99 protein-coding genes are annotated in these 110,799 nt (G+C 64.1%); 49 read left to right on the top strand and 50 right to left on the bottom strand.

The genetic code is table 11. The features are described from left to right. Positions 1-190 precede the first annotated feature (190 nt). Entirely contained in the window at positions 191-646 is a 456-nt protein-coding gene (locus tag F2P45_RS17180; protein ID WP_166877568.1) for an Hsp20 family protein, read from the top strand. 100 nt (positions 647-746) lie between these two features. Here F2P45_RS17180 and F2P45_RS17175 read toward each other — a convergent pair whose 3' ends face one another. The 3 genes from F2P45_RS17175 to F2P45_RS17165 form a co-directional block, all read right to left on the bottom strand. Continuing rightward, complete coding sequence (locus F2P45_RS17175; RefSeq protein ID WP_166877566.1) at positions 747-2,207, bottom strand: NAD(P)(+) transhydrogenase (Re/Si-specific) subunit beta; 1,461 nt, start codon at positions 2,205-2,207, stop codon at positions 747-749. After that, entirely contained in the window at positions 2,204-2,530 is a 327-nt protein-coding gene (locus F2P45_RS17170) for a proton-translocating transhydrogenase family protein (protein WP_166877563.1), read from the bottom strand. Before F2P45_RS17170 ends, F2P45_RS17175 begins: the two co-directional genes overlap by 4 nt. 94 nt (positions 2,531-2,624) lie before the next feature. Beyond that, positions 2,625-3,737 (bottom strand): Re/Si-specific NAD(P)(+) transhydrogenase subunit alpha, encoded by a 1,113-nt coding sequence (locus F2P45_RS17165; protein ID WP_166877560.1) that lies wholly within the window; start codon positions 3,735-3,737, stop codon positions 2,625-2,627. Between the two features lie 245 nt (positions 3,738-3,982). Between F2P45_RS17165 and F2P45_RS17160 the strand changes: the two genes are divergently transcribed. Both F2P45_RS17160 and mnmA read left to right on the top strand, forming a co-directional pair. Beyond that, complete coding sequence (locus tag F2P45_RS17160) at positions 3,983-4,468, top strand: NUDIX hydrolase (protein WP_166877557.1); 486 nt, start codon at positions 3,983-3,985, stop codon at positions 4,466-4,468. A 30-nt stretch (positions 4,469-4,498) separates the two neighbouring features. After that, complete coding sequence (gene mnmA, locus F2P45_RS17155) at positions 4,499-5,614, top strand: tRNA 2-thiouridine(34) synthase MnmA (RefSeq protein WP_166877554.1); 1,116 nt, start codon at positions 4,499-4,501, stop codon at positions 5,612-5,614. A gap of 95 nt (positions 5,615-5,709) precedes the next feature. Here the strand turns inward: mnmA and F2P45_RS17150 are convergent, their stop codons facing one another. Genes F2P45_RS17150 through F2P45_RS17140 form a run of 3 tightly spaced genes read right to left on the bottom strand, consistent with a single transcriptional unit; the run spans position 5,710 to position 7,565 of the window. Beyond that, positions 5,710-6,093 carry an ANTAR domain-containing response regulator gene (locus F2P45_RS17150; protein ID WP_166877551.1) on the bottom strand — a complete coding sequence of 128 codons (384 nt, stop codon included), beginning with the start codon at positions 6,091-6,093 and terminating at the stop codon, positions 5,710-5,712. Positions 6,094-6,112: 19 nt separating this feature from the next. Continuing rightward, positions 6,113-6,889 (bottom strand): 5'-3' exonuclease, encoded by a 777-nt coding sequence (locus F2P45_RS17145; RefSeq protein WP_166877579.1) that lies wholly within the window; start codon positions 6,887-6,889, stop codon positions 6,113-6,115. Positions 6,890-6,893: 4 nt separating this feature from the next. Further along, positions 6,894-7,565, bottom strand: a complete 672-nt coding sequence (locus F2P45_RS17140; RefSeq protein ID WP_166877548.1) for a glutathione S-transferase family protein — start codon at positions 7,563-7,565, stop codon at positions 6,894-6,896. A 96-nt stretch (positions 7,566-7,661) separates the two neighbouring features. Here F2P45_RS17140 and F2P45_RS17135 point away from each other — a divergent pair, with 96 nt between their 5' ends. The 5 genes from F2P45_RS17135 to F2P45_RS17115 all read left to right on the top strand — a co-directional run bounded on the left by F2P45_RS17135 (position 7,662) and on the right by F2P45_RS17115 (position 13,815). Next, entirely contained in the window at positions 7,662-9,287 is a 1,626-nt protein-coding gene (locus F2P45_RS17135) for an FMN-binding glutamate synthase family protein (protein WP_166877545.1), read from the top strand. Positions 9,288-9,492: 205 nt separating this feature from the next. Next, positions 9,493-11,418, top strand: coding sequence for a CocE/NonD family hydrolase (locus F2P45_RS17130; protein ID WP_166877544.1), 1,926 nt, complete (start codon positions 9,493-9,495; stop codon positions 11,416-11,418). A 102-nt stretch (positions 11,419-11,520) separates the two neighbouring features. Beyond that, the gene (locus tag F2P45_RS17125; protein ID WP_166877541.1) at positions 11,521-12,093 is read left to right on the top strand and encodes a DUF2141 domain-containing protein; all 573 of its coding nucleotides are present in this window, start codon (positions 11,521-11,523) and stop codon (positions 12,091-12,093) included. Between the two features lie 265 nt (positions 12,094-12,358). Then, on the top strand, positions 12,359-13,390 hold the full coding sequence (locus F2P45_RS17120; RefSeq protein WP_166877539.1) for an NHL repeat-containing protein: 1,032 nt from the start codon (positions 12,359-12,361) through the stop codon (positions 13,388-13,390). 212 nt (positions 13,391-13,602) lie between these two features. After that, on the top strand, positions 13,603-13,815 hold the full coding sequence (locus F2P45_RS17115; RefSeq protein WP_166877537.1) for a hypothetical protein: 213 nt from the start codon (positions 13,603-13,605) through the stop codon (positions 13,813-13,815). 17 nt (positions 13,816-13,832) lie between these two features. On the opposite strand, the gene F2P45_RS17110 is transcribed toward F2P45_RS17115, so the two are convergent. Genes F2P45_RS17110 through F2P45_RS17095 form a run of 4 tightly spaced genes read right to left on the bottom strand, consistent with a single transcriptional unit; the run spans position 13,833 to position 16,673 of the window. Beyond that, positions 13,833-14,180: a hypothetical protein gene (locus tag F2P45_RS17110; RefSeq protein WP_166877533.1), complete on the bottom strand. Its 348-nt coding sequence runs from the start codon at positions 14,178-14,180 to the stop codon at positions 13,833-13,835. Positions 14,181-14,217: 37 nt separating this feature from the next. Continuing rightward, the gene (locus tag F2P45_RS17105; protein ID WP_166877530.1) at positions 14,218-14,457 is read right to left on the bottom strand and encodes a hypothetical protein; all 240 of its coding nucleotides are present in this window, start codon (positions 14,455-14,457) and stop codon (positions 14,218-14,220) included. A gap of 1 nt (position 14,458) precedes the next feature. Further along, on the bottom strand, positions 14,459-16,363 hold the full coding sequence (gene feoB, locus F2P45_RS17100) for a ferrous iron transporter B (protein WP_166877527.1): 1,905 nt from the start codon (positions 16,361-16,363) through the stop codon (positions 14,459-14,461). 43 nt (positions 16,364-16,406) lie between these two features. Further along, positions 16,407-16,673, bottom strand: coding sequence for a FeoA family protein (locus tag F2P45_RS17095; RefSeq protein WP_166877525.1), 267 nt, complete (start codon positions 16,671-16,673; stop codon positions 16,407-16,409). 226 nt (positions 16,674-16,899) lie between these two features. Between F2P45_RS17095 and F2P45_RS17090 the strand changes: the two genes are divergently transcribed. From F2P45_RS17090 to bfr, 3 genes are all read left to right on the top strand, one after another. Next, on the top strand, positions 16,900-17,115 hold the full coding sequence (locus F2P45_RS17090) for a (2Fe-2S)-binding protein (protein ID WP_166877522.1): 216 nt from the start codon (positions 16,900-16,902) through the stop codon (positions 17,113-17,115). Positions 17,116-17,132: 17 nt separating this feature from the next. Next, positions 17,133-17,822, top strand: a complete 690-nt coding sequence (locus F2P45_RS17085) for an energy transducer TonB (RefSeq protein ID WP_229505127.1) — start codon at positions 17,133-17,135, stop codon at positions 17,820-17,822. 104 nt (positions 17,823-17,926) lie between these two features. Beyond that, positions 17,927-18,403, top strand: coding sequence for a bacterioferritin (gene bfr / locus F2P45_RS17080; RefSeq protein WP_166877516.1), 477 nt, complete (start codon positions 17,927-17,929; stop codon positions 18,401-18,403). Positions 18,404-18,456: 53 nt separating this feature from the next. Here bfr and F2P45_RS17075 read toward each other — a convergent pair whose 3' ends face one another. The 3 genes from F2P45_RS17075 to F2P45_RS17065 are packed head-to-tail and all read right to left on the bottom strand — an operon-like array spanning position 18,457 to position 21,025. Then, complete coding sequence (locus F2P45_RS17075) at positions 18,457-19,383, bottom strand: PfkB family carbohydrate kinase (RefSeq protein WP_166877514.1); 927 nt, start codon at positions 19,381-19,383, stop codon at positions 18,457-18,459. After that, positions 19,380-20,408 carry a LacI family DNA-binding transcriptional regulator gene (locus F2P45_RS17070; RefSeq protein ID WP_229505126.1) on the bottom strand — a complete coding sequence of 343 codons (1,029 nt, stop codon included), beginning with the start codon at positions 20,406-20,408 and terminating at the stop codon, positions 19,380-19,382. Before F2P45_RS17070 ends, F2P45_RS17075 begins: the two co-directional genes overlap by 4 nt. Before the next feature lie 8 nt (positions 20,409-20,416). Next, positions 20,417-21,025, bottom strand: a complete 609-nt coding sequence (locus F2P45_RS17065; protein ID WP_166877511.1) for a glutathione S-transferase C-terminal domain-containing protein — start codon at positions 21,023-21,025, stop codon at positions 20,417-20,419. 177 nt (positions 21,026-21,202) lie between these two features. On the opposite strand from F2P45_RS17065, the gene purB reads away from it, so the two are divergent. Then, a complete protein-coding gene (gene purB / locus F2P45_RS17060; RefSeq protein WP_166877509.1) occupies positions 21,203-22,582 on the top strand; it encodes an adenylosuccinate lyase in 1,380 nt (459 codons plus the stop codon). Between the two features lie 141 nt (positions 22,583-22,723). Further along, positions 22,724-23,329, top strand: coding sequence for a glycine zipper 2TM domain-containing protein (locus tag F2P45_RS17055; RefSeq protein WP_166877506.1), 606 nt, complete (start codon positions 22,724-22,726; stop codon positions 23,327-23,329). A 184-nt stretch (positions 23,330-23,513) separates the two neighbouring features. On the opposite strand, the gene F2P45_RS17050 is transcribed toward F2P45_RS17055, so the two are convergent. Beyond that, positions 23,514-23,966: a zinc-ribbon domain containing protein gene (locus F2P45_RS17050; RefSeq protein ID WP_166877504.1), complete on the bottom strand. Its 453-nt coding sequence runs from the start codon at positions 23,964-23,966 to the stop codon at positions 23,514-23,516. Next, positions 23,963-25,885: a TOL_0244 family TonB-dependent receptor gene (locus tag F2P45_RS17045; protein WP_229505125.1), complete on the bottom strand. Its 1,923-nt coding sequence runs from the start codon at positions 25,883-25,885 to the stop codon at positions 23,963-23,965. The genes F2P45_RS17050 and F2P45_RS17045 overlap by 4 nt, the downstream gene beginning before the upstream one ends. A 184-nt stretch (positions 25,886-26,069) precedes the next feature. On the opposite strand from F2P45_RS17045, the gene F2P45_RS17040 reads away from it, so the two are divergent. The 3 genes from F2P45_RS17040 to F2P45_RS17030 all read left to right on the top strand — a co-directional run bounded on the left by F2P45_RS17040 (position 26,070) and on the right by F2P45_RS17030 (position 27,814). Then, on the top strand, positions 26,070-26,597 hold the full coding sequence (locus F2P45_RS17040; RefSeq protein WP_166877499.1) for a cytochrome b: 528 nt from the start codon (positions 26,070-26,072) through the stop codon (positions 26,595-26,597). A gap of 29 nt (positions 26,598-26,626) precedes the next feature. Next, positions 26,627-27,181 carry a YceI family protein gene (locus F2P45_RS17035; protein ID WP_166877496.1) on the top strand — a complete coding sequence of 185 codons (555 nt, stop codon included), beginning with the start codon at positions 26,627-26,629 and terminating at the stop codon, positions 27,179-27,181. A 63-nt stretch (positions 27,182-27,244) separates the two neighbouring features. Then, complete coding sequence (locus F2P45_RS17030) at positions 27,245-27,814, top strand: YceI family protein (RefSeq protein ID WP_166877494.1); 570 nt, start codon at positions 27,245-27,247, stop codon at positions 27,812-27,814. Positions 27,815-27,903: 89 nt separating this feature from the next. Here F2P45_RS17030 and F2P45_RS17025 read toward each other — a convergent pair whose 3' ends face one another. After that, positions 27,904-29,046 carry a hypothetical protein gene (locus F2P45_RS17025; RefSeq protein WP_166877491.1) on the bottom strand — a complete coding sequence of 381 codons (1,143 nt, stop codon included), beginning with the start codon at positions 29,044-29,046 and terminating at the stop codon, positions 27,904-27,906. A 323-nt stretch (positions 29,047-29,369) separates the two neighbouring features. Between F2P45_RS17025 and F2P45_RS17020 the strand changes: the two genes are divergently transcribed. Both F2P45_RS17020 and cls read left to right on the top strand, forming a co-directional pair. Next, positions 29,370-29,639 (top strand): GlsB/YeaQ/YmgE family stress response membrane protein, encoded by a 270-nt coding sequence (locus tag F2P45_RS17020; RefSeq protein WP_166877489.1) that lies wholly within the window; start codon positions 29,370-29,372, stop codon positions 29,637-29,639. A 60-nt stretch (positions 29,640-29,699) separates the two neighbouring features. Beyond that, the gene (gene cls / locus F2P45_RS17015) at positions 29,700-30,977 is read left to right on the top strand and encodes a cardiolipin synthase (RefSeq protein ID WP_166877486.1); all 1,278 of its coding nucleotides are present in this window, start codon (positions 29,700-29,702) and stop codon (positions 30,975-30,977) included. An 18-nt stretch (positions 30,978-30,995) separates the two neighbouring features. On the opposite strand, the gene F2P45_RS17010 is transcribed toward cls, so the two are convergent. Both F2P45_RS17010 and F2P45_RS17005 read right to left on the bottom strand, forming a co-directional pair. Next, positions 30,996-31,955 (bottom strand): helix-turn-helix transcriptional regulator, encoded by a 960-nt coding sequence (locus tag F2P45_RS17010; RefSeq protein ID WP_166877483.1) that lies wholly within the window; start codon positions 31,953-31,955, stop codon positions 30,996-30,998. Positions 31,956-31,960: 5 nt separating this feature from the next. Continuing rightward, on the bottom strand, positions 31,961-32,149 hold the full coding sequence (locus tag F2P45_RS17005) for a hypothetical protein (RefSeq protein ID WP_166877480.1): 189 nt from the start codon (positions 32,147-32,149) through the stop codon (positions 31,961-31,963). Between the two features lie 239 nt (positions 32,150-32,388). Between F2P45_RS17005 and F2P45_RS17000 the strand changes: the two genes are divergently transcribed. After that, positions 32,389-32,685: a hypothetical protein gene (locus tag F2P45_RS17000; RefSeq protein ID WP_166877478.1), complete on the top strand. Its 297-nt coding sequence runs from the start codon at positions 32,389-32,391 to the stop codon at positions 32,683-32,685. On the opposite strand, the gene F2P45_RS16995 is transcribed toward F2P45_RS17000, so the two are convergent. Next, positions 32,675-32,836 carry a hypothetical protein gene (locus F2P45_RS16995; RefSeq protein WP_166877475.1) on the bottom strand — a complete coding sequence of 54 codons (162 nt, stop codon included), beginning with the start codon at positions 32,834-32,836 and terminating at the stop codon, positions 32,675-32,677. The genes F2P45_RS17000 and F2P45_RS16995 overlap by 11 nt on opposite strands. A gap of 158 nt (positions 32,837-32,994) precedes the next feature. On the opposite strand from F2P45_RS16995, the gene F2P45_RS16990 reads away from it, so the two are divergent. The 12 genes from F2P45_RS16990 (at position 32,995) to F2P45_RS16935 (ending at position 46,779) form a co-directional block, all read left to right on the top strand. Next, entirely contained in the window at positions 32,995-35,151 is a 2,157-nt protein-coding gene (locus F2P45_RS16990) for a S46 family peptidase (protein ID WP_166877473.1), read from the top strand. A 443-nt stretch (positions 35,152-35,594) separates the two neighbouring features. Beyond that, positions 35,595-36,812 (top strand): MFS transporter, encoded by a 1,218-nt coding sequence (locus F2P45_RS16985; protein ID WP_166877470.1) that lies wholly within the window; start codon positions 35,595-35,597, stop codon positions 36,810-36,812. Between the two features lie 27 nt (positions 36,813-36,839). After that, the gene (locus F2P45_RS16980; protein WP_166877467.1) at positions 36,840-38,306 is read left to right on the top strand and encodes a glycosyltransferase; all 1,467 of its coding nucleotides are present in this window, start codon (positions 36,840-36,842) and stop codon (positions 38,304-38,306) included. Further along, entirely contained in the window at positions 38,290-38,910 is a 621-nt protein-coding gene (locus tag F2P45_RS16975; RefSeq protein WP_166877464.1) for a GNAT family N-acetyltransferase, read from the top strand. The genes F2P45_RS16980 and F2P45_RS16975 overlap by 17 nt, the downstream gene beginning before the upstream one ends. Next, positions 38,907-39,878 (top strand): phytanoyl-CoA dioxygenase family protein, encoded by a 972-nt coding sequence (locus tag F2P45_RS16970; RefSeq protein ID WP_166877461.1) that lies wholly within the window; start codon positions 38,907-38,909, stop codon positions 39,876-39,878. Before F2P45_RS16975 ends, F2P45_RS16970 begins: the two co-directional genes overlap by 4 nt. Positions 39,879-39,909: 31 nt before the next feature. Next, positions 39,910-41,451 carry a beta-N-acetylhexosaminidase gene (gene nagZ, locus F2P45_RS16965; protein ID WP_166877458.1) on the top strand — a complete coding sequence of 514 codons (1,542 nt, stop codon included), beginning with the start codon at positions 39,910-39,912 and terminating at the stop codon, positions 41,449-41,451. Positions 41,452-41,788: 337 nt separating this feature from the next. Further along, complete coding sequence (locus F2P45_RS16960) at positions 41,789-42,154, top strand: GMC oxidoreductase (protein WP_166877456.1); 366 nt, start codon at positions 41,789-41,791, stop codon at positions 42,152-42,154. 8 nt (positions 42,155-42,162) lie between these two features. Then, positions 42,163-42,789 carry a hypothetical protein gene (locus F2P45_RS16955; protein ID WP_166877453.1) on the top strand — a complete coding sequence of 209 codons (627 nt, stop codon included), beginning with the start codon at positions 42,163-42,165 and terminating at the stop codon, positions 42,787-42,789. A gap of 2 nt (positions 42,790-42,791) precedes the next feature. After that, positions 42,792-43,787: a hypothetical protein gene (locus F2P45_RS16950; RefSeq protein ID WP_166877450.1), complete on the top strand. Its 996-nt coding sequence runs from the start codon at positions 42,792-42,794 to the stop codon at positions 43,785-43,787. A 14-nt stretch (positions 43,788-43,801) separates the two neighbouring features. Next, positions 43,802-45,142 (top strand): peptidylprolyl isomerase, encoded by a 1,341-nt coding sequence (locus F2P45_RS16945; protein ID WP_166877447.1) that lies wholly within the window; start codon positions 43,802-43,804, stop codon positions 45,140-45,142. Then, positions 45,139-45,666 carry a hypothetical protein gene (locus F2P45_RS16940; protein WP_166877444.1) on the top strand — a complete coding sequence of 176 codons (528 nt, stop codon included), beginning with the start codon at positions 45,139-45,141 and terminating at the stop codon, positions 45,664-45,666. The genes F2P45_RS16945 and F2P45_RS16940 overlap by 4 nt, the downstream gene beginning before the upstream one ends. A gap of 90 nt (positions 45,667-45,756) precedes the next feature. After that, positions 45,757-46,779: a phospholipase C/P1 nuclease family protein gene (locus F2P45_RS16935; RefSeq protein WP_166877441.1), complete on the top strand. Its 1,023-nt coding sequence runs from the start codon at positions 45,757-45,759 to the stop codon at positions 46,777-46,779. Positions 46,780-46,858: 79 nt separating this feature from the next. Here F2P45_RS16935 and F2P45_RS16930 read toward each other — a convergent pair whose 3' ends face one another. Further along, on the bottom strand, positions 46,859-48,331 hold the full coding sequence (locus F2P45_RS16930) for an APC family permease (protein ID WP_166877438.1): 1,473 nt from the start codon (positions 48,329-48,331) through the stop codon (positions 46,859-46,861). Positions 48,332-48,704: 373 nt separating this feature from the next. On the opposite strand from F2P45_RS16930, the gene F2P45_RS16925 reads away from it, so the two are divergent. The 3 genes from F2P45_RS16925 to F2P45_RS16915 all read left to right on the top strand — a co-directional run bounded on the left by F2P45_RS16925 (position 48,705) and on the right by F2P45_RS16915 (position 51,359). Then, positions 48,705-49,166, top strand: a complete 462-nt coding sequence (locus F2P45_RS16925) for an RrF2 family transcriptional regulator (RefSeq protein WP_166877432.1) — start codon at positions 48,705-48,707, stop codon at positions 49,164-49,166. A gap of 87 nt (positions 49,167-49,253) precedes the next feature. After that, positions 49,254-50,450 (top strand): globin domain-containing protein, encoded by a 1,197-nt coding sequence (locus F2P45_RS16920; protein ID WP_166877429.1) that lies wholly within the window; start codon positions 49,254-49,256, stop codon positions 50,448-50,450. Positions 50,451-50,573: 123 nt separating this feature from the next. Beyond that, a complete protein-coding gene (locus tag F2P45_RS16915; RefSeq protein ID WP_166877426.1) occupies positions 50,574-51,359 on the top strand; it encodes a PEP-CTERM sorting domain-containing protein in 786 nt (261 codons plus the stop codon). Positions 51,360-51,531: 172 nt separating this feature from the next. Here F2P45_RS16915 and F2P45_RS16910 read toward each other — a convergent pair whose 3' ends face one another. The 9 genes from F2P45_RS16910 to F2P45_RS16870 all read right to left on the bottom strand — a co-directional run bounded on the left by F2P45_RS16910 (position 51,532) and on the right by F2P45_RS16870 (position 66,110). Further along, the gene (locus F2P45_RS16910; protein ID WP_166877424.1) at positions 51,532-52,644 is read right to left on the bottom strand and encodes an NADH:flavin oxidoreductase/NADH oxidase; all 1,113 of its coding nucleotides are present in this window, start codon (positions 52,642-52,644) and stop codon (positions 51,532-51,534) included. Positions 52,645-52,700: 56 nt separating this feature from the next. Beyond that, a complete protein-coding gene (locus F2P45_RS16905; protein WP_166877421.1) occupies positions 52,701-53,723 on the bottom strand; it encodes a succinylglutamate desuccinylase in 1,023 nt (340 codons plus the stop codon). Then, on the bottom strand, positions 53,724-58,421 hold the full coding sequence (locus F2P45_RS16900) for an NAD-glutamate dehydrogenase domain-containing protein (protein ID WP_166877418.1): 4,698 nt from the start codon (positions 58,419-58,421) through the stop codon (positions 53,724-53,726). A 128-nt stretch (positions 58,422-58,549) separates the two neighbouring features. Further along, positions 58,550-59,890: an N-succinylarginine dihydrolase gene (gene astB, locus F2P45_RS16895; RefSeq protein ID WP_187367180.1), complete on the bottom strand. Its 1,341-nt coding sequence runs from the start codon at positions 59,888-59,890 to the stop codon at positions 58,550-58,552. An 8-nt stretch (positions 59,891-59,898) separates the two neighbouring features. Further along, positions 59,899-61,380, bottom strand: coding sequence for a succinylglutamate-semialdehyde dehydrogenase (gene astD / locus F2P45_RS16890; protein WP_229505124.1), 1,482 nt, complete (start codon positions 61,378-61,380; stop codon positions 59,899-59,901). Further along, complete coding sequence (gene astA / locus F2P45_RS16885) at positions 61,373-62,407, bottom strand: arginine N-succinyltransferase (RefSeq protein ID WP_166877412.1); 1,035 nt, start codon at positions 62,405-62,407, stop codon at positions 61,373-61,375. The genes astD and astA overlap by 8 nt, the downstream gene beginning before the upstream one ends. Positions 62,408-62,418: 11 nt before the next feature. Continuing rightward, on the bottom strand, positions 62,419-63,450 hold the full coding sequence (locus F2P45_RS16880) for an arginine N-succinyltransferase (RefSeq protein WP_166877410.1): 1,032 nt from the start codon (positions 63,448-63,450) through the stop codon (positions 62,419-62,421). Between the two features lie 72 nt (positions 63,451-63,522). After that, complete coding sequence (gene astC, locus F2P45_RS16875; protein ID WP_166877407.1) at positions 63,523-64,776, bottom strand: acetylornithine/succinylornithine family transaminase; 1,254 nt, start codon at positions 64,774-64,776, stop codon at positions 63,523-63,525. 383 nt (positions 64,777-65,159) lie between these two features. Then, positions 65,160-66,110, bottom strand: coding sequence for a GlxA family transcriptional regulator (locus F2P45_RS16870; protein ID WP_166877405.1), 951 nt, complete (start codon positions 66,108-66,110; stop codon positions 65,160-65,162). 249 nt (positions 66,111-66,359) lie between these two features. Between F2P45_RS16870 and F2P45_RS16865 the strand changes: the two genes are divergently transcribed. From F2P45_RS16865 to gntR, 4 genes are all read left to right on the top strand, one after another. After that, positions 66,360-66,827: a MarR family winged helix-turn-helix transcriptional regulator gene (locus tag F2P45_RS16865; RefSeq protein ID WP_166877402.1), complete on the top strand. Its 468-nt coding sequence runs from the start codon at positions 66,360-66,362 to the stop codon at positions 66,825-66,827. After that, on the top strand, positions 66,824-67,105 hold the full coding sequence (locus F2P45_RS16860) for a hypothetical protein (protein ID WP_126073913.1): 282 nt from the start codon (positions 66,824-66,826) through the stop codon (positions 67,103-67,105). The genes F2P45_RS16865 and F2P45_RS16860 overlap by 4 nt, the downstream gene beginning before the upstream one ends. A 120-nt stretch (positions 67,106-67,225) precedes the next feature. Continuing rightward, the gene (locus tag F2P45_RS16855) at positions 67,226-68,059 is read left to right on the top strand and encodes an HDOD domain-containing protein (protein ID WP_166877399.1); all 834 of its coding nucleotides are present in this window, start codon (positions 67,226-67,228) and stop codon (positions 68,057-68,059) included. Positions 68,060-68,359: 300 nt separating this feature from the next. Continuing rightward, positions 68,360-69,388: an HTH-type transcriptional regulator GntR gene (gntR, locus tag F2P45_RS16850; protein WP_166877396.1), complete on the top strand. Its 1,029-nt coding sequence runs from the start codon at positions 68,360-68,362 to the stop codon at positions 69,386-69,388. A gap of 172 nt (positions 69,389-69,560) precedes the next feature. Here gntR and F2P45_RS16845 read toward each other — a convergent pair whose 3' ends face one another. From F2P45_RS16845 to queA, 9 genes are all read right to left on the bottom strand, one after another. Next, positions 69,561-71,912, bottom strand: coding sequence for a GH36-type glycosyl hydrolase domain-containing protein (locus tag F2P45_RS16845; protein ID WP_166877393.1), 2,352 nt, complete (start codon positions 71,910-71,912; stop codon positions 69,561-69,563). Between the two features lie 34 nt (positions 71,913-71,946). Further along, positions 71,947-73,293, bottom strand: a complete 1,347-nt coding sequence (locus F2P45_RS16840) for an MFS transporter (RefSeq protein WP_229505123.1) — start codon at positions 73,291-73,293, stop codon at positions 71,947-71,949. A 205-nt stretch (positions 73,294-73,498) separates the two neighbouring features. Beyond that, entirely contained in the window at positions 73,499-74,116 is a 618-nt protein-coding gene (locus tag F2P45_RS16835) for a glutathione S-transferase family protein (RefSeq protein ID WP_166877390.1), read from the bottom strand. A 61-nt stretch (positions 74,117-74,177) separates the two neighbouring features. After that, positions 74,178-74,870 (bottom strand): helix-turn-helix transcriptional regulator, encoded by a 693-nt coding sequence (locus F2P45_RS16830; RefSeq protein ID WP_166877387.1) that lies wholly within the window; start codon positions 74,868-74,870, stop codon positions 74,178-74,180. A gap of 103 nt (positions 74,871-74,973) precedes the next feature. Further along, positions 74,974-75,993, bottom strand: coding sequence for a protein translocase subunit SecF (gene secF / locus F2P45_RS16825; RefSeq protein ID WP_166877385.1), 1,020 nt, complete (start codon positions 75,991-75,993; stop codon positions 74,974-74,976). A gap of 24 nt (positions 75,994-76,017) precedes the next feature. Continuing rightward, positions 76,018-77,895, bottom strand: coding sequence for a protein translocase subunit SecD (gene secD, locus F2P45_RS16820; protein WP_166877381.1), 1,878 nt, complete (start codon positions 77,893-77,895; stop codon positions 76,018-76,020). A gap of 54 nt (positions 77,896-77,949) precedes the next feature. Further along, entirely contained in the window at positions 77,950-78,228 is a 279-nt protein-coding gene (gene yajC, locus F2P45_RS16815; protein ID WP_229505129.1) for a preprotein translocase subunit YajC, read from the bottom strand. Positions 78,229-78,638: 410 nt separating this feature from the next. Continuing rightward, positions 78,639-79,778: a tRNA guanosine(34) transglycosylase Tgt gene (gene tgt, locus F2P45_RS16810; RefSeq protein WP_166877375.1), complete on the bottom strand. Its 1,140-nt coding sequence runs from the start codon at positions 79,776-79,778 to the stop codon at positions 78,639-78,641. Positions 79,779-79,790: 12 nt separating this feature from the next. Further along, positions 79,791-80,813, bottom strand: a complete 1,023-nt coding sequence (gene queA / locus F2P45_RS16805) for a tRNA preQ1(34) S-adenosylmethionine ribosyltransferase-isomerase QueA (RefSeq protein ID WP_166877372.1) — start codon at positions 80,811-80,813, stop codon at positions 79,791-79,793. Positions 80,814-80,917: 104 nt separating this feature from the next. On the opposite strand from queA, the gene recG reads away from it, so the two are divergent. Beyond that, on the top strand, positions 80,918-82,969 hold the full coding sequence (gene recG / locus F2P45_RS16800) for an ATP-dependent DNA helicase RecG (RefSeq protein ID WP_166877369.1): 2,052 nt from the start codon (positions 80,918-80,920) through the stop codon (positions 82,967-82,969). Between the two features lie 117 nt (positions 82,970-83,086). Here recG and F2P45_RS16795 read toward each other — a convergent pair whose 3' ends face one another. Genes F2P45_RS16795 through pyrC form a run of 3 tightly spaced genes read right to left on the bottom strand, consistent with a single transcriptional unit; the run spans position 83,087 to position 85,924 of the window. Then, the gene (locus tag F2P45_RS16795; protein WP_166877366.1) at positions 83,087-84,070 is read right to left on the bottom strand and encodes a Gfo/Idh/MocA family protein; all 984 of its coding nucleotides are present in this window, start codon (positions 84,068-84,070) and stop codon (positions 83,087-83,089) included. A 9-nt stretch (positions 84,071-84,079) separates the two neighbouring features. After that, positions 84,080-84,871 carry a DUF3025 domain-containing protein gene (locus F2P45_RS16790; RefSeq protein ID WP_166877363.1) on the bottom strand — a complete coding sequence of 264 codons (792 nt, stop codon included), beginning with the start codon at positions 84,869-84,871 and terminating at the stop codon, positions 84,080-84,082. A gap of 3 nt (positions 84,872-84,874) precedes the next feature. Then, the gene (pyrC, locus tag F2P45_RS16785) at positions 84,875-85,924 is read right to left on the bottom strand and encodes a dihydroorotase (RefSeq protein ID WP_166877360.1); all 1,050 of its coding nucleotides are present in this window, start codon (positions 85,922-85,924) and stop codon (positions 84,875-84,877) included. Positions 85,925-86,082: 158 nt separating this feature from the next. Here pyrC and F2P45_RS16780 point away from each other — a divergent pair, with 158 nt between their 5' ends. Beyond that, positions 86,083-86,355: a YlcI/YnfO family protein gene (locus F2P45_RS16780; protein WP_166877357.1), complete on the top strand. Its 273-nt coding sequence runs from the start codon at positions 86,083-86,085 to the stop codon at positions 86,353-86,355. A 42-nt stretch (positions 86,356-86,397) separates the two neighbouring features. Here the strand turns inward: F2P45_RS16780 and F2P45_RS16775 are convergent, their stop codons facing one another. Continuing rightward, a complete protein-coding gene (locus tag F2P45_RS16775) occupies positions 86,398-87,123 on the bottom strand; it encodes an amino acid ABC transporter ATP-binding protein (protein WP_166877354.1) in 726 nt (241 codons plus the stop codon). Positions 87,124-87,330: 207 nt separating this feature from the next. Between F2P45_RS16775 and F2P45_RS16770 the strand changes: the two genes are divergently transcribed. The 3 genes from F2P45_RS16770 (at position 87,331) to F2P45_RS16760 (ending at position 91,119) form a co-directional block, all read left to right on the top strand. Further along, positions 87,331-88,590: a dicarboxylate/amino acid:cation symporter gene (locus F2P45_RS16770; RefSeq protein ID WP_166877351.1), complete on the top strand. Its 1,260-nt coding sequence runs from the start codon at positions 87,331-87,333 to the stop codon at positions 88,588-88,590. Positions 88,591-88,711: 121 nt separating this feature from the next. Beyond that, positions 88,712-90,013 (top strand): metal-dependent hydrolase family protein, encoded by a 1,302-nt coding sequence (locus tag F2P45_RS16765; RefSeq protein WP_166877348.1) that lies wholly within the window; start codon positions 88,712-88,714, stop codon positions 90,011-90,013. Positions 90,014-90,078: 65 nt separating this feature from the next. After that, complete coding sequence (locus F2P45_RS16760; protein WP_370663266.1) at positions 90,079-91,119, top strand: type II asparaginase; 1,041 nt, start codon at positions 90,079-90,081, stop codon at positions 91,117-91,119. 34 nt (positions 91,120-91,153) lie between these two features. On the opposite strand, the gene F2P45_RS16755 is transcribed toward F2P45_RS16760, so the two are convergent. After that, the gene (locus F2P45_RS16755) at positions 91,154-93,001 is read right to left on the bottom strand and encodes an ABCB family ABC transporter ATP-binding protein/permease (protein WP_166877343.1); all 1,848 of its coding nucleotides are present in this window, start codon (positions 92,999-93,001) and stop codon (positions 91,154-91,156) included. 62 nt (positions 93,002-93,063) lie between these two features. Here F2P45_RS16755 and F2P45_RS16750 point away from each other — a divergent pair, with 62 nt between their 5' ends. Together F2P45_RS16750 and F2P45_RS16745 are read left to right on the top strand one after the other, a co-directional pair. After that, a complete protein-coding gene (locus tag F2P45_RS16750) occupies positions 93,064-93,519 on the top strand; it encodes an acyl-CoA thioesterase (RefSeq protein WP_166877339.1) in 456 nt (151 codons plus the stop codon). 8 nt (positions 93,520-93,527) lie between these two features. Then, positions 93,528-95,093, top strand: coding sequence for an alkaline phosphatase D family protein (locus F2P45_RS16745; protein WP_166877336.1), 1,566 nt, complete (start codon positions 93,528-93,530; stop codon positions 95,091-95,093). Positions 95,094-95,117: 24 nt separating this feature from the next. Here the strand turns inward: F2P45_RS16745 and F2P45_RS16740 are convergent, their stop codons facing one another. From F2P45_RS16740 to F2P45_RS16725, 4 genes are all read right to left on the bottom strand, one after another. Then, positions 95,118-96,806, bottom strand: coding sequence for a long-chain-fatty-acid--CoA ligase (locus tag F2P45_RS16740; RefSeq protein WP_166877333.1), 1,689 nt, complete (start codon positions 96,804-96,806; stop codon positions 95,118-95,120). 104 nt (positions 96,807-96,910) lie between these two features. After that, entirely contained in the window at positions 96,911-98,593 is a 1,683-nt protein-coding gene (locus tag F2P45_RS16735) for a long-chain-fatty-acid--CoA ligase (RefSeq protein ID WP_166877330.1), read from the bottom strand. A 240-nt stretch (positions 98,594-98,833) separates the two neighbouring features. After that, entirely contained in the window at positions 98,834-99,892 is a 1,059-nt protein-coding gene (locus F2P45_RS16730; RefSeq protein WP_166877327.1) for an aminopeptidase, read from the bottom strand. A 21-nt stretch (positions 99,893-99,913) separates the two neighbouring features. Further along, positions 99,914-101,992, bottom strand: coding sequence for a molybdopterin-containing oxidoreductase family protein (locus tag F2P45_RS16725; protein ID WP_166877324.1), 2,079 nt, complete (start codon positions 101,990-101,992; stop codon positions 99,914-99,916). Between the two features lie 152 nt (positions 101,993-102,144). On the opposite strand from F2P45_RS16725, the gene F2P45_RS16720 reads away from it, so the two are divergent. Beyond that, positions 102,145-103,338, top strand: coding sequence for a M20 aminoacylase family protein (locus tag F2P45_RS16720; RefSeq protein ID WP_166877321.1), 1,194 nt, complete (start codon positions 102,145-102,147; stop codon positions 103,336-103,338). Positions 103,339-103,440: 102 nt separating this feature from the next. On the opposite strand, the gene F2P45_RS16715 is transcribed toward F2P45_RS16720, so the two are convergent. Beyond that, positions 103,441-104,391 (bottom strand): NAD(P)-dependent oxidoreductase, encoded by a 951-nt coding sequence (locus F2P45_RS16715; RefSeq protein ID WP_166877318.1) that lies wholly within the window; start codon positions 104,389-104,391, stop codon positions 103,441-103,443. A gap of 112 nt (positions 104,392-104,503) precedes the next feature. On the opposite strand from F2P45_RS16715, the gene F2P45_RS16710 reads away from it, so the two are divergent. Continuing rightward, complete coding sequence (locus F2P45_RS16710; protein WP_166877315.1) at positions 104,504-105,064, top strand: acyloxyacyl hydrolase; 561 nt, start codon at positions 104,504-104,506, stop codon at positions 105,062-105,064. Between the two features lie 220 nt (positions 105,065-105,284). On the opposite strand, the gene F2P45_RS16705 is transcribed toward F2P45_RS16710, so the two are convergent. Then, positions 105,285-107,315 (bottom strand): esterase-like activity of phytase family protein, encoded by a 2,031-nt coding sequence (locus tag F2P45_RS16705; protein ID WP_166877312.1) that lies wholly within the window; start codon positions 107,313-107,315, stop codon positions 105,285-105,287. Between the two features lie 166 nt (positions 107,316-107,481). On the opposite strand from F2P45_RS16705, the gene F2P45_RS16700 reads away from it, so the two are divergent. Continuing rightward, on the top strand, positions 107,482-108,693 hold the full coding sequence (locus F2P45_RS16700; RefSeq protein WP_166877309.1) for a M20/M25/M40 family metallo-hydrolase: 1,212 nt from the start codon (positions 107,482-107,484) through the stop codon (positions 108,691-108,693). A gap of 269 nt (positions 108,694-108,962) precedes the next feature. After that, entirely contained in the window at positions 108,963-110,558 is a 1,596-nt protein-coding gene (locus tag F2P45_RS16695; protein ID WP_166877306.1) for a M20/M25/M40 family metallo-hydrolase, read from the top strand. Here F2P45_RS16695 and F2P45_RS35700 read toward each other — a convergent pair. Continuing rightward, positions 110,525-110,799 (bottom strand): hypothetical protein (locus F2P45_RS35700; RefSeq protein ID WP_223164767.1); only part of this gene is annotated, 275 nt, incomplete at its 5' end. The two genes, F2P45_RS16695 and F2P45_RS35700, sit on opposite strands and share 34 nt — an antisense overlap.

Genomic DNA, 110,799 nt, shown 5'->3' with positions numbered 1-110,799 from the left:
TTGCCAGCGGCGAAAACCGTGGATGACGTCGCGGCGCTGCTGCCGTGGAATATGAAGGATTTGCATACCCCCGATTTAACCAGCGGCGTGACTTCCTGAACAGTCTGGGGTTGATGGATCGCTTACGATTCAACGGATGCTCCACGGAGGTCCGTCAACTTATCGCTTAACTTCTAAAAGGATACTTATCATGCGACCATTCGACCTTGCTCCTCTCTATCGTTCCGCTATCGGCTTCGACCGCCTGGCCAACCTGCTGGAATCGCAGCGCGCCGACGCGCAGCCCAGCTATCCACCGTACAACATCGAACTGGTCAGCGAAGACAAGTACCGCATCGTGATGGCACTGGCCGGCTTCGACCGCTCGGAAGTCGAGATCATCACCGAACGCGACAGCCTGCACATCACCGGCCGCAAGCAGAAAGAGGACACCGAGCGCACCTTCCTGCACCGTGGCATCGCGGCGCGTGATTTCGAGCAGCGCTTCCAGCTGGCGAACCACGTCAAGGTCACCACGGCCTCGTTCGACAACGGCATGCTGACCATCGAACTGGTGCGCGAGGTGCCCGAGGCGCTCAAGCCGCGCCGCATCGTCATCGACGGCGGCGACAACGTGCAGGCGCTGGAACAGCGCCAGGCCGCCTGATCGTCTGACCGGGGCCTGCCGGCCCCATGAAAAACGCCGCCCCATGCTACCGGGCGGCGTTTTTTTGCTGCTGATGCTGCTGCTGATTTGCTGCTGATTCCTAGTCGACCGCCTTGACCATCGCCTCGATCACCTTCTTGGCATCGCCGAACACCATCATCGTGTTGGCCTGGTAGAACAGGTCGTTGTCCAGACCCGCATAGCCGGACGCCATCGAGCGCTTGTTGACGATGATGCTCTTGGCCTTGTACGCCTCCAGAATCGGCATGCCGGCGATCGGCGACTTGGGATCCTTGGCCGCCGGGTTGACCACGTCGTTCGCGCCAAGCACCAGCACCACGTCGGTCTGGCCGAATTCGCCGTTGATGTCTTCCATCTCGAACACCTGGTCGTACGGCACCTCGGCTTCGGCCAGCAGCACGTTCATGTGGCCCGGCATGCGCCCCGCCACCGGGTGGATCGCGTACTTGACGATCACGCCCTTGTGGGTCAGCTTCTCAACGAGCTCCTTGAGCGAGTGCTGGGCGCGCGCCACCGCCAGGCCGTAGCCCGGCACGATGATCACGGTTTCGGCATTGCTCATGATGAAGGCCGCGTCGTCGGCGGAACCCGACTTGACCGGGCGCTGCTCCTGCGCGCCGCCGGTCGCCGCCGCCGCCGGATCGCCGCCGAAGCCGCCCAGGATCACGTTGAAGAACGAGCGGTTCATCGCCTTGCACATGATGTACGACAGGATCGCGCCGGACGAACCGACCAGCGAACCGGCGATGATCAGCATCGAGTTATTCAGCGAAAAACCGATGCCCGCCGCCGCCCAGCCGGAGTAGCTGTTCAACATCGACACCACCACCGGCATGTCGGCCCCGCCGATCGGAATGATGATCAGTACGCCCAGAATGAAGGCCAGCACCGCCATGATGATGAACGGGGTCCAGGCCGGCTCCACGCCGGGCGCGAAGCAGAACACCAGCCCGAGCGCGATCAGCGCGATGGCGATGCCCAGGTTGAGCATGTGCTGGCCCGGAAAGCTGACCGGCGCGCCCTGGAACAGGCGGAACTTGTATTTGCCCGACAGCTTCCCAAAAGCGATCACCGAACCCGAGAAGGTCACCGCGCCGACAAAGGTACCGATGAACAGTTCGAGGCGGTTCCCGAACGGCAGCGCCACGCCCTGCGTGGTGATCTGGAACACCCACGGCTCGGCCACCACGGCGACCGCGATGCAGACCGCGGCCAGGCCGATCAGCGAGTGCATCGCCGCCACCAGTTCCGGCATCTTGGTCATCTCGACCTTTTTGGCGGCAAAGGCGCCGATGCCGCCGCCGACCACCACCCCGATCAGCACCAGCGTAAAGCCCAGGCCTCCGCTGCTGGCGGCCTGCGCCTGCAGCTTGAAGATCAGCGCCACCGTGGTGATGGTGGCAATGGCCATGCCGCTCATGCCGAAGGCGTTACCGGTACGCGCGGTGGCCGGCGACGACAGGCCCTTGAGCGCCTGGATGAAGCACACCGACGCGATCAGGTAGAACATCGTCACCAGGTTCATGCTGATGTAATTCATGCGTGCTCCCCCGCCTTGGCTGCCGCTGCCGCTTTCGGCTCCTTTTTGCGGAACATCTCGAGCATGCGCTGGGTGACCATGAAGCCGCCGAACACATTGACCGCTGCCAGCGCCACCGCCACGGTGCCGGAGACCTGGCCGACGATGCCGGTGGTCAGCCCGGCGGCCAGCATGGCGCCGACGATGATGATCGCCGAGATGGCGTTGGTGACCGCCATCAGGGGCGTATGCAGTGCGGGTGTGACGGTCCAGACGACGTGGTAGCCGACGTAAATCGCCAGCACGAAGATAATGAGATTAATGATGGTGTGACTGACTTCCATGCTGCCTCCCTCTTGACGTTGATGTGACGGCGGGCCGCGGCCCGTCCTCCCTGACTTGCTATATCTTTGGTTTGGCGTTGCAGCGCCCTGCGTTCTATTTGCGCAGCACCGCGCCATCGGCGCACACCAGGGTGGCCTTGAGGATCTCGTCTTCGCGGTCGATCACCAGCTGTTCATCCTTGTCGATGATCAGCTTGAGGAAATCGAGCACATTGCGCGCATACAGGGCCGAGGCATCGGCCGCCACCAGGGTCGCCAGGTCCGGCTCGCCGATGATGTGGACCCCGTGCCTGGTCACCGTCTTGTTCAGTTCCGACAGCGGGCAGTTGCCGCCCTGCGACACCGCCAGGTCGACGATCACCGAGCCGGGCTTCATGGCCTTGACCGTCTCTTCGGAGATCAGCACCGGCGCGGCGCGGCCCGGAATGAGCGCGGTGGTGATGATGATGTCGGCCAGCTTGGCGCGTTCGTGTACCAGTTCGCCCTGGCGCCGCATCCAGTCGGCCGGCATCGAGCGCGCATAGCCGCCCGCGCCCTTGGCGATTTCCTTCTCTTCCTCGGTGAGATACGGCACGTCGATGAACTTGGCGCCCAGCGACTCGACCTGCTCCTTGACCGGCGGGCGCACGTCGGACGCTTCGATCACGGCGCCCAGGCGCTTGGCGGTGGCAATCGCCTGCAGGCCGGCCACGCCCACGCCCATGATCAGCACGCGCGCCGCTTTCACGGTGCCGGCGGCGGTCATCAGCATCGGCATGAAGCGCTGGTAGGTGTTAGCCGCCATCATCACGGCCTTGTAGCCGGCGATGTTGGCCTGCGAGGACAGCACGTCCATCGACTGCGCACGCGTAATGCGCGGCACCGCTTCGAGCGCAAAGGCGCGCAGGCGGGCGGCGGCCATGGCGGCGATATTCTCGGTATCAAAAGGGTTGAGCATGCCGATCAACACGGCATCGGGCTTCATGAGAGGGCGCTCCTCGGCGTTCGGTGCGCGCACCTTGAGCACCACGTCGCAGCCGAATGCATCAAGCGCGGTGCCGATGCTGGCGCCGGCCGCGGCATACGCGTCATCGGTGACCGAGGCCATCAGGCCGGCGCCAGCCTGGACCACCACCTGGTGCTTGGCGGCCAGCTTCTTGACCGTCTCGGGAGTTGCAGCAACACGGGTTTCACCCGACCGCGTTTCGGCCGGTATGCCTATTCTCATGACGCCTCCATAGAATTAATAAACTGCTCACGATAGTACACGCAAACCCGAAAATAGCACGACCATCCGTTTTTTATAGATGAAGTCCTCCAGATCCAAACCGGTTGCACTGCACACTGCGCACAATCCACCGTTTTCTTGTATCAGATCAATACGGTGTTCCCTGGTTTAAGCTTGTGTTCGATGCCGGATCGGCAACCGATGCTGCATGAAGGTAAAATGACGGCTCATTTTGAAGGACACGCATGCCGCATATCTGGAAACCCTCCGTTACCGTTGCCGCCATCATCGAGCGTGATGGCAAGTTCCTCCTGATTGAAGAAGAGACCAGCGAAGGCATTCGCCTGAACCAGCCGGCGGGCCACCTCGACCCGCTCGAAACGCTGGCCCAGGCGGTGGTGCGCGAAGTGCTGGAAGAGACGGCGTACGACTTCACGCCCCAGGCGCTGGTGGGCGTGTACATGTCGCGCTACACCTCCAAGCGGCGCGGCACCGACGTGACCTACCTGCGCTTCACCTTTTGCGGGGAAGCCGGCGCAGAGCACGACCAGCCGCTCGACGACGGCATCATCCGCACCTTGTGGATGACGCGCGACGAAATGGCCGCCTGCCAGGAGCGCCACCGCAGCCCGCTGATGCTGCAGTGCGTGGACGACTACCTTGGCGGCCGGCGCATGCCTCTGGCGATGCTGCACACCCACCCCTCGGTGTTCGAGGGTGGATTAACTTAAGGGGATCTCCCCGTAGACGGATGTAATGTAATGGCGAACGCAGGGAAAAAGCAGAAAGTCGTGATCGGCATGTCGGGCGGCGTCGATTCGTCGGTGGCGGCGTGGATGCTCAAGGAGCAGGGCTACGACGTGGTCGGCCTGTTCATGAAAAACTGGGAAGACGACGACGATTCCGAATACTGCTCGACGCGCCAGGACTGGATCGATGCGGCCAGCGTGGCCGACGTGGTGGGCGTGGACATCGAAGCGGTCAATTTCGCGGCCGAATACAAGGACCGCGTGTTCGCCGACTTCCTGCGCGAATACCAGGCCGGGCGCACCCCGAATCCGGATGTGCTGTGCAACGCCGAGATCAAGTTCAAGGCCTTCCTCGATCATGCGATGCACCTGGGCGCGGACCTGATCGCCACCGGCCACTATGCGCGCGTGCGCGAGAACGCCGGCAGCTTCGAGCTGCTCAAGGCCTTCGACCATACCAAGGACCAGAGCTACTTCCTGCACCGCCTGAACCAGGCGCAGTTGTCGCGCACCCTGTTCCCGCTCGGTGAAATCCCGAAGACGGAGGTGCGCAAGATCGCCGAAAAGCTGGCGCTGCCGAACGCCGCCAAGAAGGATTCGACCGGCATCTGCTTCATCGGCGAGCGCCCGTTCCGCGATTTCCTGAACCGCTACCTGTCGTACAAGCCGGGGCCGATGAAGACCGACGACGGCACCGTGGTGGGCGAACATGTGGGCCTGTCGTTCTACACCCTGGGCCAGCGCAAGGGCATCGGCGTGGGCGGCATGAAGAAGTACAAGAACGACGATGGATCGAGCGACGCCTGGTACGTGGCGCGCAAGGATATCGAGAACAACACCCTGTACATCGTGCAGGGACACAACCATCCGTGGCTGTTGTCGGGGACCCTGCACGCCGACCAGGCCAGCTGGGTGGCGGGCAGTCCGCCCGAGGCGCGCGCCATGTCGGCCAAGACGCGCTACCGCCAGGCCGACGTGCCGTGCGTTCTCACGCCCGACGGCATGGGCAATTTCGGCCTGGGGTTTACCGATCCGCAGTGGGCGGTCACGCCGGGGCAGTCGGCCGTGCTGTACGACGGCGACGTGTGCCTGGGCGGCGGGATTATCGCGGGATCGACGGCGGGATAAATCGCTTCACCGTCAGTCCCGCCGCCAGCGCCGTCGTTCCCGGCCTTGGCGGCCCCCTTGGCGGGAACCCAAGTTGGTGCCAGCGAGATCGGGGCTTAACTGGCTTTCTGCTTTTTGATCACCGCCAGCACCGTATTCCTGATCGTGTTGAGCACCGCGTCGGCCTTGAACGGCTTGACGATAAACCCCTGCACCCCGCGCGCCACGGCCGCCTGCACGGTGGGCGCGTCGAGCGTGCCCGAGACCATGAAGATCAAGGTCTTGGGCTGGTGCGCGCGGATCTGTTCGACGATCTCGCCGCCATCCTCGACCTGCTCCAGCGCCACGCACACGATTTGCGGATGGTGCTTCTGCACCATGAGATAGCCCTTGAGCCCCGTGTGCGTGTCGCCGACCACGTTATAGCCGCCCTCCGTCAACACGCTGTTCAACAAGCCGCGCGAAATCGCATTTCCATCGACGATCACTGCTTTTAACATCGCGTCTTTTCCTTTTTGTTCAGAAGGTTTCGAATGCCAGCATGTTCCAGGTCACGCCCAGGCGCACGTCGGTCTTCAGTTGCACCAGCTGGCGCGACAAATACAACACCTCGCGCTCGGCGCGCAGGCGCTCGCCGACCGGGGTCTTGAGAATGCCGGCGCCGGCCATCACCGCATCGAGGTTGCCGTAGGCGTTGAGCAGCTTGGCCGCCGTCTTCATGCCCACCTTGGACACGCCCGGCACGCCGTCGGTCACGTCGCCCATCAGCGCCAGCAGGTCGGCCAGCAGCTCGGGCGCCACCCCGAACTTCTTGCGCACCCAGGCGTCATCGTGCCACTCGCCCTTGAAATGGTCCCACACCAGCGCCCCGTGCGCAATCAGGCCGTGCAAGTCCTTGTCGGTGGAGGCCACGATCGCCTCGCCGCGCCCTTCGGCCAGCCAGCGCAGCACCCCGGTGCCGATCACATCGTCGGCTTCGACGTCCGGCAGCACCAGCACGTGCAGCCCCTCGCCCGCCAGCTTCGCATGAAACCCGGGAAGCGCGTCGCGCAGGAAGGAGGGCATGGGTGCGCGCTGCTCGCGGTAGCGCGGATACAGTGCGTGGCGCCAGGTCGGCCCGCCATGATCGAACGCGGCCAGCACGTGGGTCGGGCCATGCGCGTTAAGGAGTTTACGGAACGACGACAGCGCGTGGCGCAGGGCGATATCGGCCTTGTCGGCCGAATCGGGTTCGGGACTGGCCTCGTACACGCGCCGTACGATATTGAGCCCGTCGATGGCCAGCAGCTTGCCCACGGCCTTACTTGAGCAGTTCGTACAGGCCGCCGCGTTCCAGCGCGCGCTGGTAAGCTGGACGGGCATGGATGCGGTTCAAAAAATCCATCAGCTTCGGATACTTGTCGCCCAGGCCGCCGCGCGAGGCGGCCGCCTCCAGCACGAAGCTGATCTGGATGTCGGCGCCGCTGAACTGCGCGCCGGCGAACCACGGTGACTTGGCCAGTTCGGCCTCCAGGTAGGCCAGGTGCTGCGCGATCTGCGGCAGGATGTAGGTGCCCTTGACCTTTTGCGCGATGCCGCGCGCGATCGGCTTGGCGAAGAACGGCATCGGGCTCTTTTCCACGCGGTCGAACACGAGCTTCATCAGCAGCGGCGTCATGGCAGAGCCTTCCGCGTAGTGCATGAAGTAGGTGTAGCGCAGCTTGTCCGGGGTGCCGGCGGGCGGGACGAATTTGCCGTTTCCATAACGTTCGAGCAGGTACTCGATGATGGCGCCCGATTCGGCCACCGTGTTGGCGTCGTCGGTGATCACGGGCGACTTGCCCAGCGGGTGCACCGCGCGCAGTTCGGGGGGCGCGAGCATGGTCTTGGCGTCGCGCTGGTACTTTTTGATCTCGTACGCCAGTCCTAATTCCTCCAGCAGCCACAAAATACGCTGGGAGCGTGAATTATTCAAATGGTGGACAATGATCATCGCGTTCTTTCGCCGGGGGTTAATCGGCGTTAGCTTAGCATTGTTACAGTACAAAGCCTATCCCGGTAGATAGGCTTTTTAACTACGGAGTCCCCCATGAGCTTTGTCTCGCCGCGCTACCTGCCCTTCCTGATTTCACTGCTCGTCTTCGGATGGTCGGCCATCCTCGCGTTCAGGGGCGAGGGTCCCGGATGGTGGCTGGCGGTCATCAGCGGCGCCCTCGCCGCGCTCGGCATCGCCGACCTGGCCCAGACCCGGCGCGCCCTGCGCCGCAATTATCCGATCCTGGCGCACTTCCGCTTTTTCTTCGAATCGATCCGCCCCGAGATCCGCCAGTACTTCCTGGAAGACGATACCGAGGCCAAGCCGTTCTCGCGCAACCAGCGCAGCATCGTCTACCAGCGCGCCAAGATGGAAACCGACAAGCGCCCGTTCGGCACCCAGCTCGATGTCTACGAAGCCGGCTACGAGTGGATCAACCACTCGATGGCGCCGGCGCCCATGGGCGACTACAACTTCCGCATCGAGATCGGCAACCACCCGTCGTGCCCGCGCGCGCAGCCTTACAGCGCCAGCGTCTTTAACATCTCGGCGATGAGTTTCGGCTCGCTCTCGGCCAACGCCATCCTGGCCCTGAACGGCGGCGCGCGCCTCGGCGGCTTCATGCACGACACCGGCGAAGGCAGCATCAGCCGCTATCACCGCCAGCACGGCGGCGACCTGGTATGGGAAATCGGCTCGGGCTACTTCGGCTGCCGCGACGCCGACGGCGGCTTCTCGGAATCCAGTTTCGTGGTCAACGCCACCGCCCCGCAGGTCAAGATGATCGAACTCAAACTGTCGCAGGGCGCCAAACCGGGCCAGGGCGGCATCCTGCCGGGCGCCAAGGTGACCATCGAAATCGCGGCCGCGCGCGGGGTCGCGGTGGGCGTCGACTGCCTGTCGCCGGCCAGCCATTCGGCCTTCTCGACCCCGATCGAGATGCTGCACTTTATCGAGCGCCTGCGCACCCTCTCGGGCGGCAAGCCGACCGGCTTCAAGCTGGCGATCGGCCACCCGTGGGAGTTCTTCGGCATCGTCAAGGCCATGCTGGCGACCGGCATCGTGCCCGACTTTATCGTGGTCGACGGCGGCGAAGGCGGCACCGGCGCGGCCCCCGTCGAATTCTCGGACCACGTCGGCACGCCCTTGCAGGAAGCGCTGGTGCTGGTGCATAACACCCTGGTCGGCGCGCGCCTGCGCGAGAAGATCAAGATCGGCGCCTCGGGCAAGATCATCACCGCCTTCGACATCGCGCGCACCATCGCGCTCGGCGCCGACTGGTGCAATTCGGCGCGCGGCTTCATGTTCGCGCTCGGCTGCGTGCAGTCGCAGAGCTGCCACACCGACCGCTGCCCGACCGGCGTGGCAACCCAGGACGAGCAGCGCCAGAAGGCGCTCGACGTGCCCGACAAGACCGCGCGCGTGGCCAATTTTCATCAGAGTACGATGAAGGCGCTGGCCCATCTGATCGCCGCCGCCGGACTGACCCATCCCGACCAGCTCAATCCCCATCACCTGGTGCGGCGCGTCTCGCCCAACCAGGTCAAGCAGGTCTCGACCCTGATTCCCTACCTCTCCGAAGGCGAACTGCTCGACCCGGACCAGATCGAGCGCCTGCCGCCCGTGTTCGGGCTGTACTGGCCGATTGCGCAGGCCGAATCGTTCCAGCCGCTGGCCTGAAGCCGGTCCATACGCCAGGAGCGGGGCAGCGAGGATACATGGATTATCCGGCGCAAAAAGCGCAGTTTGTCACAGTGACAAGCAAATTTCACATTCGCGAACATGGCGCGCAATGCGGATTGCATAGCGCCGCGTGGTTAGGTACTATCGAACAATATTGCAAGAATGATTCGCACCGACGACAAGACCCTTCTGGAGATAATGAATGCCGCGCCAACGCACCATCCGCCTGTCCGCCCTGTCCCTGATTCTTCTGGCCGCCGCCCCGCTGGCTTGCGCCCAGACCGCGCCGATGGCGCCCGATATTGCCGCCACCCCGTTCCAACCGCTCGACAACGGCGCCGACTACGTCAAGCGCATCGTGATGATTCCGATGCGCGACGGCGTCAGGCTGCACACCGTGATCACCATTCCCAAGGGCGCGACGCGCGCGCCGATGATCCTCTCGCGCACGCCCTACAACGCGGCCAAGCGCAGCGAGCGTAACGTCAGTCCGCACATGGCCTCCATGCTGGCCGAAGGTGACGACGGGTATGTGGCCAACGGCTACATCCGGGTCTACCAGGATGTGCGCGGCAAGTACGGCTCCGAAGGCGACTACGTGATGACGCGCCCCCTGCGCGGCCCGCTCAACGACACCCCGGTCGACCATGCCACCGACGCCTGGGACACGATCGACTGGCTGGTCAAGAATATCGCGCAAAGCAATGGCAAGGTCGGCATGGCGGGTTCGTCCTACGAAGGCTTCACGGTGCTCATGGCGCTGGCCGATCCGCACCCGGCCCTGAAAGCGGCGGTGCCGATGAGCGCCATGGTGGACGGCTGGCGCGGCGACGACTGGTTCCACAACGGCGCCTTCCGCGTCAATAACCTGTCGTACATCGCCGGCCAGACCGCCGCGCGCGGCAATGGCCCGGCGATTGCCACCGGCGTCTACGACGACTACGAATTCGCCCTGCGCGCCGGTTCCGCCTCCGACTACGCCAAGCGCTTCGGGATCGACCAGCTGACCTTCGCCAAAAAAATCTTCGAGCATCCGGCCTACGACAGCTACTGGCAGAACCAGGCGCTCGACCGCGTGCTCGGCGCGCGTCCGCTCAAGGTGCCGACCATGCACGTGGTGGGACGCTGGGACCAGGAAGACATCTACGGCCCCTACGCCGCCTACGCCGCCACCGAAAAGCTCGACACCGGCAACAACATGAACCACCTGGTGGTCGGCCCGTGGCGCCACAGCGGCGTCAATTACGACGGTTCCAGCCTGGGCCCGATCCGCTTCACCGGCGACACCGCCGCCGAATTCCGGCGCGACGTGATGCTGCCCTTCTTTAACCAGTACCTGAAGGACGGCGCGCCGAAGGCCGACACGCCGCCGGTGCTGTCGTACCGCACCGGCGCCAACAAGTGGCAGCGCCTCGACAAGTGGCCGCTCACCGAGGTGATGCGGCCGCTGTACCTGAAAGCCGGCGCGCGCCTGGACTTCGACAAGCCGGCCGCCGGCGCCCCCGCTTCAACCCAGGCCGACGACTACGTGTCCGACCCGGCCAAGCCGGTGCCGTTCATCCCGCGTCCGGTGCGCATGTTCGACGGCGCGGTCTGGAAGCCGTGGCTGGCCACCGACCAGCGCTCGTTCTCGGACCGCCCGGACGTGCTGACCTATGTCTCCGACAAGCTCGATGCGCCGTTGCAGATCTCGGGCCAGGCCATGGTCAACCTGTTCGCCTCGACCACGGGCAGCGACGCCGACTGGGTGGTCAAGCTGATCGACGTGTATCCGGACGAAGTGGCCTCGCAGCCGGAACTGGGCGGCTACCAGCTGGGCATCGCCATGGATATCTTCCGCGGGCGCTATCGCACGGGCCTGGACAAGCCGGCGGCCATCACCCCGAACAAGGTGGAACGCTACCGCTTCGCCCTGCCCAACGCCGACCACGTGTTCCTGAAAGGGCACCGGATCATGGTGCAGGTGCAGTCGAGCTGGTTCCCGCTGTACGACCGCAATCCGCAAACCTTCGTGCCGAATATTTTTTTCGCCAAGCCGGGCGACTACCGCAAGGCCACGCACAAGGTGTTCCACGCGCCGGGCATGGAAAGCGCGGTCGAACTGCCGGTGCTGCCGCTGGCGAAATAAACCGGGGCCCGGGCCTGCCGGGCGCGCCGATAGTGTGTATAAGGTGAGTTCCCTTGGCTTGCATTGAATAGTCGTCCCTTGCGAAATCGATCCGGTACGGTAGTGGTAACTCGTTGTTTCTGGCTGAGCGTTTGTTTCTGCCTGAGCGCCTGCTCGCTGGTCAGGCTCAAGGAGGAATCGGCCACCTTCTATGCCTCCACCGTGCTGGCCGGCCACGTCACCAGCGCGCAGGCCTGGGACGGCCCGGTGGTCGCCGCCGCCGCCACCCGGCGCGACGGCCGCCTCGACATCGCGCACTATGCCGTGCTGCATGAAGCCGGCGGCTATGAGCTGATCGTGCCAAAGGGCGAGTACGCCCTGTTCGCGTTCGGCGACGCCAACGGCAACCTGACGCTCGACGCCGGCGAACCGGTCGGCATTTACGGCATGGCGCCGGTGCGCGCCAGCGGCAGCGGTTCGCTGGTGAGCCTCGATGTGGTGATGTCGGCGGCGCCGCAAAGCGCCATCGCGCCCGGCACGGCGGTCGCCGCGCGCCTGCCCGCAAAAACCCACAGCACCCAGGCCGGCGCCATCGCCATCGCCAGCATGGACGACCCGCTCATGCCGGCCGACGCCGGGCGGCGCGGCTACTGGGCGCCGGTCGATTTTTGGTGCCGGGACAAGCCGGCTACCTGACCGCCATCGATCTGGGCGCCGCCAGATAGCCAGCACGCGCCCGGGCGTGCGAATAAATTCTGTCAGTGTTTATTGCCTTGTTACAATGGATAAACACACACAGAAAAGGTCATCGCATGCCCGCAGCTCCCGGCGCCCGCCGCAGCATCTTCCTCAGCCTGGCCGTAATAGCCGCCGGCGTCTTGCTGCGGCCTGCCACTTCCCGCGCCAGCAAGCCTATGCCGACCAGGCGCGGCAGCGCGAGCGGCTGGCCCGGGCGCCGCGCGTGGAGGTGCTTGTCGACGGCAAACACGTAGTCCACGGCATGGCGGTCGATGTGCGCGGCACGCTCTACATCACCACGATCGGAGAAGACGATGTGTACGCCGTGAGCAAGCCCGGACAGCGCACCAGGTTCACCGACCGGGATGAGCAGGAAAGCAATCCGTCGCGGCACAGGAGCTTGGAATCGCCGACCACGCTGGCGGCCGACGGGCTGGGAAACCTGTATGCGCTCGATGGCAGCGGACCGCGTTTGGGCTGTTTTGCCTCGGCGCGCGTCAAGCGCATCGCTACCGATGGCAAGGTCAGCGCGCTGGCCCATGCCGACACCGCCATGGCGCCGTACACCATGGGCGGTGGCATGATGCCGATTGCCGTCGACAAGACGGGCACGCTGTACATGCTGTCACAGGACGGGCCATACAAAGTCTCGGGCGCGGGAAAATTAGTGCTCCTGCCAGTGCCGGACGGCGCGGCCGACGACGCCTCACGGATGCTTGGCGCCCTGGCGGCGCATCCCGACGGCGGCGTGGTCGTGGCGAGCAGCGGCCACGGGGTGTATCGCATCTTGCCCGATGGGCGCGCCGTCCGGCTGGCAACCCAGGGCGGCGATTGTGCGCTTGCCACACCGATTACGCCCGTCACGCCGGATGAAAGCACCTGCAGGACCGGCCCGCACAGCGGCTGCGCGGAACGCACCACGGCACCGAAAGCGGTGCGATGCAATATCAACGCGGTCGCGGTCGATGCGGGCGGCCGCATTTTTCTGTCGGACGATGCGCGCATCCTGCAGGTCGATACGGATGGTACGATCAGCACGTTTTTCGATCCCGACAAAGATGCGCCGATCCCGCTCGAGAACCCGGTTCAGGATTACCCGCTGACCCTGATGGCGCTCGGCCCGAATGGCGAGGTGTACTGGACCCGTTTTTCGACGGTATACAAGATCACGCCGTGGAGCCGCGCGCCGCACCTGTCGCCAGCCATGCCGCGCGGCGCAGGCGCCCTGCCCGGACCCGGCGCGCGCGCATCCTGAATCACACAGCCGGCTCAATACATCAGGAAAGCCACCCCATGCAAGCACACACAGGCGAGCGCCGCGGCGGCCTACCACTTCACGCGCCAGCAAGCGTATGCGGCCGACGCGCAGCAACGCGAGCGGACGGCGCAGGCCGGGCCCCTGGAAGTGATCGAGCATGGCGTGGACGTGATCGACGGCCTGGCGGTCGATGCGCCCGGGCGGGATTTTTGTGGGAGGGTGGGCGCACCCTGAGCATCGATACCGATGGCGCGGTGAGCACCGTCTTCAACCCGGTCGATGCCAGGCCGATGCTGCCCGATCCGCCATTGACGCAATACGAACCGGGCCTCATGGCGCTGGGTCCGCGCGGCGAGATCTATCCGGCGCAAGCAATGAACTTATACAAGGTCACACCGTGGAGCCGCCTGCGCCGGCAGTAAGCCGGACACTGGTTCCATCACCAGTAAACCACCTTCGCGCGCGGCATGGCTTTTTGCTTGGCGCGGCGGCTGCGATAGCCGCTGACGGTAACGATCAACCAGAAAAGGGGAATGGCGAAAAACGACTGAAACCAGTAGGTCATGTTGACATCGCCACGCTGGGTACACAGGCTGGATTCTTCCGTGCACAAGGTGTGCACGAACACCTGCACGATCGTCAGCGCCACCCCGATCCCCAGCGCCAGCAAAATTGCAAAGAACCAGATAGCGGGAAAGTTGCTGCGACCGGTGCGCCGCCCGACCATGAAGGCCGGCACGAGTCCGGCCAGCGGAACGATGGTCGCGATAACTGGAGAAAGGTCCATCAATGGCCTTGAAGCGCAGGAAACGCGGATAGGGAACTTACTTCAGGTGCAGCTCGATCACGCGCGGCTTGTTGTGGCCCGCCGGCGTATCGCCACCGGTGCGCGGCGCCGCCGGCGCATCCTCGCAGCTGCCGCAGCTGCTGCATCCGCTGCCGCAGCCGCCGGAGGCCTTCTTCTGGCCGAACAGCTTGTTGCGCAAGCTTTTCGGAAGGTATTTCGAGGCCGCGTACCACGCGGCCACGGCGACGATCAGTCCCACAATCAGATAGTCAAGCATCTCAGGCTCCCATCGCGATGGCGACGCGGTAAGTGATGAACGAGGCGGTGTAAGCCAGCGCGAACATGTAGCCGGCCATGATGAAGGCGTAACGCGCGCTGCCCGTTTCGCGCCGCACCACCGACAGGGTGGCGATACACTGCGGTGCGAACACGTACCAGGCCAGCAAGGACAGCGCGGTCGGCATCGACCACGATTGCGAAATGATGGGCGCGAGCGTGGTGGCCAGTTCGTCGCCGGTCTGCGACAGCGCATACACGGTGCCGAGCGCGCCCACGGCCACTTCGCGCGCGGCCATGCCCGGCACCAGCGCGATGCAGATCTGCCAGCCGAAGCCGATCGGCTCGAACACCACCGCCAGCGCGCGCCCCAGCATGCCGGCGATGCTGTAATAGATCGGCGGCTGGGTGGCGCCTTCCGGCGCGCCGGGAAAACTCGACAGTAACCACAGCAGCACCATCAGCGCCAGGATCACGGTACCGACCCGCACCAGGAAGATCTTGGCGCGTTCCCACAGGCCCATGGCCAGGTTGCGCAGGTGCGGCCAGTGGTAGCTTGGCAGTTCCAGCATCAGCGGCTGGTGGCTGTTGGCGCCCATGAAGCGCTTGATCACCCAGGCCACTGCCATGGCGCTGAAAATGCCGGCGAAGTAGAGGATGAACAGCACCAGGCCCTGCAGGTTGATCCAGCCGTCCGCCACGTCGCGGTTGGGGATGAAGGCGGCGATGATCAGCGCGTACACCGGCAGGCGCGCCGAGCAGGTCATCAGCGGCGCGATCATGATCGTCACCAGGCGGTCGCGCGGATTCTGGATGGTGCGCGCGGCCATCACGCCGGGAATGGCGCAGGCAAAGCTCGACAGCAGCGGAATGAAGGCGCGCCCCGACAGGCCGACCCCGCCCATGATGCGATCGAGCAGGAAGGCGGCGCGCGGCAGGTAGCCGCAGTCTTCCAGCACCAGGATGAAGAAGAACAAAATCAGGATCTGCGGCAGGAACACCAGCACGCTGCCGACGCCGCCGAGGATGCCCTCGACCAGCAGGCTGCGCAGCACGCCCTCGCCCATCAGGCCGCCGACCCAGGCGCCGATCGCTTCGACCCCGCCGCTGATCATTTCCATCGGCAGCGCGGCCCAGCTGAACACGGCCTGGAACACCAGGAACATCAAGGCTGCCAGGATGACCGGGCCAGCGACCGGGTGCAGCACCACGTCGTCGATTTTTTCGGACAGGTTGCCGCTATCGTTGGCGAAGCTGACGGACGCGTCGAGGATGCGGCGCACTTCGCGCTGGGTTTCTTCGACCGGCACGGCGTCGATGGCCGACAGCGGCGCGGCCTTGACGGCGCCGCTGCCGCGCGCTGGATCGGGCATCAGGTCGAGCGCCTTGAGCAGGGCCACTTCGCCGCCGCTCTGCACGGCCACGGTTTCGACCACGGGCATGCCCAGTTCCCGCGCCAGTCTGGCGCTGTCGATCTTGATGCCGCGCTTGTTGGCCACGTCGACCATGTTCAGCGCCAGCACCATCGGCAGGCCGAGGCGCTTGACTTCGAGGACCAGGCGCAGGTTCAGGCGCAGGTTGGTGGCGTTGACCACGCAGACGATGGCGTCGGGCGCCTGTTCGCCGGCGCGCAGGCCGCCGACGACGTCGCGCGTGATGGCTTCGTCGGGCGTGGTGGCCGACAGGCTGTACGCGCCCGGCAGGTCCAGCACTTTATAGGCGCGCCCCATGGGCGAGGTAAAGCTGCCTTCCTTGCGCTCGATGGTCACGCCGGCGTAGTTGGCGACCTTCTGGCGCGCGCCGGTGAGCCGGTTGAACAGGGCAGTCTTGCCGCAGTTCGGATTGCCCAGCAGCGCGATCAGCGGCGAGCGCGTCACTGCCTGGACTTGTGTTTCTACAGCACCCATTTGTTCGTTTCCGTTGATTCCGTTGATTCTGTCGTGTTGTCGTTTATTCCGGCTTGACCGAGACCAGCGACGCCTCGAAGCGGCGCAGCGCGAAGGTGGAGTCGCCCACCTTGACCGCGACCGGGTCGCCGCCCGGCAGGCGCTTGAGCATGCGGATGCGCTCGCCCGGCACGAAGCCGAGTTCCATCAGGCGGCGCGCGACATCGACGCCGGCGCCCGCCTCCGCCGCGCAGGGCGCGATGTGGATCACGGTGCCGCTCTGGCCGGGGACGAGGGCGTCGAGCGTGATCAGGGTAGGGGCAAGAGTCATATTGTCAGTTCACTAAGATAAGTGGAGTTCGCACACCATTGGTGTTGGATACTAGCATCATAATCGTAAATGCGAACGATTTCTATTTGGAGTTGGCCCTTTTTTGGGTAAACCGCTTGCATTCGATCGGGAGTTGCGACAGAATACAAATCTTAATGATAATGATTCTCATTATGGTGAAAGCGGCAAGATTGACCGCTGACCCTGATTAAAGGAAGGTGCTTCGATGATCGTCTGTGTTTGCAATAACATTTCCGACCGCGAAATTCGTCAGGCGGTCGATCTCGGCTTGTCGTCGATGGCCGAGCTGCGCCGCGACCTGGGCGTGGGCACCTGCTGCGGCAAATGCGCCAGCTGCGCCAAGCAAGTCCTGAACCAGCACCTTGAGAGCAAAACCATCCACGCCACCGAGTTGTCCTTCCGCTCGGCGCAAACAGCCTGAGTGTATTTATGAGTGCAATGACCTTTTCCACCGAACCCGGCATGGGCGACCCCACTGCCGTGGTGGCGAAGCTGCGCGCCAAGTTCGGCCCTGTCGCGGTGGTGATCGCCATCCACGCCGCGCTGTTCTACCTGATTTCGAGCGGCCTGCTGCACCGCATGGCCGAAGTGGCGCTGCCGCAGGCGATCATGGTCAGCTTCGTGGCCCCGCCGCCGCCCAAACCGGCCACCCCGGCCGCGCCCAAGGTGGTGGCCGTGGCCACGCTGCGCCCGCCGCCGCGGGTGGTGGTGCCGGTCACGCCGATCGTGCAAGTTCCCGTCCAGAATACGATTACCGCCTCGCCGCCATCGGCGCCGGTCGCCAGCGAAGCGCCGGCCGCCCCGGTGCTCGTGGCCGCGCCGCCGGCGCCGCCGTCGCCCGGACCGAAAACCATTACCTCGGGCGTGGAATACATCCAGGCGCCGCAGCCGGTGTACCCGACCATGTCCAAGCGCATGGGGGAACAGGGCAAGGTCGTGCTGCTGATCCTGGTGAACGAAAAAGGCATGCCCGACCAGGTCAAGGTGCAGTCGTCGTCCGGTTCCTCGCGTCTCGATGAAGCCGGGCGCCAGGCCGCCATGCGCGCCGTCTTCAAGCCGCACGTGGAAGATGGGCATGCGGTGTCGGTGTATGTGATCGTGCCACTGACCTTCCAGCTCGCCAGCTGATCGGTTTGTGAGCAACAAAACGGCCCCTGCGAGGGGCCTTTTTGCCGTGCGCGCCCGTTTTTTGGTATCATGGAGGAACTCTCCATCACTAAAGAAAGCCTCCCATGAAGGGCGACAAGAATGTCATCCGGCTGCTCAATGCGCAGCTGACCAACGAACTGTCCGCGATCAACCAGTATTTTCTGCATGCGCGCATGTACCGTCACTGGGGCCTGGAGAAGCTGGCCAAGAAAGAATACGAAGAATCGATCGGCGAAATGAAGCACGCCGACAAGCTGATCGACCGCATCCTGATGCTCGACGGCTTGCCGAACCTGCAAGCGCTGCACAAGCTCCTGATCGGCGAATCGACCCAGGAAATGATCGAATGCGACCTGAAACTGGAGCAAGCCGCGCATGCGACCGTCAAGGAAGGCATTGCCGCCGCCGAGCTGGCAGCCGATTACGTGACGCGCGATCTGTTCCTGATGATCCTGGAAGACACCGAGGAACACATCGACTGGCTGGAAACGCAGCTGGACCTGATCGTCAAGGTCGGGATTCAGAACTACCTGCAGAGCCAGATGGGCGAGCACGCTTAACTGCACGCCGTCGCCCCCGCCGAGGGCCGCCCTGGCGCGGGGGCGACGGTGGTTTACCCGCTCCCCCAGCGCGCCACCCATTTGTCGTAGAACCCCAGACTCCTCGGTATCGCCCCCGGAATCGCGCACACCGCCCCGGCGAATTCATTGGCGCGCGACAGGGTTGTTTCCAGCGCCCAGCCGCGCACGCGGCCCAGCAGGAACAGCGCCGAAAACGCGTCCCCGGCACCCACCGAATCGATCACGAACGGCGGCGGCGGATTGTCGCGATGGACGATCACCTCCCCATCGGCTCCGAAGTACACCGAACCGCGATGACCCAGGGTCACGATCAGCGCTTCCAGTCCGAAGATCTGCACCAGCACCGCGCACGCCGCGCGCACCTCGTCGCCATCGAGCGGCGGCTCGGATGGATGGATATCCACATACCACGCGAACAGCGACTGCAATTCCTCCTCGTTGACCTTGACGATATCGGCCGCGTGCAGCGAGTGGAACACGCAGCGCTCGTCGAACTGGCCTTCGCGCAGGTTCAAGTCGAGGTAGCGCGTGGCGTTGCTGGCGTCGAGCAGCGCGTACAGGGTGTCGCGCGAGCGCGGGCAGCGCTGCGCCAGCGTGCCGAAGTAAATCGCCGACGCCTGCACCGATTCCAGCGCCCCCAGGGCCTGCTCGGGGTTGATGTAGTCGTAGGCCTGGCCCGGCAGGATCACGAAGCGGTGGCCGCGCATATTGCGCTCGACCACCACGCGCCCGGTTTCTTCGATCGGATCGAACTGCAGGCCGGCGTCGGACATGGCGAAGCGCTCGAATTCGGCGCGCACGATGGCGCCGTTCCTGTCGTCGCCGATGCGGGTGATCGCCAGTTGCGGCGACATGAACGCCGCCAGATGGCGCGCCACGTTGAACGGCGCGCCGCCCACCACCTGCTCGTTCAAAAAATCGTCGACCAGCGCTTCGCCATACACGACCGTGGTGCTCATGACCGCACCACCAGTTCGGCCGGCAGTTGCAGGGAAGCGGCCGGGCGCCCTTCGATCAGCGCCATCAGCGCCGCCACCAGCGCCTCGCCGGCGGCGCGCACCGGCTGGCGGATGGTGCTCAAAGGCGGATGAAAATAGCTGGCCAGGGCGATATCGTCGTAGCCGACCACCGCCACATCGCGCGGCACCTCGCGTCCCAGTGTGCGCAAGGTGTTAATCGCGGTCATGGCCAGCAGGTCGCTGCAGGCGAACAGGCCGTCATAGGCCACGCCGCGGCGCGCCAGCTGGTGCACGGCGTGGGCGCCATCCTGCGCCAGGAACGAGGCCGGCACGCACAGCTGCGGATCGGCCGCCAGCCCCTGCGCTGCCAGCGCCTGGCAGTAGCCGCGATAGCGCTGCGCCACCTCGGCCTGGGTGATGTCGCCGATGAAGGCGATGCGGCGGCGCCCGGCCGCGAGCAGGTGGCCGGTGGCCAGCATGCCGCCGCTGGCGTTGTCGCCGCCGACGCTCACATAGCGCTGCCGCGGCGCCTGCGCGCCCCATACCACCATCGGCACCTGGCGCGCCGCCAGCGCGTCGAGCTGCTCGTGGCGGCGCCACTGGCCGACCAGGATGATGCCGGCCACGCGGCCGGTGTCGAAAGGGGCGGCGGCGGCGTCGAGCTGCTCGGCGTCGACGCGCGAGAGCAGCAGGTCGAAGCCGCGCGCGTTGAGCGCATCGGCCAGGCTGCCCAACAAGCTCAGGAAAAATGGATCGGACAACTCGTGGCGCGCGCAAGCGTCGTACGGCACCACCACGCCCACCGTGCGGTTCTGCTTGAGGCGCAGGTTCTGCGCGCCGATGTTAATCGTGTAGTTGAGGGAGCTGGCCAGCGCCAGGATGCGCTCGCGCGTGTCTTCGCTGACCAGGGTACTGTGGTTGAGCGCGCGCGACACGGTGGCCTTCGAGACCCCGGCCAGGCGCGCGATGTCGGCCATCTGCAAGCGTTTTTGCAGGGCGGCGCCCTGCGCGGGAATGCGGTCCATCGCCCCGCTTAGAAGGGCACCGTGTCTTTGAACGATTGGCGCTCGGAGAGCTTGTCGAACAGTTTGGCCAGGTTGGGGTAGTCGCCGCGCCAGTCGATCTCGGGGAAGCGGAAGGCGATCCAGCCGAGCGCGCAGCCGACGGCGACATCGGCCAGGGTGTAATGGTTGCCCTTGCAGAAAGGCGACTCGCCCAGGTTGGCCGACAGCACGGCCAGGCCCGCGTGCACCTTGCCCATCTGGCGTTCGATCCAGGCGGCGCTCTGCTGCTCTTCCGGGCGCAGGGTTTTTTCGAGGCGCACCAGCACGGCGGCATCGAGCACGCCGTCGGCCAGCGCTTCCCAGACCTTGATGTCGGAGCGGTCGCGCCCGTTCGGCGGGAGCAGCTTGCAGACCGGCGTGAGGGTGTCGATATACTCGACAATAACGCGCGAATCGTACATCGAGCTGCCGTCTTCCATGATCAGGCACGGCACCTTGCCCAGCGGATTGGACAGATGAATCCTGGTTTCGGCCGTCCAGACGTTCTCGAGCTCGAGATCATAGTCGAGCTTTTTCTCGGCCATGACGACACGAACCTTGCGGACAAACGGACTGGCGGTGGAACCGATGAGTTTCATAGATGCTTAGTGTGGACGATTGGCTGACAGTATAGCATCGCGCCCGCCCTGCGATGGCCTCGAAACCGGCCTCCTGCGCATGCCAGCAACACCGGCTTGACAAGGCCGCCGGTGGTAAAATAGTGGCCTTTGCTGCAATGCACACCACTCCTCTACTCCTCCATAAGCCTCTCTCCCATGACCTCTACCGCTCCTTACTCCACGCTGTCGGCCCTGTCCCCGCTGGACGGCCGCTACGCCGCCAAGACCGACAAGCTGCGCCCGATCCTGTCCGAAGCCGGCTTCATGCACCACCGCGTCAAGGTGGAAATCTCCTGGCTGCAGGCGCTGTCGCAAGCCGGTTTTGCCGAAATCAAGCCGTTCTCGGCCGAAGCGACCGCCCTGCTCGACAAGATGGCCAGCGATTTCACGGAAAACGACGCAGCCCGCATCAAGGCAATCGAGGCGGTGACCAACCACGACGTCAAGGCGGTGGAATACTGGCTCAAGGAACAGGTCAAGGATGTGCCGGAACTGGTCGCCGCGACCGAGTTCATCCACTTCGCCTGCACCTCGGAAGACATCAACAACACCTCGCACGGCATGATGCTCAAGGCCGCGCGCGACGGCGTGATGCTGCCGGCCCTGCAAGGCCTGATCGCCAAGCTGACCCAGATCGCGCATGCCAATGCCGAGCTGCCGATGCTCTCGCGCACGCACGGCCAGACGGCCAGCCCGACCACCCTGGGCAAGGAAATGGCGAACGTGGTTGCGCGCCTGAAACGCGCAGTGCAGCGCATTGCCGACGTGGAAATCCTGGGCAAGATGAACGGCGCGGTCGGCAATTACAACGCCCACCTGTCGGCCTATCCGGATTTTGACTGGGAAACTTTCTCGAAGAACGTGATCGAGCAGCGCCTCGGCCTGACCTTCAACCCGTACACCATCCAGATCGAGCCGCACGACTACATGGCCGAACTGTTCGACGCCATCGCCCGCACCAACACGATTTTGCTGGACCTGAACCGCGATATCTGGACTTACATTTCGCTCGGCTACTTCAAGCAGACCACCAAGGCTGGCGAGATCGGTTCCTCGACCATGCCGCACAAGGTCAACCCGATCGACTTCGAAAATTCCGAAGGCAACCTGGGCCTGGCCAATGCCGTGCTGGGGCACATGGCGGAAAAGCTGCCGGTCTCGCGCATGCAGCGCGACCTGACCGACTCGACCGTGCTGCGCAATATCGGCGTCGGTTTCGGCTACGCCCTGCTGGCCTACGACAGCTGCCTGCGCGGCCTGAACAAGCTGGAAGTGAACGCGGAGCGCCTGGCGCAGGACCTGGACGCGAACTGGGAAGTGCTGGCCGAGCCGGTGCAGACCGTGATGCGCCGCTATGGCATCGCCAACCCGTACGAACAGCTCAAGGAACTGACGCGCGGCAAGGGCATTTCGAAAGATGCACTGCGTGAATTCGTGCTGACCCTGGCGATTCCGCAGGATGCCAAAGACTTGCTGCTGGCCATGACGCCAGCGAACTACATCGGCATCGCGGCCAAGCTGGCCAAGGCCATTTAAGCATCTCTTTAGCGATGTGTTGCAAAACGGGCCTGCGGGCCCGTTTTACATTCGCTTACGACTGATACGGGATTCGGTCTAGCTGCCGGCGGTTCCCTACGTTAATCTTTTACTCAAGATCAAACGAACAGGAGCACTATCATGGAACAGGTCAACAACACTCTCTCGCGTATTCACCCATTGATGGCGGCGGCGGCGGTCTCGGTCATCGCGCTCAGCGTGGCGGGCACGGCGGCGATCACCGGCCTGCTTCCGAACTCCAAGGCCGACAGTGCTGTAGCGGCGGCGCCGCAGGCACTGGTGGCACCGCAGGCCCTGGTGGCACCGCAGGCCCTGGCGGCACCGGTAGCGCCTGCGGCGCTGGTGGCGCAAGCGGCACCGACCGCGCAGCAACTGGCTGACGCGCAGATGCTGGTAGCGAAATATTCGCCGCCGGTGGCGCAACCGGCCCCGGAACCGGAGCGTGTGTACCAGAAGCCGGCCGTGAAGAAAGTGGTGCACCGCGCACCGCAGCACACTCGCGTTGCCCAGCGCCAGGAGTCGAACTACCGCGCGCAGCCGGCCTATCGCACGGAGCCGGTCCAGCAAGCGCGCACGCCTAACTATGTCGGCATCGGTACCGGCGCGGTCATCGGCGGCCTGATCGGTAACCAGATCGGCGGCGGCAAGGGCAAGAAAATTGCCACGGTGGCCGGTGTGATCGGCGGCGGCTTCCTCGGTAACGAGATCGCCAACCGCAACAAGTAAACGAAGATCCGTCGAAGCCGGGGTCAGGTCTGACATTCGGACACGGCCCCGGCCATAAATGCCATTACGGCTTAGCTCGTGTCCGAATGTCAGACCTGACACCGGTGTTTAAGGCTTAGCTCGTGTCCGATTGTCAGACCTGACACCGGCGGTGGTTATTGCTCCGGGCTAACAAGTGTCCCCGCTATTCACTCTTCGCGTCTGCACCGACTACCCGGTCGAGTAATTTCCGCAGCATATTCTTCGCGGCGATGTTTTCTCTGGCGCCGTAGTGCTGATGTTCCAGCAGCAATCCGCTCCACGCCGATAGAAATGCCGCATCGCGCGAAAGCAGCTGCTTCGACTCGGCCCAGCGCGCTTCGCACGCGGCAATTTTCTGCGCGACCGCATGGCTGTCGCGCCAGCAGGCTTCGCACAGCACGCGCCGCACGTCGATGTGCGTCTTCTTGACCTCGTAGACATTTTTCTGCTCGGCTGCGCTGAACAGCGCATCCTTGCGGCAGTTGCGGCAGCGGTAGGCGCAGTCAGTGTAGTGCGTTCGAAACGTCGCCGCCACCGATCCCTGGCTCTTTTCCGACCATTGGCGCGGATCGGCCGGCGCCGTGGCCGGCGGCGGCGGCACTTTCTTCTTCTTCAATGCATCCACACCAGCTTGAGCGCCACTTCGCGCGGCACCTCGCTGCGCGTGGCCAGCGGCCCGTATTCGGCATGCGCGCCGTTCAGATTGTGCCCGGACACCGACAGCTCCATGTCGCGCCGCACGCGCCAGCCGAAACGTGCGTCCAGCGCGCGGTAGCCGGGCACCTGATCGCTGGCGAGACGCGCCACCTTGCGCACGGCCACGTCGATTTCCTTGTCGGTCGACAAGATAAACGTGGAACGCAGCTGCGCCGTGTGCGAGGGATCGCGTCCGCTGGTGCGCGGCGCGGCGCTGTCGTTGCTGCCCGCCTTGAGCGCAAAGCGCTGGTGCAGCGCCATCGAGCCCGCGTTCAGGCGCCACCACGGCGTCGCCTGGTAGCTGCCCCACATCTCGATGCCGCGCGACTTGCCTTCCATCTTGCTGTCGAAGGTCAGAAAGCTGCGCGTCACGTCGACCTCCTGGGTGCGCAAATGGTCGTAGCGGTTGTGGAACACGGTGGCCGAGATCGACAGGCCCGGCAGCGGCTGGCCGCGATAACCGAGCTCGAACACCTTGGCCACTTCGGACCGTACCCGCGGCCCGCCGCGCAGCAGATACGGGGGTTTGCCGGGAATGAAGGTGTCGGCGTCGAGCCGCGACGGCGCCCGCACCGTGCGCGAGACGCCACCCCACAGCGCATGCTGCGGCGCCACCTGCCATGCCAGGCGCATGCTGGGCAGAAACTCCGCGCCGGTGTAGTCGTTGTGCTCGACCCGCGCACCCAATACCAGGCGCAGATTGTCGCGCAGCGCCAGCTCGTTCTGGCCAAACAGGCTGGCCCAGTTCTGCCTGACTTTGGCCGGCAGAAAGGCCACCGTCGCGCTGTTGGTCACAGCATCCCAGGTATGGCGCACATTTGCGCCCCACACCAGTTGCCCGATCCTGTTGGCCGGCAAGCTGTGCTGGAATTGCAGGTCGGCTACCTGGATGCGCTCGGCATACGTCGGCGGCACGTCGCGCTCGCTGTGGTCGATGTAGGCTTGCAGCATCAGGCTGCCGCCGCTGTCCAGGGCATGGGTCCAGCGCGCCGTCAGGCTGGCGCCGGACGAGCCCACCGTCCCCAGGTCGAGCTTGGTGCCGGTGGTGATCGCGCCCGGCTCCGGCTGGTCGAGCGCGCCGCGATACGCGTTGCCGTGCACGCTGAACAGGTCGGCGCCGCCGCCCCAGTCGCGCCGCATGCCGGCCTGCCACTGGTGGCGCGCATCCTTGACTGGCGCGCCGCTGGCCAGCTCGGTATGGCGCTCGTTGAGATAGGTGGCCTGCAGGCGCCAGTCGCCGGCGCCCTGGCGCAGCGCCACATGGTTGCCGCGCTGGCCGGCGCGCAGCGCCACCAGGCTGCCCCGGGTGGCGCCGGCGGCGCGCGTGCTGATGTTGATCACGCCGTTGACGGCATTGAGGCCCCACAAGGTGCCGCCGGGACCGCTGATGACTTCGATGCGCTCGATGTCTTCGAGCATGACTTGCTGGGCATCCCAGGTCACGCCGGAAAAGAAGGGGGAGTACACCGAGCGCCCGTCGATCAGCACCAGCAATTTGTTGGGAACGGTGTTGCGGCTGCTGTTAAAACCGCGCGCGCTGATCGCGTAGCTGTAGCCGCTGCTCTGCGCCACCTGCAGATTGGGCGCCAGGCGCAGCACCTCGGGCACGCTGGCCGCGCCCGAGCGGCGGATGTCGTCGGCCGTGATCACGAACACCGACGCCGCCGCGGCGGCCAGGCGTTCCGGCTTTTTCGATACCGACGTGACCTGGATATTGGCCAGTTCCTCGATCGACATGTCGGCCATGGCGTCGGCCGCGACCGCCGACAGCTGGGCGGCCGCGGGCGGGGCCAGCAGCAGCGGAGCGAGGGGGATCCAGCGCAAAGGTGTCATCTTCATGGCATTCCAGGCGATCGATGCGGCGGCCATTCCCGTGCTCAATGAATGAACTGGGTCTACAGCAATTTTACAATACGGATACGACTGCACAAAGCGCGCACTATGGTAATCTGCCCTTCGCAAGCGACAATGCTGTTTATTTGGTATATTAGTCCTAATACGTACTATTTCCAGGAGCAGGTCCATGCAGCAACGCTACACCATCACGGCGATCATTTTTCACTGGCTTATCGCCTTGCTGATCGTGGGCGCCTTCATCATGGGCCTGGTGATGACCGATATTCCCGGCATCACGCCCACCAAACTCAAATACTATTCCTGGCATAAGTGGGCCGGCGTGACGGTGCTGGCGCTGGCCGCCCTGCGCCTGCTGTGGCGCCTGACCCACCGCGCCCCGGCCTATCCGGCCAGCATGCCCGCCTGGCAAAAAGGCGCCGCGCACGGCTTGCACGGCGTTCTTTACCTGCTGATGTTCGCGGTGCCGCTGTCGGGTTACTTCTACACCTTGTCGGCCGGTATTCCCGTGATGTACTTCGGCCTGTTCGAATTGCCGATCCTGATTGCCGCCGATCCCGCGCTCAAGCCGGTCCTGAAAGGCGTGCACTACTGGCTCAACATGGGCCTGGCGGCCTGCGTCGCCCTGCATCTGGCGGCCGCCCTGAAACACCAGTTCATCGACCGCGACGGCGTGCTCAAGCGCATGCTGCCGTAAGCCGCCCTATTGATTTCCAAGGAGATTGTATGAAGTTTACCAACGGCACTTTGCTTGCCTCCCTGCTGGCCGTGGCGATCGTCGCCAGTGCCGCCCCGCTGAAGACCGATACGGCCAAGAGCATGGTGTCGGCCTCGTTCAAGCAGATGAACGTGCCGGTCGAGGCGAAGTTCACCAAGTTTGCGGCCAGCATCGATTACGATGCGGCCAAGCCGGACGCCGCCAAGGCCAGTGTCGAAATCGACACTGCCAGCCTGGACCTGGGCGATCCGCTGATGAACAAGGAAGTCGCCAAGAAGGATTGGTTCAATTCCGCACAGTTTCCCAAGGCGACGTTTGTCTCTTCAGGAATCAAGGCGGCCGGCCCGGGCAAGATGACAGTCACCGGTAAGCTGTCGATCAAGGGCAAGACAAGCGATGTCAGCTTTCCGCTGACGGTGAAAACGGAGGCCGGCAAGCACACCTTCGACGGCGCGCTGCCCATCAAGCGCCTCACTTACAACATTGGCGATGGCGAGTGGAAAGACACGAGCATGGTTGCCGATGAAGTCGTCATCAAATTCCGCGTCAGCGCGGCGCAGTAAACGCAGTACTTTCAAGATTCACAGACAATCCATTTCACAAGCACTTCACTCAAGGGACACCACATGAACATCAAGCACCTGATCATCGCCATGGCCGCCGCCGCCACCGCCACCGCCAGCTTCGCCGCCGACACCTACAAGATCGACCCGACCCACACCTTCCCGAGCTTCGAAGCCGATCACATGGGTATCTCCATCCTGCGCGGCAAGTTCACCAGGACCGAAGGCACCGTCGTGCTCGACCGCGCTGCGAAAACCGGCTCGATCGACATCACCATCGATGCCGATTCGATCGATTTCGGTAACGAAAAACTGAACAAGCACGCCAAGAACGAAGACATGTTCGACGTCGCCAAGTTCAAGGAAGTGACCTACAAATCGAAGTCGATCACCTTCAAGGGCGACGTGCCGGTATCGGCCGACGGCACCCTGACCTTGCACGGCGTGAGCAAACCGGTGACGCTGACGATCAACAAGTTCAAGTGCATCATCCACCCGATGCACAAGAAAGAAGTCTGCGGCGCCGACGCATCGGCCCAGTTCCTGCGCACCGATTTCGGCATCAGCTACGCCGTGCCGCCATTCGCACCGGAAGTCAAGCTGGCGATCCAGGTCGAAGCGGTCAAGAACTAAGCAAGCCGCTTGCGGCGGACGTGAAAAAGCCTCGCTTCCGGTGACGGAAGCGAGGCTTTTTACATGCTCACCAGCTTGAGACGTCCGGCTTAGCGGCCATCGCGGTCGAAGTCGCCCGGCATGGCGCGCTCGACTTTATCCCACGCCGCGCGGGTCGCCGACTTGGCTTGCTGCCAGTTCAGGCGCGACTTGCCTTTGGTGGTTTCCCATTCGTCCGACAGGTTGTTCTCTACCGAATCGAAGCTGGTGCCGGCATAACGGCCGCGGCTGTTGTAGCCGAGTTCGTACGCAGGACCGTAGTCGTCGTAGGTGTAGCCTGGCGAATAGTAAGGAGCGGTCTGGTACGAGCTGCGCCAGTAGGCTGCTTCTTCTTCCGGATTGACCAGCTGGCCGGCTGCCTTGCCCGCCATGCCGCCCGCCAGTGCGCCGATGGCGGCTCCGGCCGCCATGCCGACCGGGCCACCGACCGCACCGGCGGCTGCGCCCATCGCTGCGCCGCTACCGGCGCCCATGCCCTTGGCGAAGTGATGCTCATGCAGCTCGTCACCGGCTTTCGGGTTGATGACTTCGGCTGCGCCCTTGCCAGCCAGGCCGCCGGCGATACCGCCGATGGCCGCACCAGCGGCCATGCCGATCGGGCCGGCTGCCGCGCCGATGCCGGCGCCGGTCAGCGCACCAGCGCCAGCGCCGACGCCGGTACCGATGATGTGCTCGCCTTTGTTTTCGGTCCAGCTGCGCTCGATGTGGGTAGCGTCGTCATCGTTGCGTGGGTTCACACCCATCAGGATGCCGCCGTTCTTGATGCCTTCTTCGTAGTGCACGACGCGCTCTTCAGGAATGCCCGCGCCGATCAGTGCGCCGACCAGGCCACCGGCGATACCGCCAGCGCCGGCACCGGCCAGTGCCGCTGCGATCGGGCCGGCCACCACCAGGCCGATGCCAGGCAGGACCAGGGTGGTGCCGACGGCGGCGATGCCAGCCAGTACAGCGCCGATGGTGCCGCCGATGCCGGCGCCAACGCCTGCGCCTTCAGCCGCTTTGCTGCCGAGTTCAGTATCGGTGTCGTTGAAATAGGTTTTCCGGGTGTCGTCCGACATCATCAAGGTCACGTCGTCCTTGCTGTAGCCGCGGTCGGAGAGGGAGTTGTAAGCCCGCTCTGCACTGTCGCGATCACGGAACAGGCCGGTGACCATACGGGAATCTTTCTGGTTCGTGGTGTCGTAATTGCTCATTTCAATTTCCTTTCGAATTATGGATGTGCGGGGCTCGCATGCAAACCTGGAAATCAATGCCAGTGACGAAACGATAAGCCCGCTTGAACAAGGCTTCCGTACGTTGCCGCACTCAATCACGGTGTTTCCAAATGGCATGCCCAGCGCGGGCCGGCGCATTATTGCGCGTGGGAATTTCCATGAGGCCGCCGTGAAAAAGATGTTGAATCGTCCATTACGTTCGTTGCCGCACCGACCGTGCAAGGCGAGCGAATTATTCTTTTTCCATGGCCCGGCGATTGCACGCGGCCGCGTACATCACTTAACCAACTGGAGGAATCAACATGACATTCATCATCTGGATCATCGTCGGCGGTATCTTGGGTTGGCTGGCAAGCATGGTCATGAAAACGGATGCCCAACAAGGCATGATCTTGAACGTGGTGGTCGGTATCATCGGCGCCGTGCTGGGCGGCTGGCTGCTCGGTCCGCTTTTCGGCACCGGCACCATCAATACCGACGACTTCAGCATGTCCGGCCTGCTCGTCTCCTTCCTCGGCGCTGTGATCCTGCTGGCCATCGTCAACCTGCTGCGTCGCGGTAAAGTACGCTAAATGCGGTTCGCCCCATGACCAACGCACACGTGCGTTGGTTTTTTTTGCCTGGAATTCCCGATGACCAAGAAACCCCTCTATGTAGCATTGATCAGCTGTGCGCTTACCTTGCTGGGAGTGTTTTTGGTTTTCAATTTTATGCCGAGCGAGAAGAAAATCGAGCGGCAATTGCATCGCCTGTACGACACCGACGACCCGCAATTCCGCCGTTCCATGGGCGTGCTGCTGGGTCCGCCCATTCTCGAAGGCAACCAGGTCGAGGTCCTGCTCAACGGCGACCAGATCTTTCCTTCCATGCTCAAGGCGATTCGCGAGGCGAAACACACGATCACCCTGGAAACCTATATCTACTGGTCCGAATCGATCGGCCAGGAATTCACCGACGCGCTGATCGAGCGCGCCCGCGCCGGGGTCAAGGTGCACGTCATGCTCGACTTTATCGGCAGCATGAAAATGGACCTCGGCGCCCTTGACCGGATGAAGCAGTCCGGCATCGAAGTGCAGCGCTACCACAAGCCGGTCTGGTGGAAATTCACGCGCCTGAACAACCGCACCCACCGCAAGGTGCTGGTGGTGGACGGCCAGGTCGGCTTTACCGGCGGGGTCGGCATTGCCGACCAGTGGCGCGGTAGCGGCCAGGACAAGGAACACTGGCGCGACACCCACTTCCGCGTCGCCGGCCCGGTGGTCGGGCAGATGCAGGCCGTGTTCGCCGACAACTGGACCAAGGCCACCGGCGCCGTCCTCGACGGTCCGCATTACTTTCCCCCGCTCAAAACCGTGGGCGGCCACGCGGCCCAGATGTTCAGCAGCTCGCCCAGCGGCGGCAGCGAAAGCATGCTGCTGATGTACCTGATGGCGATCACCTCCGCGCGCGACACCATCCATCTGTCGAGTTCGTATTTCGTGCCGGACCAACTGACCATCAACGCGCTGGTCGCGGCCGCCAAGCGCGGCGTCAAGGTCAAGATCATCACGCCCGGCAAGGACATCGATTCGGACGTGGTGCGCATCGCCTCGCGCGAGCGCTGGGGCGCGCTGCTCGCGGCCGGCATCGACATCGCCGAGTACCAGCCGACCATGTTCCACGTCAAAGCGCTGGTGGTCGATTCGCTGATGGTCTCGGTCGGCTCGACCAACTTCGACAACCGTTCGTTCAGCCTGAACGACGAAGCCAACCTGAACATCATCGACCGCGAATTCGCCACCCAGCAAGTGAACATCTTCAACGACGACTGGAAGCGCGCGCGGCCAATCAGCCTGCAGGCCTGGCAGCAGCGCCCGTGGACCGAGAAAGTGGCCGGCGAAGTGGTCTCGCTGATCGGCGCCCAGTTGTAGGACAGTGGCCGCCCAGGCTTATTTCGACAAATTTTCCTGCGTGAAAAAAGTTGCCAGTTCCGCCTTATCGCGGACGTTCAGTTTTACATATATTTTTTGTAGAAAATTACGGACTGTTGCCGGCGCGATGTGAAGATGTTGCGCCACTTCCTTGTGCGAATAACCTCGGCTAAAGAGCCGTGCCACCGCCAGCTCGCGATGCGTCAAGGACAGGACCGGACTATCGCTCACTGCGTACACAAACAGCAGAGATGCATGACATCTTACGAGAACTCTTACTTTTTTCCCCGCGAACGACACCACGCCGACTCTGCGCAAGCCGTCCATGATCAAGGAAGGCAATCGATGCCCATGCCATCCCGGAAAATCCAGCTGGATCAATTCCACAAAGCGCGGCGTCGAAAACTGTATATCGCCCGCCGCAGTGATGATGGCAATGGCATCGCCCTTGGCCATGTGGTCGCCGCCGCAGGCCTGATTCAATAAAATGGCTTGACGCAGATGCGGGGTGAACGCTTCGATCAAAAATTCTTCGCGTGCGCTAAACCTGTCCTCTTCCATCGCGCGGTACAAAGAAAGGCTATCCCAATACCCGGTTCTTGGATTGCGCGCGGCCAGCACCAGTCCATTTTGATGGTGATAGCGGGTGGCGTAATCACGCACAACAGATTTTTCCTTTGCGGAGAACAGATTTTTTGTGTTGTATCGGTACGCCTTGTTCGGATGGGCGGTGACTTCTTCTAACACCGTGTCGAGACGGCTGATCTTCTCCCAATCGAGCTGCACCGTATCCGGTTCCTGATGAGTAATTGCACAATGCACCGTAGCGCTCCCATCTATCACCTCCACAGCGATCAGTCGTGCGGAATCGAATGCGAGCACCGACTTTGTACGGCAGAAAACGTAATGCGGAAACTCCCGCACGCTCCGATCATGAGCGCCACGATAAAGATCCAATAAATAGTCAGCGTATTTCATGGCCATCATCCGATGATGGATTGATCATCACGACATGCGTTCATTTTGGGCGGGCAATAGCCAAAGGCAATTCCAGCCCAGGAAAATGACATGCACGCCAACACAATTCCCCTTCTCATTAGAATAAGCACATGACGGCGCATGTTGATGATCCATGAAATTTCATGAATCGCTGACAACAGCACCTGATGCATTTGCATCATTCCTTTCCCTTGCGTTATGGCGGAAACTTATTTCCGCCACATCGACAGAGTGGCGATTAGTCGGCAACGCCTTAAGGGAAAAGCATCCGCATCCGGCCCGGCAATTTGCCACAGGGTGACAAGCCATCACCTACCCGATGCAATGAAATACCTTTTGCACTGCAAGCAGCGTGGCGCTGCCGGATATTCCTTGATGTACTTTCATTCATTCCTACTACGAGGGGATTATCATGGCAACTCAAAAAAACAGGCTACATGAAGTAACAGATCCGAGCGGCATCAAAATTCGCGCTTTCGATGAAACGAGTTATGCCAATTTTCAGAATACCTGCAACGTCACCGTTTACATACGAATCGTGTGGCCATACGGCGGCATCACCAATTTTGTCCTGCGCGCCGGGGAAACTCACTCGCTGTATATCGGCACAGGGGGTAATCCGTGCGGGTGCTATTCAACGCTGGGAACTCCCGATTGCGGGGATCTGTGCGGTGAAATACAAGGCGGCTATACCTATGTCACGTGTTGATGCCAAAAACATAGGCGTCGGGAACGCATTTATCGCCGTTAACAGCTGAACCGGCTTGCGGCACATGCCCGCCGCATGCGCGTATCGCATCAAGCGTACTCATCAGCTGCTGGCCGATCGTCCAAGGACAATCGGCCAGCAGAGACATCAACTCAAGGTTTCAGCCAGAGTCCTCAGCACCCACTGATCAACAGGCAATCCTATTTTTCCGCTCAAAATTTGATTGACTATTATTTGAGCGATAAGGATACTCTAGGGCGCTCAGCGAGCCAAGCCTGTTCCGATTGACCAAAAAGAGACGAAATGCGAATGAAAAAGACCTTCCTAACGCTAGCCATCCTCAGCACCGTTGCACAAGCCGACGAAGGCATGTGGATGCCGCAGCAGCTGCCACAAGTAGCCAAGCAACTCAAAGCCGCCGGCCTCAAGCTCGATCCGGCCAGCCTGACCAAGCTCACCGAATTCCCGATGAATGCGATCGTCAGCCTGGGAGGCTGTTCCGCATCGTTCGTCTCGCCGCAGGGCCTGGTAGCGACCAATCACCACTGCGTGTACAACAGCGTGGCGGTCAACTCGACGCCCGAGCGCGACTTGCTGGCCAACGGCTTCCTGGCCAAAACCCACGCTGAAGAACTGCCGGCCGCGCCGGGCAGCCACATCTTCGTCACCAAGGACGTCTCCAACGTCAGCGACAAGATCATCAGCCCCGACGTTGCCAAGCTGGCCGGCAAGGCGCGCGTCGACGCGATGGAAAAGAACATGAAGTCGATGGTTGCCGAGTGCGAAAAAGACGCCGGCCACCGTTGCACCGTGTCCAGCTACTACGGCGGACTCGAGTTTTACCTGATCAAGCAGCTGGACATTCGCGACGTGCGCCTGGTGCACGCGCCACCGGCCGGCGTGGGCAAATTCGGCGGCGACACCGACAACTGGATGTGGCCGCGCCACACCGGCGACTACGGCTTTTACCGTGCCTACGTGAGCAAGGACGGCAAGTCTGCCGCCTACTCCAAGGACAACGTGCCCTACCTGCCGAAAACGCACCTGAAGATCGCCAAGGAAGGCGTGAAGGAAGGCGACTTCATCATGGCGCTCGGCTATCCGGGCCGCACCAACCGTCACCGCCTGCCGTCGGAAGTGGCGTTCACCTTCGACTGGAACTATCCGGCTTTCGTAAAAGCATCGGCTGATACCCTGGCCATCATCGGGCAAGAAACCAAGACCAACGAAGATGCCAAGTTGAAATATGCGGGCCAGGTCGCCAACGTCAACAACTACTACAAGAACCGCAAGGGCATGCTGACCAGCTACGAAGGCAGCGACTTCCTGGCACGCAAGACGCGCGAACACGCGGACATGAAAGCCTGGGTCAACGCCAATCCGGCGCGCCAGAAAGAATACGCGGCCGACATCGAACAGGTCGAGAAACTGATTGCCCAGCGCGATGCCGAAACCAAGCGCGACTTCTACCTGTACTCGTCCGCGCCGCGCCTGCTGACCACGGCACGCCGCCTGTACCGCCTCGCTCATGAGACCACCAAGCCGAACGCCGAGCGCAAATCGGGCTACCAGGAACGCGACCTGCCGGCACTCAAGGCGGCCGTGGCCGCGATCGAGCGCACCTACGACGAAAAAGTCGACAAGGCGCTGGTCCTGAACAGCCTGAAGAAATACGCCGCCCAGCCGAAGGCCGAGCGCAACGCCAATTTCGACGCCGCTGTCAGCATCAATGACGGCATGAGCGAAGCCCAGCTCAAAGGCGTGCTCGACACCATGTACGCCGGTTCCAAGCTCGGCACAGCGGCTGAGCGCGCGGCCTGGATCGGCAAGACCCCGGCCGACTTCAAGGCCAGCAACGACAGCTTCATCAAGGCTGCCGTGGCCATGTACGACGCCGGCATGAAGAGCGAAGCCGAGGAAGAAGAGCTGGCAGGCAAGATCCAGCAAGCCTACGCCAACTACATGAAGGCCAAGATCGCCTACATGACCAGCAAGGGCCAGCCAGTCTATCCTGACGCCAACAGCACCCTGCGCGTGACCTTCGGCAAGATCGCCGGCCGCGATCATGGCGCCGACGGCACCGGCTCGTGGTCCGCCTTCACGACCGTCAAGGGCGTGGTAGCGAAGGCGACCGGCGAAGGCGAGTTCAACGCCCCGGCGGCGCAACTGGCGGCGATCAAGGCCAAGGATTTCGGCAAGTATGTCGATCCGAAGCTCAAGAGCGTGCCGGTGAACTACCTGGCGACCCTGGACATCACCGGCGGCAACTCCGGTTCGGCAGCGCTGAACAGCAAGGCCGAGTTCATCGGCCTGGCGTTCGACGGCACCCTGGACTCGATCATCTCCGACTGGGACTTCAACAAAGCCAACACGCGCGACATCCAGGTTGACGTGCGCTACATGCTGTGGAACATGAAGCATGTCGACAAAGCCGACAATCTGCTCAAAGAAATGAACGTGGAATAAGCCGGCGCGGGGCCTGCCCGCCGGTTTCCATCCGAATGCCTGCCTCCTTCCGGGACGCGGGCATTTTTTTCGTCCGGCGCTCCCTGACGGCGCCGGTGAATGCGCCAAGCGATGACAAAATTCTACAATTTTTTAATACCAATCTACGACCAGTCGAGTTACTATACATTCCAATCTAAGACCACATTCCCAAACCGGGGTCAGAGCTCTAAATCGAAATATTTTTAATTTTGCAAGTTTCAGAACCAGCATCAACACCCGGTGCGATACGCATGCAAGCGCTGTCGTTTCCGATTTAACGGGAAGGTATTCCTGGAACCGCCATGGACGACCAAGCTGAGGCGATCAAAAACACGTTTGTTGCTCATTAGAGCTCTGACCCCGGTTGTAAGGTTTTGGAGCTCAGCCGTAGGATTGTCGGAAAAATTTTTCAGGTGGAAAATATGTTCGAGAAACGCCAGCATCTGCTCTACTTTTCCCTGTTTTTCATCCTCTACGAACTCACCGTTTACTTGTCGAACGATATGATCATGCCGGCCATGCCGCAGGTCGTGCGCGAGTTCCAGGCGTCGAACCGGCATATCGGACTGTCGCTGAGCCTGTTCATCCTCGGCGGCAGCATGCTGCAGATCTTTCTCGGCCCCATCGCCGACCGCATCGGCAAGCGCAAGGTCATGCTGGCGGGCGTGACGCTGTATCTGGTGGCGACCGCCTTCGTGCCGTTTTCAAGCAGCATCGGCCAGTTCCTCACCGCCCGCTTCTTCCAGGGCATGGGCTCGTGCTTCATCTTCATCGGCTACGCCGCCATCCACGAACTGTTCGACGATGCCGAGGCCGTCAAGCTGACCGCCATGTTGTCCAATACCACCGTCTTCGCGCCGCTGATCGGCCCGGTGGTCGGCAGCGCCGTGATCAGTATGTTTCCGTGGCAATCGATTTTCGGGATCGGCTTTGTGCTCGGCTGCATCGCCTGGCTCGGCCTGTTCACCTTCATGCCGCGCACGGAAGCGCTCAAACCTCCCGCCGACCTCGCTTCGATCCGCGCCAGCTACCTGACCATCGTGCGCAACAAGAAATTCATGGCGGGGATTTTGATCGCGGCCATGGCGATTACCCCGCTGACCGCCTGGATCGGGCTGTCGCCGCTCATCATCATGGAACACATGGGCAAGTCGTACGGCACGTATATCCTGTACCAGCTGGTGATTTTCTCCGGATTCATCATCAGCACCATGGCGATTCAAAAACTCGGCGACGGTTTTTCGCTCACCCGCCTGATTCGCCAGGGCGCGGGACTGGCCGTCATCGGCATGCTCGGCGCAGGGCTGGTGTATCGGCACGGGCACCTGTTCATCGTCTGCATGTTCATCTTCTCGGCCGGCTTCGGCCTGTTCAACGGCGCCCTGATCCGCCTGTCGCTGACCGCCACCGGCGTATCGATGAACCTCACTTCATCCGCCATGAGCCTGCTGTATTGCGTGACTATCGCCGGCGGGGTCGAAATCTATAACCTGGTGTGCGCCCATTTCAATTATTCGCTCGCTTCCTATGCGCTGTTCAATGTGCCGCTGGGCGTGGTGATCGGCATCTGCCTGCTGCGCTTTGCCAGCAAACACGATGGACAGGAGACGGCGCTGGCGCAAGCGCCACAGGCCGAATAAGCAAGCGGACACGGAAATGGGGGCAGCATGAACGTCGATCTGGAATATGAAGTGCTGATCAAGGATCTGAAGGCCGAATTCCTTGCGTACAAACAGTGGGAAGCGTTCTGCCGCCAGGATGCGCATGGCGGCGCCGACGCCCAGGCGCGCCTGCAGGCGGCCGAAGCGTCGTATCGCCTTCATCTGCGCGAACTGCGCCACTTCGTGCGCCGCCATGGCGGCCAGGTCGATGCGCGCCGGCTATCGTCGCTATTGGCCATTCCGACCCAGCCGCTGGGCCCTGAAGAAATGATCATGCACCGCATCTGGCTGGGCGGAGCGCTGCCGGCCATGGCGCGCGAATCGGTACGCCAGTGGGATTGCGCGCTCGACGCCATCGGCCCGCTCGATGCCGGCCCCTACCGCCTGATGCTGTGGGTCTGGAACAGCGCGCAACTGCGCGACGATCCGTGCTTTCATCCGGCGCCAGGCGCGCGCCATGCGATCGGCACTTATCTTTGCGGCACGCGCCTGTTAACCGTCCATGCGCTGGAGGCGCTGGCGCGCGAGCGCTGCCCCGCCATCGCCGCGCTGCTGGCGCAATTGCACCACAAGCGCTACTTCGTCAATCTGGCCGATTATTTCAGGCTGCTGATCCTGCAGCGCTGCGGCGGGATCTATCTGGATGCGGACACCATGCCGTACCGCGCCGCCACGCTTTTCCTGTGCAAGCCGGAAGTGCCCGATTACGTCAGCTTTGCGGTGAACCGGGAGGCCAACCGCATCGACGCCAGTTTTGTCTGCTGGATGAACCTGTTCAACGACGAAAACGGCGTGCTGGTGGCGCGCAAGGACAATCCGTCCATCGCGCAGCTGATCGCGCGCATCGATGCCAATCTCGGCGCGATGGGGCCAAGCGTTCCCGACAAGGCGCACGGCGCACCTTACGCCGCCACCCTGCACGACGCCACCTACGGCGCCTGGCACCACACCATCGGGCGTTCGCTGGCGGCCTACCACGACCTGGCGGCGCGCCACGGCGTGCTGCATGACGATGCGCCGGAAACCATCGTCAGCGGCCTGCACGGCATGCGCCTGCGCGTCGACGCCCTCAGCGGCGAGCCGGTGCCGCTCACGCCGTCGGAACAGACCGGCTACGACAGCTGCATCGCCGCGCTCGGCCAACGCGGCTGGACGCTGGCCGACATTCGCGAACTGCCCAGGATGGCCGTGCTCCTGTCGACCACCGAAGTGCCGCGCATGGCGTACGCGTCGCAACTGCGCGCAACACCGGCGGGCTGCCACTACTATTCCTTCCTGTCGCAAGACGCCAATCTGGACCGCGTGAACGATTTGTTCGGCGCCTACCTGATGGCCATCAATGCCGACCGTATCCGGCGCGGCAACTTCTGGCACCAGACGCGCGGCCCTGGCACGGCGGGCGAGCGCAGCTATGCAAGCGTGCATGCCAGCCTCGCCACCCGATCGCGCGGCGCCCATGCGAACGAAAGCTGACGTGAACGCCGACCCGCACCACTTCGTGCCAGGCCCGCGGATCGCCGATGCGCAGCGCGAGCGCATGGCGGCGCTGCTGTTTGCGACCAGTTATCTCGAATACTGCTCGTTCGGCAATCGCCTGCGCCTGCCGCTGGTCGCTTTGCAGCGGCGCCAGAATATCGATCCCTATATCGCCCATGCGCATGGCCTGTACGATGGCGCCGGCCGCTTCAAGGGCTTTTACACGGCCGCCACCATCGCCGAATTCGCCGACGTGCACGCGGTCTCGTATTACCGCGATGAGATGCGCGCCATGGATGCCGCCTACGACGCCTTTATCGCCTTGCACGCGCGCGCCAGCGACCTGTTTGTAGCGAGCCTGGCCATCGAAGAGCGCTTTCGCGGAAGCGGCCTGCTGAACCTGATGCTGGCCCATATCGCGGCACTGGCGCGCGCCAAAGGCAGCCCGCGCACCGTGCTCACCGTGTGGGAAAACAGCGCCGCCATGGGCATTTACCTGAACAAGGGATTTGTCTCGCTGGCGGTATTCGATTACGCGGCCGAGCTGTTTTTCGACCGGCTGCATTTCATGGAACTGGTGCCACCTGGAGGATCGCAATGAACGCCCCTATCGAGACCATCGGCAAGCATAGTGTCGACGAGCGCAACCGGTCGACCGTGGCAAAGACCACGGCGCGCCTGAACGACCGTTCCGGCGGCGCGCCGCTGCGCGTGCTGTCGGAACAGGACTGGGACTTCTGGACAAACAACGGCTATATCGTCATTCCCGACGCAGTCCATCCGGACCAGCTGGCGCGCCTGGAACAGCTGATCTGGGAATTCGAGGAACTCGATCCGCAGGATCCGGGAACCTGGTACCCGCCCGAAAAATCGCGCCTGCGAAAAACAGAGCTGAGCTTCAATGCGGGGATGATAGAGTTATACCATCACCAGTATCTGTGGGACACGCGCCAGATGCCGCGCGTGCACGACGCGTTTGCCGATATCTGGGGCACGCGCGCGCTGTGGGTATCGATCGACCGCATCAACCTGAATCTGCCGCCCGAGCCGGGCTTCGAATTCAAGAGCTTCATGCACTGGGATTACGATCCCGAGAGCCAGCCTCAGAATGTGCAGGGCGTGCTGTCGATCAGCGACCAGACCGATATCGAGGTGGGCGGCTTTGTCTGCGTGCCGTCGCTGTTCCGCGATTTCGAGGCCTGGCGCGCCACCCAGCCGGCCGACTGGGACTGGTACCGGCCGGATGTCTCGGCCCTGCCGCACGTGCCGGTGTTATTGAAAAAGGGCGATCTGCTCATTTTCAACAGCCGCCTGTGCCACGGCATCCGCCAGAATGTCTCGGCCAACAAGGTGAGGATGGCGCAGTACATCTCGATGATGCCGGCGCAGGAGCATGACGAGGCATTGAAACAATGGCGCATCCGCTCCTGGCGCGAGCGCGAAGCGCCGGCCGGATACAGCTTGCACGGCGATCCGCGCAAATGGGAACAAACAAAATACCAGCGGGCGGAGTTATCGCCGCTGGGCGAACAACTGCTGGGCCTGCGGCCATGGCAGGACACGGAATAACGATTTTTTACGGATAGCGAGGAATTTCAAGATGCAAACGACTATGCAGCACAACATCGGACAGTTATTCATGGTCGGCTTCGACGCCCTGGAGCCGAACGAGCATATCATCGGCCTGATCCGCGAGCGCCGCATCGGCGGCGTGATCCTGTTCCGGCGTAACGTCCACACGCCGGCGCAAGTGTCCGCGCTGTGCCAGAAGCTGCAAGAAATCAACGCCGAAGTCAGCGACCAACCCTTGCTGATCGCGCTCGACCAGGAAGGCGGCATGGTGATGCGCATCGAACAGGGCGTCACGCCGATTCCCGCCGCCATGGCCTTCCAGGCGGCAGGTTCCGTGCAAGACTGCCAGCAAGTCAATTTCATCAACGGCGACGAGATGCGCCAGATCGGCATCAACATGCTGCTCGCGCCGGTGCTCGATGTGAACAACAACCGCCTGAACCCGATCATCGGGGTGCGCGCCTATGGCGAAGATGCCGACACCGTGGTGCGCTACGGCATGGCGGCCCTGCGCGGCCAGCAGGCGGCCGGCGTGATCGTCACCGCCAAGCATTTCCCCGGCCATGGCGACACGGCGGTCGACTCGCATTACACGATGGCGCTGGTGCCGCACAGCCTGGAGCGCCTGCGCGCGGTCGAGCTGGTGCCGTTCCGCGCCGCTATCGACGGCGGCGTGGACGCCATCATGACCGCGCACGTGGCGTTTCCGGCGATCGAAGCCGATCCATCGGTGCCGGCCACCTTGTCCAAGGCCGTGCTGAGCGGCCTGCTGCGCGAGGAAATGGGCTACCAGGGCGCGATCATTTCGGACTGCCTGGAAATGGGCGCGATTGCCGACGGCGTGGGCGTGGCGGCGGGCGCGGTGGCGACCCTGCAGGCGGGCTGCGACATCGTGCTGATCTCGCACCGCGAAGACCAGCAGCGCGCCGCGCTGGAGGCGGTCTCGCGCGCCGTGGCGCAGGGCGTGATCGATGCGCAGCGGATCGATGAAGCGCTGGCGCGCGTGCGCCGCCTGAAACAGGCGCGCGCGGTGGGCGACTGGCGCGAGCGCGCCGCCACCCCGGGCGGCCTGATGACGGCGGAGTCGATTGCGCTGACGAAAAAAGTGCAGAAAGCGGCCTTGCGGGTGCAGGGCGACTTCCGTCCGCTCGATCCGGCGCTGCCGGTACGCCTGATCACGGTCGAGGTGCGTTCGCGCAGCGAAGTCGATGAAGTCGCGAACGGACGCAACAACGAAGCGCGCAGCTCGATGCTGCCGGCGCTGCGCCAGGCCGGGCTCGACGTGACGGAATATGCGATGTCGGCCGAGGCGCTCGATGCCGAAGTGGCCGCGGCGATCGCCTTTGCCGATGGCGCGCAGCAAATCGTGGTACAGACCTACAACGCGATGCTGGTCGAAGGCCAGCGCCGCCTGCTGGCAGCCATGCCGGTCGACAAGCTATGGGTTGTCGCCGGCCGCCTGCCGTACGACCTCGACCTGGCGCCGCAAGCGCAAGGCCGCCTGGCCGCCTTCGGCTGCCGTCCGGCCGCGCTGGAACCGGTGGTCGAGCGCCTGATCAGCGCCGCATAAACCCCGCCGGTGTCAGGTCTGACATTCTGTCACCCGCCGGTGTCAGGTCTGACATTCGGACACGGCCTCTGCAAAAACCCCGCCGGTGTCAGGTCTGACATTCGGACACGGCCTCTGCAGATATGCAAGGCCTGGCTTCTTAACAGCAGAGACTGTGTCCGAATGTCAGACCTGACACCAGCATGCAGACACCGGCATGACACAGGCGTCGGGAACATAACGGATCGATTACCGATGGCCGGTTTGGCGTAACTTCACCATTGCCTGTCGCGTTCCAGCAAGACGCTGTACATACCCGCCCCGTACATTGGCTGCTCCACCCCACGGAGGAGCCACCATGTCGGACAGCATCGAGCGTCGTCATTTTATGGCAGCACCGGGCAGCCTGGTCGCAGGCGCCAGCCTCGCCCCGCCCCCCGGCCCGGGCCCGAGCCGATGGCGGGCCTGCCCGCGTTCCCCTCAGTCGCCCGCCAAACCAACTGGCACCGTGCATCCCCTGGGCGGCTACCCGATGGCCGACCGGGCCGACGATGGCGTGGTCGACGCCGGCGGCCAGGTGTTCGATCCGCGCGCCGCGCCGCAGTCGGTGGATGCCGGCCTGAGGGTGATCGACGCCGCCATCGTGCCGGCCTCGCTGGGCGCCAATCCCTTGCTCACCATCGCCGCGCCGGCCGAGCGCGCCGCCGAACGCTATTGCCTCTGAGGATGCCCATGAACGCCTTCCCGCACAAATTCCTGTTGGCGCTGCTGGTGCTGCTCCCCTGCCTGGGCTGGGCCCGCGGCATTGCGTTTTCCGAAGACATGCACGGCTACGCCTATCACCAGGGCCAGTACCGCGCGGCGAGCGTGTATTTCAAGGTCGTGATCGACGATATCGACGCCTGGCGCGCCAATCCGCAGCACCTCGCCAAACTCAGCTGCGAACTGGTGCTCGACCGCGTGCCGGCCGGCAGCGCCAGCGGCAGCTTGCAGATCCTGGCGCCGGGCGCCAACGGACGGGTGCTGACCTACCGCTTCCAGGGCGCGGCGCTGCGGTTCGTCGGCATCAAGCACGTCTACAACAATGCCGGGCCGGACATGCTGGACGACATGACCACCTTGCGCGGCGCGTTCCAGGCGCAGGGCCTGCCCCAGCCGAGCGTGCCGGACTTGCTCAAGGGCGACGCCTGGACCTCGGAACTGCACTTCGCGTGGTGGCAAGCGGCCACCTTGTGGAATTTTTCGTGGTCGTTCTCCACCATCGCCACGCCCTGGTACGAGGAACTGGCGGTGAAGGTGCTGTTCCTCAAGACCGTCTTCGGCGACCTGGCGCGGGTGCTGTTTCCCTGGGCGCTGTGACGATGCCCAGCCGCGCCGACGCCAACCGCTGCCGCTTCGTCCCCGGCAATCGCGCCGGGCATTACGAAAGCTACTTTCTGCGCGCCAACGACGCCGGCCGTGCGCGCGCCTTCTGGATCCGCTACACCTTCTTCAGCCCGGCCGGCCGGCCGCGCCTGGCGGTCGGCGAAGTCTGGGCCGTGTGGTTCGATGGCGAACAGCGCCGCATCGTGGCGCTCAAAAACCAGTTCGCGCTGGCCGACTGCGCGATCGGGTCCGGCGCGCCGGACCTGCTGATCGGCCACACGCACCTGAGCGCCACTTGCCTGGCCGGCAGCGCCAGCGGGTCCGGCCACAGCATCGCCTGGGCGCTCGGCTACACCGCGCCGCGCGCGCCGCTGCTGCTGCTGCCGGCGTCGATGTACGATGGGCGCTTTCCGCAAGCGAAGGCGCTGGTGGCGGCGCCGGGTGCGCTGTTTTCGGGCGAGCTCGAGGTCGATGGCGACACCGTGGCGGTGCGGCAGTGGCGCGGCAGCCAGAATCACAACTGGGGCAGCCGCCACACCGATACCTATGCCTGGGGCCAGGTGGCCGGCTTCGACGACGCGCCCGGGGTGTTCCTCGAATGCTCGACGGCGCGCCTGAGATGGGGCCCGCTCCGCTCGCCACAGATGAGCCTGGTGGTGCTGCGCATCGGCACCCTGGAACTGTCGCTCAACAGCATCACGCAAGCGCTGCGCACGCGCGCGCGGATCGATGGTTTCAGCTGGGACATCGATGCCCGCGCCGACGGCGTGCGGGTCGAGATCCGCATCGACGCGCCACGCGAGGCATTTGCCGGCTTGCATTATCCGAATCCGCCGGGCGGCCTCAAGACCTGCCTCAATTCCAAGCTGGCGGCGTACAGCATGAGCGTCACCCTGCGCGGGGAGGCGCCGCGCAGGTTCCACTCGCGCCACGGCGCCGCCTTCGACATCCTCACCGACCGCACCGACCACGGCGTGGCCATCCTCGCCTGACACGAAAGCCTGCCATGACACCGACCCCGACCCCACGCCGGCACCTGGCCGCCCTGCTGATCCTGACCAGCATCCTGTGCCGCGTACCCGCGGCGGCGGCGCCGGACGCCGCCGCGCCGGCGGCCTACATCGACGGCGCGCCGGTGCACGCGCTCACCTTGCGCGCGCTGCGGCACCAGGCCCGGGACCAGCCGGGCCGCCCGTCCGCCGACGCGCTGCTGGCCGGAATCGTGGCCGACCGCCTGCAAGCGCGCTGGGCGCGCGAGCGCTTCGGCGCGGCGCAGCTGTATCCCGCCAGCACGGTCGGCTTCGCGCCAGGCGTGGCAGTCGACGAACGCCTGGTCGGCCTGCTGCGCAGCATGCACGCCGGCGAACTGGAGTCGGTCCTGCGCGCCCTGCCCGGCGCTACCCTGGCAGGCGCGATCGAGGCCACCTATCCACTGGCGCCGGCGACGCTCGAGCGCCTGTTCGGTGCGCCGGGCGCGCTGCGGCTGGGCTACGACGTCACGCCCGAACAAGCCGCGCTGGCCGCCCGCACGCCGCTGCTGCGCTATCGCCTGGGCCAGGCGGCCCCGGTCATCCTGAGCGTGCTGGACGTGCTCGAGCGCCAGAACGTGCAGGGACGCATGGAATTCTTCAACCGCAAGATGGACTTCATTGCCCGCCAGGCGCACCTGCGCGTGGCCGGCCTGTTCGTGCTCGACTGGGCTGGCCGCCGCTTCGGCGCGGCGGCCGTGGCCGACCTGCGCCAGGCCCTCGACGATCAGGAGGCGGTGCGCGGCGCCATGCGCCTGTACGGGCTGGCGGACGGCGCCGAAGCGCACAGTCCACGCCAGGCGGCGCTGGCGCGGCAGGTCACGCAGGCCGACGTCAACGCCTTTTACAACGCGCACAAGGACCAGTTCCGGCGCATCGACAAGGTCCGGGCGCGCCACATCCGCGTGGGCAGCGACGCGCTGGCACAGCACATCCGGGCCGAGCTGGCGGCCGGCAAGGACTTCGGCCTGCTGGCGCGGCGCCACTCGCTGGCCCCGAGCGCGGCGCGTGGCGGCGCGCTCGGCTGGGTGAGGCATAGCGGCGCGCCGGACTGGCTGTCGGCGCTGGCGCTGCAGCAGCCGGCGGGCCAGGTATCGAGCCCGTTCCGCGCGCCGGTCGGCCCGTCCGCGCCGGCCACGTGGGACATCGTGCTGGTCGACCAGCGGGTCGACGGCTTCTACCCGCCCGGCTCGGAAACGGTGCGCTACATGGCGCGCAAGGCTATCGCCCATGAGCGCGCCCGCGCCGAATTTGGCAGCGCCCGCAACGCCCTGGTGCGCGCCGCCACGGTCGAGCTGACGGCCACGGGCGCGCCATGAAGGCGATGCCGATGGCGCTGGCTGGCGCGCTGACGGTCGCGGGCGCGCTCTGGCTGGCCTGGCCGCAGGAGCAGGAGCGGTATCGGCCGGCTCGCGCCAGCGCCGCCCCGAATCCGCCCGCCGCCGGCCGTCCCTGGCTGGACGACTGGCCGCCGGCCAACCAGGCCAAGCCCGGTGCCGGCACGCCGCTGGCGGCCGCGCACAGCCTGGCACAAACGCACTTGCACGGCGACCCGGACGCCCCGCCCATCGCACGCGACATCCCCGCGCCGGCGCGCCCCACGGCGCAGGAGCTGGCCGACCCCAAGGCTTACCAGGCGTTCGAGGCGCGCCAGAACGCCCAGGTGCTGGCGGCCTACGTGAAGGCGGTGGACGAAGAACTGCCGCGCCTGCGCGAGGACATCGCGCGCGGCCGCGCCATGGGCATCGCCGCCGACCAGCTCGCCAGGGCGGAAGAGAAGGTGCGCGCACTGGAAAACATGCGCGCGCAGCTGGTCAAAGATCACCCCGCGCCGGGGAGGTGAACGCGGCCGCACGCGGGCGCGACGTTGCAGCAAGCCGGCCGGGCATCGCGTCCGCGATGTCCGCAATCACGACAAGAAGATGGAGACCAGATGAAAGCACTATTCAAGCTCGCCCCCGTGGCGTTGGCCCTGCTCGCATGCCTGCCGGCCAAGGCGTGGAACACCGAAACGCACCGGCGCATCGTGCTCGACGCCGTCGAATTCATGAAAACGCACCCCGGCCAGACCCGCTACGCGAGCCTGCTGGCGGGCGTGACGCGGGCCGGCTACACGATGGAGCAGTTCGCCGCGGCGATCGGCCAGGGCGCGCACGATGTCGACTATTTCGAGGACACCTATATCTGCGGCGCCACCACCGGCAACTGCCAGGGTGCGCCGCTGTGGGGACTCGGTTCGGGGCTGGCGCGCTACACCTCGTTCTGGCACTTCCAGAACCACACGGCCGGCGCCGATGCGCACGGCAATGACTTCGGCGGCTACCACTACGCCAGACTGGGCAATCCGGGCGACATCGACAAGCTGGCCGCCGCCTGGCTGGTGGGCGATTACCTGGACGACGGCGCCGGCGGCCTCGGCGGCTGGTTCGGCGATGCCAGCAAGTACAACAGCTACGGCGTCACCGAAGCGCGCTACCGCCAGGGCGGCTATTCGACGCCGGGCATGTACCGGGATTACCAGCACTTCCCGTTCCAGCCGATCGACAACCTGGCGCAGCATTTCTGGACGCGCTTCCTGCAGGCGCCGTCGGCGCAAGCGCTCGGCTTCGTCCTGCACGCGACCGACCTGCTGCAGCCGCACCACACCTTCAACGTACTCGGTCACCACCATTCCGGCTGGGAAGGCTGGATCGCCGACTATTACGATGCCGAAAAGCTGGGCGATCCGGCGCTGGTGCTGGCGGCGCTGAACGATTTTGCGCCGCTGGCCAATCACGCGACCGACATCCGCCCGCTGCTGACGCAGGGCGGCACCTATTCATACAAATATGGGGGAGCGGTGCTGTCGTCGACCGATCATGCGCTGCGGCGCGGGGTGGCCAAAAAAATGGTCCCGCACGCGATCGCCATGGTGGTGCGCGTGCTGGACCGGGCCGCCGTGCGGCTGGCCCTGTAGTAGTAGCGTTCGTGTCCGAATGTCAGACCTGACACCAACCGCTGGTGTCAGGTCTGACATTCGGACACGGGCCCATCCGTCAAGCGGCGCTGTCGTTCAGGCGCGAGTGGCGGATGCTGTACGCAAAATAAGTCAGCACCGCCACGCACATCCAGATCGCAAACACGGTAAACGTGGTCTTGGACAAGTCTTTCATGATGTACAGGCAGGCGGCCACGCTCAGGCCCGGCACCAGATACGGGCCGAACGGCACGCGGAAGCCCTTGGTCAGCGATTCGCCCATTTTCTTGCGCATTACCGGCACCGCGATCGATACCACGATGAAGGCCGTCAAGGTGCCCATGCTGACCATGTCCCACAGGTAAGTCGAGTCGACCAACCCGGCCACCAGCCCCACCACCAGGCACACGATCAAGGTATTGCTGACCGGCGCCTGGGTGCGTGCACTGACTTTCTGGAACGTTTGCGGAATCAGGCCATCCTTGCTGATCGCGTACAAAATCCGGGTCTGACCGTAGATCGTCACCAGGGTCACGCTGAACACCGAAATCACGGCGCCGGCCGACAGCACCAGCGCCGGCCAGGTCTTGCCAGTGACGTTCTGCAAAATCACCGCCAGGCCCGCTTCCTGGCCGGCGAACATCGCGGCCGGCTGGGCGCCGAGGGCGGCTACCGCGACCAGCATGTAAAACACGGTCACGATGCCGAGCGCTGCAAGAATGCCGATCGGCACGTTGCGGGTCGGGTTGCGCACTTCTTCACCCGCCGTGGCGACTGTATCGAGTCCGATGAACGAGAAGAACACCGTGCCCGCCGCCGCCGTCACCCCGGCCATGCCGGCAAAGCCCTTGCTGTTATCGGTGTTGAAGAAAGGCGTGAAGTTGTTGATGTCGAAGCCGGAAAATGCAATCACGACAAAAAACACCAGGATCGCCAGCTTGACCAACACCATGATGGCATTGGTGGTGGCCGATTCCTTGGTGCCGCGAATCAGCAGCGCGCCGCACATGATCACCAGCAAAATCGGCGGCAGGTTGATGTGCCCGGCCCGGATTTCCATGCCGTGCTCGCCGGAGACGAACATCGGCGTGCGCAGCATTTCGGGTATCTGCCAGCCGACGGCATTGGTGAGAAAGTTATTCAGGTAGGCCGACCAGCCGATCGCGGTGGCGCTGGCGGCCAGGCCGTATTCGAGCAGCAGGCAGGCGGCCATGATGAAGGCGGCGAACTCGCCGACGGTGGCGTAGGCGAACGAGTAGGACGAACCCGACGCCGGGATGCGGAACGACAGTTCGGCGTAGCACAACGCGGTCAGACCGGCGGTCAGCGCGGCCAGCAGGAACGACAGCACGACCGAGGGACCGGCCTTGGGCACCGCCTCGACCATGGTGAAAAAGATGCCGGTGCCGATGGTGGCGCCCACGCCGATCATGGTCAGCGGGAACAATCCCATGGTGCGCGCCAGGCCGGTTCCTGCGTGCCCGGGTTGGGGGGCGGTTTTGCTACCGGCAGGTTTGATGCGGAACAGCTTCTGGCCCAGAGTTTGATTCACGGATTCGTCCCTTTTGTCGCGCTAGATGAATGGCAGCAGCGATTATAGGGGCTATTGCCATTTACTTATACACATCTTTTGCGCGCGAAAAACGGGGCATGCCGGACTGACAACAGCCACGCGCGCGTCCCGCCGCATCACTTGCCGAGATCGACTTTCCGCTTGCTCTTGCCACGGAAAAAGCTCACGATGGCGCCGCCGGCGAGCAGCAGGGCGAACAGCCTGCCGAACAGGCCCAGCTTGGTGGCCACGCCTCTACCTACGACTAATTGTCAATAAATCAGCATGTCGCAATAAAAGCTCATACGCCAATGTAAAGATGCATTTAAGATGCATATTTGCTAGAATGAACTAGTTCTCACCGGAGTCTTCCATGCATCTGACCCGTTTTACCGATATGGGCCTGCGCGTCCTGATTTACCTGGCGCGCGCCGGCGAACGGCGCGTCCCGGTCACGGTGGCCGAGGTGGCGGCCCAGTTCGCGCTGCCGGTCAACCATCTGGTCAAGGTGGTTGGTCACCTGGCGCGCGCGGGCTGGGTGTGCGCCACCCGCGGGCGCAACGGCGGGCTGCGCCTGGCCGCCGATGCCGCCACCCTGAGCATCGGCGCGGTGCTGCGCGAGCTCGAAGGCGACAGCGAACTGGTCGACTGCGAAGGCAGCGGCTGCCGCCTGAGCGGCGACTGCCAGTTGCGCGCCGCCCTCAGGAACGGCATGGAAGCGTTTTACGGGGCCATGGACAAGGTCACCCTGGCCCATATCACGCACGGCAACACCGGCGAGAAAATCGTGCGCATGCACAGGATGTTCCTCGACCAGGGCAGCGTGGCTGCCTGAGGCACCGCCATCGGACGGGCGCGTTGACACGCGCCTTTTTTACGACGTTAAAGTTGCATCCTATATGCAACAAATTGAAAGGATTGTATGATTTCTGCCGCTTCCCGCCCCTACATCGACGCCAGCGTTCCTGTCCTGCGCGAGCACGGCGTGGCCATCACCACCACGTTTTACCGCAATATGTTCGCCGAGCATCCCGAACTGACTAACTTGTTCAATATGGGCAACCAGGCGAATGGCGCCCAGCAGCAGTCGCTCGCTTCGGCCGTGTTTGCCTACGCCGCCAACATCGGCGACCCGGGCGCGCTGGCGCCGGTGATCGAACGCATCGTGCACAAGCATGTGTCGGTCGGCATTCGCGAAGAACACTATCCGATCGTCGGTCGCCACCTGCTCGGCGCCATCGCCAGCACCCTGGGCGAGGCCGCCACGCCGCCGCTGCTGGCCGCCTGGGACGAGGCGTACCGCTCGCTGGCCGCGCTGTTTATCGAGGCCGAGCGCGCCATGTACGCCGGCGCCGGCATCACGCCCGGCCAGCGCCGCGCCCTGCGCGTGACCGCGGTCACGCGCGAAAGCGCGGACGTGGTCTCGATCCGCATGGCGCCCGAGGATGGCTTGCCGCTGGCAAGCGGCAAGGCTGGCCAGTACCTGAGCGTGCAGGTCGATTTTGCCGATGGACGGCGCCAGATCCGCCAGTACAGCCTGTCCGACACGACGCAGCCGGACAGCCTGCGCATCTCGGTCAAGCGCGAGCCGGCCGGCCTGGCCACCCCGGCGGGGGAAGTATCGAACTGGATTCACGATAAAGTGCGCGTGGGCAGCGTGCTGCAGGTCTCGCCGCCGTTCGGCGACTTTGCGCCGGACACCGAGTCCGAACAACCGCTGCTGCTGCTGTCGGCCGGCGTCGGCGTCACCCCGATGATCGCGGCCTTGAAGCGCATCGCCCAGGTCCATCCGCAGCGCCGCGTGATCTTCGCCCATGCCGCCCGCAATGCGGAGCATCACGCGCACCGGCTTGACGTGCTTGCCGCGCGCAGCGTCATGCCGCATCTGCAGGTGTTCACGTTCTACGAAGAAGTAAGCGCTCACGACAACGGCGTGCTGGCGGGACGAATGGACATCGCGCGCCTGCCGGCCTGGCCGCGCACGGAGGCCAATGTGTACCTGTGCGGACCGCTGCCCTTCATGCAGGCGCAATGGCTGGCGCTGGTCGGCGCCGGAGTCCCCGTCACGCGCCTGCACCGCGAAGTATTCGGGCCGGACATGCTCGACCATCTGTTGTAAGCGCGCGCAACACGGGGGGAGCTTACAAAAAAAAACACTGCCCTTGTGCAATATAGGATTTATGATAACGAAATTCAAAGGCAATCTTGCCTTTCCGTTCGCTTGTTTCCTATATTGAAAAAAATGATGACACAGAAATATCGTCCGACCAGCGCCGCCGTCCTGCTGCTTTCCCTGTCGCTGGCCGGCGGCGGCGCGCTGGCCGCACCGGCCCTGAAGGTCGGCGCTTCCATCAGCAAGCCCGGCATGACCGTGATCGACCTGACCCCGGACGATGGGCAGGCCGCGGCTTATCGCTTTCACGACACGGCCTCGTCCAGGCTCGATGCCAGCCTCACTGTCCCTGCGCCGTCGTGGACGCAGACCGAGAGCGCATCGAGCGGCAAGTTCGAACTCATCGACGCCACGGCGCTCTACGGTACCTCGGCCTCCGCCAGCAGCGCGGGCCAGTGGGGGAACCTGCGCACCGATATTCAACTCGACGACAGCGTCGGCCATCGCGGCGCTGGCGCCGGCAACGTTACCCAAACGATGACTGTGCTGGTCACAGCGCACACGCAGCTGGTGTTCTCCGCCTATGGCGAGGTAGCGATCGACAATCGCGCCGGCACTTCTTACGGCAATGCCGTAACGACCGTCTATTTCGGCGGCGAATACTGGGTCCGTGGCATGCAGCAAGGAGCTGGCTGGAACGACAGCGGCGTACGCGGCGAGACGTTCTCCATGTCGTACGTCAACAACACCAGCACGGAACAGTACGTCACCTTGAACATGAATATCCTCACCAGGGCGGTGTACCAGGCCTCGTCGCCCGTGCCTGAACCGGCAAGCTACGCCATGTTCGGGCTGGGCGCGCTGATGGTGGGCGCTGCCGCGCGGCGCCGTCGCCGCACGGCCAGCGCCGCCTGAGCCAGGCGCTAGCAGCCTGTCGAACTTGGGGAGTCGAAGCGAGAAAATAGCTGGGCGAGGCCAGATTTTGACGATTTCGCAGTGCCAATAGCGAGCTATTGGCCGAGAAAGCGGCGAAATATGGACCGTCCCAGGTATTTTTGCAGCCGACGATCCCAAGTCCGACAGACTGCTAGCGCTGGCCGAGCGTGGTCGGCCCGAACAAGTCCTTGTACTCGCGCGGCTGCGAGCGCCAGTACTGGGGCGGTGCGTCGACTTGGGCGCCCAGCTGCGCGGCCGCGTGCCACGGCCAGCGCGGATCGAACAGCATCGCGCGCGCCAGCGCCACCACGTCGGCGTCGCCGCGCGCGACAATCTCTTCGGCCTGCCGCGCGTCGGTGATCAGCCCCACGCCGATGGTCGGCATGCCGGTCTCCGCGCGGATGCGGGCCGCAAAGCCGATCTGGTAAGACGGCCCCACCGGGATTTTTTGCGCCGGCGAGATGCCCCCGCTCGAGACGTGAATGAAGTCGGCGCCGGCGGCGCTCAGTTCCTGCGACAAGCGCACGCTCTGCTCGATATCCCAGCCGCCATCGACCCAGTCGGTGGCTGAAATCCGCATGCCCACGGCCATCGTCGCCGGCACCGCCGCGCGCACGGCCGCGAACACGTCGAGCGGAAAGCGCATGCGGTTTTCCAGCGCGCCGCCATACTGGTCGCTGCGCTGGTTCGACAGCGGCGAGAGGAACTGATGCAGCAAATAGCCGTGCGCGGCGTGCAGCTCGATCGCGTCCAGCCCCAGCGCGTGACTGCGCTGCGCCGCCGCCACGAACGCGTCGCGGATGCGCGCCAGGCCCTCGTCGTCGAGCGCCAGCGGCACCGTTTCACCATCCGCGTGCGGCAGCGCCGATGGCGCCACGGTCTGCCAGCCGCCATCGTCGATGGCGATATTGGCGCCGCCTTCCCACGGTACCTGGCTCGACGCCTTGCGCCCCGCGTGCGCGAGCTGGATGGCCAGGCGGATCGGCGCGTGACGGCGCATGGCGGCCACGATCGGCGCCAGTGCGGCGGCATGGTCGTCCGACCAGATACCGAGGTCTTTGGGAGAAATACGTCCTTCGGGCGAGACGGCGCTCGCCTCGAGGAACAGGATGGCCGCCCCGGACAAAGCCAGGTGGCCCAAATGGATCATGTGCCAGTCGCTGGCGATGCCTTCGTCGGCGGAGTACTGGCACATCGGCGCGATCGCGATGCGGTTGGCCAGCGTGACTGGCCCCATGCTGAAAGGTGTAAACAAGGTGCTCATGGATTGCCTTGATGCGCGTGTAAAAAACGGTACGGGGCGCGCCACGGGCATGCCGGCTAACGCGTCCGCACCACCATCAATCCGGCGCGCAGACCGACGCGCACATCCGGGTTCGGGAATACTACCAGTTCCTCCGGATGTTTGACGGCGTACACGATGTCGCCATCGGTGGCGATCACCTGCCCTTGCTGTAGCGCGGTGAAGTTCCGGGTGCCGCGGTCGAACCCCATCTTGAAGTCGTCACTGTGCTTGATGATCTCCTGCGCCACCGCGAACACGTGCGGTTCGACCTTTGGCGCGGCCGGGCTGGCGCCGCGCAGCAGGTCGTCGAGCGCGATGCCCACGTCGGCGAACAGGCTCAAATCGTTCTGGCCCAGGGTGCCGACCCGGCCCAGTTCCACAGTGCTTGCCGCCGCCCCGTGAAACTCGGCCGAATAATAACTGTACGTTCCCGCCGACTGCGGATTCATGACGATGGCGCCGATGGCCGCCTGGCCCAGCCAGGCGATCAGCGCGCACTTGCCCTCGTCGGCGATCAGCTCCGGCACGATCGCAAAGGTCGGGTAGACCGAGGGCCGGATCGCCGTGTGCAGGTCGAGGTGCCAGCGGTCCGGCCCGGCGCCCTCGAAAAAGTCCACGGTGGCGGCGATCATGGTGTCCGCCCGCGCCGCTTCCGCCGCGCTGGCGAGGCTACCTCGCACCGGACGGAACATCCGGTTCAGGTCCGCATCGATGAAACGCTTGCCGGCCGCGATGGCGTCGATATTGCCGACGCAGACCATCAGGTCCACCGCCAGCGCATCCGGCCCTTGCGAGAGCGCGTCCAGCACATACGCCAGCACCTCGATCGGGCCGGTTTCGTCGCCATGCACGCCGACCGAGACGATCACGCTGGCGCAGGCAGGCGCCTGGCCGGACTTGATCGTCACGATGCCCGGCGCAGGTTGCAGCACCGCGAAACCGGCATCGACGAAGCGCTTGGCCAGCACATTGAAGTCGGCGCCGGCCAGCGCCCGCACGGCGGCCGGAAGCGCTTGCGCGCCTCCAACCCCTGACACCGGAGGAACGTAAGCGGTCATTTACGCCGCCACCGGCGCCGCGTTGGTCGCCTCGGACAGCGCCCACACGTCCAGCATGGCCTGTTCCAGGTCAAGCGCCGGCGCGTAGCCCGACAAGCCCATGGTATTGGTCACCACTTCAACCGCCTCCAGGGTGTCGCTGCCGTTGCTGGAACGGGCCAGCACTTGCTGCAGCAGGCGTTGCTGGGTGCGGCGCAGCGCCTGCATCGCGTAGTTGCGCAGCTGTTCCTGCGATTTGCTGTGCGGCGCGAGTTTCAGGCCGCGTTCCAGCGTATCGATGCCGGCCTGGCCGCGCAGCGCCATCCCCACCTGCAGGAATTGCGCCAGGCTCATGCCCGCCGGACGGTTGACCGACACCGCCGCGAACAGGAAGGTCGCCACCGCTTCGATCGCGTCGACCGCTTTCCAGGCTTGCGTGAACGAGGCAGGCAGGGACACGAAGGCATCGGCGTCGGCCATGGCCGGCATCAGCTGCTTGAGCATCTCCGGCTGCGAGAACAGGCGCGTGAGTTCTTCCATGCCGCCCGCGCCGCTTGGCACCGACAGCACGCCTTCGACGATCGCCTTGAACAGCACGCGGGTGCGCGCATCGACCTTGATCGAGACGGCGCGCGGCACCTTCAGTGCGTCCGCATCGAGCGCGGCGAAGATCGGCGCCAGGTGCAGCGCGGACCACGACTGGCCCCAGGCCTTGACGACCTCGGTCTCGTCGACCTGGTGCGCGCTGGCGAGGTCGCGGATCATCAACGGACCGCAGCGGTTGACCGATTCATTGGCCAGCACGGTCGCCAGGATGGCGTTGGCCAGCGGGTGCGCCAGCGCATTGCGGGTGGCGACCAGCTGCGCCGGGAAGTACGGTTTCAGTACTGTCTCGGCCCAGCTTTCGTCCGTCAGCGGCAGCGCGGCCAGCAGGCGCTTGAAGCGGTTCTTGACGTTGGCAATGACCACCGCCAGTTCCGGCGCGGTCAGGCCCACGCCCAAGGCCTTGCGGCGCTGCAGTTCGGCGTCGGTCGGCAGCTGTTCCAGTTCGCGCGAGAGCGCGCCTTCAAGCTCCAGGCTGGTGATCAGCGCGGCGTAGCCGTCGACGACCAGCGGGTCGGCCTGGGCCTGCACTTCGCGCACCAGCAGGTGGGTTTGCAGGGTGTTGTCGCGCAGGACCAGGTGTTCGATATCGCTCGTCATCTCGTTGAGGATGCGGTTGCGGTCCGCTTCGGGCAGCTCACCGGCATTGACTTCGGTGTCGAGCCAGATCTTGACGTTCACTTCGTGGTCGGAGCAATCCACGCCGGCCGAATTGTCGATCGCATCGGTGAAAATGCGGCCACCGGCCAGGGCGAATTCGATGCGGCCGTTCTGGGTCGCGCCCAGGTTGCCGCCTTCGGAAACGACCTTGCAGCGCAGCTGGTTGCCGTCGACGCGGATATTGTCGTTGGCGCGGTCCTTGACCTGCGCGTGGGTTTCGGTGGAGGCCTTGATGTAGGTACCGATGCCGCCGTTGTAGAACAGGTCCACCGGCGCCATCAGGATGCGGTGCATCAGTTCTTCAGGCGGCAGCACGGTCTCGGCAATATCGAGCGCGGCGCGCACTTGCGGCGAGATCTCGATCGAACGGGCGCTGCGCGGGAACACGCCGCCCCCAAGCGAAATCAGGTCCTTGTTGTAGTCTTCCCACGACGAGCGTGGCAGCGCGAACATGCGTTCGCGCTCGGCGAACGAGGTGACCACGTCCGGTGCCGGGTCGAGGAAGATGTGGCGATGGTCGAACGCGGCCAGCACCTTCAGTTGGCGCGACAGCAGCACGCCGTTGCCGAACACGTCGCCCGACATGTCGCCCACGCCGACCATGGTGATCGGGGTGGTGTTCATGTCGTGGTCCATCTCGTAGAAGTGGCGCTTGACCGCTTCGAACGCGCCCTTGGCGGTGATGCCCATTTTCTTGTGGTCGTAACCGTTCGAGCCGCCCGAGGCAAAGGCGTCGCCCAGCCAGAAGCCGCGCTTGACCGCGATGCTGTTGGCGATGTCGGAGAAGGTTGCGGTGCCCTTGTCGGCGGCCACCACCAGGTACGGATCGTCCTGGTCGTAGCGCACGGTATCCTGCGGCGGCACGATGGCGCCGCGCACGCGGTTGTCGGTCACTTCCAGCAGGCTGGAAATGAACAGGCGGTAGACTGCTTCGCCTTCAGCGGCGATGGTTTCGCGCACGGCGTCCTTGGGCATCTGCTTGCACACAAAACCGCCCTTGGAACCGGCCGGCACGATGACCGCGTTCTTGACCATCTGCGCCTTGACCAGGCCCAGGACTTCGGTGCGGTAGTCTTCCATGCGGTCCGACCAGCGCAAGCCGCCACGGGCCACAGGGCCGCCGCGCAGGTGCACGCCTTCGAAGCGGCGCGAGAACACATAGATCTCGCGGTACGGACGCGGTTCCGGCACCAGCGCCAGGCTGCTGGTATCGAACTTGAAGATGATCTTGTCGCCCTGCTGGTCGTTCTGGAAGTAGTTGGTACGCACGGTCGCCAGGATCAGGTCGACCAGGGCCGCGACGATTTCTTCGGTGTCGGCGTGGTTGACCGTGGCCAGGCTGGTCTTGATGGCGGCAATCCGCTCGGCCGCGGCCAGGCGCCGCTCTTCCGGCACCGACGGATCGAAACGCTGGACGAACCCTTCGACCAGTTCCTTGACCAGCACCGGCTGGCGGCGCAGGGTATCGGCCATGTAGCGCACCGAGAATTTGCTGCCGGTCTGGCGCCAGTAGCTGATGTAAGCGCGTATCAGCTGCACTTCGCGCATGCGCAAGCCGCCTTCGATCACCAGGCCGTTCATGCGGCCGTCTTCGGCTTCATTGTTGAACAGCGAGGCAAACAGTTCCTGCGCCACGGTCACGACGTTCGGCTGGGCCAATTTGGCCGCGCTTTCGGCGTCCACCGCCAGGCTGGTGACGAAATGGCGGCTGCCGTCGGCAACGGCAATCGCGTAGGTCTGTTCGCGGTCGATGGCGACGCCCGCGTTATGCAGCGCCGGCAGGATGCGCGACAGCGACGGCACCCCGTCCACCGAATACAGGCGGATGGTGGCGCTGCCGGCGTCGTCCAGTTCCACGCGCACCGAGACGCGGCCGGCGTGGCCGTTGTGCAGGATGGCGTTCAGGTCGCGCAAGGCGACCGCCGGCGCGGTGGCGCTGACGTAGTTGACCGGCAGGGTCGAGCACAGTTTGCGCAAGGTGCTGCGGGTCGGCACGTCGAACACGTTGTCGGTCAGGGCGGCGAACTTGTCGTGCCAGCCGTCGAGCACCGACAGGAGCGGCTGCTGGATATCGGTTTCGAGGTCGAGCGGGTTGCGCGCGGCGTGGGCGATCAGGTACACGCGGGCCAGCGGGCCGTCGGCCACCAGGGTTTGCGAACGCACGTCGGTCGCGCCCGAGCTTTCTTTCAGGGCGTGGGCCAGGCTGGCGGCCACGCTGGCGCTGTAACGCTCGCGCGGCATGTAGACCAGCACATTGAGGTGACGTGCATACACGTCGCGCCGCGCAAAGACCTTGGCGCGCGGCTGCTTGTAGAGCGAGACGACCGAGCTGCACACCTGCGACAGCCATTCCGGATCGGCTTCCAGCGCTTCGGTGCGCGGCAGCGATTCGAGGATTTCGAGGAATTTCTCGGCGCGGAAGCCTTCCTGGCGCACACCGGCCAGGCTCAGGACCTTGGCCACGCGGCCGCGCGCGAACGGCAGGCGCGCCAGCGGGGTGGAGGTGGCGGCGCGGGTGAACAGGCCAACGAAGCAATGCTCGCCGCGGATATTGCCTTGTGCGTCGGTGTCGCGCACGCCGATGAAGTCGAGCGGCTGGTCGCGGTGCAGGGTGCCTTCGACGTCGGCCTTGACGATCGACAGTGCGTCGGGACGCTTGGACAAGGTGTCGAAATCGCCCGGGATGTTGGCCAGGCAGGTGCCGTAGACCGGATGCGCGGTATCTTGCAGCACGCCGATGCGGCTCGGGATGTCGCGTTCGAGTTCGCGCTCGCCGGCCTTGACGACGTAGTAGGCGTAGCCGAACGGCTCGAAGCCTTCGTTCTTGGCCCATTCGAGGAAGGCGGCGACTTCCTGGCCGTCGGTGCCGTTGCCGGCGGCGGCTGCCGCGACGGCGGTCAGGCGGTCGCCCATGGCGACCGAGTCGCGCCGCACCACGGCGGCGTCGCGCGCGACCATCTGCAGCTTGGCGACCAGCGCCGCCAGTTCGTCGGCGCCCAGGTCTTCGGCCAGCAGGCACAGGACCACGGATTCGAGCGGCGCGCCGGCTTCGCCGACGGCGAGCGCGGTGCCGCTGGCGTCACGGCGCACGGCCAGCACGGCGTTCATCACGCCACCCACGGCCACGCGCTGCTTGCGCATCGCCATGACGATGGAGTCGACCAGGTAAGGCATGTCGTCGTTGATGACCAACAGGGCCGTCGCTTGCGCGCCGCGCCCATCGGAGTAGCGCAGCTGCGCGATCTGGCAGCCGGCGGCGGTGCGCCTGGCTGCTTGCGTAAAGCCGTCGCGCAGAACCGGCGCCAGGCTGTCCGGCGACGTTCCCGCGAGGTCTTCGTCGTCGAGCGAACCAAGCCAGGCGCCGATCAGCGCCGTTACCTGGCTGCCATCGGCAGGCTGGCTCGCATTGATCAGGTCCAGCGTCTGTTTACGCAAATCTTGTGGCATCTGTTTCATCTTTGCTTCTCCGTTGCTTTTGGTTTGTATTGCATCGTTCCGGCGCCAGCTTGTGACGGCGCTTTCGCGATTTGCAGAAAGGCGGGTTTACCCGCCCAAATAGGGTGCACCGTCCGGCTGGCGGTATTCTACGTCAGGTCGTACAGGCCGGGCAGTCCCAGGATGCGGCTCAAGTCCTCCAGCGCGGCGCTGCATTCGAGCGCCAGCTGGGGGTCGGCCAGGTCTTTCGGTTCGAGGTGGTCGCGGTAGTATTTACCCACCCAAGCCACCAGGGTGTCGTACAGGGCGTCGCTCATGATCACGCCCTGGTGCATGGCCGCGCTTTCCGCCTCGGTGAGCGCCACGCGCAGGCGCAGGCAAGCCGGCCCGCCGCCGTTGCGCATGCTCTGGCGCAGGTCGAAGTGAATCAGCTCGTCGACCGGGCCGCCGCTGGCGACCAGTTCTTCCAGGTAGCGCGCGACCGCGCGGTTTTCCTGGCATTCCTGGGGAATCACCAGTGCCATCGTGCCATCGGGTTTGGTCAGGAGCTGGCTGTTGAACAGGTAGCTGCTCACCGCATCGCCCACCGGCACCACCTGGGTCGCCACGCGGATCGCGCTCAAGTCGGTCTCCACATTGGCCAGCGCATTCCTCAGCGCGTTCAGTACCGCGCCTTCGTCGTGGAAGGCTTGCTCGTGATAGAACAGCACATTGCCGTTACCGACCGCGATGACGTCGTTGTGGAACACGCCCTGGTCGATCACATCCGGATTCTGCGACGCGAACACGGTGCGCGCCGAGTCCAGCCCGTGCAGGCGCGCGATGGCTTGCGACGCTTCCAGGGTCTGGCGGGCCGGGTACTTTTTCGGGGCCGGCGCGGACGGATCGAATTCGACCCGGCCATAGGTAAAGAACTCGACACCCTTGCCGCCGTGGGTGGCGCTAAAACGCGTGTGGTTGGCCGCGCCTTCGTCGCCGAAGGCCGACGTTGGCGGCAGCGCCTCGTGCACCGCGAAATGGCGCTCGTCGGCGAACAGCGCGCGCAGGGTGCGGGTCGACTGCAGATGCTCTTCCGAGCGGTGCAGCTTGTTATTCAGGTTGGCGGCGGTGAAGTGCGCGCGGCCGTCGAAGGTATCGGCCGACGGGCTGACCGTGGCCGCGTTGGCGGTCCACATGGGCGAGGCCGAATAGGCGCACGCCAGGATCACCGGCGCCTCGCGGTAGGCGCGTGCCAGCACGTCGGCGTCGGTCCCGGTAAAGCCGATGCGGCGCAGCAGGCGGAAGTTGGGACGCGCCTGCGGCGGCATGACCGCCTGCGCGAAGCCGCGCGCGGCCAGCTCGCGCATCTTGGCCAGGCCCTGCAAGGCCGCTTCGCGCGGGTTCGACGCGCTCTTCACATTGCTGAACGAGGCGACGTTGCCGAACGAAAGGCCGGCGTAGTTGTGGCTCGGCCCGACCAGGCCGTCGAAGTTGAATTCGCGTGCGCTCATGATGGATCCTAGAAAGTCAGGCCGGGCGACAGCTTGGCCGGCATGTCAAGTTCGCTTGTTTCGATCGAGGCGACCGGATAGGCGCAGTAGTCGGCCGCGTAGTAGGCGCTCGGGCGATGGTTGCCCGACTTGCCCACGCCGCCGAACGGCGCGCTGCTCGCTGCCCCCGTGGTCGGGCGGTTCCAGTTGACGATGCCGGCGCGCGCCTGCACCGAGAACTGCTTCCACAGCGCTTCGTCGTTCGACAGCAGCGCGGCGGCCAGGCCGAATTCGGTAGCGTTGGCGACCTTGACGGCGCTGGCGAAATCCTTGACGCGGATGATCTGCAGCAGCGGGCCAAACCACTCTTCGTCCGGGATGCCGCTAGCGTTGGTGACGTCGACGATGCCGGCGCTGACGAAACCGGCGTTCGGGTCGAGCTGCTTCATTTGCAGCAGCACGGTGCCGCCCTTGGCCGCCATGTCGGCCTGCGCCTGCACCAGGCGCGCGGCGACGGCGCTCGAGACCACTGGGCCCATGAACGGCTGCGGTTCGGCGTTGGACGCGCCCACGGTGAGCGTCGATGCGATCTCGACCAGGCGTTTGACGAAAGCATCGCCGGCCGGGCTGTCCTGCACCACCAGGCGGCGCGCGCAGGTGCAGCGCTGACCGGCCGAGATGAAGGCGGACATGACAGCGTGATGCACGGCGGCGTCGACATCCTTGACGTCCCACACCACCAGCGGATTGTTCCCGCCCATTTCCAGCGCCAGCATCTTGCCCGGCTGGCCGCCGAACTGCTTGTGCAGCGCGACGCCGGTCTGGCAGGAGCCGGTAAACAGCACGCCGTCGAGGCCCGCATCCTGCCCCAGGGCGATGCCGGTATTGCGCCCGCCGTTGACCAGGTTGATCACGCCAGCCGGCAAGCCGGCCTGCTGCCACAGCCGCACGGTCTTGATGGCCGTGCGCGGTGCGTATTCGCTCGGCTTGAACACCACCGTGTTACCGGCGATGAGCGCGGGGACGATATGCCCGTTGGGCAGGTGGCCGGGGAAGTTGTACGGTCCGAACACGCCGAACACGCCGTGCGGGCGGTGGCGCAGCACGGCATTGCCGTCGGCGACCTTGGCCGCCACCTCGCCGGTGCGCGCGCTGTAAGCCTGCACCGAGATGTCGACCTTGCTGGCCATGGTGGTCACTTCGGTGCGGGCTTCCCACAGCGGTTTGCCGACTTCTTCGGAGATGGTTTGCGCCAGGTCTTCGGCATTCGCCTTGAGCAGGTCGCGGAAACGCACGCAGATCGCGATGCGATCGTCGAGCGGGGTCAAGGCCCAGGCCTCGAAGGCGCCGCGCGCTGCCTGCACGGCCTGCGCCACATCGGCGGCGGTGGATTCTTTGCTGGCCCAGGTCTGCTTGCCAGTGGACGGATCGACGGTGACAAGTTCGGCGCCGCTGCCGGCGAGCCACTCGCCGTTAACTAAGTTGCTAACTACGTTACTTGATTCAGACATGGACATTTTTCCTTACATTGAGTGACAGCGTGCGAACCGTGTCGCCGCCTTGGCAATGCAGCAGCGCCTGTTCGTCCGTGGTCAGGGCGAGCTTGCCCGAGACCGGATTGGCGTGTGCGACGATCATGCGAAAATCATTGAGCACCGTGTTCGACACCAGCAGCGGGTCGGTGTCCGTCGGCGTGGCGGTTTCATCGACCGTGGCCACCGTGCTGTCGCGCATGGCGCGCAGTTCCGACACGCGCGCCTGCAGTACCGGGCCGGCGTCGAAAATATCGACGTAGCCTTCGAAGTGCATGCCTTCCTGCTCCAGCAGGCGGCGCGCGGGCGCGGTCGACAGGTGCACCTTGCCGATGACTTCCTGCGCGTCTTCCGGCAGGTAAGCAACGTACAGCGGCTGGCGCGGCATCAGTTCGGCGATGAAGGACTTCTTGCCCATCGCCGTCAGGTGGTCGACGTGATTGAAATCCATCTTGAAGAAGTGGCGCCCCAGGCCTTCGTAGAAAGGCGAGCTGCCGTCGTCAAGCTGGTAGCCGCGCATCTCGGCGATCAGCTTGGCCGTGAACAGGTGCGGGAACTGGGCGATGAACAGGAAGCGGCTTTTCGAGAGCCACTTGCCGTTGTTCCCGCTGCGGTAATCCGGATGCAGGAACAGCGAGCACAGTTCGGTGGCGCCGGTCAGGTCGTTCGACAGGTACAGGGTGTCCATGCGCGTGAACACATCGAGCTCGCGGCTCGAATGGACCAGGGTGCCGATGCGGTAGTTATAGAACGGCTCGTCCAGGCCCACCGCGCCCTTGATCGCGCATACGCCGGCCAGGCGCCCGCTGGTGGTGTCTTCCATGACGAACATGTAGTCGCGCTGCTCGGGCGGGATGGTCTCGGCAAACGAGGCCACGGCCACCGAGATGCGGTCGCCCAGCATCTTGCGGTCCGGTTTGAGCGTCGTCATGCCGCTGCCGACCTGGTGCGCCAGTTCGATCAGGGCATCCAGATCGGACGCGTGAATTGCGCGTACAACTAGCATAGGGTTCTCTTTCAGATTCTGACGCAAATGACGTTATCGCCCGGGGCCACCATCAACGCATCCTGCGCGTCCTGCGGCAGGAACACGGTGTCGGTTCCCTCGGCGGGCGGGCACGAGACGGTGATGGCGCGGAAGTTCTGCTCGTTGCTGGCGGCGACCGCGTAGGTTACCGGCAGCTCGGACGACATGCCCGAGTCGAACGGCGCCACGCGGCGCAGCATCGAACCGGCAAAGGTGCGCAGCGCGTTCTTGTGCGCTTGCAGGATCGGGCCGCCGTCGAAGATGTCGACGTAGTCGTCGGCCTCGAAACCTTCTTCGGTGAGCAGGCTGAAAGCGAGTTCGCCGTCGCCGTGGATCTGGCCCATGGCCGCCTGGGCGTCGCCCGGCAGCAGCGGCACGTACACCGGATAGTGCGGCATCAGTTCGACGATCAGGGTGCGGTTGCGGGCGCCGCCGATGACCCGTTCGGCCTCGAGGAAATCCATCTTGAAGAATTTGCGGCCGAGCGCTTCCCAGAACGGCGACTGGCCGTTCTTGTCGGTCACGCCGGCCAGCGGCACGAAGAAGCGGTCGCCGAAGCGGTGCGGCGCCAGTACCGCGAACAGCAGGCGCGCGCGCGACAGCAGGGCCGCTTCCAGGCCGGCCGTGCCGCGATTGGTCACGTAAAAGCCGGACAGCTGCGAGTACGCGGTCAATTCCGAACACAGGGTCAAGGCATGCACGCTGTGGCTGATATTGAGGTCGCGCGAGACCTGCTGGATCACGTCGTTACGGAATGAAAAATAGGTGCCGTTGGAACCGGCCGACGCGAAGATGGCGGCGGTGCCGACGATGGCGCGGGTGGCCTGCTGTTCGAGCACGAAGAGATACGACTCCTCGCTCGGGATGTCGACATGGGCGGCGAACGACGCGATCGAACGCTCGACCGAGGCGGCGATTTTTTCGCGCGTCTTCGGCAGGGTATGCACGCCCGGCATCGTCACTGCTGCCAACGTTTCGAGGGCGTCGATATCCGACAGTTCAACCGGACGGACAACAAACATGTGATTTCCCTTTATAGGCAAAGCGTGCCGCGGCCGGCCGCGGCGCATGCCGGGGCGGCCGTGCAAGACTGATTACTTGGCGGGAGCCGCGTTCAGCATGCCGTCGACGGCGGCGCGCAGGATGCGGTCGGCTTCGTCGATCTGTGCGTCGGTGACGATCAGCGCGGGCGCGAAGCGCACCACGTCGGTGCCGGCGATGAGCAGCATCAGGCCGAGCGCTTCGGCGGCCTTGGTGATGTCCTTGGCGCGGCCCTTGAACGGTTCCGCGACCGGCAGGCCGATGAGCAGGCCGCTGCCGCGCACTTCACCGAACACTTGCGGGTAGTCGGCGGCGAGCTTGCGCAGGTTGGCGAAGATCTTGTCCGACGCTTGCTTGACCCTTGCCAGGAAGGCTGGCTGGTTGATCGTCTCGAGCACGTTGAGCGCCACGGTGGCCGCCAGCGGATTGCCGCCGTAGGTGGTGCCGTGCGAGCCGACGCCGAAGTGGGCGGCGATCTCGTTGGTGGTCAGCATGGCGCCGATCGGGTAGCCGTTGCCGAGTGCCTTGGCGCTGGTCAGGATGTCCGGCGTGACGCCCTTGTCCATGTAGGCGTACAGGGCGCCGGTGCGGCCCACGCCCGATTGGACTTCGTCGAAAATGAGCAGCGCGCCGGTCTGGTCGCACAGTTCGCGCAGCGCTTTCAGGTAAGCCGGATCGCCTGGAATGACGCCGCCTTCGCCCTGGATCGGCTCGACGATCACTGCGCACACATCGTCGCCGATGGCGGCGCGGGCCGCCTCGATATCGTTGTACGGAATGTGGTCGATCTCTTGCGGCAGCGGCTCGAAGCCTTCGGTGTATTTCGGCTGGCCGCCGACCGACACGGTAAACAAGGTGCGGCCGTGGAACGACGACAGGCACGAGATGATGCGCGACTTGTGCGGGCCGAACTTGGTGTGGGCGTACTTACGCGCCAGCTTCAGGGCGCCTTCGTTGGCTTCGGCGCCGGAATTGCAGAAGAAGGCGCGGTCGGCGAAGGTCGCTTCGGTCAGGGCCAGGGCCAGGCGCAGGACCGGCTCGTTGGTGTAGCCGTTGCCGAGGTGCCAGACGCGGTTGAGCTGCTCGGTCAGGGCGGCGACCAGGGCCGGATTGCAATGGCCGAGGCTCGACACCGCGATGCCGGACGTGAAATCGAGGTAATGCTTGCCGTTCTGGTCCCACAGGTCGAGGCCGGCGGCGCGCACGGGCACCATGGCGGCGGGCGCGTAGGTTGGGACGAGGACGTCGTCGAAGGTTTGTCTGGTCACCGGCCGCGTGGTTGCACCCGTTTCAAGCTTTGCGTTCATGGCATTCCTCATCCAATGTTAGTAGGCGTCCCCGGGCGAAACCGCTGGGCACGTCGAACCATTATAAGAAGAGCAGCCCCAAACATCTTTTGAATACGCGACAAGCATTTTCATTTTTGCTCGCCGCCAAAACTTGCAAAACCCGCCAACCGGGGTCAGAGCTCTGACTCGAAACATTCCTCAACCGGGGTCAGAGCTCTGACTCGAAACTAATTGCCCACAGACCTATAAAGTCGCGACTGATGCGCCCCGGAGGTAAGCAAGTATTGACGTACGCGCCCCTTGGCTTGAACGCGATATGAAGCTCCGACCCCAATATTGAATATTTCTAATTAGAGCTCTGACCCCGGTTGTAGGGGTTTGCCGCGATTGGCCGTAGGAATTCAAGCGGGTGGGGCGGCGAGTTTGCGCTGGCGTTCTTCGCGCGGGGTGTTGCCGAACAGCGCGCCAAACGCCGTCGAGAAGTGCGAGCCGCTCGAGAAGCCGCACATCAGCCCGACCTGCACAATCGAATAGTGCGTGTCGAGCAGCAGCTGGCGCGCGCGCTGTAATCTTAACTCCAGGTAGTAGCGCGACGGCAGGCTGCCCAGGTATTGCTTGAACAAGCGCTCAAGCTGGCGCCTGGATATGCCGACCAGGTTGGCGATGTCGTCCGTCGATAAAGGCTCTTCGATGTTGGCCTCCATTAAGGTCACCGCTTCGGTCAGCTTCGGTTGCAGCGCGCCGAAACGGGCCTGCAAGGCCACCCGCTGCCGCTCTTCCTTGCCGCGCACGCGGTCGATGCACAGGGTTTCCTTGATGCGCGCCTGGACTCCGGCACCAAAAATGATCTCGACCAGGTTCAGCGCGAAGTCGATGCTGGCCGCGCCGCCGCAGCAGGTGAGCCGGTTGTCGTCGATTTCGAACAGGTTGGGCGTAAACACGGCGCGGTCGGCCACGGTGTCGACCTCGGCATACAGGGCCCACGGCAGCGCCGTGCGCACGCCGTTGAGCACGCCCGCGTCGGCCAGCCACAGCACACCCGCACCCACCCCGCCCCAGAACGGCGCGGCGCGGCAGCGCTCGATCAGGATGCGGCTGTTGGCCGGTTTCAGCGACGCTTGCGCTTCGTCCGCCACCAGCAGCACCAGGTGCCAGTGGCGCTGGGCGTCGGCGGCGAATTTGTCGGGACTGCGCACGTCCACATGCAAACGCTCGGGGCCGAGAATCTTGGCAGCAAGGCGCAGCGGTTGGAACAGGCCGGCCCAGGTGAGCGCGTCAGGCTCGCCGGCGTTGATGAGAAGCACGCGCAGCGGGGTTTCTTGCGCCAGGCGGGCGAGTTTAGCTAGTGGCATTGGACAGGCATCGGTGCGTCATTACAATAGTTAAGCCGTGAGGGACCGGCGCCCGCAAGGCGCCAATCGGATTTCCATTGGCTGGCTATCATACCGGAGATCAACCATCCTGCCCCGGCCAGGCCGCCCTGCCGCCGCATCGGGCCGCTGTAGCAAATCCGCATCAAGCGCACGGCCGGCGCGGCGCACAGGCCACACAAGCGACCGCGCCGCCGTCAAACCGGGCGCGGCCAGCTATAATCACGGCCTATGGGGGAACGTTATTTAAGGAGTGTGCGCTTGCTGGCCGAGTGCCTGCAAAGCTTCGAGCGCTTTTCGGGCGAGTCGGTGCGCCAGTGCGGCTTGACGCATGCCCAGTTCGATATCATCGCCACGCTCGGCAATACGCAGGGCATGACGTACAAGGAACTGGGCGAGAAAACCTTGATCACCAAGGGCACGCTGACCGGCGTGATCGACCGCCTGGAACAGAAGGGCCTGGTCGAACGCGAACGCAGCTGCGACGACAAGCGCTCTTTCTATGTGCGCCTGACCGCCAACGGCGAGGCCGCGTTCCGCGACGTCTTTCCGAAGGTGATCGAGCATGGCAGGCAATTGTTTTCGTCCTTGTCGGACAGCGATTTCGATGACATCGATGCCAGCTTGCGCAAACTGAAACAAGTCATCGCCGACCATGCCGTTTGCCCCACATCACAACAACACAAGGAAGAAGATTGAAAACCACCCTGCTCGAAGGCAAAAAGCCCGCTCACTTTGACAAACACATCATCGGCAACCTGCTGCTCAACGTCGCTACGCCGGATGAAGTGCGCCAGGAAAAAATGCTGATCGGCGTGCGTAACGAAGCCGGCGAAATCTATCGCCTCATCGGCGCCACCAAACTGAACAGTTTCATGAACGCGGTCGAGGAATTGTTCGACCTGGGCCTGGTCGATGAGCTGGAAGATACCGAAGCGACCCAGGACGGCTGCGACGCCATCTTCAGCGAGCCCTGAACGACGGCCCCGCCGTGAACGCAGGGTGGGCCGCGAAGCCCCCCGGCGGCCGGTCAAATAAATGCTTTGAAGCACGTTTTTACGACAAACACGGCTGGGTTATCGGAGTATAATTTTTTCATGGACAGACTCGAAGCGTACAAGAGCATTGCTGCTCAAGCAAGCCGGGGGGAACTGAGTTTCCCGACCAATGTCGACGCCACGCTCAAGTTGCAGCGCGCGCTGAACGATCCCGACTGTCATGCCGATGTGGCGGCCCGCCTGGTGCAGGCCGAGCCGCTGCTGGCCGCGCGCACCGTGGCGATCGCCAATTCGGTCGCCTACAACCGATCCGGCAATGAAGTGACCAATGTGCGCACCGCGGTGCAGCGCGTGGGGTTTCGCACCCTCAACGCGCTGGGCGCGTCGGTCATCGTGCGCCAGCTCGGCAGCAAGATCACCGAACCCTCGCTGCGCGACAAGGCCAATCAGTTGTGGCAGCACTCGGCCCACGTGGCGGCGCTGTCGCAGGTGATCGCGCGGCGCGTCGCCAACCTCGACCCCGAGACGGCCATGTTCGCCGGCATCGTGCACGAGGTGGGCGGTTTTTACATGCTCTCGCGCGCGGATGAATTTCCGGGCCTGTTCGAAGGCGAGCCGGACGACTGGATCGAACATGGCGAACAGATCATCGGCCGCTGCGTCCTGCAACGGCTGGGCGTGCCGGCACCGGTGATGGCGGCCATCGAGGCGCTGTGGGTCGGGATGCGCGCGTTGCCGCCCGAAACCCTGGGCGACACCCTGCTGCTGGCCAACGACCTGGCGCCCGTGCCGTCGCCCCTGTACGAGCGCGCCGGCGCCACCTCGCGCCAGGCGGCGGCCACCATCGACTTCGTCATCGGCGATGGCACGCTCAACAGCATCCTGGAAGAATCGGCCGCCGAAGTGAGCAGCCTGACCTCGGCCCTGATGTAAGCAGGCGGCGCGGGAACCCGGCGCGGCGTCCTGCCGCGCCTGCTTTTCCCCAAGGATTGTTGCGCCGCTTTTCGGCAGGGCAAAAAAATGCCCGCTGTATCAGAGCGGGCGAAGTCCAAAACTAGGGATGTCCTGAAAGAGACAGTTCCACTATAGTCCGCCGCCTCCCGCAACTCTGTGCGTGAACACACACAAGTGGAAGATTCCTCAAGGCAACTTGCGATGTATTGACGGAAAGCATGCCGAGAGGCGTAAAATCGGCCAAAAGTTTTCAAAAAATTATCGCAGACAACCAAGCGCATGAGCAAAACAAGCACAATCAAGAGCCGGGCCAGCGGCAAAGCCACGCTGGCGTCGGTGGCCGCGCGCGCCGGGGTGTCGGCGATGACGGCCTCGCGCGCGCTGAACCAGCCCGAGCGGGTATCGGACGCGGTGCGCGAGCGGGTCGGACTGGCCGTCGCCGAACTCGGCTACGTGCCGAACCGCGCCGCGCGCGCGCTGGCGTCGGCGCAGTCGAACGTGATTGTGGTGCTGGTGCCGTCGCTCTCGAATGCGGTGTTCACGGCTGTGCTGGAGGGGATCGAGGATGCGATCGGCGGCGGCAATTACCAGCTCCTGATCGGAAACACGCGCTATTCGGATGCCGAGCAAGAAAAGCTGCTCGGTATTTATCTGCAATCGAATCCGGATGGGATTTTGCTCTCCAGCCTGAGCCAGAGTGCGCGGGTGACGCAGATGCTGGCCGCATCCAGGGTGCCGGTGGTGTCGATGATGGACCTGGCGAGCGCGCCGGGGCAGTTGTCGGTGGGGTTTTCGCAGTTCGATGCGGGCCACGCGATGACGCGCTACCTGATCGACAAGGGCCATACGCGCATCGGCTTCATCGGCGCCCAGTTGGATGAACGCACCCTGCGCCGCGCCGACGGCTACCGCAAGGCCATGCGCGACGCGGGCCTGGCCCACGCGCGCCTGGAGCTGATGGTGGGCGCGCCGTCGACCATCGCGCTGGGGGCGGAACTGCTGGGGCGCATGCTGGAACAGGCGCCGGACTGCGACGCGGTTTTCTGCTGCAATGACGACCTGGCGCATGGCGCGATTTACCAGTGCCAGCGGCGCGGGATCAAGGTGCCTGGACAGCTGGCGGTGTGCGGATTCAACGACTTGCCGGCGTCGGCGTGGATGACGCCCTCGGTAACCACGATCGGCACGCCGCGCTACCGGATCGGGTTCGAAGCGGCCGCTTTGCTGCTGGCGGTGATGCACGGCGAGGCGCCGCCGCTGGCGCAGATCGATCTGGGGTTTACGCTGATGGCGCGCGAGAGCGCGTAAGTACCCGCGCAGGACTAGTGTCCTGAGTTGGAAATTCGTTGATTATAAATATGGCGAAATCGTGCTGAGACAAGGAACAAAGCGCAGACAGGCAAGCGCCTGGCGAGCATTTGTGACGCGGTATCGGCGCGATTATCGCCATATTTATTCAACGAATTTCTAACTCAGGACACTAGGGAACGAAGACATCGAGCCGGTACTGCGCCCCCGCCACGATTCCCGTCATGCGTGGCGTCGGCAAAAACTTCCCCTCATACCTGACCATCACGCTCTTCACATCCGCACGTTCGATATGGACCTGGAAGCGCGCGCCGCGAAACTCCCTTTCCACATCCATGCGCTGCCACGCGGCCGGCATCTGCGGGTTGATGGTCAGGCCGTCGGCATCGCCCTTCAAGCCGCACAAGCCTTCGACAATGCAGCGGTACACCCACGACACGGTCCCGGTATTGAACAATTGGCTCGACCTGCCCGCCGTGCGCGGATACTCGCGGTGGGCGCCCCGGTAGTAATTGGGGATGAACACCGGCAGCTGCCCGCGCTGCAGATAGTCGGCGTCGTCCGGCCCCGGGATCATCTGGCGCAGCAGCATGTGCGCGCGCTCGCTCTCGCCGATGCTGTACAAACTGAAAATGTAAAAAATCGCCGCGTGGTTGTACACCGCGCCGTTCTCGGCCGACCCCGGGTGCTTTTGCGTCACGCGCCCGACGTCGTCGCGCATGGCGCTGTACGGCGGCGCGAACATGGTCACGCCGTAGGGCGAATACAGCTGGCGCTCGACTTCGGCCAGCATGCTCGCCGTCTGCGCCTGGTCCGCCGCCGCACCCAGGATCGCCCACGCCTGCGGATTGAGGTAGATGCGCCCTTCGGCATCGGTGCTCACGCCGAACTTCACATCGTCATCGGTGATGCCGCGCGCGAACCAGGCGCCGTCCCACAGGTGCGTGTTGGCCGCCGCGTTCATGGCCGCCGCGCCATCGCGGAAGTGCCGCGCCCGCGCAGCGTCGCCGCGCTGCTCGCACACGCCGGCCCACAGGGTGAGCGCATATGCCGCCGCCACGGTCAGCCAGCCGGACACGCCGCGGCCCTTGTAGCCGACCATGTTCATCGGATCGCACCAGTCGCCCTGCGCGATGAACGACAGGCCGCGATGATCGCGCCCGGCCAGCAGCGACTCCATGGCGCGGCCGACGCGCGCGAACGCGCTCTCGCTGCGGCCGGCCGCGTCGGTCACGGCCTCGTCGAGCATCGCATAATCGGCCGTCTCGTCGAGGTAAGCCTGCAGGCACACCGGCAGCCACACGCAATGATCGGTGTGCGGCACCTGGTTGATGTACTTGAGTTCCGCGCCGGCCGCCAGCAAGATCCCGTCGGGCATGGCGCCGCAGGCTTCCTGCTGGCTGAGCGCATGCAAAAAGGCCGCGCGCATCACGGACGGGCGCACGAAGCTCATGCCCATGTTGTCCTGCAGGTAGTTGCGGGTCTGCGGGTCGGTGGTGAGGCGGTTCACGTCGCCGTGGTAGAACACCTGGCGCGGCAGCCAGTGGTTGACGAAGTTGTCAAGCTCCTTGTCGGGCGTGGAGATGCGCGCGCAACCGCGGCCGCCGGCCACGTAGGCTTGCGCTTGCGCGGCGGCGCGCGCGAAGCCGTCTTCGCTCAGCCAGGTGCTGCGCAGGGCCGCGATCTCGGCGTCATCGAAGGCGGGTCCGAACAGGAAACGCCGGGTGCTGGCCGCGCCGGCGTCCAGCGCCAGCCGGTACTGCACCACCGCCGCCGGCGTCTCGTAGCGGGCGTCGCCACAGGCCAGCGCCGCGCCTTGCAGGGCCGACGGATTGTGCAGGCCGCCCTCCCCTTCAAAGGCGGCCTGGTTGGCTTCCCACGAATCGGGCGCCTGCTCGCACAGGAAGAAGGTCTTGTCCTTCAAGTCCTTGTTCTTGAAGTAGTCGGCCACTTTCTGATAGGGCGTGACGCTGCTGGCGACGATGCCGCCCAGGTCGGCGCGGTACTCGGCCGACTGGTTCATCCACGACATGTACCCGATCGGAAAATACGGCGTCACGCTGATCCTGCGCGGGCGGCCGGACCGGTTGGTCACGCGCAGCGACCACAGTTCGACCACATCGTCCGGCGCCAGGCAAAGGCGCAGCTCGATGCCGATGCCGAGGTGTTCGATCTGCCAGGCCAGGTCGCCCTGGCCGACCGAGAAGGCAAAGCGCTCCAGCGGCGCGCGTACCGGCTCGTAGGGCGCCGAAAACAGCTCGCCCGTGTCTTCGTCCTTCACATACAAGAAGCGCCCCGGATGATGGGCGAAATAGGCCTGCTCCGGCTGCATGAAGGACTTCGCTTCCATGTTCGGCGCGTGCGCGTATTTGGCCGGTTCCGGCTGCATGAACTGGGCCACCGCGTAGCCGCGGCAGGTCACCTGGATCATCATCTTGCGGTTCCACAGGAAGCCGGCGGCGTGCGGCATCGCGGTCGGGCTGCTCAACTCATAGCGGTCACCGTTGTCGGTGGGGCGTAACATAAAACGTCTCCTGATAGGGATCTGCGGCGTTGCGCTACTGCGGCGCCTTGCGCGTCGACAGGTCGGCCTGGATCTGGCGCAGCGTGCCGCTGTCGAGGTTATAGAAAAACATGACCGCCACCGCGAGCAGCGCGAACACGGCGGGAATGACGGACATCAGCCAGACGATGCCGGCCTGCGAGCCGCTCGACTGCGCCGCATTGGGCACGTAGCCGAGCTGCGTGAAAACCATGCCGATGACGGCCATCGCCAGCGCGGTGCCGAGTTTTTGCGAGAACGTGGCGGCGGCGAAGGTCATCGCGGTGGCGCGGCGGCCGTTGCGCCATTCGTTGTAGTCGGCGCTGTCGGCATACATCGAGAACGCCAGCGGCGACTTCGGTCCAAGCACCAGGCCGAGGGCGATCTGCAGCGCATACATGGCCGTGATCTGCTCGGGGCCGACGAAGAAAAACGCCCCCGACAGCAGCGCGGTGAGGGACATCAGCACCATCATCAAGGTCTTCTTGTCGACAAAGCGCGTCATCAGCGGCGTGAGCGCGGCGCCGGCGGCGGCGGCGGCCATGTAGGCGGGCAGGAAGGACGCGAGCAGCTCGGGCCGGGCCACCACATACTTGAAGTAATAGGCGGCCGTGGTGGTGCGCAGGGTGATCGAGACCATGATGATCAGGGCCAGGAAGAACAGCACCATCCACGGGCGGTTGCCGGCCAGGTCGCGCAGGTCGTCGCGCACGCGGGTCTGCTGGCGCGGCGGCGGCGCGATGCGTTCGCGCGTGTTGAAGAAGGTGGCGGCGAACAGCAGCGAGGCGAGCACGCCCCAGGCCAGCATGGTCAATTGCCAGCCGCGCTGCTCATCACCGGCGCCCAGCAAGCCCACCATGGCCGGCGTGGCGGCGGTGACCAGCATGCTGCCGGCGAAGGCGAAGATGAAGCGCAGGCCGTTGATGGTGGAGCGCTCCTGCGGCTCGGCCGACATCACGCCGGACAAGGCGTTGTAGGGGATGTTGATGCAGGTATAGCAGACCATCATGAGCAGATAGGTGCCGTAAGCCCAGGCCAGCTTGCCATCGGCGCCGAGGTCCGGCGTGGTGTAGGTCAGCACGCCGGCGCCGGCCAGCGGCAGCGCCATCCAGACCAGGTAGGGGCGGAACTTGCCGAAGCGGGTGCTGGTGCGGTCGGCCACGGCGCCGATCAGCGGATCGGTGAACGCGTTGACGATCTTAATGACGAACATCATCGACGCGGCTGCGGCGGCCGAGATGCCGTACACATCCGTGTAGAACATCATCAGGAAGGTGGCGATATTGGCCCAATAGAAATTGAAGCCCATATCGGCAAGACCATAACTGATCTTCTCACGCCACGGCAGCGGTGTTGCAATCAACGCGGAATCTCCTCGATGGACGGCCGCGCCGACGCGCAGCCGAATCCTATGTTAGCGCTAACATATACAACAACGAGTATGCCCCCGCTCCACCGTACTGTCAATCAATTGCCGCACACGCCAACCGGGGTCAGAGCTCTGACTAGAAAGATTTCTAATTAGAGCTCTGACCCCGGTTGTAGGTGGAATCGCTGGTTTTGCGGAGTTATCCGGCGGGGGTGGTGTTTTTCCAGAGCTCGAGCTGGCGCAGGCGGTCGAACCAGCGCATCAGGTTGGGGAAGTCAGCTAGCGGCAGTTTGGCTTGTTCCAGGTACATCATCGGCGACACCACGCCGATGTCGGCCAGGCTGAGCGCGTCGCCCACCAGCCAGTCGCGTTGCGCCAGATGGCCGTCGAGCACGGCGCCGAGCTGGCGCAGTTCGCCTTCGGTGCGTGCTACCGTCGCCGGGTCGGCCTCGCCCATGCCGATCATGGCCTTCCATATGTGTTCGAACGACAGGATGCTGACCGTCTCGGCAAAATGCTGGCTGCCCCAGAACAGCCAGCGGTTCACATCGGCCCGCACCCGCGCATCCTGCGGATAGAGTTGCTGGCCGGGCGTGATGTCGCACAGGTATTGCATGATGGCGCACGATTCCCACAGCAGGAAGCCGTCGTCGTCGAGCACCGGCAGTTTGCCGTTGGGGTTGATTTCGTGCAGGCGCGCACGCTCGCTTTCGCTCATCAGGTCGACCTCGATGATGTCCAGCGGCAGGCCAAGCTGCTCGGCGACCATCAGCACGCGGCGGCCGTTCGATGACAGGGTATTGTGAAACAGGCGCATGGCGCACTCCTTGAAAAGTTGTTGGAGCGGCCATGATAGGAGCGCCCTGCGTCAGTTTCTGTCAGGAGTCGTCGGGCATGCACATCTCGGCGCGCCAGCGCTTGATGAGTTCTCGCCGGTGTTCGGGATAGGGCTCGCCATGCGCTTGCGCACTGGCGATGCGGTCGATGCGGAAGTGGCGGTTGGCCCCGCGCAGTTCGCACCAGGCGGCCAGCACGCGCGCGCCTTCGAAGAACGCCAGCGCGAACGGCCACACGGTGCGCTCGGTCGCCTGGCCGGCGGCGTCGCGGTAGCCGATATGCAGCTTGTGCTGGTCGCGGATCGCTTCGCGCGCCGGCCGCACGAAGGCGGTCGCCTCGGGCACGCCCGGCCCGACCGGCACCCACAGGCTGGTCTCGGCGATGCAGTCGCGCAGGTCTTTCGGCGTGGCCGTGGCGATCTTGGCCAGCGCGTTCGATGCGGCGTCGGCCAGCGCGTCGTCGCCCTGGCGCCCGACCCAGCGCGCACCCAGCACCAGCGCTTCGAGTTCGTCTTTGGAAAACATCAGCGGCGGCAGAAACAGCCCGGCGCGCATCATGAACCCGACACCCGCTTCGCCTTCTACCGGCGCGCCCAGTTCGGACAAGGTCTGGATGTCGCGGTAGATGGTGCGCTCGGAGACGCCGAGGCGCTCGGCCAGCACGGCGGCCGTGACCGGCCGGCGGTGACCGCGCAGGGCGTCGAGCAGGAGGAACAGGCGGTTGGTACGGCTCATGGCGGCGGGCGGTGACGAGGCATCGTGGTTCGGCAGGCGGCGCTTGTGAAAAATGCCGCGCAGCGTGAGCCGGGCGGCATTCTTGGCAAAGGCTGGAGGGCGCTTAAACGACGGCGCCGTCGGTTTCGTCCTTTTCCTTGATCGGCTTGATCAGGTCTTCACGTTTCACGCCCAGCCACATGGCAATGGCCGCGGCGACGAATACCGACGAGTAGATACCGAACAAGATACCGATGGTCAGCGCCACGGCGAAGTAGTGCAAGGTCGCGCCGCCCAGGAGCAGCATCGAGAGCACCATCATCTGGGTACAGCCGTGGGTGATGATGGTACGCGAGATGGTGCTGGTGATCGCATTGTCGATGACTTCTTCGACGCTGGCCTTGCGCTGCTTGCGGAAGTTTTCGCGGATCCGGTCGAAAATCACCACCGATTCGTTGACCGAGTAGCCCAGCACCGCCAGCACGCCGGCCAGCACCGCCAGCGAGAACTCCCACTGGAAGAAGGCGAAGAAGCCGAGGATGATGACCACGTCGTGCAAGTTGGCGACGATGGCCGAGACGGCGTACTTCCACTCGAAGCGGATGGCCAGGTAGATCACCACGAACAGCACCACCATGAGCAGCGCGCTGATACCGTTGTGGGCCAGTTCCTCACCGACCTGCGGGCCGACGAATTCGACCTTCTGGAGACTGAGCACGTCGGCGCCGCTTGGGGAATGGCAGACATCCTTGGCCACGCTCTGGCCCTTGACCACGGTATCGATGCGGGTGACCGCGCCGCCTTCGGATTTGCACAGCGCGGCGAACACCTTCTGCGAACCGGTGGAACCGGCCACCGACTCGATGATCGGCAGGCGCAGCATGACTTCCTGCGCGGTGCCGAAGCTCGATACTTCCGGCTGCTCGTAACCGAGCGTGATCAGGTCCGTGCGGATCTTCTCCTGGTTGGCGGCGGCCGGGTATTTGAGCTCCATCACCGTGCCGCCCTTGAATTCGACCGACAGATGCAGCCCGCGGGTCACCAGGAAAAACACGGCTGCCACGAAGGTCAGCGCCGACACCACGTTGAAAATCAACGCATGGCGCATGAAGGGAATATCTTTCTTGATGCGGAAAAATTCCATCTTGAGTCCTGTTGTAGTAAGTGCTTATTGTTTGGTGACCGACAGGCCAGGAGTCCAGACAGTACCGATCGAGACTTTGTTCAGTTTTTTCGTGCGGCCGTACCAGAGGTTGACCACGCCGCGCGAGACGAACACGGACGAGAACATCGACGTCAGGATGCCCAGGCAGTGGACCACGGCGAAGCCGCGCACCGGACCGGAACCGAAGACCAGCAAGGCGATACCGACGATCAGTGTGGTCACGTTGGAGTCGAGAATGGTGGCCCAGGCGCGGTCGAAGCCGGCGGCAATCGCCTTTTGCGGCGATTCGCCGGCGCGCAGCTCTTCGCGGATACGTTCGTTAATGAGCACGTTGGCGTCAATCGCCATGCCCAGCGCCAGCGCGATCGCGGCGATGCCCGGCAAGGTCAAGGTCACCTGCATCCACGACAGCAGCGCCAGCAGGAACAGCAGGTTCGAGGCCAGCGCGACGACGCTGAAGGCGCCGAACATGTGGTAGTAGATGATCATGAAAATGGCGATCGCGGCGAAGCCGTACACGGTCGAGTACAGGCCCTTGGCGATGTTCTCGGCGCCCAGCTGCGGGCCGATCACGCGTTCTTCGATGATTTCCATCGGTGCCGACAGGGCGCCGGAGCGCAGCAGCAGCGCCAGTTCGTTGGCTTTTTGCGGGGTGCCCATGCCGGTGATCTGGAAGCGGCTGCCCAGTTCACTGTTGATGACCGGTGCCGACAGCACGTTGTACTTGCCTTTTTCCTTGAGCAGGATGGCCATGCGCTTGCCGATGCGGTCGCGCGTGGCTTCGCGCATCTTGCTGCCGCCATTGCCGTTCAGGTCCAGGCTCACCGCCGGCTGGTTGTTCTGGTCCATGGTGCCGATGGCGCTGGAAATGTATTCGCCGCTCAGGATAATGTCTTTCAGGAGCACGATCGGCTGGCCGCGCTCGTCGGTGAACAGTTCGGACGTGAGCGGAATGCTGGCGGCCGATTCCATGCCCGGCACCACGGTGTCGTCGACCATGCGCATTTCGAGCGTGGCGGTGCGGCCGATGATGTCCTTGGCGCGCGCAACGTCCTGCACGCCCGGCAGCTGCACCACGATGCGGTCGCGGCCCTGCTGCTGGATGATCGGCTCGGACACGCCCAGTTCATTGACCCGCTTCGACAGGGTCAGGATGTTTTGCTTGACGCCTTCTTCGATGGTGCGCTGCAGTGCTTCGGGCTTGAGCGCGACGACCAGTTTCAGGCCGTTGGCGTCGGACGCTTCGGTCAGCAGCAGGTCGGGCGAATCGGCGCCGATGATCGCGCGTGCCTTGGCGCGCCTGGCGGCATCGTCAAAGCGCACTTCGATGTTCTGGCCGACGCGGTCGATGCCGCTGTGGCGCGCTTCTTCCTTTTTGAGCAGCAGGCTGCGCACGCTTTGCTGCATGCTCTTGATCTTGGTCTCGGTGGTCGCGGCCACGTCCACCTGCATCAGGAAGTGCACGCCGCCGCGCAAGTCCAGGCCCAGGTTCATCGGCAAGGCGCGCAGCGCCTGCATCCACTGCGGGGTGTTCTTCACCAGGTTGACGGTGACGATGTAATCCGGTTCGGCAGGGTTGCGGTTCAGGGCGCGTTCGAGCGCCAGCTTGGCCTTGAACTGGGCGTCGGTGGTGGCGAAGCGCGCACGCACGGACGTGCTGTTTTCATTCCCGTCCAGGGTCACGCCATCGTGCGCGATGCCGGCCGCCTTGAGGGCTGCTTCGACCTGTTCGCTCGTCGAGTTGGTGATCTTGAGGATCGAACTGCCGGTCGTCACCTGCAGCGCAGGCGATTCGACGAAGTAGTTGGGCGCCGTGTACAAGGCACCCAGCAACAGCGCAATGACGATGAGAATGTATTTCCAGACGGGATAGCGATTCATAGTGTTCCAGCGTTCAATGTTGAGCAGTCAGGCGGCATCGGCCGCGCGTCGGGCTTACAGGGACTTCAGCGTGTCTTTCGGCAGCAGCGTGGTGATCGAACTCTTCTGCACAACGATCGGCGTGTTGTTGGCGATGTCGATGGTGACATAGCTGTCGCTGACCTTGACGACTTTGCCGAGGATGCCGCCGGCGGTGACGACTTCATCGCCCTTGGCGAGCGCGTCCATCATGGATTTCTGCTCTTTGGCGCGTTTTTGCTGTGGGCGGATCATCAGGAAATACATGACCACGAACATCAGAATCAGGGGCAGGAAGGTGCTCATATTGCCCATCAGACTGGTATCGGCGGCAGCGGGGGCAGCTTGCGCATAAGCGTTGGAAATAAACACGGGAGACTCCGATATTGAGGTTAGTTTCGTTAAAAAATCAGCGCTGTATTCTAGCACCGCATACTCGGGGCGAGCCAATTTGGCCTATGTGGCTGCCAACTTCGTTTTTGCAAGCGGTCGAAAGTTATATAATTTTCAACATCCACCCGCTGCGTTGCCTTCTAGGGCCGTCTCCCCCGCGCAGGCGGGGGCCCATAGCACCGCTGAGCATAGGTGCTATGGATTCCCGCCTGCGCGGGAAGTCATTTCTGCCAATGGCAGAAATGACAACGCCAGGGTTAGTAGTCAAAAAGACAGCTAAAGGTAAGGTCGGGACGCTGTCCCCGGTTCGCCGGCCGCCGGTTTTACAACTTTTAAACACCGCGCGCGCGGCCGGCGTTGAATTCGAGGCGGAAGGCGTGGAAACGGTCGGCGTCGATCGCGTCGCGCATTTCGCTCATCAGCTTGAGGTAGTAGTGCAGGTTGTGGATCGTGTTCAGGCGCGCACCCAGAATCTCTTTCGAGCGGTGCAGATGGTGCAAATACGCGCGCGAAAAGTTCTTGCAGCAGTAGCAGTCGCAGCTCTCGTCGAGCGGCCCCTGGTCGTCCTTGTAGCGCGCGTTCTTGATCTTGACGTCGCCAAAACGCGTAAACAGCCAGCCGTTGCGGGCATTGCGGGTCGGCATGACGCAGTCGAACATGTCGATCCCGTTGGCCACGCCGGCCACCAGGTCTTCCGGCGTACCGACGCCCATCAGGTAGTGCGGCTTGTTGGCCGGCAGGCGCGGGCCGACGTGTTCGAGCATGCGCATCATGTCTTCCTTCGGCTCGCCCACCGACAGGCCACCGATGGCGATGCCCGGGAAGTTGATCTCTTCGAGCCCGGCCAGCGACTCGTCGCGCAGGTTTTCGAACATGCCGCCCTGGACGATGCCGAACAGCGCGTTCGGGTTTTCGCCCTGGGTGAATTCGTTCATCGAGCGCTGCGCCCAGCGCAGCGACATGCGCATCGATTGCGCCGCTTCGGCCGAGGTGGCCGGACGGCCGTCGATTTCGTACGGGGTGCATTCGTCGAACTGCATGACGATGTCAGAATTGAGCGCGCGCTGGATCTGCATCGAGATCTCGGGCGACAGAAACAGCTTGCTGCCGTCGATGGGCGAGGAGAACTTGACGCCCTCCTCGGTGATCTTGCGCATCGCGCCGAGCGAAAACACCTGGAAGCCGCCGGAGTCGGTCAGGATCGGCTTGTCCCAGCCCATGAAGCCGTGCAGGCCGCCGAATTTGTTGAGTACCTCGGTGCCCGGGCGCAGCCACAGGTGGAAGGTGTTCCCCAGGATGATCTGCGAGCCGACCTCTTTCAGTTCGACCGGCGACATCGCCTTGACCGAGCCGTAGGTCCCGACCGGCATGAAGATCGGGGTTTCGATGACGCCGTGATTGAGCGTGAGGCGGCCGCGCCGCGCGTGCGACAGGCCGCTGGTGTCGGTCTTGAGAAGTTGGAAGTCGAGCATGGTTGGTCCGGTCTACTTGTTGTCGGTCGTGAGCAGCATGGCGTCGCCATAGCTGAAGAAGCGGTACTCGCTGGCGATGGCGTGCGCGTAGGCGCCGCGGATGGCCTCATACCCGGCAAAGGCCGACACCAGCATCAGCAGGGTCGATTTGGGCAGGTGGAAGTTGGTGATCAGGCGCGACACCGTTTTGAAGGTGTAGCCGGGCGTGATGAACAGGGCGGTGTCGGCGCTGCCGGCCACCAGTTCACCCGACTGCGAGGCCGATTCGAGCGCGCGCAGGCTGGTGGTGCCGACCGCCACGACATCGCGCCCGGCCGCCCTGGCGGCGCGCACGGCGTCCACCGTTTCCTGCGGCACGGTGTACCACTCGGTGTGCATCTTGTGCTCGGCCAGCGCTTCGACCCGCACCGGCTGGAAGGTGCCGGCGCCCACGTGCAGGGTCACATAGGCGAAGTTGACGCCCTTGGCCTTGAGCGCGGCCAGCAGCGCTTGGTCGAAGTGCAGGCCGGCCGTCGGCGCGGCCACCGCGCCCGGTTCGCGCGAATACACGGTCTGGTAGCGCGTTTCGTCGAATTCGTCGGCGTCGTGTTCAATATAGGGCGGCAGCGGCAGGCGCCCGTGCGCTTCGATCAGCTCGAACACGTCGCCATCGAAGACGAGGGTGAAGAATTCGCCGGCGCGCTCGCCCGCGGTGACGTTGAAGGCGTCGGCCAGGCGGATGCGGTTGCCGGGCTTGGGCGACTTGGAAGCGCGCACCTGGGCCAGCACGGTGCGGCTGTCGAGGATACGCTCGACCAGCACCTCGACGTTGCCGCCGGTTTCCTTGACGCCGAAAAAGCGCGCCTTGAGCACGCGCGTGTCGTTCATCACCAGCAGGTCGCCGGGGGCGAGCAGGCCGACGATATCGGCGAACTGGCGGTCGACAATGGCCGCCCCGTCCAGGTGCAGCAGGCGGGAGGCACTGCGGTTGGGCAGCGGCGTTTGCGCGATGCGCTCGGCGGGCAGGTCGAAATCGAAGTCGGAGAGCGAGTACATTCTGCTAATTTTGTAAAAAATGGGGTCAAGAGCCGTACAATAAGGGCTCACGCGTGCAGGGCAACCCTCTATTTTACCCCCTTACGCACTGAAGTTGCTTCAATATGCCGCCGACCAAACCGAAAACGCCACCGAAAACCAACGAAAGCAAGCTCGCCAAGCTGGGCCTGCACACCGACATGGACCTGGTGCTGCACCTGCCCATGCGCTACGAGGACGAGACCGTCGTGGTGTCGATCCGCGAAGCCTGCCTGCGCGGCGGCCATGTGTCGCAGGTCGAGGGGGTGGTCACGAAAAACGAGATCAGCTTCCGCCCGCGGCGCCAGCTGCTGGTCACCATCGCCGACCAGAGCGGCGACCTGCTGCTGCGCTTCATGAATTTTTACGGCAGCCAGGTCAGGCAGCTTGCCGAGGGCACGCGCGTGCGCGCCCGGGCGGAACTCAAGCACGGCTTCTTCGGGGCCGAGATGGTGCACCCGGCCTACAAGGTGATCAACGAAGGCGCGCCGCTGCCGACCGTGCTCACGCCCGTGTATCCGTCCGGCGAAGGCTTGTCGCAGGCGATTCTGCGGCGCGCGATCGCCGATGCGATGAAGCGCATCGACTGGCACGACACCCTGCCGCCGGCGCTGCGCGCAGAGATGAACCTGACCGATTTCGAGCCGTCGGTGCGGCTGCTGCACTATCCGCCGCAGGAAATCGACGCCCATTCGCTGGTCGAGCGCTCGCACCCGGCCTGGATCCGCATGAAGTTCGACGAACTGCTGGCGCAGCAGCTCTCGCTGAAACGCGCGCAGCGGGCGCGCCGGGTCAAGGGGGCGCCGGTACTCAAGGCCATCGGCGCATTGTCGGAAGCGTTCCTGGGGCAGTTGCCGTTCAAGCTGACCGGCGCGCAGCAGCGCGTGCTGAAAGAAATCCGCGCCGACCTGAAAAACGGTTATCCGATGCAGCGCCTGCTGCAGGGAGACGTCGGCAGCGGCAAGACGGTGGTGTCGGCGCTGGCCGCCGCGCAGGCCATCGACAGCGGCTACCAGGCGGCCCTGATGGCGCCGACCGAAATTCTGGCCGACCAGCACTTCCGCAAGATCGCCGGCTGGATGGAGCCGCTCGGCGTGAAGGTGGCGTGGCTCACCGGCAGCCTGAAAAAGAAGGACAAGCTGGCCGCCACCGCGATGGTGGAGTCGGGCGAGGCGCAGCTGGTCATCGGCACCCACGCGCTGATCCAGGATACGGTGCAGTTTGCGAAACTGGGGCTGGTGATCGTCGACGAGCAGCACCGCTTCGGCGTGGGCCAGCGCCTCACCCTGCGCAACAAGGGCAGCAACGGCAAGACGCCGCATCAGCTGATGATGTCGGCCACGCCGATTCCGCGCACCCTGGCGATGACCTATTACGCCGACCTGGAAGTGTCGGTCATCGATGAACTGCCGCCGGGGCGCAGCCCGATCGTCACGCGCGCGATCGACCAGAACCGGCGCGACGAAGTCATCGAGCGGGTGCACGCGGCGGCGCTGGAGGGACGCCAGATTTACTGGGTGTGCCCGTTGATCGAGGAATCGGAAGCGCTGCAACTGCAAACGGCTACCGATACGCACGCCATGCTGGCCGAGGCCCTGCCCGATTTGCAGGTGGGGCTGGTGCATGGACGCCTCAAGGCGGCCGAGAAGCAGGAGGTGATGGATGCCTTCACCGCCAACGAGGTGCAGGTGCTGGTGGCCACCACCGTGATCGAGGTGGGGGTCGATGTGCCGAATGCGTCGCTGATGGTGATCGAGCACGCCGAGCGCTTCGGCTTGTCGCAGCTGCACCAGTTGCGCGGGCGGGTGGGACGCGGCTCGGCGGCCAGCGTGTGCCTGTTGCTGTATCAGAGCCCGCTGGGGCCGATCGCCAAGCAGCGCTTGATGACCATGCGCGAGACCACCGATGGATTCGAAATCGCGCGCAGGGATCTGGAGATTCGCGGGCCGGGCGAGTTTTTAGGGGCGCGCCAGTCGGGCCAGGCGATGCTCAGGTTTGCCGATCTGGAGACCGACCAGTGGCTGGTGGAACAGGCGCGCGGCGTGGCGCACAACCTGATTCATGAGGCGGTCGATGATGTGGTGGAGGCGCATCTGGCGCGCTGGCTGGGGGGCAAGGAGGAGTTTTTAAAGGTGTAGCTTCCATCTCTCACGCCAATCTAAAAACCGTCGTTCCCGCGCAGGCGGGAACCCAATTTTTCTGTAGTCGACGGCTGCGAAGCGGACTTGGGTTCCCGCCTTCGCGGGAACGACGAATCAAGCGTCCGCCGAATAGCGCAAGCCGATCTGCCCGCGAATCGTATCGAGCACGCCCATCAGATGCAGCGTTTCGTCGAGCGGCATGCCCGGGCTCTCCAGCAGCCCCTCTTTCAAACAGCGCCCCACTTCCATCGCCTCGTGCACATACCCGTTGCCCAGGTACGGCGTATCGATGGTGCGCGCGCCGTCCGCCGTGGTCACGGTCACCGACTGCGCCCGGTGGAACATGGTATTCATGCGCACCTGGCCGAGCGATCCGGACACGGTCAGCTCCGCCGGCGTCCTGGCCCTGAGCGAGCAACTGCACACCGACATGGCGCCGCCTTCGTGCGTCATGGTGAAGCCGGTCTGGATATCGACCCCGGTCTCGCCCATCAGCGCCATGGCGCGCACCTCGGCCACGGGCCCCAGCAGCGCGGCCGCGATCGAGAGCGGATAAATCCCCAGGTCGAGCAGCCCGCCGCCGCCGAGTTCCGGATTGTTCAGGCGGTGCAGCGGGTCTTGCGTGCCCGCGAAGCCAAAATCGGCCGTCACCTGGTGCACCGTGCCGATTTCGCCCGACGCGATGATGCGCCGCACTTCGGCCAGCGCCGGCATGAAGCGCGTCCACATCGCCTCCATCAGGAACAGCTTCTTCTCGCGCGCCAGCGCCACGATCTCTTCGGCTTCGCGCCGGTTCATGGTGAAGGGCTTCTCGCACAGCACGCCCTTGCCGCCATTGAGCGCCATGACGGCATTCTCGACGTGCATCGGGTGCGGGGTGCCGATGTAGACCACATCGATATCCTTCGCATCGGCCAGCGCCTGGTACGAGCCGTAGCTGTCAAACGCGCCGAATTCGGCGCCGAAAGCCTGCGCGCTTTCCAGGCTGCGCGATGCCACGCCGGCCAGCACCGCGCCAGGCGTGTCGCGCAAGGCCGTCGCAAACGCGCGCGCAATCTTGCCCGTGCCCAGAATTCCCCAACGTACCGCTTCAGTCATCTCTTCTCCTCAAACGACCCGCTTGGGCCGAAATACCGTGGTGTCGGCGTAAAACCCGTGGTCCTGCCCTTCCCACCATCCCGGCACGCCAAGCACCGGCAAGGGGGTAAAGCAGGCAGTACTCAATCCTTCGTCCGCCAGTTCGGCGGCGACCTTGCGGTCGATCCAGGCGCGCCGTCCGTCGTGCGGCAGGGCGAAGTAGTCGCCGCCGGCCACCACCACGCGCGTGTGCGCGGTGATCGCCTTGCGCGGCGCGACCAGCTTTTCCATCAGCGCGTGGCCGAACAGCCAGACTTCGGCGTCGCACCCAAAGGCGGCGCGCCGTTCGTATAGTGCCTCAACCCAGCCGTGCGCGCGCAGGGCGGCCACCAGCTGCTCACCCGCGCCGCCGGCACGCACCACCAGCAAGGCCGCGTTTTCGTCGAAGATGGTGGCGCCGTCGCGCGCCGCGCCACGCGACTTGCCCACGCCGGCCAGCGCAATCTGCGCCGCCTGCAGGGCGTTTAACTGCTGTTTGATGCGCGGGAAGGTCAGCCACACCAGGCCATTGAAAAAATCGTGCAGGTTGTCGCGCGTGGGCACGCAGCCGGTGGCACCGATGAATTCTTCGTAGGCGCGCCCTTCGGGCAAGTCATCTTGCGGCACGAAGCGCAGCGGCAGGCCGCGCTGGTTGAGCAGCGCCAGCGGCGCGGCAGCCGCGTTCAGGGCGTCGGCCACGCAGTTGACGTCGATGGGCAAACGCGCAAACGCGGGGCGCACCGCGTCGTACCACGGGCGCGCCCAGTCAATCTGCGACAGCATCGCTTACAGCAGTTTCCAGTTAATCTGCTCGCCGCCGTTGAGCGGCACCAGGGCGGAATCGGCCAGCGGCACGGTTTGCGGCAGGGTCCAGGCTTCGCGCTTGAGGGTCACCTGGTCGGTGTTGCGCGGCAGTTCGTAGAAGTCGGGGCCGTGGAAGCTGGCGAAGGCTTCGAGCTTGTCGAGGGCACCGGCGCGTTCGAACGCTTCGGTGTACATCTCCATCGCGTGCAGCGCGGTGTAGCAGCCGGCGCAGCCGCACGAGGCCTCCTTGGCGCCCACCGCGTGCGGGGCCGAGTCGGTGCCCAGGAAAAAGCGCTCGTCGCCGCTGGTGGCGGCCGTCATCAGGGCCAGGCGGTGCTCTTCGCGCTTGAGCACCGGCAGGCAGTAGTAATGGGGACGAATGCCGCCCTTGAAGATCTCGTTGCGGTTGTACAGCAGGTGGTGCGCGGTGATGGTGGCGGCGATCGGGCCGTCGGCTTCGGCCACGTACTGCGCCGCGTCCTTGGTGGTGATGTGCTCGAACACGATTTTCAGTTCCGGCATATCGCGCCGCAGCGGACGCATGACGCGCTCGATGAACACCGCCTCGCGGTCGAACAGGTCGATCTCCTGGTCGGTCACTTCGCCGTGCACCAGGAAGGGCATGCCGACTTCCTGCATCACTTCGAGCGTCTTGTAGCAGCGCGCCAGGTCGGTCACGCCGGCGTCGGAATTGGTGGTGGCGCCGGCCGGGTACAGTTTGACAGCGTGGACAAAGCCGCTGTCCTGGGCACGGCGGATTTCGTCCGGGTCGGTGTTGTTGGTCAGGTAGAGCGTCATCAGCGGCTCGAAGCGCATGCCGGCCGGCAGCGCGGCCAGGATGCGCTCGCGGTAGGCCTGCGCCATGGCGGTGGTGGTGACCGGGGGTTTGAGGTTGGGCATGACGATGGCGCGGGCGAACTGGCGCGCGCTGTGCGGCAGCACGCTGGCCAGCGCGGCGCCGTCGCGCAGGTGCAGGTGCCAGTCGTCGGGACGGGTGATGGTCAGGCTCTGGGGGGTATCGATGGTGGACATGGCGGCTTTCGGAAAACGGATGCGGTATTTTAACCTCCGCAGGCAAGCAATCGCTCATGCTTCCTCCAAGAAACATAGCGCACGTTTGAACATGCTGCTTGCTTCTGCTTCGAGAGCTTGAGATATTGACGTTTCAAACGCTACGCATGGAGTCCACCTTGAAAGCTGCCAACTTCCCTTCTCGACGAGTCGCACCCGACGTGCGCAAAGCTGCCGAAAGCTTGCTTGAAAGCGGCGAGTCCCTGTCCGGTCTAACCGCGCAATCGGTGCGGTTGCGGATCCGGCAGCGCCGTGCCCAGCACGACTTTATCGATCGCGGTATGGTTTCGCGCGATGCGGCACTGCAAAGCGGCGAGTACTACAGTGTCGACGATGTACTGCACGATCTCGATGACATACTCGCGCAAGCTGAGGCCAGATTGGCCGGGTGATTTTTCGCGCATCCTCGTACGGCGCCAGGCGCGCCGCCGCGCTTAATGAATAATCCGCGCCAAAAACTCGCGCGCACGCTCGGAGCGCGGCGCGGTGAAAAACTCCTGGGTCGGGCTGTCTTCGACGATGCGGCCGTGGTCCATGAACAAAATACGCCCGGCCACCTTGCGCGCAAAGCCCATTTCGTGGGTGACGACCATCATGGTCATGCCTTCCTGCGCCAGAGCGACCATCACGTCGAGCACTTCGTTGATCATTTCGGGGTCGAGCGCGGAGGTGGGCTCGTCGAACAGCATGGCAATCGGGTCCATCGACAGGGCGCGCGCGATCGCCACGCGCTGCTGCTGCCCGCCCGATAACTGGCTGGGGTATTTATCCTGCTGCGCCAAGAGGCCCACCCGGTCCAGGTACTGCAAACCCTTGGCGGTGGCTTCGTCCAGGCTGCGGCCAAGCACCCGGGTCTGGCCGAGTGTCAGATTGTCGCGTACCGACAGGTGCGGGAACAGCTCGAAATTCTGAAACACCATGCCGATGCGCGCGCGCAGGGCCGACAGGTCGGTTTTCTTGTCGCCGACCGACACGCCGTCGACCCGCACTTCGCCCTCCTGGAACGGTTCGAGCCCGTTGACGGTCTTGATCAGGGTCGACTTGCCGGAGCCGGACGGACCGCAAATGACCACCACGTCGCCCTTGCCCACCTGGGTCGTGCAGTCGGCCAGCACCTGGAACTGGCCATACCACTTGCTGACATTTTTTAGTTCGATCATGTTGTTTTTCGTCTGTTCTGGAAGAGGAGGTGCGAGCTTGACAGCACCTGCGCCCCCTAGGATACTGCGGAACTTGCCAAGAAAATCATCACCATACTGGCTGGTTCGCTCACAAAATACCGCTATTTTGCCCGAGAACGCAGGGAGACCAGCTTTCAGCTGCTCGCTGACGACGCCGAATCGACTCAAATACAGGATGCACAGCCCATGAACCAGAAAAATCGCCTTACCCTTTACATCCTGCTGGCACTCGTGCTCGGGGTGGTGATCGGGTATGTCATCAACGTCAGCACGCCCAACCCGGCCGCTTTTGCCGAATACATGTCGCTGGTGACCACGCTGTTCCTGCGCCTGATTAAAATGATCATCGCGCCGCTGGTGTTCTCGACCCTGGTGGTCGGTATCGCCAAAATGGGCGACGCCAAGGAAGTCGGCCGCATCGGCGCCAAGGCGCTCGGCTGGTTCGTGATCGCCTCGATCCTCTCGCTGTCGCTCGGCCTGATCCTGGTCAACCTGTTCCGTCCAGGCGACGCCATGGTGGCCCACCTGCCGCCGGCCGGCGCGGTATCGGGCATCGTCACCACCAGCCTGACGTTGAAAGAATTCGTCACCCACCTGGTGCCGTCGTCGATCGTCGATGGCATGGCCAAGAACGAAATCCTGCAGATCGTGATCTTCTCGCTGTTCTTCGGCACCGCCGCCGCCGCGGTCGGCGCGCGCGCCAACCCGATGATCGAAGCCATCGACGGTGTGGCGCACGTCATGCTCAAGGTGACCGGCTATGTGATGAACCTGGCCCCGATCGCGGTGCTGGCGGCCGTTTCGGGCATTATCGCCAAGAGCGGCATCGGCATCCTGTCCACCTACGGCATCTTCATGGGCGAGTTCTACATCGCCATCATCGTGCTGTGGATCGTGCTGACGATTGCCGGCTTCATTTTCCTGGGCCCACGCGTGTTCGCCCTGCTGCGTGAAGTGCGCGAGCCGACCATCCTGGCATTTTCGACCGCGTCGTCCGAGGCGGCTTTTCCAAAGACCCTGGAAGGCCTGGAGCGCTTCGGTGTACGCAACCGCATCGCCGCCTTCGTGCTGCCGATCGGTTACTCGTTCAATCTCGATGGCTCGATGATGTACTGTACCTTCGCCACCATCTTCATCGCCCAGGCGTACGGGATCGAGCTGTCGCTGTCGACCCAGCTGACCATGATGCTGGTGCTGATGCTCACCTCCAAGGGCATGGCTGGCGTGCCGCGCGCCTCGCTGGTGGTGATCGCCGCCACCCTGGGCCAGTTCAATATTCCCGAAGCGGGCTTGCTGCTGCTGCTGGGCATCGACCACTTCCTCGACATGGCGCGGTCGGCCACCAACGTGATCGGCAATGCCATCGCCACGGCGGTCGTGGCCAAGTGGGAGGGTGAATTGAGCGAGCCGGGCACGGTCGAACCGGCCACCTCGCCGCTCAAGTAATCAGCAGCGCTCACAGGGCGGGAAAGCACAGCTTTTCCGCCCTTCGCTTTTGGGCCCGGCCGCACTTCCGGGTAGCGATTCGTGTATGCTCTTTTGCCATCATTCCTCTCGGAGACCCGCAATGCTCAAGCTGTCCGCCATCGGTATTTTGCTCGCTTGCGGTAGTGCGCAAGGCGCCACCCAGACCGTCGATTGCGGACGCCTGCTCGATGTGAAGAGCGGCGCCTGGCGCGAGAAGGTCAGCATCGTCGTCGAAGACGGCAGCATCAAGTCGGTCGGGCCGATGGGTGCGAACGCGGGCGCTAACCCGACAGCGGGCCACATCGACCTGTCGGCCCACTCCTGCCTGCCCGGCCTGATCGACATGCATGTGCACCTGACCGGCGAAACCCAGAAGCAGGCCGACGCCCTGCGCGACGCCATCAGCCTGAACCCGGCCGACCATGCCTACCGCTCCGTCATCTTTGCCGAACGCACCCTCAAGGCCGGATTTACCACCGTGCGCGACCTGGGCGCGAGCGATGGCCTGAACGTCTCGCTCAAGCGCGCCATTGCGGCCGGCAGCATTCCGGGGCCGCGCATGTTCACCTCGGGGAAGTCGATTGCGACCACCGGCGGGCACGCCGACCCGACCAACAATTTTTCGCACCGCCTGAGCCACGCACTGGGCACGCCCGGACCCAGCGAGGGCGTGGTCAATAGCGCCGAGGGCGCGCGTGAAGCGGTGCGCGCGCGCTACAAGGAAGGCGCGGACCTGATCAAGGTCACCGCCACCGGCGGCGTGTTGAGCCAGGCCCGCAGCGGCCAGAATTCGCAGTACACCGAAGACGAACTGCGCGCCATCATCAGCACCGCCAAGGACTACGGCTTTCGCGTGGCGGCCCACGCGCACGGCACCGAAGGCATCAAGCGTGCGCTGCGCGCCGGGATCGATTCGATCGAACACGGCACCATGATGGACGACGAAACCATCGCCCTGTTCAAGAAGCACGGCGCCTGGTTCGTGCCGACCATTTCGGCCGGCCGCTACGTGGCCGACAAGGCCAAGGAAGCGGATTACTATTCGCCGCTGGTACGCCCGAAAGCGGCCGCCATCGGCCCGCAGATCCAGGCCACCTTCGGGCGTGCCTACAAGGCGGGCGTGAAGATCGCCTTCGGTACCGATGCCGGCGTGTTCCCGCACGGGGACAATGCCAGGGAATTCGCCTACATGGTCGAAGCGGGCATGCCGCCGCTCGAAGCGATCCGCTCGGCCACCCTGAACGCCGCCGCCCTGCTCGACCAGGGCACGCGCCTCGGTTCCGTGGAGCCGGGCTACGCGGCCGACATCATCGCCGTCACGGGCGACCCGCTGCGCGACATCGCGCTGATGCAGCAGGTGCGCTTCGTCATGAAAGATGGCGTCGTCTACAAACAACCATAATCGTCACTCAAGGAGAACCCATGCTGTATCAAAAAACCACGCGATCGATGATCGCCCTCTTCGCCATGCTGGTGGCGGTAACTAGTGCCGTGCAAGCCGAAACGGCGCAGCCGAAGCTGGCCAACGTGACCATCCTGGCCACCGGCGGCACCATCGCGGGCACCGGCGCGAGCAGCACCACCACGGTCGGCTACACCGCCGCCACGGTGGGCGTGCAGAACCTGATCAAGGCGGTGCCGGAACTGGGCAAGGTCGCCAACGTCACCGGCGAGCAGGTGTTCCAGATCGCCAGCGAGAACATGAGCAACGAGCATTGGCTCACGCTGGCCAAGCGCGTCAACGTGCTGCTGGCGCAGAACAATGTCGACGGCGTCGTCATCACGCACGGCACCGACACGCTGGAAGAAACCGCGTACTTCCTCAGCCTGGTGGTCAAGAGCCGCAAACCGGTGGTGCTGGTCGGCGCGATGCGTCCATCGACCGCGCTGTCGGCCGACGGTCCGATCAACCTGTATAACTCGGTGATGCTGGCCGCCAGCCCGGAAGCGGTCGGCAAGGGCGTGCTGGTGGCGATGAACGACCAGATCCAGTCCGCGCGCGATGTCACCAAGGTCAATACCTCGACCCTGGACAGCTTCCGCACCAGCGAACTCGGTTTGCTCGGCTATATCCAGGGCAGTAAACCATTCTTCTATCGCCAGTCGCTGCGCAAGCACACCACCGAAACCGAATTCGATATCGGCGCGCTGCAGTCGCTGCCGCAGGTCGACATCGTGTACGGTTACGCGAACATGAATCCGGTGGCGGTCGACGCCTTCATGGCCGCCGGCGCGAAGGGCATCATCCACGCAGGCGTGGGTGACGGCAGCCTGGCCGGCAAAGTGGTGCCGGCGCTAAAAGCGGCGCGTGCCAAGGGCGCGATCATCGTGCGCGCCAGCCGCGTGGGACAGGGGATTTTGGCGCGCAACGGCGAAGCCAATGACGATCAGCTGGACTTCGTGGCGGCCGATACGCTCAACCCGCAAAAGGCGCGCATCCTGCTGATGCTGGCACTGACCAAGACCAGCAGCACCAGGGAAATCCAGCGCATGTTCTACACCTACTAAGCGCTTCAAGGGTGGGCACGGCGTGCCCACCCGGTCAATCCACATCGAGCGGCGACTCCGCCGCCCCTTCGGCTTCCTCCTCCTGCCTCGCCTGCTGGCGCTCCCACATCTGGGCATACAGGCCGTTCGCCGCCAACAGCGCCTGATGCGTTCCGCGCTCCACGATGCGCCCGTGATCGAGCACCAGGATCTGCTCGGCGTCGGCCACGGTCGACAGGCGGTGCGCAATGACCAGGGTGGTGCGGTTCTTCGCGATTTCCTTCAACTGCGCCTGGATGGCCTGTTCGGCCTTGGAGTCGAGGGCGGAGGTGGCTTCGTCGAAAATCAGGATCGCCGGGTCCTTGAGCAGGGTGCGCGCGATGGCCACGCGCTGCTTTTCGCCGCCAGACAGCTTGAGTCCCCGCTCCCCCACCATGGTGGCGTAACCGTCCGGCAGCGTTTCGATGAAGTCGTGGATCGAGGCGGCGCGCGCGGCGGCAATGATGTCGTTCTTGCTCGCTCCCGGTTTGCCGTAGGCGATGTTGTATTCGATGGTGTCGTTGAACAGCACCGTATCCTGCGGCACGATGCCGATCGCCCGGCGCAGCGATTCCTGGGTGACGTTGCGCAGGTCCTGGCCGTCGATGGTGAGGGCGCCGCTGTTGACGTCATAAAAGCGGAACAGGAGGCGCGACAGGGTCGACTTGCCCGAGCCGCTGTGGCCCACCACGGCGGTGGTGGTGCCGGCCGCAATCGTGAAATCGACATCGAACAGAATCTGGCGCTTGGCTTCGTAGCTGAAGTTCACGTTCGAGAACGCGACCTGGGCGCCGTGGGTGGCCAGGGTCTTGGCCTCCTTGCCGTCGGCCACTTCGCGGTTCTGGTCCAGCAGCGAGAACAGGCGCTCCATGTCGGCCAGGCTTTGCTTGATTTCGCGGTAGATCACGCCGAGGAAGTTGAGCGGAATGTAGAGCTGGATCATGAAGGAGTTCACCAGCACCAGGTCGCCCAGGGTCATGCTGCCGGCGATGACGCCTTCGGTCGCACGCCACAGGATCAATGTGACGGCGGTGGCGATGATCAGCGATTGGCCGGTGTTAAGGACCGAGAGCGAGGTTTGCGACTTGACGCCGGCGTTCTCGTAGTTTTTCAGGCCTTCGTCGTAGCGCGCCGCTTCGTAGTCTTCGTTGCCGAAGTATTTGACGGTTTCGTAGTTGATCAGCGAGTCGATGGCCTTGGTGTTGGCCTTGGAATCGAGGTCGTTCATGGTGCGCCGGAAGTGGGTGCGCCAGTCGGTGACGATGACGGTGAACGCGATGTAGGTCACCAGCGCCACGCCGGTGATGGCGCTGAACCAGATGTCGTAGTGGGTGACCAGGTAGCCCAGCACCAGGGTGATCTCGACCAGGGTCGGCAAAATGTTAAACAGGGTGTACGAGATGAGCGAACTGACGCCGCGCGTGCCGCGCTCGATATCGCGCGTCATGCCGCCGGTCTGGCGGTTCAGGTGAAAGCGCAGCGACAGCGCGTGCAGGTGGCGGAACACGCGCAGCGCGATGGTGCGCACGGCGCGCTGGGTGACGCGCGCGAACAGGAATTCGCGCAGTTCGGTAAACACCGTGCTCGACAGGCGCAGCAGGCCGTAAGCGACCAGCGCGCCGAGCGGCAGCACCAGCAGCGCCTTCGGGTTCGATGGGTTGATGGTCAGCTGGTCGATCAGCTGTTTCATCACCAGCGGCACGCCGACGTTGGCCAGCTTGGCCGCGATCAGGCAGCCCAGGGCAGCCATGACGCGCCATTTGTAGACCCACAGGTAGGGAATCAGGGTCTTCAGGGTGCCCCAGTCGCTGCGGCGCGGGGCGTTGGGATCGACGGGAGGCGGGGGGGAAGAATGACGGCGCATGGCGGAGCTCGGGGATTTGTGGTTCAATTCCGGTCGATTGTAGCCTTTCAAGAGAATTCACGATGACCACGCCAGAAAACGCCGTACCTGTTCCCACTCCCGCTCCCCGAGGTCTCCCGGCCGGCAAGATGCCCGAGCTGCGCGTCATGCCCGCGCCGTCCGACGCCAACGTCTACGGCGATGTGTTCGGCGGCTGGATCATGGCGCAGGTCGACATTGCCGGCTCGCTGCCGGCCACGCGGCGCGCCAACGGGCGCGTGGCCACCGTTGCGGTCAATTCGTTCGTCTTCAAAAACCCTGTGTTCGTCGGCGATCTGCTGTCTTTTTATGCCGATATCACCAAGGTTGGGAACACTTCCATCACCGTGTATGTGGAAGTCTACGCCGAGCGCAACCGCCTGCAGGCGAACACCGTCAAGGTGACCGAGGCCACGCTGACGTATGTGGCCACCGGCGACGACCGCAAGCCGCGCAAGGTGCCGGCGCTCGATGAGCTGATCTTCCCGCAAGACCGCTAGGCTGAGCCTTGGACGCGCCGCGCCGCCTCTTTTTACAGCATGCGGCGCTTGCCGCCGGCGGCTTTGTGCTGCCGGGTGCGCACGCGCGCGCGGCCGCGACCAGCTATCCATTCAGCCTGGGCGTGGCCTCCGGCTCTCCCCTGCCCGACTCGGTGGTGCTGTGGACGCGCATCCTCAACGATCCCTTGAATGCCGCTGCCACGCCGGCGGTCGCCTTTGCGGTGCGCTGGGAAGTGGCGCACGACCAGGCCTTCACGCGCATCGTGGCCAGGGGCACGGCCAGCGCGCTGCCGGCGCTGGCGCACAGCGTGCATGTGGACGTGCGCGGCCTGGAACCGGCACGCTGGTACTGGTACCGCTTCATGCTGGGCGACGCGGTCAGCCCGGCCGGGCGCACGCGCACCGCACCAAAGCCCGACAGCATGCCGGGCGCGCTCAAGCTGGCGGTGGCATCGTGCCAGCACTGGGAGTTCGGCAGCTACGCCGCGCACCGCCATATCGCGGCCGCCGCGCCCGACCTGGTGGCGTTCCTGGGCGACTATATCTACGAGTGGGGACCTTACCAGTTGACGCATCCGGCGTCCGCGCTGCGCACGGCGGAGTCGTTTTCGCTGGCCGAGTACCGCGCGCGCTATGCGCAGTACAAGAGCGACGCCGATTTGCAGGGTGCGCACCTGGCGGCGCCCTGGATCGTGACCTGGGACGACCACGAGGTGGGCAACGATTACGCGGGCGACCGCGACGAACGGCTCGATGCCGGCTTTGCGCTGCGGCGCGCGGCGGCGTACCAGGCGTTCTATGAGCACATGCCGCTGCGGCTGGTGCTGGCGCGGCCGGGCGACTACGCCGGCATGCGCATGTACCAGCGCTACGACTGGGGGCGGCTGGCGCGCTTTCATGTGCTGGACGACCGCCAGTACCGCGCCACGCATGCGTGCGGGCCGGCGGGACGGGGCGGTTCGAGTTCGGTCACGCGCGCCTGCGCGGCGCTGCGCGACCCGGGCCGCTCGATGCTGGGGCGCGAGCAGGAAGCGTGGCTGGCCGAGGGTTTCCAAACGTCGAAGGCGCGCTGGAACCTGATCGCGCAGCAGACGCCGATGGCGCAATCGAGCCAGGTGCCGATCGCAAAACCGGGTGACGGGCGCTTCTGGAATGACGGGTGGGATGGCTATCCGGTGGCGCGCCAGCGCCTGTTCGATGCGCTGGGCAAAAGCGGCGCGGCCAATGCCCTGGTGCTGGCCGGGGACGTGCACACGTTTTATGCGTCGGATTTGCAGAAGAACTTCAACCGGCCGGCCTCGAAAGGCAATCCGGTGATTGCGACCGAGTTTTGCGGGACCTCGGTGACATCGAGTTCACGGCCGCAGGCGCGCACCTTGCAGTATCTGGAGATGAACCGCCACACCAGGTATGGACGCAGCGACAAGCGCGGTTTCATGCTGATGGATGTGACGCCCGAGAAGACCACGACGGTGTTCGTCGGCCTGGACGATGTGCGCAATGCGCAGTCGGGGAAGGCGACGCTGGCGACGTTTGAAGTCGCCAACGGCAAAGCGGGAGCGCGCCAGGTTTAAGTTACCTGGCCGCTCCCGTGATAATTACGCCGTCACGACCGGCGCCGGATCGCGCAGTTCGCGGCGCAGGATCTTGCCGACGTTGGTTTTCGGCAGGTCGGTGCGGAACTCGATGTACTTCGGCTTTTTGTAGGCCGTGAGCTGCTCCTTGCAGAATTCGAGCAGGTCTTCCGCCGTCAGGTTCGGGTCCTTGCGCACCACGAACAGCTTGACCGCTTCGCCCGAATTATGGTCCGGCACACCGATGCACGCGCATTCGAGCACGCCCGGATGCGACGAGATCACGCTTTCGATTTCGTTCGGATAGACGTTAAAGCCCGACACCAGGATCATGTCCTTCTTGCGGTCGACGATCCTGGTGTAGCCGCGCTCGTCCATGATGCCGATGTCGCCGGTCTTGAAGAAGCCGTCGGCGGTCATCGACTTGGCGGTTTCGTCGTCGCGCTTCCAGTAGCCGGCCATGACCTGCGGGCCGCGAATGCCGATTTCGCCGCGCTCGCCCAGCGGCACGTGGTTGCCGTTGTCGTCGAGGATGGCGATGTCGGTGGAGGGATACGGCAAGCCGATCGAACCGGTGAATTCCTTGATGTCGCAGCGGTTGGCGGTGGCCACCGGCGACGTTTCGGACATGCCGTAGCCTTCGATGATCGGGGTGCCGGTCAGCTTGAGCCAGCGGTCGGCCACTGACTGCTGCACCGACATGCCGCCGCCGTTACACACCTTGAAGCTGGAAAAGTCGAGCCTGGCGAATTCGGCGTTGTTCAGCAGGCCGTTGTACAGGGTGTTCACGGCCGGGAAGACGTTGATGCGGTACTTGCTCAACTCCTTGACGAAGCCCGGCATGTCGCGCGGGTTCGGAATGAGCACATTCATGCCGCCCAGGCGCGTGGACATCAGCGCGCACACAGTGAGCGAATAGATATGGTACAGCGGCAGCGCGCACATGAATTGAAGCTGCTGGCCCTTGGGCAGGGTGTCGAGAGTCGGCTGCAGCCAGGCTTCGTTCTGCAGCACGTTGGCGATCACGTTCTTGTGCAGCAGGACCGCGCCCTTGGACACGCCGGTGGTGCCGCCGGTGTACTGCAGGAAGGCGATGTCGTCGTGGCCGAGCGTGGCCGGGGCGAGGGTCAGGCGTTCGCCTTCCGAGATCACCTTGTTGAACGGGATCGCGTTCGGCAGTGAAAACGCCGGCACCAGCTTCTTGACCTTGCGTACCACCAGGTTGACGATCATGCCTTTCAGGGGGCCGAGCAGGTCGCCCATGGTGGCCATGATGACGTGCTTGATCTGGGTCTTGGCCAGCACTTCCTGCACGGTGTGGGCGAAGTTTTCCAGCACGACGATGGCTTCGGCGCCCGAGTCGATCATCTGGTGCTGCAGTTCGCGCGGGGTGTAGAGCGGGTTGACGTTGACGATCACGTAGCCGGCGCGCAGCACGGCGGCCATGGCCACCGGATACTGCAGCACGTTGGGCAGCATGATGGCCACGCGCGCGCCGGGTTTGAGGCCGCGGCTTTGCAGCCAGGCGCCCATCTGCGCCGACATGCGATCGAGTTCCGCGTAGGTGATGGACTTGTCCATGCAAACGTAGGCCTTGCGGTCGGCGTACTTGCGGAAAGCTTCTTCCAGCAGGTGGGTGAGCGAGCGGTATTGCGTGTAATCGATTTCCGCAGGAACGCCCTCCTGGTACGACTTAAGCCAAAACTTGTCCATCTATGCCTCGTCTTTTCTACTGTAACTGTTAATGCAAAAGACCGCCCGCAGGCGGTCGTGCCGCTAATTCAAGGAATGGGATCCGAATCGATGCCGTCGCCGGCTTACGCTACGTGCTTTTCATCGCGCAGCACGCGGCGCAGGATTTTGCCGACATTGGTTTTCGGGAGCTCGCTGCGGAATTCGATGTACTTCGGCTTTTTATAGCCGGTGAATTCCTGCTTGCAGTAAGCCATCAATTGTTCAACCGTCAGGGTCGGGTCCTTGCGCACCACGAACACTTTGACCGCCTCGCCGGAATGCTCGTCCGGCACGCCGACACACGCGCATTCGAGCACGCCGAGGTGCTTGGAAATGACTTCTTCGAGTTCGTTCGGGTACACATTAAAACCCGAGACCAGAATCATATCCTTTTTGCGGTCGACGATTTTTATCATGCCGTGCTCGTTCATGATGCCGACGTCGCCGGATTTGAAGAAGCCGTCGGCGGTCATGACCTTGGCCGTTTCGTCGGGACGGTTCCAGTAGCCGGCCATGACCTGTGGACCGCGAATCGCGATTTCGCCCGGCTCGCCGAGCGCTACCGGATTGCCGGCATCGTCGAGAATCGCGACGTCGGTCGACGGCACCGGCATGCCGATGGTACCGGTGAAGTCAACCAGGTCGGAGCGGTTGCAGGTGGCCACGGGCGAGGTTTCGGACAGGCCGTAGCCTTCGATGATGCAGCCGCCGGTGGCTTTTTTCCATTTGTCGTTGACGATCTGCTGGACCGCCATGCCGCCGCCGTTGGAAATCTTGAGGCCGGAGAAATCGATCTTGCCGATATCGGGATGGTTCAGCAGCGCGTTATACAGGGTATTGACGGCCGGGAGCATGTTGATCTTGTATTTGCACAGTTCCTTGATAAAGCCGCCGATATCGCGCGGATTGGGAATCAGGATATTCAGGGCGCCCACCCGCATGCCCCACATGGCGCAGCAGGTCAGCGCGAAGATGTGGTACAGCGGCAGCGCGCAGACAATCACCACCTGCTCGACCACGGGCGCCTTGACCAGCGCCGGCTGCGACCAGGCTTCGCTTTGCAGGACGTTGGCGATCACGTTGCGGTGCGTCAAAGTCGCCCCTTTCGATACGCCGGTGGTGCCGCCCGTGTACTGCAGGAAGGCGACGTCGGTGGCGCTCGCCTTGACCGGGGTGAAGGTCATTTTCTCGCCCTGCGCCAGCACGTCCTTGAAACGCACGGTGTTGGGCAGCGAAAACGCCGGTACCATTTTCTTGACGTTGCGCACGACAAAATTGACGATCACGCCTTTGACGCCGCCCAGCATCTCGCCCATGCTGGCCACCACGATGTGCTTGACCGGGGTTTTGGTGAGGACTTGTTCGAGCGTATGGGCAAAGTTTTCCAGGACGATGATCGCTTCGCTGCCGGAATCGGTGAGCTGGTGCTCCAGCTCGCGCGGCGTGTACAGCGGGTTGACGTTGACCACGGTGTAGCCGGCGCGCAGGATGGCGGCGATGGCGATCGGATATTGCAGCACATTGGGCATCATGACGGCCACCCGCGCGCCCTTGGAGAGGCCGCGGCTCTGGAGCCAGGCGGCCATGCGTTTCGAATACTGGTCGAGCTCGGCGTAAGTGAGGAATTTGTCCATGCAGACGTAAGCGTTGCGCGTCGCGAATTTCTTGAACGATTCGTCCAATAATTGAACTAATGAGCCGTACTGGTCGGGATCAATCTCCGCAGGGACGTTCGCGGGATAGGATTTCAGCCAAATCTTGTCCATATGTGTGCCTCAGTCTCAGAATATTATCGTTATGTGGGTTCGGCGCACATTGCCGACCAGTATTTTTGCGCTCAAGAAAATAAACCGAGCGTGCGCTTTATTACGCTGTCTGTGATGCTATCGGGCGATGCGCTTCGACGCAAGCGCTTTTGCTGCTATTTCAGACAGGCTTGATGCACGCACCTTTTGGTGCGGCGCCGCAACACCCATTGGTATGGAAGAAAAATTGCCGATGTTTGTTCAGGGGCCGCCGAGGGCTTTCAGGCGGCGGTGGCGTTCGTCGCGGTCGAGTTCGGCCAAAGCCTTGGCGGCGGCGTAAAAGCGCGGGAAAGTTTTCTCGCGCGCCAACAGGGCGCGGAAGGCCGGAATGAAATCGTTGTAGGTGGCGATCGATGCCAGGTGGGCGTTCGAGAGCGGCTCGGCGAAGAAACGGTCGTAGCCGGCGTATCCGCCCCAGCTCGCCTTGAGGAGCTGGTAGTCGTCCTGCAACTTCTGGAACAGCCGGGCTTTGGCGGCGCGCTTTTCGGCGACGCCCGCTTTCGAGGTATAGGCTTTTTCCAGCGCAGCGCGGCAGCCCAGCAGCAGGGAGAGGAATTGTTTCTTGCGCGCCGAAATGTTGAGATAGTTTTCGCGCATGGTGTCGTTACCGTAACCGCTGAGCCAGCGTTCCACGCCGGCCTCTTCCACCGCGCTGGCGAAGGATTCGTTAAATTGCGAGTCGCCCGCCACGTAGACCACCTGGTGCGACAGTTCGTGGAAAATCAGGCGTGCCAGTTCGGCGTCGGGATAGTGGATAAAGGTGGAAATGAGCGGGTCGTTGAACCAGCCCAGGGTCGAGTACGCCGGCACGCCGCCGACCGAGACATCGTTGCCTTCTTCGCGCAGCACGCGCGCGTACTCGACGGCATCTTCCTTGCTGTAATAGCCGCGGTAGGTGACGCAGCCGGCCACCGGGAAGCACCACTGGATGGGTTTGAGCGACAGTTCCGGCGCCGCCACCACATTCCACAGCACGAACGGCCGGGTCAGGGCCGCGTAATTCTTGTAGCTGTTGTTGTCGGGCAGGCCCAGTTCCTTGACGGCGAAGGTGCGGATCTGGCGCGCCGTGGCCAGGCGCACGCGCAGCTTGGCGTCGGTGGCGTTGTCGCTCAGCCAGTCGTCGATGGGACGCGCGTCGGACAGCAGGGTCAGCTGGCCCTGGGCTGCCTGGCGGTAATAGTTCAGGCTGGAACAACTGGCCAGCAGCAATGCTGCCGTGGCCGCCATCAGGCCGTTGCGGGCCCGTCTGCTGAGTTTCATCCTGCCTCCCCTCTGGGATTTCTAGGCCGCTACTTTTTCCACCTGGACCAGGGTATCGTAAAAGGTCGGCGCGCGGCCCATGTCGGTCAGGCGCTGGCTGGTCACTTCATTGGCATTCTTGCCGTCGCTCGATAGTTTCTTCCACCATACCGACAGACCCACCACCAGCCCGGCGCGCGCTTTCGGCGTGACCCGTGCCTTGGCCACAAACGCGCCGCGGTCGTTGAAAATGCGCACCATCTGGCCATGCTCGATGCCACGCGCGGCGCTGTCGTCGGGATGGATGTCGAGATGCGGTTCGCCTTCGGTCGAGCGCAGGCTGGTCACGTTCACAAAGGTCGAGTTGAGGAAATTGCGCGCCGGCGGGGAAATCATGGCCAGCGGATATTTTGCCGCCAGCGCCGGATTGCTGGCCACCGATTCGTAGGGCGGAATATGCGCCGGCAGCGGGTCGAGGCCGTCGGCGAGCATGCTGGCCGAATAGAATTCGCACTTGCCCGATGGCGTGGGGAAACCGCCCTCGGCGAAGGGCGCGGCCGGCATCGCCAGTTTTTGCCAACCCTTGCGCTTGAGCGATTCCCAATCGAAATGAATCGCGCGCGGATGGCTGGCGTCGAACGATTGCGCGGCGATCTGGTCGTCGGTTTCCTGGAAGCAGGGATCGGTAAAGCCCATGCGCGCGGCCAGCAGGCGGAAGATTTCGGTGTTGGGCTTGGCTTCGCCGAGCGGCGCGATGGCGGCGTTGTTGGCCATCATGTACAGGTGGCCGTAGGTGCTGTGGGCGTCCACGTGTTCCAGCTGCGTGGTGGCGGGCAGCAAGATGTCGGCGTAGTCGGCGCTGTCGGTTTGGAAATGTTCGAGCACGACGGTGAACAGGTCGTCGCGCGCGAAGCCGCGCATGACCTTGCCGGAATCGGGGGCGATCGCCAGCGGGTTGGCGTTGTAGACGATCACGGCCTCGATCTTCGGGCCGAACTCGGTGGATGTGTCGCGCAGCAAGTCGTCGCCGATGGTGGTCATGTTGATGGTGCGTACCGGCTGCTTGAGCAAGTCCGGACGCTGCAACTTTTGCTTGTTGGTCGGGAAGGAACCCGAGGACGACAGCTGCACGCCGCCGGCCGCATGGCGCCACGCGCCCACCAGCGCCGGCAGGCAGGTGATGTTGCGCACGGCCATGCCGCCGCCGCGCACACGTTGCACGCCGTAATTGGTGCGGATCGCCACCGGTTCGCCGCGCCGGGCGGTGTCGCCGTACTCGCGGGCCAGGTTTTCGACTTCTTCAGCGCTAATGCCGCAGGTCTCGGCAACCCGCTGCGGCGGCCATTCGGCGGCGCGTTCTTTCAATTGCTCGTAGCCGAGGGTGTAGTTGGCGATGTAATCGCCGTCGACCAGATTGTCGCGGATCAGCACGTGCATGAGGCCCAGCGCCAGCGCGGTATCCGTGCCGGGCAGCAGGGCAATGTGCTGGTGGCATTTTTCGGCCGTCAGGGAACGATACGGGTCGATTGCGATCAGGCGCGCGCCCTTGCGCTTGGCTTCCTGGGCGCGCATCCAGAAATGCAGGTTGGAGGCGATCGGATTGCCGCCCCAGATGATGATCAGTTTGGCATCCTGGAACTGCTCGACATCGGTGCCGATGGTGGCGCCGATGGTGTATTTGTAGCCCGTAAAGCCGGCCGTGGCGCAGATGGTGCGGTCGAGCAAGGACGCGCCGAGGTGGTGGAAAAAGCGCGCCGACATCGAATCGCCCTGCACCAGGCCCATGGTGCCGGCGTAGCTGTAGGGCAGGATGGCTTGCGGGGCGCGCGCGGCGATCTCTGTCAAGCGGCTGGCAATGGTGTCGATCGCCTCGTCCCAGCTGATGCGCTCGAACTTGCCCTCGCCCTTGTTGCCGACACGCCGCATGGGATGCAGCAGGCGCTCGGCATGGTAGGTGCGTTCGGCATAGCGCGAGACCTTGGTGCACAGCACGCCGGCCGTGGTCGGATGGTCGGGGTCGCCTTTGACTTCGGTGGCAACGCCGTCTTCCACGGTGATGAGCAGGGCGCAGGTATCGGGACAGTCGTGCGGGCAGGTAGCCCTCACTTGGGTGGTGGTCATTGCAAGATCCAGGGAAACAGGTGTTGAAACCCTTACTTTATACGATTCCGGGACTGTTGATGAGAAGCCGGTCCGCTCTGGCAGCCTCATCCCCAGAAGGGCTACAAAACTGCCACAAATGGGTTAACATTCCAGCATGAGTGGAGAATGATATGAACCTTGTTGAACCGATTATCGCCTTCCAGAGTGCGCTTGAGCAGATCCGGCGCGACCTGCATGCGCACCCGGAATTGTGTTACGAAGAAGTCCGCACCGCCGACGTCGTCGCGGCCCGCCTGACCGAATGGGGCATTCCCATCGTGCGCGGCCTGGGCCTGACGGGCGTGGTGGGCATCATCCAGAACGGCACCTCCAGGCGCGCCATCGGACTGCGGGCCGACATGGATGCCTTGCCCATGCAAGAAATCAACAGTTTCGAGCATGCTTCGCGCCATCCGGGCAAGATGCACGCTTGCGGCCACGACGGCCATACAGCCATGCTGCTGGGCGCGGCGCATCACTTGTCGAAACACCGCAATTTCGACGGCACCGTGTACCTGATTTTCCAGCCGGCCGAAGAAGGCGGCGGCGGCGCGCGGCGCATGATGCAAGACGGCCTGTTCGACCAGTTTCCGATGGATGCCGTGTACGGCATGCACAACTGGCCGGGCATGCCAATGGGCACCTTTGGCGTGGTGGCGGGGCCGATGATGGCGTCCAGTAACGAGTTCCGCGTGGTGGTCAAGGGCAAGGGTTGCCATGCGGCGCAGCCGCACCGTGGCATCGATCCGATCATGGTGGCGGTGCAGATCGCCCAGGCATGGCAGACCATCATGTCGCGCGAGAAAAGTCCGCTCGATACGGCGGTGCTGTCGATCACGCAAATTCATGCGGGCAGCGCCACCAATGTGATTCCCGACGAGGCGGTGCTGATCGGCACCGTGCGCACGTTTACCACGCCGGTGCTGGACCTGATCGAGCAGCGCATGGGCGAGATTGCGCAGCATTGCGCGGCCGGCTTCAACGCCACGGTCGACTTCCAGTTCAAGCGCAACTACCCACCGCTGGTCAATCATGCGCGCGAAACGGCGTTTGCGGTCGAGGCGATGACGGCCGTGGTGGGTGCCGACAAGGTCAACGCCGACACCGAGCCGACCATGGGGGCGGAGGATTTTGCCTTCATGCTGCAGGAAAAGCCGGGGTGTTATGTGTTCATCGGCAATGGCGAGGGTGATCACCGGGCCGGCGGGCACGGGCTGGGGCCGTGCCAGTTGCACAACGCCAGCTACGACTTCAACGATAATCTGTTGCCGATCGGCGCAAGTTACTGGGTGCGGCTGGCGGAGATGCAGCTGGCCGTTCGCTAGCCGGCGACTGCGCCGGGCAACTTGGGCCCCCGCCGGCGCGGGGGCGACGGTGTAGCGGGCGCGGCTTCGGCTGACCCCTACCTGCCCAAGCGGGGTGGGCGCTTACATCGGCGGCAACTGGTCCGGCGCCGTGCCCAGGCGCTGGCCGGGATTCATTTTTTCCAGCGCCAGCAGGGCGGCGGCATGGTCCGCGCGCGGGAGCTCATCGGCAATGCTGCGGTAATTGGCGGTGACGACCGAGGTGACCGGCAACACCAGACCGGCACCGGCAGCGGCCACCAGCACATTCTGCAAATCCTTGAGCTGGCTGGTGACCTGTCCGCCGGGAATGAAATTGCGGTCCAGCATGCGCTGACCATGCAGCTCCAGGATGCGGCTGTCGGCAAAGCCGCCGCGAATCGCGCTGCGCACGGCGGCCGGATCGGCGCCGGCGGCCTGGGCCAGCAGCAGCGCCTCGGCCACGATGTTCAGGGTGCCGCCAACGATCAACTGATTGCACAATTTGGCCACCTGGCCGCTGCCGGCGGGACCGACCAGGGTCGGCCGTCCCATCGCGCGCAGGACCGGCTCGGCCATGGCAAAATCGTCGAGCGCGCCGCCGGCCATGATCGCTAGGCTGCCGGCTTGCGCACCTGCAACGCCACCCGAGACGGGCGCATCGAGGAAGCGGACCTGATGGGCAGCCAGGCGCGCATGGAAGGCCAGCGCTTCGCCATGCTGGGTGGAACTCATGTCGATCCACAGGGCGCCGGGATGCAGGCTGGGCAGGGCGGCATCGATCACCTCCCCCACCACCGCACCGGACGCGAGCATGGAAATGACGATGCCGGCCGCGCGCACCGCCTCGTCGATCCCCTTGCAGGGCTGGACGCCGGCGGGGCGCAGGGCCTCGGCTTTATCGGGAGAACGGTTCCAGGCGCGTACGGTCCAGCCGGCCTCGGCAAGGCGGATCGCCATGGGATGGCCCATCAGGCCGATGCCGAGAAAGGCGATGGTGGTGGTGGTCAGGTCGGCCTCCTGGGACAGAAGTGGATGCTGGTTTGAGAATGTCATTTTATTAAAATGCGCGCACACGTAATCCAAGGCGAGCTTTCCGCTTCGCCGGTACAATAGTGCACACGTTAATCATTATGAATTAGCGTGCCTATCTAAGAAAGCCCTAAATATGTCCCTGTTAAACATGAAGCTGAGTGCCTCGCTGGCAGCGCTTGCGGTGATGGCCGCAGCCCCCTGTGCGTTTGCATCCGACAAAGTTATCGATAACGCCTCGCTGGAATTCGGCGGCGGCGCCAAGGTCCAGATGGTTCGTTTCGGCGTGCAAAAAGACTGGAACCAGCGCTGGTTCCAATCGAACGGCACCCACCTCAGCGGTTATTGGGATGCCTCGATCGCCCAATGGCGCGGCAATGCCTATCAAAACGTTGACGGGCAACATCAGAACATCACGAATATCGGGTTCACGCCGGTGTTCCGTTTCCAGGCGGACGATATGACCGGCTGGTATGGCGAGGCGGGCATTGGCGTCAACTTGCTGTCGAAGCGCTATGACAACGATTCGAACCGGCTGTCGACCGCGTTCCAGTTTGGCGACCACCTGGGCGTTGGCTATGTATTCGCCAATCAATGGGATGTCGGCATGAAGATCCAACACTTCTCGAACGGCGGCTACAAGAAGCCCAACAGCGGCGTGGACTTCCTGGTGCTGAAGGTATCGCGCGCTTTCTGATAGAAACTGCGGTCCGGTCTTGCTGAACGGCGCCCGATGCGAATCGGGCGCCGTTTTGCTTTGTCCCCCCACCCCGGTGTCAGGTCTGACATTCGGACACGACCTCTGCTTTAAGGGCGCCAACGCCATTTTTTACAGCCGAGAGCGTGTCCGAATGTCAGACCTGACACCGAGCGGGCAGACACCGAGCGGACACCGAGCGCTGTTTTGATGTGGGGGATCAGTAGGATGAGAGGGCTTTGTCGAACTTGATCAGCCACAAGCGGCTCGGGCGCTCCTTGTCGGTGCCACGGCCGACGCGGATCTGGTTGGCGTCGACGCAGCCGGCGGCGCTGGCCGCAATGATGCTGCCGGCGGCGTTCACGTTGCATTTGGTGACGTCGGCGTCGGCCACAGTCTTGCCATCCGGGCCGGTGAGGCGGGTAAGCATGCCGAAGTCGTTGTCGTTGGTCAGCGCCAGGGTCATGCCGTCGACCAGGGCCAGCCCTTCGGCTTTTTCGGCCAGCCAGCCGATCGCGTTCAGGTCCAGCAGCAAGGTCTTTTTCAGCGGCACCACGCCCGCCCAGCTGGTGCCGTTGACTGCGCTGCCGCTCATGCTGCTCTTTTCCAGGTCGGACGTGTCTGGATTGAAACCTGATGCGAGGATGTTGCTGGCCTCGCCGATCTGGACCAGCATTAACTTGTTGAACACCTTGCCGTTGGCGCCGGCGCCCTGCTCGATGACGATGAATTTGCCGTTGCCCAGCGCGACCATGTCGCCCAGCTTGGCGTTGCCGGTGCGCCCGTCCGCGTAATCCTTGCCGTCGAGCGGGTAGGCGAACATGCGGGTGGTGGCGCCAGTGGCAGGGTCGAATTCGATCCAGCGCGTGAAGCGGGCAAAGCGTTCGACCTGTTCGTTCTTGCCGGTCACGGCGTAGGCGGCGCTGCCGTCGCTGAGCGGACTTTGCAGGAAGGCGTGGACCTTGTCGCTGGCGGTATCGAGCGTCATGCCTTCCATGCCGCGGTTGGCGCGGCGCTTGGCCAGAATGGCGGGCAGGCCGCTGCCGGGTGCATATTTGGCCTGGATGACGCCGGTGGTGGCGTCGATGCGCGCCAAAAAGGGACCGTACTCGTCGCTGACCCAGAGGGCGTTGCGGCGCTGGTCGACGGCAATGGCTTCGCTGTCGATGCCGCCGGCGTTGAACACCGCCTTGCCGGCCGGATCGTACTTCATCGCATCAAACACCGGGATTTCGGCCGAGTTGCCGAGCGATCCGGCCGGGACCGGCAAACCGGACGCGTTCACGCCGGGCGCTGCCTTGATCGGCAAGCTGGAACTCAGAATGGCGCCGTTCTTGCCGATGGTGAACACGCCGATCGATGGCGTGAAGCTGGGCGAAGGGAAGATTTTGCTGCCCATCGTGCCCTTGCCGTCGAGCACGGGAAGATTCGGACCGTCGCCGTTGGGGCCGCGGTCGGTCAGGCCGTAGAATTCGAGGTCGCCGTTGGCGTTCTTGCCCTTGAATGCGAGCCCGGAACCGTAGGACGGCAGGAAGCCCTGCGGAAACTCCGCCTTCACAGCCGCGTTGGCGCCTTCGTACGGGACGTGGAAACTGGCTGCCGCCCGGACCTGGTAGCGCGTCACGCTGGTGGCCACCTTGCCCAGCGGCGTGGACTGGGTGAACTGCTCGACCGCGGGCGTGCCGACTGTCGCCGCGAGGGTATCTTCGAAATGTTCGCGCGCCAGCATGCGACGGTCGTCGTCGATGCCGCGTTGGCCGTAGGCGCTGCCGGCGAGCTTGCCGGCCAGCGCGGTGTTAAAGGCGGGCGCGGCCGCATTGAAATCGAGGTTCTTGCCGGCCAGCGCAGCTTTTGCGTCGGCACCGAGCTTGATGCCGTTGGACGGGTCGTTATCCTCGTCGAGCAATTGCAGGGCCAGCAAGCGGTTCACTACCTTGGGGTCGGTCACGTTGCTTACTCCCGAAAGCGATAGCGGCGTCAACAGCGTGCCGCAGCTCGCACTGCCTAATGCCATCCCGCCAATGCTGAAGGCAACTGTTTCGCCGACTATACAGGAGAACTCGCCCTTGGCATTGGTCGTGGCGCGCGCGCCGGCGCCAGAGACATAGTCGAGCCCTTCGACGGCGGCGTCGAGGAAGACACCGGTTTGCGCCGCCGGCGTGGTGCGCACGGTGTCGCTGCTGCCGCCGCAGCCGGCCAGGGCCATGGCCGCCGCAGCGGCGATCAGGGAAAGTTGCGGGAGAAACTTCATGCAGGCCTCATCTGGAATGTCGTTCAAAAACGCAAGAGTGTACTGAGCGAAGGTGACCGCCGGATGACATGGGCGTTTGACTAAAATCAACCATCCCGCGTTTGTAATGAACTTTTACTGTGCAACCGCAGTAAGCTTTTTCCATCGAGCAGGAGGAGGCTTTGCGATGCGGATACTGATCCTGGCAATGCTGTTGGCGGCGAGTCCACCCGCGCTGGCGCAAAGCAGCTGGCTGACCGTGGACGCGGCGGCTTATCGCCTGTTGAACCCGTCCATGCCGGCCGCGCGCCTGCATGCGACTCCGGGCGCAGGGGCCGCCGACGCGGCGCCGGTGCTGCTGGTGGAAGTGCCGTCCAGCGAGCTCGGCCGGGTGGCGCGCTTGCTGCATCAAAAGCTGGGGCATTGCGGCGGCTTCATGGTGCATGCCGACCAGGCCAGTGCGCAGCGCAGCCTGGCGCAGGGCGCGGCAGTGCCGTTAGCCGGACTGGTGCGGCCAAGCTACGTGATCGCAAACCAGGCGAAGGTCACGCCCTTGCTGGCGGGCATGAACGCCAAACAGATTGCACGCACAATCGCTGGCTTGTCGGCCTTTCCCGACCGTTTTTATACCAGTGCGCATGGCGCGCGCGCGTCCGAGTGGCTGCGCCAGGGCTGGGCCGCCACGAGCGCGCGCCACAGCGGCGTGCTGGTTGAAACCTTTGCCCACACAGGCTTTCCGCAGGGATCGGTGATTGCCACCATCGCCGGCACCGACCTGGCCGACGAAGTCGTCGTGATCGGCGCCCATCTCGATTCGATCAACAGCAACGCCATGGACGAGCCAGGGTCGGCGCAGGCTCCCGGCGCCGATGACGACGCGTCCGGCGTGGCCGGCCTGACCGAGGTGCTGCGCGTGATCAGCGAGAACAAATACCGGCCGCGCCGCACCATCAAGCTGATCGCTTACGCGGCGGAGGAAGTCGGCCTGCGCGGCTCGCAAGAGTTGGCGCGCGCGTTCCGGCAAGCCGCCATCCAGGTGATCGGGGTGTTGCAGCTGGACATGATCAACTACAAGGGCGCGGAGAAGGATATCTATCTGTTGAGCGATTACAGCAGTGCCGACCAGAATGAATTCCTGCGTAAGCTGATCGCGACGTATCTACCCGGCCTGTCCGTCGGCAGCGATTCCTGCGGTTACGCCTGCTCGGACCATGCCTCCTGGCACGCCGAAGGTTACCCGGCCTCGATGCCTTTCGAATCGTCGCTGGCGCAAGCCAATCCCCATATCCACAGCAAAAACGACACCTACGCCAGCTCAGGCGGACAAGCCGTGCACGCGCTCAAGTTCGCGCGCCTGGCCGCCGCCTTCGCCATTGAGCTCGGCAGTTCCACGCCTTAACTGCTCATGCTCACAGGATATATACTTGCCGTAAGTCATTGATTTGTATATAGATTTACTGTGAACAAATTCCCACAATCCAGTTTGTGCAGTGCTTCCGCGTGATAATATTTTTTGCAAAGTATGTACAACCATTAAGCAGCAAAGGCATCCGACCGGTGCAGCCATTTCGGCTGCACTGTTTTTTGGATGAGCGCCGTCTGACCCACCGGTCACGCCATCGCTCGACAAGTGGGCTACAACGCCCATCTATAAAAAAGGAAAATCCGATGGAGAACCAAGTGCACCAATTCCAGCGTCGCGCGATGCCTGCCCTGCTTGCAGTCCTGATTTCCGGGCTGCTGGCGACCACCAGTGCCAGCGCCGCCGCCCCCGGCAAAGGCTGGATCACGGTGGGTGACACCGCCTACACGCATTTGCAGAAAGTTGCACCGCAAGCGATCGCGCGCCAGAGTCAGGTTGTGAGGACCAATGACCAGGCCGGGCTCGTCGCTGCCGAGAGAGTTCACCTGGTGCAAGTGAACGAAGAAGAAATGCTGAAGCTGAACGAATCGATCCACCACGAGCTCAAGCGTTGCGGCGGGTACATGTATCACGAGACAGAAGCCGAGGGCAAGCGCGCCCTGGCCAAGCTGGCCTCGCCCCCGAGCGCAGCCAGCCTGGCGGCACTGGCCCGGCCGAGCTATACGATCGACAACCAGGCCCTGGTAACGCCGGTGCTGTCGCAAATGCAGGCCAGCAATATCGGCACGACGATTACCGAACTGTCCTCGTTCACGAACCGCTTTTATACGACCACCGGCGGCTCCGACGCGTCCAACTGGCTCAAGCAAAAATGGGCCGGCATGGCCACCGGCCGTGCCGATATCGCGGTAACGCAATTTACGCACAGCGGCTATAACCAGAAATCGGTCATCCTGACCATTACCGGTACCGATAATCCGTCCGAGGTGATTGTGCTCGGCGGCCACCTCGATTCGACGGTTGGTTCCGGCACCGGGGAAACCTCGCGCGCGCCGGGCGCCGATGACGATGCCTCCGGCATTGCCAGCATGACCGAAGTGCTGCGCTCGATGATTGCCAACGGCTACAAGCCGCGCCGCACCATCAAAATGATCGGTTATGCGGCCGAAGAAGTGGGCCTGCGCGGTTCGCAGGCGATTGCCCAGAACTTCAAGGCCAATAATGTGAACGTGGTCGGCGTCATGCAGCTCGACATGACCAATTACAAAGGCTCGGCCAACGATATCTATATCTATACCGATTACACCGACAGCGCGCAGAACACCTTCGTCGCCAATCTGATCACGACCTACCAGCCGACCCTGACCATCGGTTACGACAAGTGCGGGTATGGCTGCTCGGATCACGCTTCGTGGACGGCGCAGGGCTATTACGCGTCGATGCCGTTCGAAACGACGATGTCGCAGTCGAACCGGTATATCCACACGGTTAACGACACCTTCGCCAATGCCGGCGGCCAGGCCAATCACTCGCTCAAATTCGCGCGCCTGGCGGCATCGTTCGCGATTGAACTGGGCAGCGACGGCGCAGCGCCACCGGGCGGTACCGACAAGACCGAAACCTTTACCGGCAGCCTGACCTCGGGCCAGAAGAAAACCTTCGGTCCGTTCAAGGCGGCTATTGGAACGGTGGTGTCATCGACTACGGGCACAGGCGATACCGATCTGTATGTCCGTAAAACCTCGGTGCCGACCACCACCAGCTACACCTGCAAATCGGATGGCTCGACCAGCACCGAAAACTGTACTGTCAACATGACGGCCAATGGCGATGTGTATGTGCTGTTGAATGGCTATACGGCGTCGAGCTACACCTTGAAAGTGACGTACAAGCCGCAGTAACCGGCTGTGGCCGCGCGAATGCATTTACCGATTCGCGCGGCAACAATGAACGCTTTTAGTGGCGCAGCCGACAAAAACGCGGACGAAAAAAAACCCCGGTTTGCACTAAGCGCGATCTTGAGCGCGCTTAGGCTTACCGGGGTTTTCTTCTTATAACTAGCCTGACGATGACCTACTTTCACACTGGTTGCAGCACTATCATCGGCGTAAAATCGTTTCACGGTCCTGTTCGGGATGGGAA

Source organism: Massilia mucilaginosa (assembly GCF_011682145.1).
Taxonomy (GTDB): Bacteria; Pseudomonadota; Gammaproteobacteria; order Burkholderiales; family Burkholderiaceae_D; genus Telluria_A; species Telluria_A mucilaginosa.
Note: the sequence above shows the minus strand (reverse complement) of the source record. Positions and strands in the feature narration are given on the sequence as shown.

What these genes read in the sequence shown, in the direction of transcription:
- F2P45_RS17180 (WP_166877568.1), top strand. Translation starts at nt 191, where the DNA reads ATGCGACCATTCGACCTTGCTCCTCTCTATCGTTCCGCTATCGGCTTC.
- F2P45_RS17175 (WP_166877566.1), bottom strand. Translation starts at nt 2,207, where the DNA reads ATGAATTACATCAGCATGAACCTGGTGACGATGTTCTACCTGATCGCG.
- F2P45_RS17170 (WP_166877563.1), bottom strand. Translation starts at nt 2,530, where the DNA reads ATGGAAGTCAGTCACACCATCATTAATCTCATTATCTTCGTGCTGGCG.
- F2P45_RS17165 (WP_166877560.1), bottom strand. Translation starts at nt 3,737, where the DNA reads ATGAGAATAGGCATACCGGCCGAAACGCGGTCGGGTGAAACCCGTGTT.
- F2P45_RS17160 (WP_166877557.1), top strand. Translation starts at nt 3,983, where the DNA reads ATGCCGCATATCTGGAAACCCTCCGTTACCGTTGCCGCCATCATCGAG.
- mnmA (WP_166877554.1), top strand. Translation starts at nt 4,499, where the DNA reads ATGGCGAACGCAGGGAAAAAGCAGAAAGTCGTGATCGGCATGTCGGGC.
- F2P45_RS17150 (WP_166877551.1), bottom strand. Translation starts at nt 6,093, where the DNA reads ATGTTAAAAGCAGTGATCGTCGATGGAAATGCGATTTCGCGCGGCTTG.
- F2P45_RS17140 (WP_166877548.1), bottom strand. Translation starts at nt 7,565, where the DNA reads ATGATCATTGTCCACCATTTGAATAATTCACGCTCCCAGCGTATTTTG.
- F2P45_RS17135 (WP_166877545.1), top strand. Translation starts at nt 7,662, where the DNA reads ATGAGCTTTGTCTCGCCGCGCTACCTGCCCTTCCTGATTTCACTGCTC.
- F2P45_RS17130 (WP_166877544.1), top strand. Translation starts at nt 9,493, where the DNA reads ATGCCGCGCCAACGCACCATCCGCCTGTCCGCCCTGTCCCTGATTCTT.
- F2P45_RS17110 (WP_166877533.1), bottom strand. Translation starts at nt 14,180, where the DNA reads ATGGACCTTTCTCCAGTTATCGCGACCATCGTTCCGCTGGCCGGACTC.
- F2P45_RS17105 (WP_166877530.1), bottom strand. Translation starts at nt 14,457, where the DNA reads ATGCTTGACTATCTGATTGTGGGACTGATCGTCGCCGTGGCCGCGTGG.
- feoB (WP_166877527.1), bottom strand. Translation starts at nt 16,363, where the DNA reads ATGGGTGCTGTAGAAACACAAGTCCAGGCAGTGACGCGCTCGCCGCTG.
- F2P45_RS17095 (WP_166877525.1), bottom strand. Translation starts at nt 16,673, where the DNA reads ATGACTCTTGCCCCTACCCTGATCACGCTCGACGCCCTCGTCCCCGGC.
- F2P45_RS17090 (WP_166877522.1), top strand. Translation starts at nt 16,900, where the DNA reads ATGATCGTCTGTGTTTGCAATAACATTTCCGACCGCGAAATTCGTCAG.
- F2P45_RS17085 (WP_229505127.1), top strand. Translation starts at nt 17,133, where the DNA reads ATGACCTTTTCCACCGAACCCGGCATGGGCGACCCCACTGCCGTGGTG.
- bfr (WP_166877516.1), top strand. Translation starts at nt 17,927, where the DNA reads ATGAAGGGCGACAAGAATGTCATCCGGCTGCTCAATGCGCAGCTGACC.
- F2P45_RS17075 (WP_166877514.1), bottom strand. Translation starts at nt 19,383, where the DNA reads ATGAGCACCACGGTCGTGTATGGCGAAGCGCTGGTCGACGATTTTTTG.
- F2P45_RS17070 (WP_229505126.1), bottom strand. Translation starts at nt 20,408, where the DNA reads ATGGACCGCATTCCCGCGCAGGGCGCCGCCCTGCAAAAACGCTTGCAG.
- F2P45_RS17065 (WP_166877511.1), bottom strand. Translation starts at nt 21,025, where the DNA reads ATGAAACTCATCGGTTCCACCGCCAGTCCGTTTGTCCGCAAGGTTCGT.
- purB (WP_166877509.1), top strand. Translation starts at nt 21,203, where the DNA reads ATGACCTCTACCGCTCCTTACTCCACGCTGTCGGCCCTGTCCCCGCTG.
- F2P45_RS17055 (WP_166877506.1), top strand. Translation starts at nt 22,724, where the DNA reads ATGGAACAGGTCAACAACACTCTCTCGCGTATTCACCCATTGATGGCG.
- F2P45_RS17045 (WP_229505125.1), bottom strand. Translation starts at nt 25,885, where the DNA reads ATGAAGATGACACCTTTGCGCTGGATCCCCCTCGCTCCGCTGCTGCTG.
- F2P45_RS17040 (WP_166877499.1), top strand. Translation starts at nt 26,070, where the DNA reads ATGCAGCAACGCTACACCATCACGGCGATCATTTTTCACTGGCTTATC.
- F2P45_RS17035 (WP_166877496.1), top strand. Translation starts at nt 26,627, where the DNA reads ATGAAGTTTACCAACGGCACTTTGCTTGCCTCCCTGCTGGCCGTGGCG.
- F2P45_RS17030 (WP_166877494.1), top strand. Translation starts at nt 27,245, where the DNA reads ATGAACATCAAGCACCTGATCATCGCCATGGCCGCCGCCGCCACCGCC.
- F2P45_RS17025 (WP_166877491.1), bottom strand. Translation starts at nt 29,046, where the DNA reads ATGAGCAATTACGACACCACGAACCAGAAAGATTCCCGTATGGTCACC.
- F2P45_RS17020 (WP_166877489.1), top strand. Translation starts at nt 29,370, where the DNA reads ATGACATTCATCATCTGGATCATCGTCGGCGGTATCTTGGGTTGGCTG.
- cls (WP_166877486.1), top strand. Translation starts at nt 29,700, where the DNA reads ATGACCAAGAAACCCCTCTATGTAGCATTGATCAGCTGTGCGCTTACC.
- F2P45_RS17010 (WP_166877483.1), bottom strand. Translation starts at nt 31,955, where the DNA reads ATGAAATACGCTGACTATTTATTGGATCTTTATCGTGGCGCTCATGAT.
- F2P45_RS17005 (WP_166877480.1), bottom strand. Translation starts at nt 32,149, where the DNA reads ATGCATCAGGTGCTGTTGTCAGCGATTCATGAAATTTCATGGATCATC.
- F2P45_RS17000 (WP_166877478.1), top strand. Translation starts at nt 32,389, where the DNA reads ATGGCAACTCAAAAAAACAGGCTACATGAAGTAACAGATCCGAGCGGC.
- F2P45_RS16990 (WP_166877473.1), top strand. Translation starts at nt 32,995, where the DNA reads ATGAAAAAGACCTTCCTAACGCTAGCCATCCTCAGCACCGTTGCACAA.
- F2P45_RS16985 (WP_166877470.1), top strand. Translation starts at nt 35,595, where the DNA reads ATGTTCGAGAAACGCCAGCATCTGCTCTACTTTTCCCTGTTTTTCATC.
- F2P45_RS16980 (WP_166877467.1), top strand. Translation starts at nt 36,840, where the DNA reads ATGAACGTCGATCTGGAATATGAAGTGCTGATCAAGGATCTGAAGGCC.
- F2P45_RS16975 (WP_166877464.1), top strand. Translation starts at nt 38,290, where the DNA reads ATGCGAACGAAAGCTGACGTGAACGCCGACCCGCACCACTTCGTGCCA.
- F2P45_RS16970 (WP_166877461.1), top strand. Translation starts at nt 38,907, where the DNA reads ATGAACGCCCCTATCGAGACCATCGGCAAGCATAGTGTCGACGAGCGC.
- nagZ (WP_166877458.1), top strand. Translation starts at nt 39,910, where the DNA reads ATGCAAACGACTATGCAGCACAACATCGGACAGTTATTCATGGTCGGC.
- F2P45_RS16960 (WP_166877456.1), top strand. Translation starts at nt 41,789, where the DNA reads ATGTCGGACAGCATCGAGCGTCGTCATTTTATGGCAGCACCGGGCAGC.
- F2P45_RS16955 (WP_166877453.1), top strand. Translation starts at nt 42,163, where the DNA reads ATGAACGCCTTCCCGCACAAATTCCTGTTGGCGCTGCTGGTGCTGCTC.
- F2P45_RS16950 (WP_166877450.1), top strand. Translation starts at nt 42,792, where the DNA reads ATGCCCAGCCGCGCCGACGCCAACCGCTGCCGCTTCGTCCCCGGCAAT.
- F2P45_RS16945 (WP_166877447.1), top strand. Translation starts at nt 43,802, where the DNA reads ATGACACCGACCCCGACCCCACGCCGGCACCTGGCCGCCCTGCTGATC.
- F2P45_RS16940 (WP_166877444.1), top strand. Translation starts at nt 45,139, where the DNA reads ATGAAGGCGATGCCGATGGCGCTGGCTGGCGCGCTGACGGTCGCGGGC.
- F2P45_RS16935 (WP_166877441.1), top strand. Translation starts at nt 45,757, where the DNA reads ATGAAAGCACTATTCAAGCTCGCCCCCGTGGCGTTGGCCCTGCTCGCA.
- F2P45_RS16925 (WP_166877432.1), top strand. Translation starts at nt 48,705, where the DNA reads ATGCATCTGACCCGTTTTACCGATATGGGCCTGCGCGTCCTGATTTAC.
- F2P45_RS16920 (WP_166877429.1), top strand. Translation starts at nt 49,254, where the DNA reads ATGATTTCTGCCGCTTCCCGCCCCTACATCGACGCCAGCGTTCCTGTC.
- F2P45_RS16915 (WP_166877426.1), top strand. Translation starts at nt 50,574, where the DNA reads ATGATGACACAGAAATATCGTCCGACCAGCGCCGCCGTCCTGCTGCTT.
- F2P45_RS16910 (WP_166877424.1), bottom strand. Translation starts at nt 52,644, where the DNA reads ATGAGCACCTTGTTTACACCTTTCAGCATGGGGCCAGTCACGCTGGCC.
- F2P45_RS16905 (WP_166877421.1), bottom strand. Translation starts at nt 53,723, where the DNA reads ATGACCGCTTACGTTCCTCCGGTGTCAGGGGTTGGAGGCGCGCAAGCG.
- F2P45_RS16900 (WP_166877418.1), bottom strand. Translation starts at nt 58,421, where the DNA reads ATGAAACAGATGCCACAAGATTTGCGTAAACAGACGCTGGACCTGATC.
- astB (WP_187367180.1), bottom strand. Translation starts at nt 59,890, where the DNA reads ATGAGCGCACGCGAATTCAACTTCGACGGCCTGGTCGGGCCGAGCCAC.
- astD (WP_229505124.1), bottom strand. Translation starts at nt 61,380, where the DNA reads ATGTCTGAATCAAGTAACGTAGTTAGCAACTTAGTTAACGGCGAGTGG.
- astA (WP_166877412.1), bottom strand. Translation starts at nt 62,407, where the DNA reads ATGCTAGTTGTACGCGCAATTCACGCGTCCGATCTGGATGCCCTGATC.
- F2P45_RS16880 (WP_166877410.1), bottom strand. Translation starts at nt 63,450, where the DNA reads ATGTTTGTTGTCCGTCCGGTTGAACTGTCGGATATCGACGCCCTCGAA.
- astC (WP_166877407.1), bottom strand. Translation starts at nt 64,776, where the DNA reads ATGAACGCAAAGCTTGAAACGGGTGCAACCACGCGGCCGGTGACCAGA.
- F2P45_RS16870 (WP_166877405.1), bottom strand. Translation starts at nt 66,110, where the DNA reads ATGCCACTAGCTAAACTCGCCCGCCTGGCGCAAGAAACCCCGCTGCGC.
- F2P45_RS16865 (WP_166877402.1), top strand. Translation starts at nt 66,360, where the DNA reads ATGGGGGAACGTTATTTAAGGAGTGTGCGCTTGCTGGCCGAGTGCCTG.
- F2P45_RS16855 (WP_166877399.1), top strand. Translation starts at nt 67,226, where the DNA reads ATGGACAGACTCGAAGCGTACAAGAGCATTGCTGCTCAAGCAAGCCGG.
- gntR (WP_166877396.1), top strand. Translation starts at nt 68,360, where the DNA reads ATGAGCAAAACAAGCACAATCAAGAGCCGGGCCAGCGGCAAAGCCACG.
- F2P45_RS16845 (WP_166877393.1), bottom strand. Translation starts at nt 71,912, where the DNA reads ATGTTACGCCCCACCGACAACGGTGACCGCTATGAGTTGAGCAGCCCG.
- F2P45_RS16835 (WP_166877390.1), bottom strand. Translation starts at nt 74,116, where the DNA reads ATGCGCCTGTTTCACAATACCCTGTCATCGAACGGCCGCCGCGTGCTG.
- F2P45_RS16830 (WP_166877387.1), bottom strand. Translation starts at nt 74,870, where the DNA reads ATGAGCCGTACCAACCGCCTGTTCCTCCTGCTCGACGCCCTGCGCGGT.
- secF (WP_166877385.1), bottom strand. Translation starts at nt 75,993, where the DNA reads ATGGAATTTTTCCGCATCAAGAAAGATATTCCCTTCATGCGCCATGCG.
- secD (WP_166877381.1), bottom strand. Translation starts at nt 77,895, where the DNA reads ATGAATCGCTATCCCGTCTGGAAATACATTCTCATCGTCATTGCGCTG.
- yajC (WP_229505129.1), bottom strand. Translation starts at nt 78,228, where the DNA reads ATGGGCAATATGAGCACCTTCCTGCCCCTGATTCTGATGTTCGTGGTC.
- tgt (WP_166877375.1), bottom strand. Translation starts at nt 79,778, where the DNA reads ATGCTCGACTTCCAACTTCTCAAGACCGACACCAGCGGCCTGTCGCAC.
- queA (WP_166877372.1), bottom strand. Translation starts at nt 80,813, where the DNA reads ATGTACTCGCTCTCCGACTTCGATTTCGACCTGCCCGCCGAGCGCATC.
- recG (WP_166877369.1), top strand. Translation starts at nt 80,918, where the DNA reads ATGCCGCCGACCAAACCGAAAACGCCACCGAAAACCAACGAAAGCAAG.
- F2P45_RS16795 (WP_166877366.1), bottom strand. Translation starts at nt 84,070, where the DNA reads ATGACTGAAGCGGTACGTTGGGGAATTCTGGGCACGGGCAAGATTGCG.
- F2P45_RS16790 (WP_166877363.1), bottom strand. Translation starts at nt 84,871, where the DNA reads ATGCTGTCGCAGATTGACTGGGCGCGCCCGTGGTACGACGCGGTGCGC.
- pyrC (WP_166877360.1), bottom strand. Translation starts at nt 85,924, where the DNA reads ATGTCCACCATCGATACCCCCCAGAGCCTGACCATCACCCGTCCCGAC.
- F2P45_RS16775 (WP_166877354.1), bottom strand. Translation starts at nt 87,123, where the DNA reads ATGATCGAACTAAAAAATGTCAGCAAGTGGTATGGCCAGTTCCAGGTG.
- F2P45_RS16770 (WP_166877351.1), top strand. Translation starts at nt 87,331, where the DNA reads ATGAACCAGAAAAATCGCCTTACCCTTTACATCCTGCTGGCACTCGTG.
- F2P45_RS16765 (WP_166877348.1), top strand. Translation starts at nt 88,712, where the DNA reads ATGCTCAAGCTGTCCGCCATCGGTATTTTGCTCGCTTGCGGTAGTGCG.
- F2P45_RS16760 (WP_370663266.1), top strand. Translation starts at nt 90,079, where the DNA reads ATGCTGGTGGCGGTAACTAGTGCCGTGCAAGCCGAAACGGCGCAGCCG.
- F2P45_RS16755 (WP_166877343.1), bottom strand. Translation starts at nt 93,001, where the DNA reads ATGCGCCGTCATTCTTCCCCCCCGCCTCCCGTCGATCCCAACGCCCCG.
- F2P45_RS16750 (WP_166877339.1), top strand. Translation starts at nt 93,064, where the DNA reads ATGACCACGCCAGAAAACGCCGTACCTGTTCCCACTCCCGCTCCCCGA.
- F2P45_RS16740 (WP_166877333.1), bottom strand. Translation starts at nt 96,806, where the DNA reads ATGGACAAGTTTTGGCTTAAGTCGTACCAGGAGGGCGTTCCTGCGGAA.
- F2P45_RS16735 (WP_166877330.1), bottom strand. Translation starts at nt 98,593, where the DNA reads ATGGACAAGATTTGGCTGAAATCCTATCCCGCGAACGTCCCTGCGGAG.
- F2P45_RS16730 (WP_166877327.1), bottom strand. Translation starts at nt 99,892, where the DNA reads ATGAAACTCAGCAGACGGGCCCGCAACGGCCTGATGGCGGCCACGGCA.
- F2P45_RS16725 (WP_166877324.1), bottom strand. Translation starts at nt 101,992, where the DNA reads ATGACCACCACCCAAGTGAGGGCTACCTGCCCGCACGACTGTCCCGAT.
- F2P45_RS16720 (WP_166877321.1), top strand. Translation starts at nt 102,145, where the DNA reads ATGAACCTTGTTGAACCGATTATCGCCTTCCAGAGTGCGCTTGAGCAG.
- F2P45_RS16715 (WP_166877318.1), bottom strand. Translation starts at nt 104,391, where the DNA reads ATGACATTCTCAAACCAGCATCCACTTCTGTCCCAGGAGGCCGACCTG.
- F2P45_RS16710 (WP_166877315.1), top strand. Translation starts at nt 104,504, where the DNA reads ATGTCCCTGTTAAACATGAAGCTGAGTGCCTCGCTGGCAGCGCTTGCG.
- F2P45_RS16705 (WP_166877312.1), bottom strand. Translation starts at nt 107,315, where the DNA reads ATGAAGTTTCTCCCGCAACTTTCCCTGATCGCCGCTGCGGCGGCCATG.
- F2P45_RS16700 (WP_166877309.1), top strand. Translation starts at nt 107,482, where the DNA reads ATGCGGATACTGATCCTGGCAATGCTGTTGGCGGCGAGTCCACCCGCG.
- F2P45_RS16695 (WP_166877306.1), top strand. Translation starts at nt 108,963, where the DNA reads ATGGAGAACCAAGTGCACCAATTCCAGCGTCGCGCGATGCCTGCCCTG.